This is a genomic window from Peribacillus asahii, assembly GCF_004006295.1.
Classification (GTDB): Bacteria; Bacillota; Bacilli; order Bacillales; family DSM-1321; genus Peribacillus; species Peribacillus asahii_A.
In genome coordinates this window covers 3,382,892-3,498,234 of sequence record NZ_CP026095.1, presented here as the reverse complement: position 1 = coordinate 3,498,234, position 115,343 = coordinate 3,382,892, and the positions used below count along the sequence as shown (strand labels likewise).

The following is a 115,343-nucleotide window of genomic DNA, read 5'->3' as shown; positions in this document are numbered from 1 at the left end:
AGAAAAAGATTTATGCAGGAGCTAATCTTTCTTTGGAATGATAAAACTGGAATAAGCGATTGTAAGGCATCAACTTTAAGCCAATTTATTGATTGGTATGTGCCGAAAGTGAATACTAATAAGCCTAAAACATTTGGTGCATTTACAGTGGAAAGTAGAAAGTTAATTATTACTGACCCATGTTATCAGGTGGATAAAGAAGACCTTCAAATCATACTTTCAAATGTGAAAAATGGGAAGTGGACAGCATCCATCACTTACACCGATGAAGAAGTGGTTGAAAGTTTACTTGTTTTTTATGGGGAAAAGAAACCAAGTGGAAAATGGCATGATTGCGATAAACTGATTGGGGTTGACTCGGCACAAGCTGGAATCTTTGACCTTGAAGTATTCGGTAGAGATGAAGCCATACAATATGAAGTGAAAAATGTCCATGACATAGAGATAGATGAAGTTGGATTAAAATATTATGTTGCATGTTGTGATATTGTTGCTTCAGATGCACAAGGGGGAGTGGTTCCAGGTGGTGCGGTTTCAATGTCTGGTTATGGTGATGGTATGTACGAGGTGAAAGTAAAATATAACATTTCTAAAGAGGTTGTTGGAGTGATGATTGACTTTGGAGATGAGGAATAATACTTAGCACAAACGGATAGTGAAATACATTTGTTCTTATTCAACTCCCATGAAAATTAAAAAAGCTCAAAAACAGAAAATGAGCATAACAAACTGGACCCATTAAAAACACTTTTTAAAAAAGGCTGAGCCTCTGAGTAGTATCATTATAGAGTTGGATTGAAAAGTAAAAACATTATCCTTCTCGTTAGAGTAAAGGCAAGGCTGGTGCAACCAATCAAAAGGATTAATCTCCCATAAGTGCTACCCATACAGGGCGCGACAGTCTGTGAATCGATCTGACTATGCAAGGACAAGTGCCGTATGAAAAGAAGAAAAATCACAAAACTCAGTCTGAATACCTTTGTATTAAGGAAGATGATTTGACATCGGTAATCACAGACACAGTAATATGGCATAGATTCCTTCATTAGACACCCGTTTAAGGGTGTCTTTTGTTATGGACTTTATAATATGAGATGTAAGCTTACAATAAAATTGAATTATTAAAACAAGACTTTTCATAACTATAATCCATAAGTTTTGTACTCCTTATATCTCTTGTCACTGTAACACTCATTATAGGCAGTAGATTATGCATGGGTGTATTAGTTGCATCTAATAGCTACTTAGATTCAGAAGCTCTACAAATTTACGAAAGGCAGCAGAAAGCAATGCGTCTTTTCGCATAATAAAATGTGTAGGAACTTTTGCATACTTTTCTGGCAAAGGCGTTACATGTAGGGATTGCTGATGGTCTTTTAAAACAGATTGAACCATAACAGCTATTCCCATGCCAGCCTTAACACAACCTATAATGGCCTCAATTGTACCAAATTTAAGGGTTCGCTTTGGGTAGATTCCCTCTTCTTTCAGCCAACTTTCCAATACATCCCGATAGTGGCATCCATCACCAAAGACCAGCATATTAAATTTATCCAAATCTTCAAGTGAAGAAAAGTCCTTATGACTAATCATAACCAATTCTTCCTCTTGAAATAAAAGGGAAGTTATTTCTGGGTGATAAACTTCACCTGCTACAAACGCTCCATCCAGTTTTCGGCTTAAGACCTGTCTTATTAACTCTGCACTGTTATGCGTCTCTACTACCAGGTCTACCTGCGGATACAGATTATAATATTGCTTTAGAATGGGAGGCAACCGAACTGCAGCGGTGGAGTTGATGGATCCAATTGTAACCGTACCAACCGGAATAGACTCATTAATTTGTACAAGTTTGGCAGATTGTTCAACCAAATGTAAGATTTGTTGAGCTTGTTCCAATAAAATTTTACCGTTTGAGTTTAAAACAACCCCTCTTCCATTTCGGTGAAATAAAGAAACCCCTAGCTCATGTTCCAGTTGTTTAATCTTTGTTGTCACATTTGATTGTACATAGTTTAGTGACTTAGCTGCTCTTGATACACTCCCCTCTTCTGCCACCCTTTGGAAAACAATTAAATCTTTTATGTCCATATTGTCCTCTCCTGTTATCAAATTTATTGATGGATTATATACATATTATTCATTTTACTTTATATCTGGGTCTTCCTACAATATAGAGAGAACAGGAGGAATGAATAATATGCAATCAGAGATGAGATTAACTAAAAACAATAGTTACAAATGGGTGATTTTAATAATTGCTACAGTTTCACAGACATGCGCTACTTTTGTGACATACGGTATGGGACCTTTGGCAACCTTCTATCAAAAAGAGTACAGCTTATCTCAATTCGAAACAGGTCTAATTGTTTCAGCAGTTAATATAGGTCCGATTTTCTCAATGCTTGTTTTTGGAAATCTTATGGATAGGTATGGTGAACGTTGGATAGTTGGAATGGGCTCTATTTTCCTCGGACTTAGTGTTCTTTCTGCCAATGCTACAAATCAATACTTAATCCTCTTAGTTATTTTGACATTTGTAGGTATATGGTATGGAACTGCACAGCCAGGTGGAAGTAGTGCAATTATAAAGTGGTTTCCTAATAAAAATCGAGGTCTCGCAATGGGAGTGCGTCAAACAGGTATACCTATTGGGGGAGCATTAGCCTCTGCTGCATTGCCTTTCTTCTTTTATAAATATGGACTACCATCTGCAATAATCACACAAGCAGTAGTAGCCATTTTAGGTGGTGTGATATTCTTAATCTTATATAGGGACTACAAAACTAATATAAGTGGGCGAGAGACGTACAGGTTTGTAGATAAAATAAAAAAAATAAAAAATAATGCTAAACTTTATCCTGTTTTTCTTATTGGAATTACAATGATGTCTCTACAAATGATTATAGTGGCACACTTGATGAGTTATCTAACAAATGCTATTAACATAAGTCTTAATTTAGCTGGATTTTTCTTAAGCACGGCATTAATCGGGGGAATGGTTGGTAGAATCGCGTTAGCTTGGATTAGTGATTACTTTTTTAAAGGCAATAGGGTTAATCCATTATTTATAACAATTGTATTAACAGTAATAATGTTGCTAAACCTGGTATACTCTTTGGATTATTTGCCTACATGGGGGATGAGTATCTTATGCTTTGTTATCGGTTTTTTTGCCATTGGATGGTATAGCCTTTTTATCGTTTTAGTCTCTGAAAGAGCTAATCCAAGTTTTATTGGGCTGACAGTAAGTTTTGCCCTGACACTCAATCAATTTTTTATTGTATTAGCTCCATCTTTGTTTGGATTATTGGTAGACTTCTTTCACGGATATCAGGTTCCTTTTATAATCTTATCTGTATTTATCTCTATCGGGGGGATATGGCTGAAGATCACAGATAGTCGTAAGGTTAAGGTGACGAAATCGAGGGATGCATTAAATGGTTAGCAAGGAGAGTGTTGATCTTATGATTTCTATTGATCCAAACACCGAAAGTGAAAAGGGTAATTATAAGCTGCTTATAGGAAGCATTATCCCGCGGTCTGTCGCCTTTGTGACCACCCTTGCAGAGGACGGCACATTGAATGCGGCATACAAAAGAGAATTTGTTATTCATATTTCAGATGAATCTTACATCCATGCCATTAATGAGACAGCCGCGAATCTTCCTCCGGACCAAAGTGAGGTCGAGCTTACTAAGTTGACACCTATTGAGAGCGAAGCCATCTCTGTTCCCGGTATCCAGGAGGCAAGTATCCGCATGGAATGCCTCGTCGATACAATCCTTCCATTTGGGGGCATCGACGCACAGGTATTGAAACCAGTAAGCCGCCTTGCAGGAAACGATTACGCATTACTAGGAGCCCAATTTTCAATAGAACGCCCAGAATGAAGTAGGGGCCACACGATTTAAATAGGAAAAATTGTACAATAAGGGGTGGCTTTCTGAACAATGTATGTCGGTAATAATCCGTGTACAGAAAGTTTAAGGAGATAGATCATGTCTTATTCGTTACTGAACAAACGGGCCAGATTGTTGAACAACACTTAAAAAGGTAATTGGTATACAGAGAAGATTGTGAAGAAATGTACTTAAGCTAACGGTGCAGTTTAGTGGAAGAAGAATGTAGTATGTTATGATTAGCTAAAACAATGATTTAAACAATAGGCGGTGTATATGATTGGGATTGTTTTTTGAAAAAAGGAAACTAACTAAAAAGGATGTTATACTTTTCATTCTAATATTTATAAACTTTATAATAAGTATCGTTGAGTATTTTACAGATTTAGATTTATATTGGTTATTTACAGTTGTGACAATAGGAATATTTGTACTTGGTGTTTCTATTTATAGAGAACAGAAAAAGGATAAAAAATAAAAATCTTATTCAGCTTACGTGTACAAGAGTTTTAAAAAAAGAGTTTAAAAACAGAGCTGTCATTGTGCCAATCAAATGTAGGGAGATAATTTATGTTGGATTTAGATAAAACAAGAGAAAAAATCCTTGCTTTAGACGAGTCAGGTGCTAAAACCCTTTTAATGATTACTGCCTCTTATGTAGAAATGGTACATGGTGGAAACGGAGGCTTTACAAATGATAAATGTGTAGATGCGCTAATAAAGATGTTCAATAGCATCCCTGAACCAGATGTACTAAAAGAGATGTATAAGAAATAGCAACAGGAAAATTAAACAAAAGTTCTTATTCAGCTACGGGTCCTTTAATTTAATAAAAAGAGGTGAAATTGATGGAAAATCATTTTGTAGAAACAGACCTTCAAAAGGCACATAAATATTCTAGTAAAAATCGGTTAGATTTAGAAAATGATAATTTATGTGGTTGCTTTCATTGTTTAACAATATTTAATCCCAATGAAATTGAAGAATGGTTGGATGATGATGACACAGCAGAATGCCCTTATTGTGGCATTGATTCTGTTATAGGTGAGAGTTCGGGATTTCCAATCACAAAAATGTTTTTAAAAGAAATGCATAAGATATGGTTTTAGTGTAAAAGCTGTTATTTCACTAACGGGGGCAATAATTTAAGATCAAGGTTGTCATTTCGGCAGCCTTTTTCTTATTGTGTTAACGGGGCGGGTTAATTGAACAACCGCCCTTTAAGCATCGTAATAATAAAATGTATGGAACAATACGGAAGCTAGTGCTGCAATTTCTTCCGTTGTTGAAACAATATTAATGGTATCAACCATTGATATCTTAGTGGAAAGAGGCATAGAAACACTTGCAATTCGTTTATTGTTACATTTTAAGTGACCTGTACCTGTATAATCTTTTTCAAAATAATAGTCTTGATTGGCAATTTTAAACGAATACGCTTTTTCAATCAATTGAACCTTATGTCGTGTAATCGGTATTGTCTGCGAGGATAAATGTTCAGTTATTTTATATCGAATGCCAGGAAACGCACAATCTATGCTATAAAGGGGTTTCCCGTAAGCATTGGTTATTTTATAAGAATAAGGTAAACCAAAACGAATTGTCGCATTGACGATACTGGCAAGGAATTTATGTCGTTCTTTTTGCATCAAAAAAATGGTTTTACCCTGTTCGTCTATTATTGGTAATTTAGTTGAAATAAGCACGGATTCAGGTACTTGATAAGTAAGGTGTTGCACCTTATTCCTCCTTTACCAGTGATTGTTTAAGGGTTTTCGTTAATTCTAATACTAATCCTGAGCCACATACAAATATAATTTCTTATTCAACTAACAGGTGCGATCGTATTATGAGGTTAACCAGTTTTTACTGGTTGACCTTTTTTATATAGGACCTATTATATCGGTAGCCAGGGTAGGACGTACGGGTGCGTGGGACCATGATTCCGTCAACTAAACTGTCCGCCCCCTACTTGTAGAAACATGTTTGAGGCTGGTTGGGACTGTGATCCCGTATAACAAGCGAAGCTATGATACTGCATGGAGGAATAGGGATTACTGGCAAAACAAATGGAGAGGAAGAGATAAAGAATGAATCCAGTAATCGGCCTGGATGTTTCAAAAGGGGAAAGTCAGATTCAAGCATTTTTAGATAAGGGAAAGCCGTACGGAAAAAGTTTTAGCGTACCCCACACGACTGAGGGACTAAATACTTTACTTCATTTTTTGAAAGTGGTGGAAAATGAGGCTGATATGAAACCAAGTGTCATATTAGAATCGACGGGACATTATCACACTCCTGTCATTCAGTTTTTAGAGGAACAAAATTACTTATACATTATGGTCAATCCTTTACTGTCTTATCAGGCAAAAAAGTCAAGTTTGCGAAAGGTAAAAACAGATGAAATAGATGCTTTTCGTTTGTGTGAACTGTATTACAAGGAAGAGCTTGAGCCTTATAAGAAAAGGGGAATCCAGCTTTTAAACCTCCGTAATCTCACAAGACAACATGAAACCCTAACGGGTTTGTATGTTCAAGCTAAGTTACAGTTTCATTCGATTTTAGATCAAGTGTTTCCTGAATATAAAGGGGTATTTGGAGATTTGTATTCAAAAGTTTCTCTAAACACACTTCTGGAATTTAGTACGTCAGAATCTGTGATACAGGCTGGAGAATCTAAGGTGACAGATAAGATTGCGAGTTTATGTATGAGTCGTTCGGAACGCTGGGCACAAGAAAGGGCAAAAAAACTTTATGAAGCAGCTCAGCGTAACCCGTTTAAGAGCACATTTTATCAAAGTCATTTGATCAGTCTTGAAATGTATATTCAACTGCTTCTCCAATACCAAGAGCACCTAGCAAAGTTAGATGATCAAATAGATGCCTTGGCAGGAGAAATAGAAGAATATAAGATTATCCAGTCGATCCCCGGTATTGGAGAAAAAATCGCGGCAACGATTATTTCCGAAATTGGAGAGATCGAACGGTTTAATCACCCTAAAAAGCTGGTTGCTTTCTCTGGGATTGATCCAAGTGTACATTCGTCGGGGAAATTTACAGCGACAATCAATCGGATCACCAAGAGAGGTTCAAGCAGATTGCGTCATGCCTTATATATGGCTGTTCTCTGTGGGATTAGATCCTCTCGCAATAAAAAGCTAAAAGAGTTCTATGACCGCAAGCGAGAAGAAGGAAAACCTTTTAAAGTCGCAATGATTGCATGTGTAAATAAGCTTATTCATTGGATTTATGCCTTACTAAAACGCAGGGAAGATTTCCTGGATTTGGTTTAAGAAATACAATCGGGTAACGCATGAAAAACCTTCCAATGTAAATGAGGAAGGTTATTTGGCATGAACATTTTTAGTATATCACTTTGTTTATAGAATTTTTATTGAAAAATGTTGACATCCTATTAGCTGGTTTAGTTGATTAAGGAACACAATAAATGATCGATCATTTTTATAAAAGAATAATCCATTAAATAGTATAAGGGCATGTGTGTTGATTCATCTTTTTTCAAAACATGCCCTTTCTATTTATTCATTTATCAAGGTTATTTGTATTAATTTGATCAAATTTTGTGGTGATCCTATGATCCATTCTTTTTTTTATTTTTGCTCTGTATAAATTAATCGCTCCTAAAGCTACAGATATTCCGGCCCAATATAGGGCTTGTTGATAACTGTTCAATAGATTAACGACTAATCCGAATAAAGAGGGTGCTATGACAATGAATAATTGATTTAATGTCAATGCTGAACTCACCGTTAAACCTATAAAACGTGAATCCGATTGTTCTGTGATACAAGCAATAAAAATGGAATACCAACCAATGGCTACAAAACCCAAAAGAAAACAAAATAATAGCATCAATATTTCCATTTCAACAGTCATGATGAGTGGCAGCATCACTGTAAGAATTACGGTAACAGCCATCACAATAAGCAATAATCTTTCCCTTATACCTTCAAAGAATTGATCACTCGCCCATGCGATGACTACCCGTCCAACCATACCACCTATTAAAACGACGCTTAAATATTTTCCTGCCTCTGTTAATGAATAGCTCCCTTCGTTATGCAAATAACTCATAAAATGCGCAATGATAATCATCTGTAATGACATCATCACAACACCCACCATATACATCGGATATAACTCCTTATTATTTTTGATGACATTCATTTTCTCCTTGAACCCGACCGAGGTTGATCTCGTTCCACTCGTTCTTTCTGGTTCGTTATATAATAATAAGAAGATCAGCCCTCCCATTATTGCTACGATCCCTTGTACTACATGTACTGATGACAAATTGAAATGATAATATGTATAGGATAAAACTGCAGAGGCTAGAGATCCTCCAATCGGTATTCCCGTCTGTCTTATCCCTAGAGCCAGACCTCTATGTTCGTTTGGAAACCATTTTACGATGGCCGTGCTTCCACCGGTTTGAGCACTTCCGTACCATATACCGACCAACAATAATAAAAGCAGCAATACAATATAATCATTAACAAAAACTAGCGTTAAAGCTGAGAGGCCCAATAAAATGTTCCCCCACCCGATAATGTGTTTTTCCCCTTTTTTATCCATCAAGTAACCGAACGCCAGCATTGAAAACATCGGACCAATATTGACCGCTGAAACAATGAAGCCTGTTTGAAGTGGTGTTAAATTCCATTCAATTTGATAAAATGCAGCGATGGGTCCCATGCCATATGTCACAAAGGTTGCTGCAGTTTGGGATAACGTTGCCACCAATACGATTAACCATTTATAATATGTATGCATTAAGAAATTCTCCCCCTATGCTTGATGTATCATTCAATAATAATTCGTTGGGATAAATTCTTACTTTTAGCTTCTAGCATTATCTAGTCCCCCTTACTTATTAAGCTAACTAGAGTTTACTCTGACTGCCCAGAAGCGTAAAATGGAGGAAAATGATAGGGTTCATAAATTTTTTTTATAGGGTGTGCCAACTATATGAACATCAAAGAAATAGCATTGAAAATTGAAATATTAAACCGTCAAAATTTAAGTAAGTCTGCAGAAATCACGAACTATACTCAATCCGCCCTTACGGCTAAAGTGAAAAAAATAGAGTCGGAAATTGGAAAACTTGTTTTTAAACGCACGCCCCAAGGATTGAAAATCACTAGCGTAGGAATACAATATAAAAACTATCTTCAACTTATTTCACAAGAGTACGAAGAATTTTTACAAAACATTGGTGCCATTCAAACTAACTCTAAAGTGGATTTTGGCACATCACATACAACCTTGAAAATCTATGGTGCCTATATCGCGAATACTTTGAATATGAACGACATTCAAATGGATGTGGATTTCGCCGTAGATTCCAGTAATGCCATAAACCAAAAAGTGCACAATTCCGAATTAGATTGTGCACTCATTAGTGAACCTATTAAGAAATATCCCGACTTAACTTATGACATCGTTGCAACTGAAACATTCGAGGTCATTTCAAGTAAGGACCATATCATCAATTTTGATTGGGAAACACCTATTACATTGCTCGTATTGAGTATAGGTTGTATGTATACAAGAGCTGTGACCGAATGGCTTATGAATAATCAAATACCATATAAATTAAAGGAAATAAAATCAATCAGTAGTATCCAAGATTTTTTGCAAATCAGCAATACCATTGCAGTATTGAATACTAAGCTTATAGATTTATATAACTATACAAACATTCACTATTACAAATTAAGCTTTAACAATGTCATTAATACCGTTTTTGTTTATAAGATGAACGACGGCGAACAGAACAATATCGTACAATTAAAAAATGTTCTGAAGACGATTGGTTAATTATAAAAAGGGTTTTATCTTTAGAGTTGCTTTGGTGGCTCTTTTTTTATGTAACTATCGGGGCAGCATTCCTGTAATAACTGAAAATGCGGTTTGAATGAAAAAAGACCTCTTGATAAGATGAATGTGTCCTGAGCTGGCCAGCTAAAAAGGACAAAACATCTACTCGGAGGTCTCACCATGAATTATAACCAAAATCATAAAATAGCTCAAATTACACCTAAAACCTTAGTAATCGGTATTGATATTGCGAAACATCATCATGTAGCTAGAGCACAAGATTATCGTGGAATGGAGCTAGGATCTACTTGCTTTTTTGATAATACCCAAGAAGGATTTAGGACATTTATTAATTGGATTATTCAAATAAAAGAGTCTTGCGAAATGGATTCTGTCATTACTGGAATGGAGCCAACTGGCCATTATTGGCTTAATTTAGCTCATATTCTAAAGGAGGAACAGATTAAGTTCGTAACGGTCAACCCTTTACATGTCAAGCACAGTAAGGAGTTAGACGATAACTCTCCAACTAAAAATGATGTAAAAGACGCGAAAGTCATTGCACAACTAGTCAAAGATGGTAGATACGCTGAACCAACCATACCACAAGGGGTTTTCGCGGAACTGCGTGTGGCTAAGAAATTACGCGATCTATTAAATGTGGACTTACAAATTGTGCAGGGACAGGTACACAACTGGCTTGATCGATATTTTCCAGAGTTCTTTACCGTTTTTAAAAGTTGGGAGGGAAAGGCAGCTCTTCATTTATTAAAACTTGAAGCGTTACCTCATGAGCTAGTGAACTATACAGAAGAAGAATTACTCGATTACTTAAGGCAAGAAGTGAAGAGAAGTATAGGAATAAAGAAGATTCAATCCTTAAAAGAAGCAGCCAATCGCTCGATTGGCATTCGTCAGGGTGCCATGATGGCTAAAATGGAATTAAGATCATTAATTCAAAAATATGAACTCATTCAAGCCAAGTTCGAAGAGCTTGACCATACTTTGGATACACTGCTTCAAGATATTCCAGGCGTTGATCAAATGTTAGAGATAACAGGAATTGGACGCGATACAGTGGCGGGTTTCTTCGCTGAAGTAGGGGATTTGAGTGAATATAATCATCCTCGTCAAATAACCAAACTGGCAGGACTTAGCTTAAAAGAAAATACATCTGGAAAGCATAAAGGGAGAACCACGATTACGAAACGTGGACGTAAGAAATTACGAGCATTATTATTTCGGGCATCTATGATTCTAGTAGCGAAGAATAAAGCCTTTAAAGCCCTACATCATTATTACACAACGAGACCTGACAATCCGTTGAAAAAGATGCAGTCTTTAATTGCTTTGTGTAATAAGCTTATACGCATTCTCTTCTCCATTGGGCAGAAACAGTTTGTGTTCCAGGAAGAGAAGATGTTGAAGGATATCCCTCATATGCATGCATTTATTCAAGAACCAATAGCAGCTTAATCACTATAAAACTGACTTTTGACAAATAGATTTGGACGGTTGAACAGACAATATCAGCATGGGATTAGTCGGCAACGCAACTAACGTAAGGACATAGATCCTGTGGGGCAGCATGACCGACATCCACCTTATGGAAAGGTTGAACGAAGGAATGTAGGAGCGTAGACTCTGTGAGACTTGGGAGGGTAGACCCCCGTAAGATATGTGGACATCCATTGGTGCGTACATACCTATTCATCCAACTTCTTGAAATTAACCGAAGGTTGGCTAGTTTCTTGCGCTCTTTTTTTTCGTAAACTGCTTGATTGTGTTCTTTTCGTACTAATCAAATCTATAAGAGTAAATAAGTTGGATAGAAATATTGAGAAAAACTGAGTATTTAAGAGATAATTGTTTGTTTATTGAGGGAGCATTCCTGTAATGAAGAAATAGAGGGTTTGAACATAAAAAACACCTCTTGGTATGTAAGCGTCAAATATTCCCCACCTACTACTTGTAAATAGCTCATGAGATAATCTCCTTACATCCTACATGTGGAGGTTTCTTTATGAAAAAGCGCTTTATAAAGAAAGAATGGGAAGCTCACATCCAAGATTTTAAAGAAAGTGGATTATCAAAAGCTGCTTGGTGTCGAAAACAGAACCTGCCGGTTCATCGGCTATATTATTGGCTCAAGAAATTATCACCTCAAGCTGATCGTCCAACTGAAAGTAAACGTACCAAATGGGTATCTGTGAATATCCCTCCAATAGAAGAAAAAATACATACCACCATCCGTATTCATTTTAAAGAAGCTACCATTGAAATAGATGCACCTTTTACTCCACAAGTGCTTTTACAAGTGATGCAGACGGTAAAACAGCTATGATACTAGAAACAGCCATTGAAAGGGTATGTATCGCACAAGGAGCTACAGACTTACGTAAATCTATTGATGGACTGGCAGCCATTGTAAAGGAAGAGTTTGATTTAGATCCCTTTTCTTCTTGTTTATTTGTCTTTTGCAATCGCTCACGCGATAAACTAAAGATTCTCGTGTGGGAACATAATGGTTTTTGGTTGCATTATCGCAGATTGGAAAAAGGAAAGTTTGACTGGCCAACTCAACATCCAAATGTGCCACTTACGATATCAAGAAGGCAACTGAGATGGCTTCTTGATGGATTTTCATTTGAACAAAAACAAGGGCATCCAGCCGTATATGCGAGAACAATCCTGTGAAAGATTCATATATTTAGAAGGAATTTGATTCATTTTGTCGAATGGATTCATCTATGAAAACAGCATCCTCTCATCAAAATCAACTTACAATTGAATCTCTTCAAGCTCAAGTAGAAGAACTCACGGCAAAAGTGAGATGGTACGAAGAACAATTTCGTCTTAGCCAACAAAAATGGTTTGGTACATCTAGCGAAAAAACAACGGAAAATCAACTCGCTCTAGAACTGTTTAATGAGGCTGAGAAAGAAAGTGACACCGAAGTACCCGAACCAGTTGTTGAAACCATCACCTATCGTCGTAAAAAGAAACGCGGTCAAAGGGATGAGTCTGTCCAAAACCTTCCTATCGAAACGATTGAATATCGTTTGGCTGACGAGGAACAGGTTTGTTCGTGCTGTGGTGGTGCTTTACATGAGATGAGTGTAGAAGTCCGTAAGGAACTGACGATTGTTCCTGCAGAAGTAAAGGTGACAGAACATAAGAGATACGTATATGCTTGCCGCAAGTGTGAACTAGATGAGGTTTCCACACCGATCGTGACTGCGAATATGCCAGCTCCCGCCTTTCCCAAAAGTATCGCTTCCCCGTCCATTATGGCGTATATCATGACTCAAAAATATGTAGAAGGATTGCCTCTTTATCGTCAGGAAAAGCATTTTGAACGAATGGGAATCTACTTATCACGTCAAACGATGGGGAATTGGTTATTATACGGGGCTGATCAATGGTTAGTGATATTGTATAAAAGGATGCATGAGCATCTACTTGCTCGAACCATTCTTCATGCGGATGAAACAACCTTCCAAGTCTTACGTGAACCTGGTCGTGCCGCAACTACCAAGTCCTATCTGTGGTTATATCGCACAGGGCGAGATGATATCTCCATTGTTCTCTATGACTATCAACCAACAAGAGCAGGCGAACACCCGAAACGTTTTTTAACGGGTTATCAAGGTTATTTACAAGTGGATGGATATCGTGGTTACAATCAAGTACCGGATGTCACCCTTGTGGGATGTTGGGCGCATGCCAGACGTAAGTTTGATGAAGCCTTAAAGGCCTTACCTGATTCACAGAAGGGAAAAAAGGTGAAGGCGAGCGAAGGGTTACATTTCTGTAATCAACTCTATTCTATCGAAAGAAAGCTAAACCATGTCGATCCTACAGAACGATATGGGCAGCGACTGGAAAAAAGCAGGCCCATTCTGGACCTTTTTTCAGCATGGCTTTATGAACAAAAAGATCTCGTTCTACCAAAAAGCGCGCTAGGAAAAGCCATCACTTATTGTTTGAATCAATGGAATCATCTTGAAGCTTTTTTATTGGACGGACATTTAGAAATCGACAACAACAGAAGTGAACGTTCCATTAAGCCGTTTGTGATTGGGAGGAAAAATTGGATGTTTTCTAATACACCGCGAGGTGCTAGAGGGAGTGCCATCATGTATAGTGTGGTTGAAACGGCAAAAGAGAACGACTTGAGTCCCTATCATTATCTTCGCTATTTGTTTGAAACGCTGCCAAATATGGATCTAACGAATAAAAAAGAAATAGATAAAGTCTTGCCGTGGTCATCTAGTTTACCCTCGGCATGCAGAGTACCGATAAAAAGTGAAGCAAACAAAACATAGTCCCGAAATACACCACCCACGTAGTATTTGGGGGCTACTTGACGTTTACATTGAGACCCAACTATGTGCTACCTAACCCTCAAAATATATTAAACATTATTTATAAACAGTTAGAAGAAAGACATACACTAGACTCTGTTTGTGAAAAGGTTGAAATTCAATAAAAACTCACAAAAGTGTGAGTTTTTTTCTTTTCTTTATTTTTTATTTATATTTGTCTTTTATATTAAGCGTAAGGAGGGATTGAACATGAAAAAAGAAGTTGTTTTAGAAGCAAATAACATTACAAAAACAGTGAGTGGAAAGAATATCGTAAACCAATTCTCGACCAGGGTGTATAAAGGAGATATATGCGGCTTTTTAGGACCAAACGGAGCAGGGAAGACAACCCTTATGCGAATGTTTACAGGGCTTATTCGCCCCACTGAAGGGACAATATTAGTGGGTGGTAAAGATGTAAATAAAGATAGACAACAGGCGTTAAGAAATGTAGGAGCGATTATAGAGTCGCCTATCTTTTTTCCATATATGACAGGAAGAAAGATGTTACAAAATTTAGCGAGATTATATCCTGATCTATCTAGAAAAGAGCAGTTAGAACAAGTTGAGGCAGCGTTATCCATTGTAAGGCTAACAGAGGATGCCGATGTGAAAATTAAAAATTACTCATTAGGTATGCGGCAAAGACTAGGAATTGCTCAAGCTCTTTTAGGGGAACCAGATGTCATTTTATTAGATGAGCCGGCAAATGGTCTTGACCCTATGGGAATGAGGGAGCTAAGAGAATTAATTCTTGAACTTCGTGAAAAGAAAAATTTAACATTTCTCATCTCTAGTCATTTATTAGATGAAATCCAACAAATGTGTGATCGTCTTGTCATTATTCGTAACGGTAAGCTTGTTATACAAGGAAGTAAAGAAGAGTTAATTAAGGATCCAAGTAAGAGACTTGAAGATATATTTGTGGAGATGATGACATCATGAGAGGACTTTTCATTTCAGAGTTTGAACGACTATGGTCCCAAAAGGTGTCATGGATAATACTATTTTTTATACCTTTAATGTCGGTCGGCTCAGTTAAATACTACTTAAATTGGAATGAACGAGTGTCACCGGGACAGCCAGATTATGTGACTTCCTTAAACTTTCCTATAATTAATATTTCTGAGCACCTCGTTGTTTCGTTTAATATCATCGCTATAATACTAATTTCTACGGTTATAGCGAATGAGGTAGAAAACGGGCAGTTAAGGATGATTCTTATTCGTCCTTTTTCTACCACTCAACTTTTTTTGGCAAAATTAACTACTATTTTAACAACTATGTTCTTGTATCTAACTCTATTTTGGATTTTAAATACCATTGCTGGTTATATCTTTTTTCCTAAGGTTAATACCTTAATAACATTTCTGGATGAGAATAAATTATCTTTAACAGGAGCTTTATTATATAACGTTAAATATTTCTTGGCTTGTTTTGTGACAATGATTAGTATTGTGTCAGTCTTTACATTATTGGGATCGATAAGCAGAAGTACAATGATTACGCTTGGGGCAGGGGTCGGCTTTATTTTCTTAGCAATTGCCATTCCTCAACTTTTAGAATTTTCTACGCAAACCATTATCGCACACAGTTCAGTGGTTCATCTTATGTACATGTCTATTGTAAAAATTCAACACACAGGAATAGCATTTTTACTTTCATCAACTAGCAATCTAAATTCCTACATCATTTTAGTTCAAGCCGTATATATTGCTCTATTTGGTTTAATTGCTTATTGGACTTTTGTAAAAAGGGATTATTTCATTTGAATTAAGGAGGGTTTTAAATGAAAGCATTATTTATGAGTGAATGGGAGAGACTTTGGAGTCAAAGAAGAAGTAAATGGATGATTGGAATCTTTACTGTGATTGTACTTCTTCAAGCTTGGTTTTTAAGATACTATGGTGTTGGAATTTATAATAATGATCAGCAAGTTCCTCTAAATACTTGGAATTTTCCATGGTTTTTGTTAAAAGAATCGTCATTCTTACTCACATTGATTTTTATGCCTGTGTTTTTCCTAAATAGCCTCAATGTAGAATATAACTCAGGGGCATATCGCCTTTTTTTAATTAGACCCTTTAAAAGAAAGGCATTTCTAATTTCAAAATGGTTCTCTCTTGCATTAATGGTACTAGTACATTTATTAATCATCCTGGTGATTAGCATAGTGTTTGGTTTTATCTTCTTAAAACCAGACAATGATTTTACTTTTTATGGTCAACAGAAGAATGCTATAGAAGCTATATTATATACAGTACAAGTGTATGGTCTATTTTTCGTCATCCAGATGTGCTGCTTAGCTCTTGCTAGTTTAATTAGTGTACTTATTTCAAATGCAGTTATTAGCTTCTTCTTATTAATTGGGTTATATGTAGGTTGTTTGTATGTTTCGAGCCAACTTTCCTTTTTCTTATTATCAGTTCAAAGTATCTTTCATACTCTTAGTACCAATAGCAATTCCCTGTATGCTTTTGCTTTGACTATCATGTTGGTGGGTTTTGGTTCTTGTATAAGAATATGGAGTAAAAAAGAGTTTACTTCTTAAATGAAGGTAGGAGGAAGGATTAAGATGGCTATATTGGAAGCTAGAGAAATTAAAAAAACTTTATATATTCAGATTTCTATAGTATTTTTTGTTCCTTTACTTTTAGGAGGATTAAATTTATTCGTAGCTACCAATGCCTTGCAAAATATATTAGAAGGAATTACAATTTATTCTAAAATAGTAATCTTCTTAATGTTTTTTGTATCTCAGTTTATCATCTATCTTATTTCTAGTTACTTTTATTCTAAAAAAGTTCTATGAAAAGAAGATGTTTTTATCTAGGAGGAGACTAATGTATCTCTCCTGGATAATCAAAATTTTTGGGGCAGGGAGGAAAGTATTTATGCAAGGAACTATTCTTGTGGTCGATGATGAGCTAGAGATTGTAGATATAATCTCTGATATTTTTGAAGACCGAGGTTATAGAGTTCTTAAAGCTTACAATGGCGAGCAAGCATTAGATCAATTAAAAACGACTGTAGATTTAATAATCTTAGATGTTATGATGCCTCAAATGGATGGTTTTGACCTCTGTAGGGTTATTAGGGAACAAATTCATTGTCCTATTCTGTTTTTAAGTGCAAAGCACTCAGAGATAGATAAAGTAAAAGGATTTACATTAGGAGGAGATGATTATATAACGAAGCCTTTCCAAGTAAAAGAACTTATTGCCCGGGTAGAGGCACATTTAAGGCGTGAACAGAGGGAGCGTGTTAGTGCACAGAATCAACGTCTCTTGGGCAATTTAACTATTAATTATGCACAACATGATGTTCTATTAGATGGTAATAAGATAGACTTAACAAGTAAAGAGTTTAAGATATTAGAGCTTTTAACAGTGAATTTAGGGCAAATATTTTCTAAAGAGCAGATTTATGAGAAGATTTGGGGCATTGATGCAATGGGAGACTTAAATACCATTATAGTTCACATTAATAATTTAAGAGCTAAATTAACTTCAGGTATGTCAACTTATCACATAAAAACGGTGTGGGGAGTCGGCTATAAGCTGGAAAAACGCTAATGATTAAACGACTATCGCTAAAAAACCAGTTTATTTTAACTTTTGCTTCAGTAATCTTTTTAAGTCTTATAAGTACAATTTGTAGTTTAATTCTATTGTATTATTTTCTCTCTGTTTATAGCGAAAAGTCAGTCCAGCCTGCTAATTATTATGAAAAAAAAGTTCCTAGTATCGAAAAGTTTGTTAAATCAAAAGGAGAAAAGATAGTAGATGTATCTTTCCAAAAAAATTTAGAAAAAGTTATTCCTATGGAGGGGATTACTTATCAAGTCATAAACCTTCGAGGAAATAAAATATATGGTACATTGGATGACCAATTAATAGAAGATAACAAAAGCATATACGAAAAAGTTAATAAGTCTGACCCAAAAGGGAAGGTCATAACGAAATATTTACCTATCCTTGACAAAAATCGAATAGTAGGAGTTCTTGCTGTACGATATGTGTTAGCATCATCTATCGATGATTATATAAAATACATATTTCTTTTAGTATTATTGATTCCTTTTCTATTTTTAACACTTTATTCATACCTATTAGCAAGACGTTTGGGAAAAGAATTAAATAAGCCAATTAAAGAGCTCAGTGCTGCTTCTCAGAAAATTAAAAATCAAGATTTGGATTTTGAGATTGAGTATGAAAGTGAAAATGAAATAGGTGTATTAATTGACTCTTTTAATAGTATGAAAGAAGAATTGAAAACTTCACTTTATCTCCAGTGGAAATTAGAACAAGAGCGTCGAGATATGGTTGCTTCAATTGCTCATGATCTAAGGACACCTCTAACAATTATATTATCTCATGTAGAGGTATTAATGGATCCATCATTAAATGGGAAGAAAAGGTTGCCGCAATATTTGCAAACAATTAAAAACAATACGGAAAGAGTATTGCATTTGACAGAAGAAATGAAAAGAGTATCTGAGGTAGACAACCCAGATTTTACACTTGATATTGAAAGAGTCATTCCTATGGAAATGTTATCGGAAATGCTTGAGGAATTTAAAAAATGGGCAGATGATGAAGAAATAAAGTTCACTTACAGCTTGAATAGAAATCCTGGAGAAGAAGATTCCGAATTTGCATTGGATCCAAAACGATTGCATCAAATTCTTACTAATTTAATCTCTAATAGCATTCGGTTTACCCCGGTGAATGGAAGTATTGATGTTCAAGTTCAAATGAAGAAAGATACGATGTCTTTTTCTATTTGTGATACAGGAAAAGGGTTTGACACCAAAGATTTACCTTTTTTATTTAGTAAATTCTATCAAGGAGATCCTTCAAGGAATGACCAACTTCATCATGGGCTGGGACTATATATTGTAAAAGAGTTAGTTATAAAACATGGTGGAGAAATTTATGCCAAAAATAATGAACCTCAAGGAGCATATATTGAATTCACAATATCTTCCCTTGACAAATAAAAAAATGAACGATGACAATCATAGTTCATTTTTTTATTTATTTAACCGCGTTATATACGTCTAACTGACCATTTCCCCAGTAAGCTGAGTTAGGTTCAATCCCTTTTTTTACTCCGTTTTTGTAGAGGTAATCAATGGATTTATTTGGTTGATTTTTATAGTGACGTTGATTGATAATTAAGGCTAGGCTAGCAGAGACCTTCGGTGCAGCCATCGAAGTTCCAGAAGCAAAGTAAACAAAAGGTAGTCCTGAAAACACAATTTCCGTCGTGTATTTGGGGCTACTTGACGTTTACGTTTTTTTTAGATTATGTTGAATGTTAATACTTTAGCCGCCATTTTGTTAGGCGGTTTTCTATTGCCAATAAAAAGTTTAATAAAATAAATATATTTCTTGTAACGAAATTGACTTGAATCGGATATATAGACGAAAGGAGGAAAAGGCTTGGGAGAATTAGATGAAATTTATAGCAATTATGCTGAAGAAGTATTCAAGTTTCTAATGTGTCTTTGTCACAACGCAGATTTATCAGAAGAACTAACACAAGAAACTTTCTATCAAGCTGTAAAATCTATTGATAGATATAATGGTGAATGTAAAATGTCAGTTTGGCTTTGTCAAATAGCGAAGCACTCCTATTATAAGCATCTTGAACGTAATAAGAAACAACAAAGACATATGTTTCGAGATGAGACATTACATACTTCTCCTGAAGCTGAATTTATTCATTCGGAAGACAAAATCGCCCTATACCGAATAATACACTTACTTGAAGAACCATACAAAGAAGTGGTACTTTTGAGAATTTTGGGTGGTCTTAGTTTCAAAGAAATTGGTGAAATTCAACTAAAAAATGAAAACTGGGCGAGGGTTACTTTTTACAGGGCTAAGATGAAATTAAGGGAAAGGGGTAAGGATAAAAATGGGCAATAAATGCAATATAGTGAGAGATTTACTGCCATCTTATATCGATAACTTGTGTAGCAAAGATAGTATAGTTTTTATTGAAGAACATATAAATTCGTGTACCGAATGTAGAGAAGTATTAGAAAGTATGAAAAATGATGTTGACCTTAATGATGAAATAGATGAAGTGTATAAAGTGGAAGTAAAGAGACCATTCCAAAAAGTATCAAGGTTCTTCAATGGTCAAAAGAAACTTGCGAATTATTTACTCTTAGCTACACTTCTCTCCTTGGTAATGGGAGTAATTTTTCTATTCCATTCTGTAATAAAGTATAGTGAACAAAAAGACGAAGCAACAAAGCTAGAAATAGTAGACCGAGAAAAAGGAGACATTATGGATGATGTATTCCATATTCTTGGTTCTTCAACAGAAGTGAATGAAAATGAACAAAAACAACTCCTTACCATTTATAAAAAATATAGTGATAAACTTAAATTGTTAGCTGTTTTTCCAGCAGAAGATGTAAAAGATTGGTTAAAGGAAAATGGTTCTGTAAAACAGAAACCAACAACTATCTATCCTATTGAGTACAATAAAGCTGCCATAGTCATTGGGAGCGAAGGGATACTCAGGGAAAATAACAATATTACTCCTAGTGGGTATGATTTAGGAACTGTGGTAATGGCGAATAATCGGTGGGCCATTCAATATGAATATAAAAGTTCGTATGAACAGACTATTGAGAGACATCACCAATTAACCTATTACGGACCAAGCACTTGGAGTATTTTCCAAACCCCAATATTACTATTTACTTTGTTTATTATCCTTTTGGCATTTTGGCTATTCTTTAAGAGACAAAATAATCAGCTTAAAGATATAATGGGATAAATAAATTAGGATTATAGACCTGGTATTGTGAACAAATGTACTTCAACTACCATGAAAATAAACTTCTGTAATTTAGTAAAAGAGGCAATACTTAATAAGACGCAGCTCATTCATTTTTAAAAAAAGGGGAGAGCGCCTGATTCATTGATCCATTGTAAGAGAGTGGACTGGATTAAGATACTTCAGATTCTTGTAACGTAACGGTGTATCCTAAACTTTCAAGTCTTCGGAGTGAATGTCGTACAATAGATTGCTGTCTCTGTTTATCAAAGTAGTCTTCGCCTAAGTCTACATACATTTCTTTTCGTGTTAAGAGATAATAAGCTATTCTCATCATGGCGTGAGCGACGACAATTCCTGCTCGTTTCTTACCTTTCCGTGATGCTGTACGCCTATACAGTGCTCCAAGGTAATTTTTTGATCCTCTTACGGAATGAGCTGCCTCTGTTAATGCTGACCTCAAATATTTGTTGCCTTTTTTGGTTTTAGCTGATTTTCTTTTTCCAGCACTTTCGTTATGTCCAGGAACCAAACCTGCCCAAGAACACATATGAACTGCACTTGGAAACTGTTTTTTAATATCAGTCCCAATTTCGGATAAAATTTGCTCAGCCATTCTTGTAGCTATACCAGGAATAGAGTCTAATCGTTCCACATCTTCTTGATAGGAGCTTACCCTTTGCTCGACCTCTTGGTCGAGCATCTCGATTCGCTCTGTTAAAAAATCAATATGCTTTAAAATGGTTTTTAACATGAGGCGTTGATGCGAATTGATATAACCTTTAAGGGCAAGCTGCAGTTCATCTTTCTTCTTTTTCATTGTACGTCGAGCGAGGTTTGCTAGTTTTTCAGGATCTTCTTCGCCTTCGACAATAGCGTTAAGCATATCTCGAGCTGAAACGCCCATGATATCCGAAACCACAGAACCCAGCTTAATGTTGGCGCCCTCTAACACTTTTTGAATGCGATTATGTTGTCTAGCACGTTCTTCAATAATACTCCTGCGATATCGAACTAGTTCGCGTAGCTCCCGTTGATTTCGATCTGGAATGTAACTAGCTTTTAGGAGTCCATGACGAAGAAGTTTGGCAATCCATTCTGCATCTTTCACATCTGTTTTACGTCCTGGCACTGCTTTCATATGTTGGGCATTCACAACCAAAAACTCAATATCTTCAGCCTCTAATAAATTAACAATAGGTTTCCAATATACACTGGTACTCTCCATTGCAACATGAGTACAGCTATGCTGTTTAATCCAGTCCACCAATTGTATTAGAAAAATAATTTTTGTTGAAAACGTTTGAATCTCCTTTCCTTCTGGTGTCATAATACATGCAGTAATATTGTCCTTATGGACATCCATACCACATGCTCTTTCAATGACTACTTCCATTGAAAACATCCTCTCTACGGCTCTCAATATAATTGGAGGCTGGTGCATCAACCAGAATAGGATTAATCTACCATGTGTGCTTCCCGTAAGGGAGCGACAGTCAGTGGTGCACCTTGGTCGTTGGAGTCAGACTAACGGATGGGCTCTAACGCACCATAGTTCATCGACCTTCCTCTCCCAGCCGTAGAATCAGTATTGACGGTTCTGAACCATTTTCATTCTCTGTGGTGAAGCTCTGATTTTTGCGCTTCATGGATGGCTAACAGGGCAGGATAGTTCAACAAGACTTGGAACTTATTTGTAACTAATGTGGTAAAATTAAGGTGACTATTAGATTTAGTAAGGGAGGTTAATATGGATAAATACAAAGTAATTTTATTTGATTTAGACGGAACACTTTCAGACCCAAAGGTAGGAATAACTAAATCGGTTCAATATGCATTACAAAAAATGAACATTGTTGAGCCTGACATTGATAAACTTGAATGTTTTATTGGTCCACCACTACAAGTTTCATTTGCTGAATATTACGATTTTGGCGAGAAAAACACACAAAAAGCAATTGAATTATATAGGGAGAGGTTTAAGGAAAAGGGAATGTTTGAGAATGAGTTATATTCAAATATTGCATCACTATTAAAATCGTTAAAAGAACAACAATTTACTTTAGTTGTAGCAACTTCAAAGCCTACTGTATTTGCTGAACAAATACTAAAGTACTTTAATATTGATCAATATTTTGAACTTATTGTCGGAAGTAACCTTGATGGAACAAGAGCTTCAAAAACTGAAATAATTCAATACATACTAGATAAGTACAAGGAACATACGCTTAGTGACTTTATTATGATTGGCGACAGGAAGCACGATATTATTGGTGCAAATAACACTGGAATTAACTCTATTGGAGTAACTTATGGATATGGTTCATTTGAAGAACTAAGTCATTCTAACCCTACTCATATTGTCAAAAGTGTAAGCCAGTTAAAGGATATTTTGATGGGTAGTCAAGTCAAATAAAGTTCTTAAAGGGTATGTTAGCTGAAGACCGGAGCTGTCTTTAAGGCTGCCTTTTCTTATAGAACTATAGGGGCAGCATTCCTGTAATAACTGAAAATGCGGTTTGAATGAAAAAAGACCTCTTGATAAGATGAATGTGTCCTGAGCTGGCCAGCTAAAAAGGACAAAACATCTACTCGGAGGTCTCACCATGAATTATAACCAAAATCATAAAATAGCTCAAATTACACCTAAAACCTTAGTAATCGGTATTGATATTGCGAAACATCATCATGTAGCTAGAGCACAAGATTATCGTGGAATGGAGCTAGGATCTACTTGCTTTTTTGATAATACCCAAGAAGGATTTAGGACATTTATTAATTGGATTATTCAAATAAAAGAGTCTTGCGAAATGGATTCTGTCATTACTGGAATGGAGCCAACTGGCCATTATTGGCTTAATTTAGCTCATATTCTAAAGGAGGAACAGATTAAGTTCGTAACGGTCAACCCTTTACATGTCAAGCACAGTAAGGAGTTAGACGATAACTCTCCAACTAAAAATGATGTAAAAGACGCGAAAGTCATTGCACAACTAGTCAAAGATGGTAGATACGCTGAACCAACCATACCACAAGGGGTTTTCGCGGAACTGCGTGTGGCTAAGAAATTACGCGATCTATTAAATGTGGACTTACAAATTGTGCAGGGACAGGTACACAACTGGCTTGATCGATATTTTCCAGAGTTCTTTACCGTTTTTAAAAGTTGGGAGGGAAAGGCAGCTCTTCATTTATTAAAACTTGAAGCGTTACCTCATGAGCTAGTGAACTATACAGAAGAAGAATTACTCGATTACTTAAGGCAAGAAGTGAAGAGAAGTATAGGAATAAAGAAGATTCAATCCTTAAAAGAAGCAGCCAATCGCTCGATTGGCATTCGTCAGGGTGCCATGATGGCTAAAATGGAATTAAGATCATTAATTCAAAAATATGAACTCATTCAAGCCAAGTTCGAAGAGCTTGACCATACTTTGGATACACTGCTTCAAGATATTCCAGGCGTTGATCAAATGTTAGAGATAACAGGAATTGGACGCGATACAGTGGCGGGTTTCTTCGCTGAAGTAGGGGATTTGAGTGAATATAATCATCCTCGTCAAATAACCAAACTGGCAGGACTTAGCTTAAAAGAAAATACATCTGGAAAGCATAAAGGGAGAACCACGATTACGAAACGTGGACGTAAGAAATTACGAGCATTATTATTTCGGGCATCTATGATTCTAGTAGCGAAGAATAAAGCCTTTAAAGCCCTACATCATTATTACACAACGAGACCTGACAATCCGTTGAAAAAGATGCAGTCTTTAATTGCTTTGTGTAATAAGCTTATACGCATTCTCTTCTCCATTGGGCAGAAACAGTTTGTGTTCCAGGAAGAGAAGATGTTGAAGGATATCCCTCATATGCATGCATTTATTCAAGAACCAATAGCAGCTTAATCACTATAAAACTGACTTTTGACAAATAGATTTGGACGGTTGAACAGACAATATCAGCATGGGATTAGTCGGCAACGCAACTAACGTAAGGACATAGATCCTGTGGGGCAGCATGACCGACATCCACCTTATGGAAAGGTTGAACGAAGGAATGTAGGAGCGTAGACTCTGTGAGACTTGGGAGGGTAGACCCCCGTAAGATATGTGGACATCCATTGGTGCGTACATACCTATTCATCCAACTTCTTGAAATTAACCGAAGGTTGGCTAGTTTCTTGCGCTCTTTTTTTTCGTAAACTGCTTGATTGTGTTCTTTTCGTACTAATCAAATCTATAAGAGTAAATAAGTTGGATAGAAATATTGAGAAAAACTGAGTATTTAAGAGATAATTGTTTGTTTATTGAGGGAGGTTAATTTAATAAGAATCGAAAAAAGTGGGTGGGTAAATGCCTTATTTAAAAGTTAAAGATGATATAGATATATTTTATGAGTGTTATGGTGAAGGAGAGCCATTAGTGTTTGTACATGGATTAGGGGCTTCATCCTCAATGTATAAGCCACAAATAGAATACTTTCAACAACACTTCAAAGTTATTTTACTTGATTTAAGAGGTAATGGGAACTCTGGTTTTTTAGAATGTAATGTGGAAAGTGTTTTAGATAAACAAGCAGAAGATATTAAAGAGCTTTTACTTTTTTTGGAAATTTCTTCAGCGACATTTATTGGAGTTTCATATGGTGGGGTTTTAATTCAAAAGGTAGCCATTGCATCCCCAGATATTGTTAAGGCACTCGTTATAGTCGATAGTTTCTGTGATACCTCAATTGATTCCCTTCAAAAATTATTAGCAATGGTAGGAGCCAATCAAACATGGGTTTTACATATGCCTAAAAAGTGGTTAGCAAAATTAACAAAATCCTCATATAAAAGATGGTCCATTGCTTGCAAAGAGATGGAAAGCATTATACTTAACATGAGGACATATGAAACGAAAATCCAAAGAAAAGCAATAAATAGAATTAGATTTAATGATCAGTTATTAAAGGTTAATATTCCTACACTTTGTTTAGTAGGTGACTATACTAAATTGGGTAAAAAAATGATGGAACGGGTATCGAGTTGCATTCAAAATTCGGAGTTGAAGGTAATCGAAAATTCTTTTGACCCTAGTAATCTTTGTCAGCCAAAGGTTTTTAATAAGACAGTTCATAAATTTATATCTAATTTACTATAGATATTTATTCAACTAAAGGGCGCGATTCTTTAATAAGAATCGCTTTTATTAATGAACTACCATGAAAATAAGTTTCTTTAATAATGAAAAATGACAATACTTAAGAAGACCCTGCTCAATCGTTTAAAAAAAGAGGAGAGCGTTAATTAATTAGTCTATGTATTAGGGTTGACTGGATTAAGGTCAGTATCAGTATTGACACTTCCCAACTATTTTCATTCTTTGTGGTGAATCGCCGATTTTTGCGATTCATGGATGGCTAACGGGTGCGTGTGCGGCCGAGCCTAGGTCGTATCATATAGCGGGTGGGATTCCCGTCGAGTAAGAACTAGCCATTCGCTCGTAGCGAGTCTTGGAGGGTTAAAGGTAACTTTAGTCTTTAAGCGTAGACAGTTAGGTAGCGGGCCGAAAGCCAAATGGTTGAAGGGATTGAGCTCCATAATGTTAGTAACTCGAGAGGGCTGATGCCTTACGCACAGCAGAAAGCTACATCTTATCCTTCGTTAAGGCAAGAAGGGTAAGGCCTCTCTGGAGTCAGAGACCTCGGCACGTCACACATTGATATGATACGGCAACTCGGGAGACCCTACCGGTCTTTTCGTGATAGAAGAGTATGGTGTACAAGCGATACAAAGCAAGGAAGCCAAAAGCCGATGTAGGGAGTCGGATAGCAGCGTAGTACCAATGAAGTTGGGTAATGCCGATGGAGGAAAGGCTGGCTACCAGTTATCACCCTTACTAGGGACACATTTACTACACTCAGAGGTAGGAATAATGATGGAAACAAAACTAGTAAGGATAGCAGAATTAGCAAAAATCAGAATGAAAGAGATGAGCTACATTTTGTGAATGGTAACTAGGAGGAGCCGTGTGCGTTAATTGCGCAAGCACGGTTCTGTGAGGGGGGAGAACTCAATCTACCGAAAGGTAGAGAGGTTCTCTTCTACTCGACTCGTATTATGAGGTTAACCAGTTTTTACTGGTTGACCTTTTTTATATAGGACCTATTATATCGGTAGCCAGGGTAGGACGTACGGGTGCGTGGGACCATGATTCCGTCAACTAAACTGTCCGCCCCCTACTTGTAGAAACATGTTTGAGGCTGGTTGGGACTGTGATCCCGTATAACAAGCGAAGCTATGATACTGCATGGAGGAATAGGGATTACTGGCAAAACAAATGGAGAGGAAGAGATAAAGAATGAATCCAGTAATCGGCCTGGATGTTTCAAAAGGGGAAAGTCAGATTCAAGCATTTTTAGATAAGGGAAAGCCGTACGGAAAAAGTTTTAGCGTACCCCACACGACTGAGGGACTAAATACTTTACTTCATTTTTTGAAAGTGGTGGAAAATGAGGCTGATATGAAACCAAGTGTCATATTAGAATCGACGGGACATTATCACACTCCTGTCATTCAGTTTTTAGAGGAACAAAATTACTTATACATTATGGTCAATCCTTTACTGTCTTATCAGGCAAAAAAGTCAAGTTTGCGAAAGGTAAAAACAGATGAAATAGATGCTTTTCGTTTGTGTGAACTGTATTACAAGGAAGAGCTTGAGCCTTATAAGAAAAGGGGAATCCAGCTTTTAAACCTCCGTAATCTCACAAGACAACATGAAACCCTAACGGGTTTGTATGTTCAAGCTAAGTTACAGTTTCATTCGATTTTAGATCAAGTGTTTCCTGAATATAAAGGGGTATTTGGAGATTTGTATTCAAAAGTTTCTCTAAACACACTTCTGGAATTTAGTACGTCAGAATCTGTGATACAGGCTGGAGAATCTAAGGTGACAGATAAGATTGCGAGTTTATGTATGAGTCGTTCGGAACGCTGGGCACAAGAAAGGGCAAAAAAACTTTATGAAGCAGCTCAGCGTAACCCGTTTAAGAGCATATTTTATCAAAGTCATTTGATCAGTCTTGAAATGTATATTCAACTGCTTCTCCAATACCAAGAGCACCTAGCAAAGTTAGATGATCAAATAGATGCCTTGGCAGGAGAAATAGAAGAATATAAGATTATCCAGTCGATCCCCGGTATTGGAGAAAAAATCGCGGCAACGATTATTTCCGAAATTGGAGAGATCGAACGGTTTAATCACCCTAAAAAGCTGGTTGCTTTCTCTGGGATTGATCCAAGTGTACATTCGTCGGGGAAATTTACAGCGACAATCAATCGGATCACCAAGAGAGGTTCAAGCAGATTGCGTCATGCCTTATATATGGCTGTTCTCTGTGGGATTAGATCCTCTCGCAATAAAAAGCTAAAAGAGTTCTATGACCGCAAGCGAGAAGAAGGAAAACCTTTTAAAGTCGCAATGATTGCATGTGTAAATAAGCTTATTCATTGGATTTATGCCTTACTAAAACGCAGGGAAGATTTCCTGGATTTGGTTTAAGAAATACAATCGGGTAACGCATGAAAAACCTTCCAATGTAAATGAGGAAGGTTATTTGGCATGAACATTTTTAGTATATCACTTTGTTTATAGAATTTTTATTGAAAAATGTTGACATCCTATTAGCTGGTTAGTTGAAGAAGGATCAGGTGGTTTATACAATAAGGACCGTTTCAGTTATTCCATTAAAGGGCGCTTTAATGGAATAAGGATTACAGAAATAATCAAACTTTTTTATAAAAATAAGATTTAAATCTACTAGATAAGAATCCATTTTGATCAATCTTTTTTCAAAATAGATTCTTTTTATTTATCGCAAAATACGGTTTGTGAGGTGCTTTTGATTAAACTTTATTTTAAAGCTACAAAAGCCGATTAGAGAGACAGTTCTCTAATCGGCTTTTTCATGTATTAACACCTAACCTAAGGCTTTAAAATGACTTTTATACAATCATCTTGTTTATTGTTAAAGATTGTATAACCATGCGCGGCTTCTTCTAGTGGAAGCTTATGCGTAATAATAGCAGTCGGATCAATTTTCCCTTTTACAATTTGTTCGTATAGGGTTGGCATATAGCTGCGAGCATGAGCTTGGCCCATTTTTAATGTAATATTTCGAGTGAAGAATGGCCCTAATGGAAACATATTATATAATCCGCCATAAACCCCTGTAAGTTGAACAGTCCCGCATTTTTTTACAGCTTTTGTGGCGATTTGTATAGGTCCAAGCGTTCCTCCTTGCAGCTTTAGCTTTTGTTCGACATATTCAAGCGGTGATTTTTTTCCATCCATACCGACACAATCAATAACAACATCGGCTCCTCCTTTGGTTAATTCTTTTAAGGTTTCGCCCATATCATCATATTGTGTAAAATCGAAAGTCTCGGTTCGATTCATTTTTTTTGAATGGTTTAGTCGATAGTCGAAATAATCAATTGCAATGACGCGTTCGGCTCCTTTTTGCCAAGCAAATTGTTGGGCCATTAAGCCAATTGGTCCGCATCCTAATACGATAACGGTATCTCCTTTTTTGACACCAGCATGTTCAACACTCCAATATGCGGTCGGCAAAACATCTGATAAAAATAAAAGCTGTTCGTCCTCTAGTTCACATTCTTCGGGGATGAGAAAAGGTGTGTAATTTCCGAATGGAACTCGAAGATATTCAGCTTGTCCTCCTGGATAATTTCCAAATTTTTCGGAGTATCCAAAATAACCACCGGAGTCATAGTGAGGGTTTGCATTGTCACATTGACTTTCTAAATGTTGGTCACAATACGGGCAAGTCCCGCAGGCAACAGTAAACGGAATGACAACACGGTCTCCTTTTTTTACTTTTGTTACGTCTGGTCCCACTTCTTCTACAATTCCCATTGGTTCATGACCAATGACATAACCAATAGGGAGTGGAAAGTTTCCTTGGTACAGGTGCAAATCTGAGCCGCAAATAGCGGTCGAGGTGATTTTGACAATCACATCTTGAGAGTCAACGATTTTAGGATCCTCCACTTCCTTTACAGCGATAGACTGCTTACCCTGATACGTTACAGCTTTCATAATCGGCAGCACCTCCTAAGTCAATTAAGATTCCTTTTTATGATTGAAAAAAGAGTAAACCAAAAAACAGTTCACTCTTTAAGAAAACTCTTTAGTTTTCATAAAATAATTTACTCTTTTATTCCTTGAAGCCACTCTTGATAACATTCATCGCATAGTGTTTCATCTCTATGTTCGTTTGTAACATGGAACGTTACATGGTGAATTCCATTTTCTTGAATATCACTTGTGCAATAAAAGCATTTTTCACTCATTATAATTTCCCTCCATAAAAAGTAAGTGTTAGTAGTTTGAGACGCTAGAGCGTTTTTTATGCAGATATAGTGAGGGGGATTGGAGAGAAAATATTTTCATAAATGTTTTGGTGAATTTATTAGGATGAGGGATATACGTTCTAGTGAATATTATCATTCATAATGATGTTCAAAATGCTCAGAAAGCAATGAAGATCCAATATTAGCCTCTTGCATAAATAGAATATATGGTGAAAAACTATCCTTGATTTTCAATTTAAAATAGCAAGGAGTCTTTTCATGGAGAACAATCTTTCATATGGAAGTGATTATAAATATATTCCTGCAACGTCAATAGGCAGTGGTGTTGGTATAGAGGTGTTGCCGGATTTGTTTTGTTATACAGTGCAAATCGTCAATGTTATTGTAGTTGGCCATCCTAATACTAAAGAATTTGTATTAGTAGATGCGGGGATGCCTGAATCGGCTGATAAAATTATTGAGATGGTTGAGGAACGCTTTGGAGAGAATAGCCGGCCTAAAGCTATTGTTCTAACACATGGTCATTTTGATCATGTAGGGGCTATTATTGAGTTGGTCAAGCATTGGGACATCCCTGTATATGCTCATGAATTAGAATTACCTTTTCTAACGGGAAAGATGAGTTATCCTAAACCGGATCCGACTGTAGAAGGTGGGATGATTGCTAAAATGTCACCGATGTTTCCTAATGAGCCGATTAATTTGGGGAATCAAGTAAAAGCGCTTCCTGCTGATGGAAGTATTCCTTATATGACTGGGTTCCGTTGGATTCATACACCAGGGCACACCCCCGGTCACGTATCTTTTTTTAGAGAGGAAGATAAGGCTTTAATTGTCGGCGATGCGTTTGTTACAGTAAGACAGGAGTTTCTTTATAAAGTACTAACACAGGAGCAAGAAATCAGTGGTCCTCCTAGATATTTTACGCCGGATTGGGCAGCAGCATGGGAATCTGTAAAGAAATTAGAGGCTTTAAGACCATCTGTAGCTATAACAGGTCATGGTTTGCCGATGACTGGTGAACTATTAACAGATAGTTTGCAAATGCTTGTACGTGAGTTTGACCGTATTGCTATTCCGGATCATGGGAGATTTATTAATAAAAATATTCATTGAATCAGCTGATTTTTTATTACGGTCTTGTTTTACATAGTTCATTCTTATAGAAGAAAGGCTCCTGCTCGTGTGACAACGCAGTCTCACACGAGCAGGGGCCCTCAATCGTTTTATTAACAATCTTGTTTAACACCTCCAAAGGAAAAACAAAGGTTTCAGCCCCTTATGAGTGAGCTTAGTTGAAACGTTTATGACCTGGTTGTTCTCATATTAAACTGTCATAATTTTTCTCCCCCTAGATTAAAAATGTAGAGAGCATCTAGGGGAGGGCAATTATGATTATTGATGGGGTTTTTTCTGGAGGCGGTATTAAAGGATTTGGTCTAGTTGGTGGACTGCAAGTTTTAGAAGAGAGAGGATATACGTTTCAAAGAACAGCTGGAACGAGTGCAGGGTCAATTATAGCAGCGTTAGTAGTTGCTGGCTATTCAAGTAAACAAATTGAAGAACTCTTTCGAAAAATAGATACCGATGATTTGTTGGATCGTCGGCGCGGTTGGTCACAACTTCCCTTTGCTAAATGGTTACTTCTTTATTGGAAGTTAGGTTTATATAAGGGAGATGCGTTAGAAGCTTGGGTTGCGGAGCAACTTAAGATGAAAGGAGTAGTCACTTTTCAAGACATTCCACCAAACTCTTTACGAATTATCACTTCAGATATTACGAATGGTCGTTTAGTCGTCCTACCCAATGATTTAAGTCATTACGGGGTTGAATCACAATCCTTTTCGGTTGCAAAAGCGGTGCGAATGAGTTGTAGCGTACCTTATTTCTTTGAACCTGTAAAAATTAAAACAGGGAATCAAACAAATGTATTTGTCGATGGCGGTGTTCTTAGTAATTTCCCGATGTGGTTATTTAACACAGATCGTGGAACAAGGGAAAGACCGGTTGTCGGTTTGAAGCTAACAGGTGATGAAGTGGGGAAAGCCCATGAGGTAGATGATCCAATCGAGATGTTTACAGCTTTGTTCAAAACGATGACAAATGCTCATGATTCTCGTTATATTTCTAAAAAACATGTAAATAATATTGCCTTTATTCCAATGAAGGGAATCTCTGGTTTGGATTTTAAATTGAATGAGGAAAAGAAAGATGAGCTGATTCAAAGAGGTCGAGTGTATACAACTCAATTTTTGAAAAAGTGGAGCTATTGAAGAAAAGAAAAAAATCGGGCTGTTAAAAGGAAGCCCGATTTTTTTTCTTATTTTTTTTGCCTTCAATAACGGTTAATTGTACATCCGACTTCTTACGAGCTTTAAGTTTATATAATGATTTAGCAGAGGACATGTTTGCTACATTATTTTGTTTCGGCTTGATTGTACGTTCTTTCGTTCGTTTTTTAGATTGTCGAACAGCTTTTCTAAAAGCACGTTGCTCTTTTGGATTGGCTTTTCCTTGTATTAATCGAAAAATGAGATAAAAAATCCCTGCAAAGACGGCTAGCATGGCAATTTGTTTTAAAAAGCCAATCGTGTTTGTTGTAAGCTGACTAATTAAACCGAGTGCACCAAGGGCAATGATACCATAAATGACATAGGATACTATACGATTCAACAAAGACACCTCCATATGAGCATCATAAGCTAATATAGCTTGTTTTAAACACTGTTTTTTACAAATTTTAGAATAAATTATTAAATATATTTATTCTAGACAAGGTTGTTTGATTCTAACCCTTGTTCAGTCTCTCTCTCTAAGCGTAATAATTCATTAAATGAGGCGAGAGCGACTTCTACTTGATCATCGGTTGGTTCTTTCGTTGTTAACAGTTGAAGCCATAATCCAGGATAACCTAGGAAACGAAGGAAAGGAATGTCTCTTACTTTATTCGTCATTTGCAACACTTCAAAGGCTACTCCAAGTACAACTGGAATGAGTAGAATTCGGTTAACAACTCTTACCCATAGTGGATCGGTTGGTACGAGTAAATAGACAAACATTCCAACGATAACAGTGAATAAGATAAAGCTACTGCCACAGCGATAATGGAGACGAGAACTTGCTTGAACATTAGCGATAGTTAATTCCTTGCCTGCTTCAAAGCAATTGATGACTTTGTGTTCAGCACCATGATATTGGAAGACTCGCTTGATCATAGGGGTCATAGAGACAATATAAATATAACTGAGTAACAATATAAGTTTGAAGACGCTTTCTATAATAATTTGTGCGACATCGCTTTGGAAAATCGGTCTTGTCAGTTCAGCCAGAAAGACTGGAATGAGCGTAAATAATAATTTTCCAAATAAGAAGGACAGCACACCGATAACCGCGACCCCTAGCCATAAGCTTAGTTTGGAAGGCTCTTTTGTTTTTTTCGGTGTTTCATCATTTTCCAATTGCTCAGTGGAAAAGTTTAGATGTTTAGAGCCCGTTGAACTTGCTTGAATAAGGGCAATAATTCCGCGTACAAAAGGTATTTTCTTTAAAGTATTCATCATAGGTGTTGATTTGCGCGGTAGATGATAGTACGCAATTGTTGAATCTGTGCGGCGAACAGCGGTTACAGTATGATGTTTACCTCCAAACATAACACCCTCTACGACTGCTTGCCCTCCATAAACAGGTTTTTGAACCTCAGACATTTCTACACCAACCTAACAGTAATTTCACGTTGTTTGCTCGTGATTGCTAATATGAGTTTTATATTTCCATCATACCGAAAAAAGTGAAAAACCTCTAGTATAACTCATGCGTTCGACATAAAAAAAGAAAATATTTCAAAAAAATCGAGGACATACTACGTAGTGGAGGTGTTTTTGTATGTCAAATAACAAAAATCGATATTATAGTAAAGGTACGCTTATAACGAATGTGTGGATTATCGGATTGGTTGGCGGTATGTTGGCAAGCTTTCTTGGGATTGTTACCCATTTTTTTCACTTCATGGAGTTTAGCCCGAACTTTATTTTAACATCGTGGTCGAATCGGGATTGGGTGAAAGCATGGCAAGGTTTATTAGTGACCATTCTTTTGTTTGGGATTATATCCATTATCATTGCTTTTATATACTATGCGTTGTTTAAGAAAATGAAGAATATGATTGCCTATATACTATTTGGTATTCTTTGGTGGGTTATTCTTCTTTTTGTCTTTGGACCAATATTTAATGATTTACCGTCTGTTGCAAAAATGTCTTCAGACTCTATTGTTACAAGTATTTGTATTTTTGCTCTATATGGTGTCTTTATCGGGTATTCTATTTCTTTTGATTATCAAGAGTATATGCATGAACAAACGGAACAAATTGAACAAACAGAACCTCAACCAGGCAGTTAAAAAATGGAGGAACACCTGAAATAAGTATGGTAAAATGGTACTGCTCGGTATTTCAAAAAAGCAGGTGTGGAACATGACAAGAATTCTATTAATAAATGGACCGAATTTAAATCGCTTAGGAAAGCGTGAGCCAGCTCATTATGGAAGTGCGACACTGCGTGATGTAGAGGAAGGCTTACAAAAGCAAGCAGAAGCTTTGCAAGTGGAATTAAGTTGTTATCAGTCCAATTATGAAGGCGCAATTATTGATAAATTGCACTGGGCTGAGGACGAAGGGATCAATGGAATTATTATCAATCCAGGAGCCTATACGCATTACAGCTATGCGATTCGAGATGCGATTGCTGGTATCGATGTTCCTGTCATTGAAGTACATATTTCTAATATCCATGCTAGAGAGAGTTTTAGACATCAATCCGTTACGGCACCCGTTACAGCCGGGCAAATTGTTGGCCTTGGCGTACAAGGATATAACTTAGCAATGCAGGCAATTGTAAACATTGCAAAGGGGAGAAGCTAAATGGAAAAACTAACTCGTTTACGTGAGGCTATGGAAAAAGTCAATGTGGATGGTTTACTCATTACAAGTTCTTATAATCGCCGATATATGACTGGTTTTACAGGAAGTGCAGGTGTTGTCTTAGTTTCCTTAAAAGAAGCAAAGTTCATTACAGATTTTCGTTATGTAGAACAAGCGGGCAAACAAGCACAAGGGTATAATATCATTCAGCATAAAGGAACACTTATTGAAGAAGTAGCTAAGCAAGTAAAAGAAATGAAAATTGAAAAGCTTGGTTTTGAGCAAGAGTATGTTACTTTTTCAGCTTATAAAACTTATGAAAACGCAGTTAGTGCTAAACTTGTCCCTATCTCAGGCATTATTGAGAATTTACGCTTGATTAAGACACCGTCAGAGATTAAGATATTAAAGGAAGCGGCTGGCGTTGCAGATCGAGCATTTACACATATTTTGGACTTTATTCGTCCAGGTATTACCGAGCTTGATGTTTCGAATGAGTTGGAGTTCTTTATGAGAAAAGAAGGAGCTACTTCGTCTTCTTTCGATACAATTGTTGCATCTGGGGTCCGTTCAGCGTTGCCGCATGGTGTAGCTACAGATAAAATTATTGAAAAAGGCGACTTTGTTACATTAGACTATGGGGCATATTATAATGGATATGTGTCTGATATTACTCGAACAATAGCAGTCGGTGAGCCGAGTGAAGAACTTATAAAAATTTATGACATTGTTTTAGAAGCGCAACTTCGTGGAATGTCTGGCATTAAGCCAGGCATGACTGGCAAAGAAGCAGATGCATTAACTCGAAATTTCATTGTAGAAAAAGGGTATGGTGAATATTTTGGCCATTCAACTGGGCATGGAATTGGTCTTGAGGTTCATGAGGGTCCAGCTTTATCGATGAAATCAGATACTATTTTGCAGTCAGGAATGATTGTCACGGTTGAACCAGGGATTTACTTACCTGGCGTTGGCGGTGTTCGGATTGAAGATGATACGATGATTACGATAGATAGCAATGAAGCACTGACCCATTCGACAAAAGAGTTAATTATTCTTTAAACATGTACATGTAGGAGGACAACAAATGATTTCTGTAAATGATTTTCGTACAGGCTTAACAATTGAAGTAGATAACGGTATTTGGCAAGTTATCGATTTCCAACACGTAAAACCAGGTAAAGGGGCTGCGTTTGTACGTTCTAAACTTCGTAACCTACGTAACGGCTCAATTCAAGAAAAAACATTCCGTGCAGGTGAAAAAGTAGCGAAAGCACGTATCGAAAACCGTAAAATGCAATATTTATATGCAAGCGGTGACAGCCATGTATTCATGGATAATGAATCTTATGAGCAAATCGAGCTGCCAGCATCAAGCATCGAGCGCGAATTAAAGTTCTTAAAAGAAAACATGGAAGTACACATCATGACATTCAACAGCGAAACGTTAGGTGTTGAACTTCCAAAAACGGTTGTTCTAAAAGTAGCAGAAACAGAACCAGGCATTAAAGGAGATACATCTTCTGGCGGTACAAAAACAGCTGTTCTTGAAACAGGTCTTTCTGTTCAAGTTCCTTTCTTCATTAATGAAGGAGACGATTTAATCATTAATACAGTTGAAGGTACGTATAATTCACGTGCTTAATAAGAAACAAACAAAAGAGTCTAAGATGAATCATCTTAGACTCTTTTTGTTTGTTCTAAAGGGTCCTTGTATAATTGAACAATCCTCTCAATTGAGATTGAATATTTGTGTGAAAATAGAAGGAGATTGTACTTAAACATATGCCGTTTAGTTGAAGGTGATATAATTAAATAAATCTGATTTATATGAAGGAGACTTATAGTTTTGGATGCGAAATGTATTAAATTCTACGAATTTGGTAGTCCTCAAAATGTATTAAAAGTTGAAGATAAAAGTATAGAGCCACCAAAAGATCATCAAGTCCTTGTTCGAATGTTAGCACGGCCTATAAATCCTTCTGACTTAATACCGATTAGAGGGGCATATGCTCAGCGGATTTCTTTACCGAATATTCCTGGTTATGAAGGAGTGGGGATTGCAGAAGATGTAGGTCCTTTAGTTTCTAAAAACCTTATTGGTAAGCGTGTTTTACCTTTACGCGGGGAAGGCACTTGGCAAGAGTTTGTTAAAACATCAGCAGAATTTGCAGTTCCTATACCTGATTCTATTGATGATTTTACGGCAGCACAGATGTATATCAATCCAGTTACAGCTTGGGTAACTTGTACGGAAGTTTTAAAATTACAATCGAATGATGTTTTATTGGTTAACGCGTGTGGTTCTTCTATTGGGCATATTTTTGCTCAATTATCGAAGGTTTTAGGTTTTCGATTGATTGCAGTTACTAGAAATAATAAATATACAGAAGATTTACTTCATCTAGGTGCTTCTTATGTCATAGATACTTCTAAAGTTCCACTCTATGAAACCGTTATGGAATTAACAAATGGAATTGGTGCAGATGCTGCTATTGATTCCGTTGGAGGTTCATGTGGAAACGATTTGGCTTTTTGTGTGCACCCTAATGGGAATTTTTTAACTATCGGTCTGTTATCAGGGGTACAAGTAAACTGGGCAGAAATTATAAGTAAAGCAAAAGTGCATGCTAATATGTTTCATTTACGGAATTGGAATAAGAATGTCTCAGCGGATAAATGGCAGGAAACCTTTAACCGCTTGATAAATCTAATAAATGATGAAAAATTACGTTTGATGATGGTAGATTCTAAGTATGACTTGTCGAATATAAAAAAAGCTATCGATGTTGCTGAATCTTCTAAAGAAACCAAAGGAAAAGTGTTTTTAACAAGTTATTGAGTCGATTATTTTTAAAGGGTGTCATACTTCAAAAAGGAAGTATGGCCCTTTTTATTTCAAAATATGCTCTTGCTATGCCTCTGCGCGTGTGAGAACGTAGTCTTGCACGCATAGGGGCCAAAAATCGTTCCGCTAACTAGATGGAATGTGATGATGTCCAAAATCAAATTGGACTTATATAGATCGTTAAGGAATATCGACTGGAATTAAGCGTAAATTCCTATTGTAATAAAGTTACTAATCTAATATAACTATTAATACCTTGGGTAATTATAACTGTTATTCCTTTATTAACTAATCTGTTATTGACCGTGCGGAATAATGTTTCTTACAATTAACATATTATCAAAGAAGAGGAGAGATGTATATGTCAGGAATTATTCGTGTAACACCAGCAGAGTTAGAAAGCATGTCTACCCGCTACAATGGTGAGAGCAGTCAAGTAGGGGAACAAATTGTCCGCCTAAATTCAATGATTAAAGAATTAGAAGGAGCTTGGGAAGGGGAAGCTAGTAGAGCATTTGGCGAGCAATACGAGGCATTAAAACCTTCATTTATTCAAATGCAGCAATTGCTTGAAGATATCGCTGTTCAGCTTAGCAATACGGGTAAAGCTCTTGCAGATGCTGACAATCAAATTGCAAGTCAAATTCGTGGTTAACTTCATCTGAAGTCTATGAAGTAAAGGAAGAGCGCCCATTCTATTGGAGGAAGGCGCTTTTTCGTTTTGAGGTGAAAAAATGTATATTGAAATAACGATAGACTTAGAGCATTATACCGATGAAGTTTTTGATTTACGCCTATCGGATTATCACTCTGTAAAAAAAGTAATCGATATTGTTTGGCAAGCCAAATCCATTTCTGAATCGCCTAGAGAAGGGTATTGGGTGCGGATACCGAACAAACGTCTTGTCCTCTCAGGAACAGAAAGGTTAATAGATCGTGGAATTACTACAGGAGACCGTCTTGAAATTATATAAGGGAGTATCCGAACATGTCAGAAAAGAAACAATCGTATCTTGAAAAGCAGCTTGAAGCGGTCATAAAAAAAGAAAAAAATACGGTTCAGATCATTTTCCAAAGAGAAAAAATTAGGTTAGATGATGCACTAGAAATGGAAATGCTTAAGTATAGTGATTCTTCCATCAAGAAGGAAATAACATTAACAGAGGCTGAATTAAAACTCAATATTGAAACACCCTCAAGCTATCTGCCTTTTACCCAATTAAAAAAGAAAGATGAGAAGAGCCGATGGATTTTTGCTTCGCAGCTTATTAAAAAGGTTGAAAATCATTCCTTGAATCGATTACATGTTATTGTATGTCCAGAAAATATTGTAGTTGATGAAAGTCTAACCCCATATTTTCTTCACTATGGGGTAAAGGAGAGCTTGCCGCCTTATGAACAGGATGAAGAAAGACTATTACAAGAATTAAGAGCAACGGTGGCGGAAATAGTCGATAAAAAGTATAGTTTTTTTCAATATTTATATTTATATCAAACGCTTGAACTTTCCCCTATTGCAGCCAAAATACTGGCTGCTAGTAATATAAATGAACTCCAAGAAAGGATTCGAGAGCATTTGACCGTCTTAGAGCAGAGGGCAAAGGAGGAAATCACGGTTACAAAGAAAAAGTGGAATGTGACTCGTTACACAGCTCTCAGTCTTCTTATTGCGTTGGTTCCTGCTCTTCTATTTAGTTTGTATACCCTCGTACTCGCTCAACCAAAACAGTCAGCATTCATTAATAGTCAGGAAGCTTTCTTGAAGAATCAATATAGTGAAGTAATTAAGTCTTTGTTGGACTACGAGGTTGAAGATATGCCAAATGTTGTTCAATATCAATTAGCACAGTCGTATATCATGATTAGTAAGGATTTAGAGTTAAAGGACTACCAAAAGGATACTTTGCAACAGATTATTACATTACAAACTGATCCACAATATTATAATTATTGGATTCAAATTGGAAGAGGTAATGCGAAGGAAGCTCTTGATATTGCCTATTCTCTAGAAGATATATCGATCATTATATATGGGCTATATCAATACAAAAAGGAAGTAAAGGCTGATGATGAGTTAAAGGCAGAAGAAAAACAACAGAAGCTGAAAGAGATTCAGTCTGAATTAGATGAATATGAACGAGAATGGGAAGAAGAACAAGAAAAAAGGGAAGCTGAAGAACAGGCAAAAAAAGAAGCTGAAGCAAAAGTGAAGGATGAGCAGATTCAACAAGAGAAAAGTTCTCAAAAACCTAAAGAATCAAAAGAATCGCAAACAAAGAATACGGAGTCATCTGAATCAAATTCAAATTAGGTAGATATTACAGGAGATGATAGCATGAGTAATCTCTGGTTGTTTTATGATCAATATTACCAGAGGGTGCCCTTGAGCAAAGGTCAACAGCATTCCTTAACTGTTGGTCCAGAAGCCAAACAAATGATTACATTAAGACACTATCCATTTACAGAGGGACCAATTACCATCGAAGTAGAGGAATCAGGATTCTCTGTATGGAGAAAAGGGAGCGTGATTGGCAGGGCAAATGAAAATCATTCCTTTCAATTAAAAGAACAAGATCATCTATTAACTATTTTTCTAACGGTATCCGATGAAACGGTAAAAACCTATTATTTAGGCTATCAGTCTGAAATTACATATTCATCATTTGACAATAAGGCAGAGATCTTTCATTCAAATTCTTTTCCTATAGAGCAAACAAAGAACGCCTTTACTCTATTTAAGGTGGGAAATGGCTGGGTTATTGAGCCTGGGATGTCCAATCTCTATTTGAATGGAAAGAGGGTTCCAAAGGCGACAGAAGTGAAAGTGGGAGACTTGCTATTGTGTCCTTTTATGACCTTTCAGCTTCTTGAAGATGATGTGTTAGAGATAAAGAGTATAGGAGATTATGAGACCGAGCTTCCGATCATACAACAGCCACAATCTGTTATGAGCAAGAAATACCCGATGTATCGGCGAACACCAAGGATGGTGTATGAACTTCCGAAAGAAAAGGTTTTTTTATCCTTTCCAGTTCAAGAGTCCGAAGATTCCAATAGAGGCCTATGGCTTATTATTATGCCTCCGCTCATTATGCTAATTGTTATGGGGATTGTTGCACTTATCCAACCTAGAGGGATCTTTATTATTATTTCGATGGTTATGTTCATGACTACGCTTGTCACATCAACTGTTCAATTCTTTAAAGATAAAGGAACTCAAAAAAAGCGGAAAGAACGGAGACGCCGAATTTACACTCATTATTTAGAGAATAAAAGAAATGAGCTATTAGAACTATCGGAAAAGCAAAAAGAGGTACTGCATTTTCATTTTCCATCATTCGAAAAAATGAAGTACTTGACAGAGCAACTATCGGATCGTCTGTGGGAACGTTCATTAGATAGCTATGACCTTCTCCAATTTAGAATTGGAAAAGGGACAGTGCCGGCAAGCTATCAAATCTCGATTAATTCTGGAGATATGGCGAATCGAGAGATGGATGATCTATTAGAACAATCTCAGCAAATGGAGAATGTGTATCGGGAAATAGAAGATGTTCCGGTTGTTGCCGATTTATCAAAAGGGACAATCGGTTTAATTGGTAAAGAAAATGTTGTGAAAAATGAGCTTCATCAGATTATTGGACAGCTCGCTTTTTTTCATAGTTATCATGATGTACGGATGGTCTTTATTTTTGATGAAGAAGAATATAGCGATTGGGAATGGATGAAATGGCTTCCTCATTTTCAATTGCCTCATGTTCATGCAAAAGGGCTTATATATAATGAGAAAACCCGGGATCAATTGCTTTCATCCATCTACGAAATGCTGCGGGAACGTGATTCTCAGGAGGATAAAGAGAAAACAAGATTTTCCCCGCATCTTGTGTTTATTATTGCCAATCAGCAATTGATAACGGATCATGTCATCCTAGAGTATTTGGAAGGGGAACATCCATCCCTTGGACTATCCGTTATATTTGCTGCGGAAGCAAAAGAAAGTTTAACAGAGCATATTCATACTCTCGTCAGATATATCAATGATGAAGAGGGAGATATTTTAATCCAAGATAAAAAAGCTGTGTCGATTCCATTTAGACTCGATGCTCATCAACAAAAAGGCAATGAAAAATTCGCTCGTCTACTTAAAACATTGAATCACCAAGTAGGAGTGACGAATTCTATTCCTAACAGTGTTTCTTTTTTACAAATGATGCATATGCAAGATGTAGCTCAATTACCAATTAAGCAAAACTGGCTGACGAATGAATCAGCCAAGTCTCTAGCTGCTCCAATCGGTTTAAAGGGAAAAAAAGATGTTGTAGAACTGAACTTGCATGAAAAAGCACACGGGCCGCATGGACTTCTTGCTGGAACGACAGGATCGGGGAAAAGTGAGTTTTTACAAACGTATATCTTGTCATTAGCTGTTCATTTTCATCCACATGAAGTTGCCTTTTTGCTTATCGACTATAAAGGCGGCGGAATGGCGCAGCCTTTTAAAAACATGCCGCATCTACTTGGAACGATTACGAATATTGAAGGAAGTAAAAACTTCAGTGAACGAGCACTTGCTTCTATTAAAAGTGAATTAAAGAAGAGACAACGTTTGTTTGATGAGTATCAGGTAAATCATATTGATGATTATACGGATTTGTATAAACAAGGTAGAGCAAAAGATCCATTACCACATTTATTTCTTATATCCGATGAATTTGCAGAGTTAAAAAGTGAAGAGCCTGACTTTATTAGAGAGCTTGTCAGCGCCGCTCGAATCGGACGAAGTTTAGGCGTGCATTTAATTCTAGCCACACAAAAGCCTGGTGGAGTCATTGATGAACAAATTTGGAGTAACGCACGGTTTAAAGTTGCCTTGAAAGTGCAGGATGCCAACGACAGTAGAGAAATTCTTAAAAACGGCGATGCTGCAACGATTACTGAGACAGGAAGAGGTTATTTACAAGTAGGCAATAATGAAGTGTATGAGCTATTCCAGTCAGCATGGAGCGGTTCACCGTATCTCGAAGATACTTCCCAATCGGAAGATGAAATTGCTCTCGTAACGGATCTTGGTTTAATTCCATTATCGAATGTTACGACCCATGATAGAAAGAAAACAAACAAAAAAACCGAAATAGAAGCAATTGTAGAAAAAATAGAGGGCATACAAGCTGAAATGGGGATTGAGAAACTGCCAAGTCCATGGCTGCCGCCTCTTGCTCATTGGATATCTAGAAAATCTTATCGAGCATCTAATAGAAATGAAATTAGTTTCGCCTTAGTAGATGAACCTGAGAAGCAAAGTCAAACCGCCTTTCATTATGATGTGCTTGATGATGGGAATATAGGGATTTTTGGCTCTTCAGGATACGGGAAGTCCTATACGGTCATTACTCTTTTACTTAGTATGGCGGAAAGATTTAGTCCTGAAGAAATGTATTATTACTTGTTTGATTTTGGAAATGGTACTCTTCTTCCATTAAAGCAGCTTCCACATACAGCTGACTTTTTCTTAATGGATGAGGGGCGAAAGATTGAGAAGTTTATGAATCTATTAAAGGGTGAAATCGCACAAAGAAAGCAACTATTCCAACAGCAGGAAGTAAACAGTATTAAAATGTTCAATCAATTAAGTGATGAGAAACTACCGCTTCTTTTTATTGCGATTGATAATTTTGATTTGATAAAAGAAGAAATGCAGGAACTTGAAGCACAAATTACACAATTTGCAAGGGATGGTCAGTCGTTAGGGATTTATATGATTTTTACGGCTACAAGGATTAATGCAGTTCGTCAACCTCTTATGAATAATTTGAAGACGAAAATTGTTCATTACTTAATGGACAGCGGTGAAGCTTACTCTATATTAGGGAGAATTCCTTTTACACCTGAACCGATTCCAGGCAGAGCGATTATTAGGAAAGATGAGTCCTATTTTTCGCAAGTATTTTTGCCAACGGAAGGTAAGGATGATTATGAAGTACTGGAATCAATCAAACAAGATGTTCAGTTGTTGAAAGCAAAATATGAAGGCTTGAATGGGCCTAAACCGGTTCCGATGCTGCCATCTGAATTAACGATGTTGAACTTTACATCATATATAGGGAAAGCTCAGACGATTGGCAAATTCCCTATTGGTCTTGACGAAGAGTCCGTTCAACCGGTTTATATCGATTTTGCGAAAAATAAACATTGTATCGTTCTTGGTCCAGCGCAAAAAGGGAAGACCAACGTTCTAAAGGTATTAGTAAATTCTTTAATCAATCAGGGAACAGAATCAGTAGGAATATTTGATTCATTTGATCGAGGATTATCGAGTTATTCATCAGAGCAAGCTGTCACGTATTTAGAAACGAAAGAGCAAATTACAGATTGGTTGAGTCATATTGAACATCTGTTAGCGGGAAGAGAACAGGATTATCTCGCAAACATTCAACAAGGTCCTGTAAGAACGGAATATTCGCCAATTGTACTCGTTATTGATGGGTATTCACGATTCTCTCAATCTATTGACAGTCTGTTGCAGGATCGAATTTCAAAGCTTATGAAAAATTACAGCCACCTTGGTTTCCACGTATTTGTTTCTGGAAGTAATAATGACTTAACAAAAGGGTATGATTCATTAACCGTTGAAATTAAGCAGATTCGTCAAGCTGTTGTATTAATGAAAAAATCAGAACAAACGTTATTTACCTTATCGTATGAGCGAAAAGAAGAGGAAATCTATCCGGGGTATGGCTATTATGTCATTAATGGCAAGGAGACGAAAATACAAATTCCATTATGCTCTACTGAAACGAGGGTTTATTTATGATAAGTAAAACAAGATATATGATGAAAATGATTTTAGTTATAATTCTTATTCTTGCCACCCCGGCAGTCTTCTTTGGTTCTATTGGTGATCACCCTTTCCAAGTTAGGGAAAACGCAACGCGTACAATCGCCGTAGTAAATGAAGATATAAAGGCAGAGAAGGAAAATAAAGCGATAGATTTTGGGACGCAAATTATGACCATTCTTGAAGAGGATTCCAATTATCAATGGGTGGCAATGAGCCGAAGCGCTGCGGTCAATGGTCTTAAAAACACAAAGTACGATGCAGTCGTTTATATTCCTTCCGATTTTTCGAGTAATATTATGACGTACGAAGATAAACAACCAGATAAAGCCAAATTTGAGTATGATGTTCAAGAACAATTAAATGTCGTGAATCGTGAGAAAGTTTTGCGTGAAATGGAGCGTGCAACTAATCGTGTTAATGGAAAAATATCTACGTTGTATTGGATGTACATTTCACAAGATCTAGAAGGTGTTCGAGGGCATTTTGATGAGATTGTACAGAAAGAAATTGATTTCCAAAAGGCGATGTTAGCATTTTATAGTCCAAGTTCGAAAAGTCTGGCTGGTGAGATTGAGCAGCAAAAAAACATGCTTGAAAGTATTCAAACAGCAACGAAATCACTAGATAAAGCGGCTCCGGACAGAATCGATAATATTAATCAATTTGAACAGAACTTAACAGCATTTGTTGAATTTGTAGAAAAATATAAAGAATATCAGGAAGCTCAGCAGCAAATATTGCAGCAATTGCAAGAGGAAAGCCTTGGAACAATTGAGGCGTTTGCTTCCAATCAGATTCCGACCTTGACGGATTCTATCAATTCTTTTAATCAACAAGGCGGACAGCTGTCCCTTGAACTAGAAGAGATGGGAAAACAGTTAGAAGAAAATAATGAAAAGATGAATAATCTGTCTGCTATTCGATTAGATCAAGTGAATCGTCAAAAGGAAGAGTTGATTGCTTACTTTAGAGAACGAGAGACAGAATCTCTGAATCAGGCAGTGAACAAGCTTCAGACTTTAAAATCGGAATTAACGAATGGGTCTCAACAACCAGATAATCAGGGAGCGGTGGACACTGCTCAAACTTCGACTGAACAATCGCCGGCGGGAACTGTTAACACGCAAAAAGAACGAGAAGAATTACAGTCGATTGCTAAAGAGCTGAATGATATAAAGACGAACTTAGAAGCGATTGCTGAACCGCAACCAGAGCAGGTAACTGCTACGATTAACAGTATACCGCTGTTGGCAGAGCGAATGTCTAAGGTGGAACAGCAGCTTGCTGCGATGGACGCTGAGGAAAATCCATTACAGCCAATTGTGGATGAACTAAATGCAAAGATTAAAGATTTATTAGATAATGCTAATTCCAAAGTTGACCAAACGGATGAATTAATTGAGGAGATTAAGAAGAAAGAGCAAGCGGTTCTTGCTTCTCCTGTTTTAACTCAGGAGAAAAAGGATGTGTTATCCACTGTATTTTCCAAAGAGATTGAAGGTGGATCTTCAAATGCTATTTTGAATTATTATGCTGGACTTGTTCAATTAGAAACATTGTTACAAGATAGCTTGAATGCAAGTAATAAAAATCTTCAAGCTGTACAGGAAAGAATCAGTCCAATTCTTGGGATAAACGAGCAAGAACAAACTATGTGGAATGAGCTTTCTACAGATATGCCATCAGCAACAGGACAAATAACGACTTTACAAGAGCAATTGAATACGTTTTTAGCAGGATACAGTGAAGAGGTTGAAGAACAACATTCTACTATTATGGAAGATTTATCTTCACTTGAAGACAGCTCCGAACAAATAATGAATCATGTTCAATTCATTTCTGCTGATGCTCCGGCTTCAACGGAAGAAGTGGATGGACAGTCCGTCGTTACTCATCAGAAGGGTCTTGCGCAAGAAATGGCTATGATTCATGATTTAGTGAATTCTCTTGGAGACAGTCAAGATCAAATTGTTACGTATACAGATGACCTGCAATCAAAGGTTGAGAATGTACAACAAGATGCCAGTACGCTTAATAATAAATGGGCAGCAAATGTGGATACAACCAAAATGTTCCGAGATGATATTTTTAATGTTTTAGGAAATGCGTATGTAGATGGCCAAAAGAATGGGCCGGTTTATGATCATTTAGCCCAACCGCTTCAAATTAGCGGAGATAGCACGTCGAAGAAGGAAGAAAAGAATATACCGCCTGTTATCATCCTGGTCATTGTGCTAATTGCTAGTTTATTAATTGGATATTTCAGTCATTATTTCAAAGGGGCACCTAAACTTGTCCAAGTGGCTGTGTTTGCGCTGCTAAATTTAATTGTTGGTTTAATTATTAGCATATATGGCTTAAATATCTATCCATTAGAAGAAGTGCGAGCAATTGAATGGACGATTATGACAGTTCTTCTTCTTACTGCTGTTTCTACTATCGTTCTTGTTAGCTTTACGTTTGGAAACTTATTAGGGTGGCTGGTGAGTGTGGCGCTAGTGGTGTTCTTTGTTAGTCCATTACTTGCTTTAATAGCACCAAATATTGATTATGAAGATCCAATGTCAAAAGTATATATGTCGATTCAATATGAACCTGAATCGTTATTTATTCCAGCTGTTACTGTGTTAATGGGCATCATTGTCGTTCTGACCGTTATTCCGTTAGCTATACAAATCTGGAAGAATAAACGAGCAAGAAGTATCGAAGAGGAAGAGTCATATGAAGCTTAATCGAAGGATGATATTTGCTTTGTTGCTTCCTATGAGTCTCTTTATAAACGCAAATGTGACAGAGGCAGCTGCACCTGATCTTGAAACACTAACACCGAATGAGTATGAAAAAAAAGAGTTCAAGGAAAATACAGAGTATTTACATGAAAAGGCACTATATGAAAATAAGCAATCCATTCCGGAACAGCAAAAGGAATTAACGTTTGAACTTCCAACGTCTAATTCTAGTGAAGAAATATTAAATCAGTTATTCGTTGGAGAGATAAACGCTCAACATACCCTTGCTGAGAAAGCCGAACAAATGAATCTTTTTTCGGATAAGAAACCAGAGGATCTTCGGCTTAAAGACAAAAGTGAACATCCTCCGAATCGGCAAATACAGTTAATGATTATAATTGGCTTACTAGCCATTGGACTGATGGTAATACTCGTTTTGCTTATTCCTAAAATGGTGCAAGGAAACCAGCAATTGAAGTGAGGGGTAAGCGAGTTGAGGGAAGAATTAAGCCTTCTCTCAACTCGTCTTATTTTAAAGAATGCCTTTACGTTCTTCCCCCATTGATGGAAGTTTCACTTTACAGGAGGTGTAAATATGAGTTTTTCAGATACACTTAATCAAATTTACAATGAGATTTCCAGTCAATCAGCAGCTATAGATGAAAAAATTTCCCGCTTGGTGCAAGCAAAAAGGAAAATAAAACAAGAGCAAAATCTTAGCCTGCAAGAAATTCCGAAAATTCTAGAACCTCAACTAGGTGATTCATGGAAAGGGAGCCGATCAGACTCTTTTGATAAATTCAGGGAGAAAGCTCATACAGGGATGGTAACTATCATCAATGATGAGTATGATGACTACGTGCAAAGTATTGAAAATAAAATCAATCTATTACAGATAGAACGAAGCGTTTTAGATTTCACAAGCGGATTGGCTAATGAAGCGAGTCAATTGATAGGGAAAGGAGAAGAAGTATTCGCTGAATTAGAAAGTAAAATCAATGATTTGAAAGGGAGGCTGTTTTAATGCAAAAGATCAAACTGGATTATTCAGAAGTGATTCAACAATTAAACAATGTGAAACAAGCGCTTAGTGAATTACATCTCCCGAGTCCTTCGGAAACAGAACTTGGACAGAATCAGCTTAAATTTACAAAAGAATGGCTTCAAAGAGAAGAGAATCTACAAAAAATGGTTATACAGTATATGCAGGCTGTTCAAAAAAACGTGGAAGATACACATGCGAATGTAGACATTTTGAAAAAACAAGATGAAGCAATCGTTAAATAATGTAAAGGGGCTTTATGAACAATGGAAATAAAAATATATGAAGCCAACACGTTGGTTCATTCTGTTAAAGAACGTGCTGAACAATATAAAACATTAAAAGAGCAATTTCAGAAATTAAAAACAGAGTTTGCTAAGATTGTAGATAATGAGAATTTTCTCGGCAATGGAGCAGAAGCCATCAAAGGCTTTTACCAAGCGCAAATCGATGTAGCGGATGTATGGATTCAACTCATTGACCAGCAGGTGGCTTTTTTCGAAGGTATTCAAGGAATGACAGAAGATGTTCAACTATCAGGAGACACCGTTGTAAAAGTACCTTTCCTAGAAGAAAATTTGTCCCAATCCAATCAGTTAGCGAAAGAAATGGTCACCCAGCAACAAGAAGATCTCCAGAAAATCTTTAACGACATTGAAGATTTAATTTCCCTCCAGGTGTTCTCTAAGGAAGAATTCGATGAAAACATCAACGAGGCCGAAAAAGAACGCAACGAAACGATTCAAAAAGTCAATGAGCTAGATGAAAATTTAACGACGGAATATGTGTTATCTGAACAAACAGAAACCTATGTCTATGCTCTATTCAACCAACTGATGGAGTCGACGAGAAAGGGAGAGAACATATCCCCTCTCTACTTTAATGCTAACGCGTATAAGACGAGTGAAATCTATCAGCTGAAAGACGATGTAGCGAAGCAAACGAATCAATATTTAACATTCAAAAAAGATCAGCATGAAGCAAGAGAGCTGGCCAAAGAAATCGAAGCCCAGGAAAACCGCCCATGGTACGAAAAAGCGTGGGAGGCGACAAAAACCTTTACAGGTGAAATCACCGGCTATTATGATACTAAGAGAGCCGTAGAAGGTGTTGACCCCGTAACAGGCCGAAAACTATCCGAAGCCGAACGAATCACAGCTGGAGCCATGGCCGCAGCAGGCTTTATCCCCGTCGTCGGCTGGGCTGGGAGAGCGTTCAAAGGCGGAAAAGCCATCTATTCAACAGCTAAAGGAATGGATGCCGCGAATCATGCTCTCGATGCCTACAAGACATCCAAGTCTCTATCTATTCTACAAAAAAGCGAGATGGGCATCTACGGCTTAGTCGCAGCTAACGGATTAAGCGAAGCGATGCTTGGTAAGGATATGTTTGGGAATGAGCTGACGGATGAACAGCGCCAGCAAAGCGTGATGACGGCACTGGGGATTGTCGGGGTTGCGGGAGCAGCGAAACTTGTAGACAAAGCAGGAACGAACTTCCCATACAGCAAGGAATATGTACAAAATAAGGTTCATAATGTTCAAAATATGTTAAAAGAACTGGGGACAAAAGTTGGACAAATTAAGGCTCCAACCGGCTTTAGAGTTCAAGCTTTAGACGCGAACGGAGTTACTTTCAAGCACGTTTATGTAGAAAATCAGACTATTAGTGATGCATTGCAGAGATTTTCGGCTAAAAATGATGGAGCTGGAAAGGGTTTAGAGGAAGTAGTTAAGCTGTATCCTACAAGAATAATTGATGAAACGAAGGAAGCTCATATAATAGGAAGAGTAAAAGAACTTAGAGGAGCTTTAACGAGTAAATATAAAACAGGTGGGAATTTTGCCTTGGCTGAAGTGGAAGTTAGTGGTCTAACTAAGAAAGAATTTTATGCTAGTAGCAAAATAGATGAATTGTCAGGAAGCTTAAAAGAGAGAGTCCCTGATATTTCTCTTCAGCCTAATGAACCAATATTTAAAGCAACGGAAGCTCCTGATAAATTTGGAGAATCTTATATGAGAGACTCTGATACCGAGTATAAGATTTTGAATGATGTAGCCTCTATGCTTGGAGATAATAGAGATGCAACTGGAAAAATCAAGTTATTTACAGAACTTGATACTTGCTCTAGTTGTAATAAAGTAATTGCGGAATTTGCTAGTAAATATCCAAAGATTGATTTAGAGGTTATTCATAATAATGGGAATAGAATAAAACCATAAATAATTAATTATCGGAGGTTTTTTGATGGAGCACTTTACTTATAATGAATTATTTGAAGTTATCCAGGAGGATTATCAAGAGTATTTAAATAAAAATAGAGGATATAGATATGCTATTGCTAGGGCCTTTAATGAGAATCTTGATATGGGTGATATAGAGGATTTTATTGTTTATACCGCTATTGGTGAAATATTGATTACGCATGATAAAGTATTTAACGGATATCTTGAAGCTATAACAAATAAATTAAATAGTTTCAGCCCTAAAGAAGCGTCAGGAGAATTGACAGCCGTAGAGATAGAGGATTTATCTAAAAGAATTAAAGAAGTATTAGAGGGGCTCAATCATGTTGAAGTAGATTATGAGCCTAATACAGACAATAGAGATTAAAAATGAAGAACCTTTGGGAATAGTGAATTTATTCTCGTAAGGTTCTTTTTTATTATTCACAGGTTTCAAAATAGCACTAGATCAAAAAGGTTATATTGATATCATTATGAGTCGTTTACAGCAACAGATGGCGTTGACCTAATTACTAAGAAAAACTATTTGAAGCGAAACGCGAAGGGTTTGAAAATGGTTTTGAGGTAGTGTCGAATGTACCCCGAGAAATAGCCGAAGTAGAGTATGGAAAGCATTACACAAGAGCACATCTGAAAAGAGAAAGAATTAAACCATAAAAGTTAAATTTTATAGGAGAGATTTCGGTGGAAGATTGGGAGTACAATGAATTATTTGAGGTAATTAATGAGGACTATAATGACTTTTTAATTCTAAATAGAGGATATGAATATGCGATAGCAAGAACGTTTAATGAGTATGTAAATCTTGGGGAAGTAGAAGACTTTATTGTTGATACTGCTATAGGTGAAATATTACTGTCACATGATAAGGTTTATATTGGTTATATTGAAGGTATAACAAAGAGATTAAGTATGTTTGACCCAAAAGAAGTAGAAGGTGAATTAACGTTAGAAGAGATAAATGATTTATCGAAACGAATAAATAAAGTAATAGAGTAATAGAGGGACTAAAAAATGCAGAGATTGATTATAATCCCTCAGCAGAATAGTGATATTTATAAGAGATTTACTATAATTGAAAGTGTGAATGAAAAATTGATAGCTCATAATGATAGTATCATCATGGAGTGTTATGATAATAAAATGGAGGCGACTGGGTTTATTTCAATTATCGGCTGAGCTAGAAGATCATTCAAAGGCGGATAAGAAGATTGAAGAAAATGGCTACAGTTTTGAAAGAAACACCTCCTAAACAAGTAACCGGTGATGTTAATATAATTTATTCTGGAAATGATATGCGTCCAAAGAAGTTTATAGTTAATTATTCTATTGACGATGAGCTGGGCTTTGAAGTTATTGAAAATTAATCTAAGGAGTGAAAAAGTAGTATGAAAGAATTTGAAGATAGATTTAGTGAATTGCAAGCCGATATGATTTCCATATGTATGGAATATGTTGAAGATAGAGCTGATAAAGTATACGTCTATGCTTCATGTGAAGAAGGTATGATATCGGGTAAGTTCTTTTATTTAATTAACAATCAATATGTAAAGTGTCATAAGGTGAATGATGCATTGGAGAATGGAGAAGAAAGATATGATGTGTCTACAAAACGACAGTCTATGGTATTGCGCATAATATGTGAAGACATCAAAAAAGTAAAAGTATTGTGCAAAGAATATGAAAGAGACATGCCAACGGAGATGAAATTAATATATGATGTTAAGAGTGGCAACTTTAAAGCTGAATACAAGTATGATTTAGTATATACAAATGATGATATTAAAACGGCGGATCATATTGCTGATGAGTGGTTTGAAGAGGTAAAAAATAATAACCTTTAAACTGTTTACAGTTAAAGGTATGCTCGGATTTGAATTCAGAACTCATGAGGGTTGTGCTATCATGGAGTTATATAACCGTGTTCTGCTAAGGAAATTAACATGCTCGTTGGTTTAAAGATAGGACCAGTAATGAATTAATTTATATACTAGCTATAAAACATCTGGTTGCTTTTTAGAGCATCAGGTGTTTTTTTTCGGGAAATTTATACTTTGGCCAACATGAATAATGCGTACATGAAATTCATACCCCGTGAAGGTAGTATCATCATGGTATAGTTAACAAACAAAAGAGACTGTACAAGCTCGTGGCAATAAACAATAGGTAATGTAAAAAGGTTCCTCAGCCAAAGGCATCACGCCGCAAATCATACCTTTGATGCTTATAAAATATCAAAATCCTTATCTATTCTACAAAAAAGGAAAAATACATGCATGAAACTATTTGTAAGACTTTTGGAGAGATTTCAGAAGACCCTCATGTTATTAAATTAGATAATTCTAAATTAACCAAAGATGAAATTAATAAGGCGATAGAAACTGCTGATTTATCATTTCTCGACAGAAGACTCCCACCTCAAGGAATGGGAACATAGCCCAATGAGGAGGTGGGGGGAGTTCAATAGAAATGGGGATTCGCTAATGAGTAATTTAAGAGAAGGAAAATTGATAGTAGAAGGTATTGAAGTTAGTAAAGATACCAAATTGACTGTTTTTGAAAAATTTCTAACCATAAATACTAGTCTTGAGGCGAGGAAAAGACAAAATGGTAAAGCGACAGTGGGATCTTTAAAACCTATACAATTGGGGAGTAAAAAGTTTGCTGTTAGAATTTCATTTGAAAATAATAATATACAAGGAATACGATTAAAGGTTAGTGATCCATCCATTAACGAATGGGACTACGAAGAAAAACTATCTCAACATGGAGAATGGCTAACAGAACAAATAGGCTATCCTGAGGGAATCTTATCGGAAAATGTGTTTGAGTGGGGGAAAATCAAGCAGTGGTATGATCAAAGATCCAGTGACGCAGGAATTAGTATACTATATCTTCAAAATAGAGAACTTATCTAAAAGAATTAAAGAAGTATTAGAGGGGCTCAATCATGTTGAAGTAGATTATGAGCCTAATACAGACAATAGAGATTAAAAATGAAGAACCTTTGGGAATAGTGAATTTATTCTCATAAGGTTCTTCTTTATTATTTAGCGGTCAATTAGATTATTTTTAATAACCGCAGAAGGTTCAGCCACTTGTTTACTTTGATGGGCAGATGAGTAAACCTATCATCAATGATAATTGGATTAGTCGGTATGTCCGTTATTTTTAATTTCTTGCTGATTAAACTGACTAAATCATTCAATTCGATTTCGTGGATTGTATCTAGAATATTCTTGCCAAGCATATTGGTGCCAATTTTCTTTTGAACCTTGTTTAGTGTTTCGATATTCAATAGGTAAACATTTCCAAAATCAATTTCACTTAGTTTGTTTTTGAACGTGTTTTCATCATATATAAATCTGTTGAAATAATTTTGGGGGCTCATAAAGATTCTGTATTGGTAATAATCATCATCTGTACAGAAGAGAGTTGAGTGGCAATGATTGCATTCAATTTCTCCTACTTGTCCATATCGTGAGCCATTGTAATGGAAAAGCCCGCTCACCTGCTGGTTACAGTTTAGACAAAAAGCAGGAGTAATGTGTGCATCAACTATACACGCACTTTTGGATTGTAAATCCATATGCACAACAATATTAATATTCATTTCTTCATTAATATCTTCTATATATCTGATTCCCATAAAATCCCCTCTTAGTTTAAAAGATTTTCTCTATTCTTTACATTGCTGTTTAGATGTGTTGTCATCTCATGGTTTATTTTCCTCTCTTAGCCTAGCATACTTTTCGAAAGCTTGTCATGAATGCTAAGCGATTTGCATACATATTAGGGAAATGGTGGATACAGGAGGAACGTTAGATGGAATCAGTACTTGCTCTTTTGCCAAAAAAAATTCAAGATCCGCTTCTTAGAGTACCACCGGATATTTTGTCGCGCAGTGAAGAGGTACGCATTCGTGTTGGAAAACCAATTGAAGTAACTGTGGCGGGGCAGCCATACTTTATTCCTTATGAAGTAAGTGCACGAGATGCGGAACAATTATTAAGTCATTTGAGTCAGTTTTCGTTATATACATTAGAAGAAGAATTGAAGCGCGGCTATATAACAATTGCTGGTGGACATCGTGTTGGTCTTGCGGGCAAGGTTATTTTAGAAAACGGTACAGTAAAAGCAATTCGTGATATTTCTTCATTTAATATTCGTATTGCTCGACAAAAGATCGGTGTTGCCGAATCGCTTATTCCTTCTATATATAACGATCAATGGCATCATACATTGATTATCGGTGCACCGCAAACTGGAAAAACGACCGTTCTTCGTGATATTGCAAGAATTATGTCTACAGGACATGAGCCGCTCAATATCCCTGCTAAAAAGGTAGGAATTGTTGATGAGCGTTCTGAAATTGCCGGCTGCGTTCATGGTGTACCGCAGTTAGAGTTTGGGATTCGCGTCGATGTGTTAGACGGATGTCCGAAAGCAGAAGGAATGATGATGATGATCCGGTCGATGTCACCGGATATATTAGTTGTGGACGAGATTGGTAGACAGGAAGATGCGTCGGCTGTTTTAGATGCAGTAAATGCGGGAATTAAACTCATTATTACAACGCATGGTCATACATTTCAAGAAGTTCAAAAACGTCCCTTTATTGCGAATCTGTTAGCTCAAAATATTTTTGAACGCTTTATTGAAATTAGACGAGATGATAAAGGAAATCGGAGCTATCATATTTTGAATGAAAAAGGACAACAGTTGTACGTGAAGGCAGGTGCTGGACTTCATGTTTAAATTGTTAGGCGCAGCGATTATTATCATGGCTACCACTTGGGCTGGTTTTGAGGCTGCCCGAAAATTAAGTACAAGACCTCGGCAATTACGGCAACTAAAAGTCGCTTTGCAATCACTCGAAGCGGAAATTATGTACGGGCATACCCCATTGAAAGAAGCAGCGCAAAAATTACAAAAACAGCTGCCGAAGCCGCTGAATCATTTATTTGCTGCGTTTGCTACACGGCTTGATCAAGGGGAAACAACGGTTAAAGAAGCATGGGATGAAAGTTTAACAGAAGTGTGGAGCGCTCTTTCTTTAAAGCAAGGAGAGTATGAAATTCTTACGCAATTTGGAGAAATGTTAGGCAAAAGCGATAAGTACCACCAGCAAAAGCAAATTATGCTGACAATGGCTCATTTAGACCGTGAAGAGAGCGAAGCCATTGACCTGCAAGGAAAGTACGAAAAAATGATGAAAAGTCTTGGTTTTTTATCAGGGTTATTATTAATCATTTTGCTGATGTAGCAGAAGTGGGAGGAATGGAAGATGGGCATTGAAGTAGACATCATTTTTAAAATCGCAGGAGTGGGCTTAGTTGTCGCCTTTTTGCATACGATTCTTGATCAAGTTGGAAAAAAAGAATATGCCCAGTGGGTTACTTTATTCGGCTTTATTTATATTTTGTTTATGGTTGCTTCTATTGTAGAAGATTTATTTCAAAAAATTAAATCGGTCTTTTTGTTCCAGTAAAGGAGGGGATGCGTCATTGAGATCATAAAGATTGTTGGGATTGCTCTCGTGGCTGCTTTTCTTGCTTTAGTTGTAAAAGAACAAAAGCCGAATTTTGCTTTTTTATTAGTTGTTTTTGTAGGCTGTTCTATTTTCTTGTTTTTAGCAGACAAAATTTATGAAATTATTATGATGCTTGAAAAGCTGGCCATTAATGCAAATGTAAATACGGTTTACTTAGAAACGATTCTTAAAATTATCGGCATTGCCTATATTGCTGAATTTGCCTCTCAGATTACGAAAGATGCCGGCCTTGGCTCATTGGCTTCTAAAATTGAGTTAAGTGGGAAAATTTTAATTTTAGCGATGGCCATTCCGATTTTAACGGTCATTATCGAAACCATCTTACAGATGCTCCCAAGTTAATGAACAATTTCTACTAGTCGATGAGGTGAAGTTATGAAGCAGCGGCATCTTTTTTTTATCGTCGTATACACGCTGTTCCTTTTTTTTCAAACGACCGTTGGACAGGCTGCTGAAGAAGATGAATTGAAACAAGAGCCAATTATGCAGTCGGATTTAGTACAAGATCAACTTGAGAGAATTGACTTTGAAGAGTTAAAAACCTTTTGGGATAGCGTAATTACAGAGTATGGTGGTTTTTTGCCAGAAAGTCAAAAAGGCAGCTTTATGGATTTTGTAAGTGGAGAGAAGCAATTTTCCTTTAGCGAGTGGTTTAAAGGCATCGCTAAGTTTGTCTTTCATGAGCTGCTTGTAAATGGAAAGCTGCTTGGTTCGCTTCTTTTGCTGACAATCTTTAGTATGTTTTTGCAATCTTTACAAAATGCTTTTGAACAAAGCTCCATTAGTAAAGTCGCGTATGCCATTGTGTATATGGTGCTCATTATATTAGCGTTAAATAGCTTTCATGTAGCAATGGAATATACGAAAGAGACCATTGACATGATGACTTCCTTTTTAATGGCGCTTATTCCTTTGTTACTTGCGTTAATTGCTACTTCGGGAGGGTTGATTTCAGCCGCTTTTTTTCACCCGCTTTTGATGTTTTTGATGAATACAAGCGGCATTTTAGTTCAATATGTCGTGCTGCCGCTCTTATTTTTTTCGGCGATTTTAAGCATTGTTAGTACACTTACCGATCATTATAAAGCGACGCAGCTTGCCCAGTTATTGCGAAACTTTGCCATCGGTATTCTCGGTGCATTTATGACGGTTTTTCTGGGGGTCATTTCCGTACAAGGAACTTCTTCGGCTGTAGCTGATGGCGTGACGATTCGGACAGCTAAGTTTATAACAGGAAATTTTATTCCGGTAGTTGGCCGAATGTTCACCGATGCTACAGATACGGTCATTAATGCATCGGTCTTATTAAAAAATACAGTGGGAATGGCTGGAGTTGTTATTTTATTAGCGATTATCACATTTCCTGCACTTAAAATTTTAATGATTTCATTTATTTATAAGTTAGCAGCGAGTTTACTGCAGCCGCTCGGTGGAGGCCCGGTTATTGCTTGTCTCGGTATTATTAGCAAAAGTATCATCTTTATTTTTGCGGCGCTTGCGATTGTTTCACTTATGTTTTTTTTAAGTATTACCGTTATTATTGCTGCGGGGAATATTACGCTCATGGTTCGTTAGAGAGGAGGAGATATCGTGGATTTTTTAGCTAGTTGGATTTCGAATATTATTATCTTTATTCTATTAGCGACCGTAATCGATATGCTTCTTCCGAACTCAGCTCTGCAAAAGTATTCAAAAATGGTGATTGGGCTGCTGCTTATAGCGGTTATTATTACCCCAATTTTACGTTTACTTCATACAAATTTTGACGATGTTCTAGCCTCTGCGACGATTCAATTTGAACAGGGAGAGGCTCAGTCACTTGGAAATTTAACAGAATCGAAGAAAAAAGAAATACAAGCTGCCCAAAGTGCATATATTTTAGAACAAATGGCTGTCCAATTACAAGCAGAGGCAGAAGAGGAGCTGATGGAGAAGTATCAAATGGAGATTCAGGATATTCAGGTAACTGTTAAGGATGAAGAGAAACCGGAACCAGAGAATTTACAGCATATTACGATTAGCCTATCAGAAGTAAAAGAGGATGAAACCATTGAAGCCATTGCGAAGGTAGAGATTGATACAAAGCGTGCTGTTGTGACAGATGATGCACGCTATGCAGATGTGAAACAATTCCTAGCAAATACTTGGTCCATTGATGAAGAAATGATTCAAATTGCCGGGGAAAGGAGGGACTAAACCATTGAAAAATGAAAAAGGTCCATTATCCTGGCTCACTCAATTTTTGAACAAACATAAAAATCAAAAGGATAAAAAGCCATCACTCTATGTATATGTCTTTATCATCGTTCTACTTGGAATGGGGATTATGATGGTCGGTAATTTATTTACGGCTAATCAACCGGAACAAAATGAGAACCTTCAATCCGTATTTAACAATAAGGAAGCAACAAAAGACACCGAAGAAGTATTTGGTCAGAAAAACGAATCAGAATTTAAAACAACACGAGAGTATGAGGTATATTTACAAAATGAGATGAAAGAAGCGCTGGAGATGATTGCGGGTGTCAGTGATGTGAAAGTTGTCATCTATGTGGATGCAACAGAGAAAAAAGAATTTGAAAGAAATAAAGTAACCCAAAAACAGGTGACAGAAGAAGCTGATCAAGAAGGCGGGAAGCGAACGGTAGAAGATACTTCGATTGATGAACAGCTCGTTATTATAAAAAATGGTGATAAAGAGGGTCCAATTGTTGCACAAACGAAAAAGCCTAGTGTTAGCGGTGTATTAGTTGTTGCCAAAGGTGCTGAAAATATCCAAATTAAAAAATGGATTGTAGAGGCGGTAACTCGTGCTTTAGATGTACCAAGCCACCGCGTATCTGTAATGCCTAAAAAATAGGAGGGTGTACAATTATGTTATTGAAAAAACAAACAGTATGGTTATTAACGATGTTAAGTCTTGTCGTCGTATTATCTGTCTATTATTTAACATCTCCTGAAAGTGTAGAAAATGCAGCGACAACCGAACAGCAAAAGAATGAGCAAAATGAAAATGCTATGGTTGGAGACGAAATGGAATCAGAATCAGAATCAGTAGCGAAGCCTGATGCAAATGACACAAAGAAAGAAGAACAATCAGATACAAAGTCAGACACAAAATCAGATGAGAAAGCGGAAAAAGATTCTGAAGCATCCGTAGCGATTACTTCTGGAGACGATACATTTGACGCTTTACGTATGCAAATTGATGATGAACGATCTAAATTAAGCCAAGAATTAACAGAAAAAATGGGGAATACAGAGCTAAGTACCGAGGAAAGAAACGCTGCTTATGAAGCAGTCGAACAATTAAGTGAGATTAAGGTAAAGGAAAATATTTTAGAAGGAATGATTGTTTCACTAGATTTTGATGCGGCTCTTGTACGTGTAGATGGGGACGATGTGAAGGTGACGGTAAAAGCTGAAGAGCAATCGGCAGCTGATGCAAATAAAATTATGCGCCTTGTTCGAGGAGAAATAGAAGAGGCTAACGATATTTCTGTAGAATTCCAGGTAGGGAAATAAGGAAAGAAATAGGATGATCTGATACACAACAGTTTTATAGATTAAAAGAGTAAAGCTTTAGTCCCTTTCGTAATAAAAGAAAGGGACTTTTTTGAAATTTATTAGGAAATATAAAGGATGAGAGAGAGGGAGGATAAAAAGTTATTTGAATTTTAATGAAAATGATGTAAGCGGTTACTTTTTATTGAAGTTTTTAGTTGAATATTCTCACAAATGTTATATTAGAGGTGTTTTTTGAGGTTGTTGATTCAATAATTTGTAAGTTGAGTTTAATTATTACATGGTTGATTTTGGTTTCATGTTGCTGGTTTTTAAGTTAATTATGTATTTTTGATAAACTAATTATTGAATTTTCAGTAGATTGTATCGTATGATGTTAAGGGCTAGATAATAATTTTTTTTACTGATTTGAAAATAATATTCCACAGTAATGAAATCTCTGTTATACTACAGGTAAGGTATTAATTCTTGTAATTTTAAAGAACTAATAGTAATCCGCTCTAGCCATTAAAATATGTGAATTCTTCAGAATTTTTTTGAAGTAAGCGTCTATATTATTAGCGGACGTTTCATGAAAAAAATTATTATGAGGATAGCATTTAGTTTGACAGAGTAAATTTCTTTTAAGGATGTTTTTTCTCTTCGGTGCGGACAGGCTGTAGTTGAGAGTTACTGAAAAGATGCCTCAACCAAAACATTAAAACAAGACAAGGAGTGCCAAGATGAAAGTACAAGAAATTCGTGAAATTATTAAATTAGTTGATCAATCAAACATTAGTGAATTTTCTTTTGAACAAGAGGGTTCAAAAATTAAATTAAAGAAAACAGAAGTAGGTACAGTTGTTTACCCAACAGCAGCTCCAGAAGTGAAAGTTGTAGAAGCTCCAAAAGCTGCTCCAGCACCAGCTGCTGCACCAGTAGAAGCTCCAAAAGCTGCTCCAGCACCAGCTGCTGCACCAGTAGCTGCTGTAGCTCAAGATACAGAAGGATTACATAAAATCACTTCTCCAATGGTTGGAACTTTCTATCAATCTCCATCACCAGACGCTGATGCATATGTAAAAGCTGGCGATAAAGTAACTGGCGATTCAATCGTTTGTATCGTTGAAGCAATGAAACTTTTCAATGAAATCGAAGCAGAAGTAAACGGTGAAATCGTTGAAGTGTTAGTTAAAGACGGCGAGCTTGTAGAATACGGTCAAGCATTATTTTTAGTAAAGCCTGAGTGAGGAGCTGTTCCAAAATGATTAAAAAGGTATTAATTGCAAACCGTGGGGAAATTGCAGTACGTATTATTCGTGCTTGTAAAGAACTAGGGATTGAATCAGTAGCAGTTTATTCTGAAGCTGATAAAGAAGCCCTCCATGTTCAACTTGCTGACGAAGCATATTGTATTGGACCTAAACTATCAAAAGATAGCTATTTAAATACAACGAATATTCTTAGTGTAGCGAAGAAAACAGGGGCTGACGCTATTCACCCTGGTTATGGCTTCCTTGCTGAGAATGCTGACTTTGCGGAGCTTTGCCGTGACGTAAACATTACGTTTATCGGACCAAGCCCAGAAGCAATCAGCCAAATGGGTACAAAAGACGTAGCACGTCGTACGATGGAAGCTGCGAATGTTCCGATTGTACCTGGTACAGAAGGCGTTATCGCAAGCGTTGAAGAAGGTGTAGAGTTTGCTGGTAAAATTGGTTACCCAGTAATCATTAAAGCTACAGCCGGCGGTGGCGGTAAAGGGATCCGTGTTGCAAGAACAGAAGAAGAACTAATTAAAGGCATCAACATCACGCAACAAGAAGCAGCAACAGCTTTCGGTAACCCAGGTGTTTATATCGAGAAATTCATCGAGGATTTCCGCCATGTTGAAATCCAAGTTATGGCTGATAACCATGGCAATGCGATTCACCTTGGAGAGCGTGATTGTACAGTTCAACGTCGTTTACAAAAACTTGTTGAAGAAACTCCATCACCAGCTCTTGACGGTGAATTACGTGAAGAAATGGGGCAAGCTGCTGTAAAAGCTGCGCTTGCAGTTAACTACTCTGGTGCAGGTACAGTTGAATTTATCTTTGATTACAAAGCTCGTAAGTTCTACTTCATGGAAATGAATACTCGTATCCAAGTAGAACATCCAGTTACAGAAATGGTAACAGGTTTCGATTTAATTAAAGAACAAATCAGAGTGGCATCTGGTGAAAAGTTATCGATTTCACAAAAAGATGTAACATTCAATGGTTGGTCTATTGAGTGCCGTATCAACGCTGAAAACCCAGCGAAAAACTTCATGCCTTCAGCTGGAAAGATCCAAAACTATCTTGCACCAGGCGGTTTCGGAGTGCGTGTTGATTCAGCGGCATACCCAGGCTACTCAATCCCGCCATACTATGATTCAATGATTGCGAAATTGATTGTTCACGCTCCAACTCGTGAAGAAGCAATTGACAAAATGAAGCGTGCTTTAAGTGAATTTGTTGTTGAAGGAATTCATACAACAATTCCGTTCCACCTTAAATTACTTTCTCATAATCAGTTTGTTTCAGGAGAATTTAATACGAAATTCCTTGATATTTATGATGTAATGAACTCATAATGTAAAGGAAGATAGGAGGTGCTTGGAATGAGTGAAGTAGAAAATCAATTGCTTGAAGTGACTGACTATAATAGTGGACTTGGCAAAGTTGAAATTGCTCCAGAAGTAATCGAAGTCATTGCGGGGATTGCTGCATCCGAAGTTGAAGGGATTGCCCATATGCGCGGTAATTTTGCGACAGGTGTCGTAGAAAAGCTGGGCAAGAAAAATCACGGCAAAGGTGTTAAAGTCGATTTAACTGGAGAAGCAATTAAAGTAGATCTCTATTGTGTCATGAAGTTTGGAGTCTCTATTCCGAAAGTTGCGCAAGAAGTACAAGATAACATTCGTCAAGCTTTGTTAAACATGACCGCTATTGATGCTGGTGAAGTAAACGTACATGTTGTCGGAATACAATTCGAAAACGCAAAGCAGGAAGCAGATTACGAGCAAGATATTTAATCATTCTAAACGAATCCTCGAAAAACCCGGCTATTCGCCGGGTTTTTTGTCGTAAGGCTGTTTCGTTTTCTTTGAAACATTTGCGAGATGTGTAAGTGCTTGAAGTTATCCTTTAATTCATGTTTATTTTCTGTTAGAGTAGATAAGATGGATGTAAGAAAGTTATGAAAAATGGGCACAGTAAGTTTAATAAAAAGGCCGTGTTACACAATGTTGCTAATTAAAGTATCGTAAATAACAAAGCCGATGAAAAAGAACGATGGATATTATGGGGAAAATAAAGAAAATCTTAATATTTTTGTTTTTTTATAAATTAATGTTCGTCTGTGCAAGCATTTTCAGATATAATAGTAGATGTTAAAGGAGTAATATGATGAAAAGAAGAACAGCACGTGAAAAAGCCCTTCAAGCATTATATCAAATCGATATCGTTGGAGCAGAAGTACAAGATGCGACGGAAAGCGTATTGAATGGTGCAGAACCTGATCACTATTTAGAAACAATAGTCACAGGTGTTACAGGGAAACGTGAAGAATTGGATGAAATCATCCGTGGGAATTTAGAGAATTGGAAATTAGAAAGACTGGCGAATATTGACCGGAATTTACTTCGTATGGCCGTTTATGAAATGGTCTACAGTGAAGATGTTCCTGTTAGTGTTGCAATTAATGAAGCGATTGAGATTGCTAAGAAATTCGGTGACGATCAATCAAGCAGCTTTGTAAATGCCGTTTTATCAAAAGTAAAAGCTCATTTAGGCTTTTAAAAGCTTGGCTAATCGGATGCCACCGCAATTTCTTTTACAGCATAATTATTCTTGGGAGGATACAATCATGACAGCTGAAATTATTAATGGGAAAGAAATTGCACAGGCAGTGAGACAAGAAATTCGTGAAGAGGTAGAACAATTAAAGCAAAAAGGTCTTGTGCCTGGTTTAGCTGTAATTTTAGTTGGAGATAATCAAGCTTCACAGACTTATGTACGTAATAAAGAAAAGGCATGTGCTGATTTAGGTATGCATTCTGTGTTGATTAAAAAACCTGCTACACTTTCACAAGAAGAACTAATTGAAAACATTAATGAATTGAATCAAGATGACTCGATTCATGGGATTTTAGTTCAACTTCCATTACCATCTCATATTAATGAGGAAGCTATTATTGAAGCCATTTCACCGGAGAAAGATGTAGACGGCTTCCACCCAATTAATATTGGAAGAATGATGACAGGACAAAGTGCTTTTTTACCTTGTACCCCATATGGAGTTATGGTAATGCTCAAACATATTAATTATGATTTGGAAGGCAAGCATGTTGTAGTTGTTGGCCGAAGCAATATTGTTGGGAAACCGATGGGACAATTGCTATTAAATGCAAATGCGACAGTAACTTACTGTCATTCTAAAACAAAAGATTTGACTTATTTCACAAAACAGGCTGATGTCATTGTTGCGGCGGTTGGTAGAAGAAATACAATTACGAGCGAGCATATTAAAGAGGGTGCAGTCGTAATTGACGTAGGAATCAACCGAAATGAAGAAGGGAAACTATGCGGAGACGTTGACTATGAAGATGTGTTAAGCAAAGCTTCCTATGTAACACCAGTGCCAGGAGGCGTTGGACCGATGACGATTACAATGCTAATGAAAAACACTATAGAATCAGCTCAAAAAGCATATAGTGTACGTCAATCTGCTTTAAAATGTTAAAAAATCGTTAAAATATTTCGATGAAGCGGTTTCTTGTTTTATAATAACAAGAGGCCGCTTTTTTAATAATGTAAGCAAGTATAAAATGTTTGACACGTTTTAATGTTTAGCTCTAGGCGCCATTGGCTCTATCGTTTAGATAATCGCTTCGGAAGGCAAAGAACGTCTTCTATCAGTGCTTATCTTATGCTTGTCGGCGATAACGGGCGCCTTGCGCTTTTCTTATAAGGAGACGAAATTCAAAATATGAGTGAACAACAATATTTGAGCGTTTCGGCACTAACTAAATATATTAAACGAAAATTCGATGTGGACCCGCATTTACAGCATGTTTATATAAGAGGGGAAATCTCGAATTTTAAGCAGCATACAAGCGGGCATATGTATTTTACGTTAAAAGACGAAAAATCACGTCTTTTAGCCGTCATGTTTTCGGCCCATACTAGAGGGATGAAGTTTGTTCCGGAAAATGGGATGAAGGTACTTGTACGCGGTGACGTAACGGTTTATGAGGCGAGTGGACAGTATCAAGTCTATGTAAAACATATGGCCCCTGATGGAATTGGTGACCTATATTTAGCTTATGAGCAATTGAAGAAAAAGCTTGAGGAAAAAGGAATGTTTAGTGAGCAGCATAAGAAGGTGATCCCTCCTTATCCTCATACTGTTGGGGTTATTACATCACCTACAGGAGCTGCTTTAAGAGATATTTTAACAACGATTAAGCGTCGTTACCCGATTGCCAAAGTGATTATTTATCCTGCACTTGTACAAGGAGTAAATGCTGCGAAATCTATTGCTTTAGCGATATCGAAGGCAAATGAGCGAAGAGAAGCGGATGTGCTGATTGTAGGTCGTGGTGGAGGGTCCATTGAAGAGCTTTGGGCTTTTAATGAAGAAATCGTAGCCGAATCTATCTATGATTCTGATCTGCCTATCATTTCAGCAGTCGGTCATGAAACAGACTTTACAATTGCTGATTTTGTCGCGGACCTGCGAGCGCCAACACCGACAGGAGCAGCTGAGATGGCTGTCCCTCATATGAATGAAGTGCTGGAGCGACTAATGAACCGAAAAAATCGTCTAACACGCTCCATACAGGAACGGATTCATTTCGAATCGAATCGTTTAGCCAGGTTAGAGAAATCGTATGCGTTTCGCTACCCGCAAAAAATGTATGAACAAAAACTAGAGCAACTAGACCGGGCTATGGAGCGTTTACAGAAAAATAGTGAGCGCTATTTTATGAATAAGAAAGAAGCATTAGAACAAATAGATGCCACCTTAAGACGTCAGCATCCTGCAGAAGCTCTTCAACGCTCAAAGCAATCATTAGAGCAGCGTCATAAAAATTTGAATCGCGCCATGATGGCTATTTTAAAACAAAAAACTCAATCATTTGTTCATATAACCTCGACTTTATCGGCCGTCAATCCTCTGCAAATTATGGAAAGAGGATACGGGCTAATCTTTGGGGAAGATGAGAAGCTCATTAAAAGCACGAAGCAAGTGTCTAAAGGAGATAAGATTTCTGTCTCGATTAAGGATGGTACACTTACATGTAAAATTGAAGAAATTCAAGGGGAGGTAGAGTCGTGAAGAATCAACAAGAGCTTTCATTTGAAGAAGCAATGGAAAGTTTAGAACAAATCGTAGAAAAGTTAGAGGAGGGAGATGTCCCTTTAGAAGAAGCTATCTCGATTTATAAACAAGGAATGAACTTATCTCGTCTTTGTCATATGAAACTGAAATCGGTAGAAGATCAATTAACGGAAATCTTAAATGAAGATGGACAATTAGAGAGTTTTACAACTGTAGAGGAGGAAACACCGTGATGCTAGACTATGCTACGTTTTCCAGAGAATATAAGGCGGTTATTGAGAAGGAAGTTGTTGAGTATGTGAGAAAGTTGCAGGCACCTTCTATTGTGAAAGAAGCAATGATTTATTCATTAGAGGCAGGGGGAAAACGAATTCGTCCAATGCTTACTTTTGCTGTATTAGCTTCCTTTGGTCGAGATATAGAACGTGCTATTCCGGTCGCTGCTGCCATTGAGATGATTCATACTTATTCATTAATTCACGATGATTTACCTAGTATGGACGATGATGATCTTCGTCGTGGTAAACCAACGAATCATAAAGTTTTCGGTGAGGCCGTTGCTATACTTGCCGGTGATGCATTACTTACATATAGCTTTCAATTAATTGCAGAGATGACTCATTCTGAAGTAACTCCAGAGATGAAATTAGAATTAATTTCAGAAGTTAGTAAATCTGCAGGAGCTGAAGGAATGGTCGGTGGTCAAATTGCAGATATGGAAGGGGAAAATAAGCAATTGACCCTTGAACAGCTAGAATACATTCACGAACATAAGACAGGTAAACTATTAGCAGCTAGTATTTTATCCGGTGCTATTTTAGCAGGAGCGAGCGTCGAGCAGCGTCAGCATTTACGGCAGTTTGCTTTTCACTTAGGACTGGCCTTTCAAATCCGCGATGATATTCTCGATATTGAGGGAACGGAAGAAGTACTTGGCAAACCGGTCGGCAGCGATACGACTAATCATAAAAGTACTTATCCAGCACTGCTTACGTTACAAGGTGCAAAGGAGAAGTTAGCAGAGCAGGTTCAATTAGCTCAAGACGCATTAGCAGAGACTAAGTTGCCTACAATGATTCTACTTAGTGAACTGACTGATTTAATCGCAAACCGCAACCATTAATTTGTGTAACGAATTTGTGATGAATTAAGGTTTATGCTATAATTGTAATGCGAAAATATGTGGAACTAATTAAATTTGTGATGATTGTATACAGTCGCCGAAATCATTTTGGATGCAGGCGGCTATTTTTACTATTGGCTGTGTTTCATCATATCGTTAATCAACCTTATCGTATACTAAAGCCTCACTTAGAAACCGTATTCTCTCTATAGAACAAGCTTTGGTATAATGAAGATAGAACTCGATTTTGCCAGGCTGAAAAGTACGATAAGTCGATAAAGGTTTGCTTATTGAAAAATACACATTATAATGACTTATAAATAAAAATAAAAACAACTTAAAAAGATTTTTCGGACTAGCGTTATGAATGTTTATGTTATGCTTGCTTTGTAATAGCTGTTTGCCGAAAATGACAGAAAGTGAGTGGTCCTGTTTGGATCTTCTATCTATAAAAGACCCTTCATTTTTGAAGAGCTTGAGCAATGAGGAATTAGTTGAATTAAGTGCAGATATTCGTCGATTTCTCGTTGAAAAGACATCGGTAACAGGCGGTCATATCGGTCCTAATTTAGGTGTCGTCGAATTAACGATTGCTCTTCATAAGGAATTCGATAGTCCAAAAGATAAAATTATTTGGGATGTAGGGCACCAATCGTATATTCATAAAATTTTAACTGGACGAGCTAAAGATTTTGATACATTAAAGAAATATAAGGGGCTTTGTGGGTTTCCGAAGATGATTGAAAGTGAGCATGATGTTTGGGAAACCGGGCATAGTTCTACTTCTCTTTCTGCTGCCATGGGAATGGCGGCTGCACGGGATATTAAACAAGAACAAAGCTATATTCTACCTGTAATCGGAGATGGTGCCTTAACCGGTGGAATGGCACTAGAAGCACTTAATCATATTGGGGATGAAAAGAAGGATATGATTGTTATTTTGAATGATAACGAAATGTCCATTGCACCAAATGTTGGTGCGCTTCATTCTGTGCTTGGTCGACTTCGTACAGATGGCAAATATAATCGTGCCAAAGACGAATTAGAGTGGTTGTTGAAAAAGATACCAGCAGTTGGCGGTAAATTGGCAGCAACAGCAGAGCGTCTAAAAGATAGCTTGAAATATGCACTCGTTTCAGGAATGTTTTTTGAAGAATTAGGATTTACGTATCTTGGGCCGGTCGATGGTCATAATTACGAAGATTTGTTTGAAAACTTCCGTTATGCGAAAAAAATAAAAGGTCCCGTTTTATTACATGTTATTACGAAAAAAGGAAAAGGATACACACCTGCTGAAACGGATACGACTGGAAATTGGCATGGGACGGGTCCTTATAAGATTGAAACGGGTGATTTTGTTAAGTCACATAGCAGCGGTCCAGCATGGAGTTCGCTTGTAAGTGAGACTGTTCGTAAGTTAGCGCGTCAGGATGAGCGAATTGTAGCAATTACACCAGCTATGCCTGTTGGTTCGAAGCTGGAGGGCTTTGCTAGTGAATTCCCTGAACGTTTCTATGATGTCGGCATTGCCGAACAGCATGCTGCAACGTTTGCGGCAGGACTTGCTACGCAAAAAATGAAACCGTTTTTAGCCATTTATTCGACGTTTTTACAAAGAGCTTATGACCAAGTTGTGCATGATATTTGTCGTCAAAATTTAAATGTCTTTATCGGGATTGATCGAGCGGGTCTTGTTGGATCAGATGGGGAAACACATCAAGGGGTCTTTGATATTGCATTCCTTCGTCACGTACCGAATATCGTTTTAATGATGCCAAAGGACGAAAATGAAGGCCAGCATATGGTGAATACAGCGATTCAATATGATGATGGGCCGATTGCGATGCGTTTCCCACGAGGAAACGGCTCTGGAGTACCAATGGACAAAGAGTTAAAGCAAATTCCAATTGGGAGTTGGGAAGTGCTTAAAGAAGGCTCGGATGCTGTCATTTTAACCTTTGGTACAACAATTCCGCTAGCGATAAAGGCAGCCACACAGCTAGAGAAGGAAGGCTATTCTGTTAAAGTTGTAAATGCTCGCTTTATTAAACCGATGGATGAGAATATGTTAAATGCATTACTAGGTAGTAAACTTCCTATTTTAACGATTGAAGAAGCGGTTCTTCAAGGCGGGTTTGGTAGTGCGGTGATGGAGCACGCTCAAGAACAAGGATTTTACGGTGCAATTATTGACCGTATGGGAATTCCAGATTACTTTATCGAACATGGCAGTGTCGATGAACTGTTGGAAGAAATCCATTTAACAGCCGAAGCGGCTGTTAAGAAAATCAAACGAATGACACCGAAAAAACAAAAAAGGGCATGAAGCGATGAAAGTAATGAAAGAAAGGCTAGATGTTCTCCTTGTACAACAGGGACTAGCTGAAACACGTGAAAAAGCAAAACGAATGATTATGGCCGGACTTGTATACGCCAATGAAGAGCGATATGAAAAGCCAGGTGAGAAGGTGCCTGTTGATTTAGAGTTTTCCATTAAAGGAAAAGTCATGCCTTATGTCTCAAGAGGCGGATTAAAGCTCGAGAAGGCGCTGAAGACCTTTGATGTAACTGTTGAGGGCAAAATTCTTTTAGATATCGGTTCTTCAACAGGTGGATTTACGGACTGTGCGTTGCAAAATGGGGCCGTGATGTCGTATGCGGTGGATGTTGGTTATAATCAATTAGCTTGGAAACTTCGTCAAGATGAGCGGGTAAAAGTGATGGAGAGGACTAATTTTCGTTATGTAACACCTGCTGATTTGGACGGAGAGATGCCAAAGTTTGCGAGCATTGATGTCTCATTTATTTCTCTTACATTAATCTTACCCGTTCTTAAAACGCTGCTTGTAGCTAACAGTGATGTGATTGCACTCGTCAAACCCCAGTTTGAAGCAGGGAAAGACCAAGTCGGGAAAAAAGGGATTGTTCGCGACCCTAAAGTTCACAAAGAAGTGTTGAATAAAATTATTACGTTTGCTGTCAAAGAAGGGTACGATGTCCAAAATGCTTCGTTCTCTCCGATTACTGGAGGAGATGGCAATATTGAATTTTTATTACACCTTAGTTGGCAGGGCTCGAAACAAACGGGAGAGAATTTTCTTCGTCAGTCAGTTGATGAGATTGTGAATGAAGCTCATGCTCAGTTTAAGAAAGAATAATTTGTCGCTCCTTTAGATTTTGGCTAGAGGAGCTTTTTTTATCACGGTTATGTTATAGAGCGTTGTTGATTTTGTCTTATTTCGTTTGAAATTGACATTTCATATGTATTTTATATAACTGCTGGATGTAAGAGGGCTGGCAGAAGGGCAGAAATACATGTACAATTGTATAAAAATACGCTACGATTAATAATAGTGAAGGCTGTACAAGCTCCTGTTTTTAGAAGAAGATTTGACTAATAATATGGAATATAGCCTAGAAAAATGAGAGGTGCTTTTACGTACATGAATAAAGGGCAAAGGCATATAAAAATTCGAGATATTATTACAAATAATGATATAGAGACGCAGGATGATTTAGTCGATCAGTTGAAAAGCGCGGGCTATAATATAACTCAAGCAACGGTTTCGCGAGATATTAAAGAGTTGCATCTTGTGAAAGTTCCTTTACCAGATGGACGTTATAAATATAGTTTACCTGCGGATCAGCGTTTTAATCCTCAGCAAAAACTTAAGCGAATGTTAGTAGATGCTTTTGTTAAAATCGATGCAGCGAATAACTTGCTTGTTATGAAGATGCTTCCGGGAAATGCACAGGCGATATGTGCACTCATTGATAATTTAAATTGGGAAGAGATTCTTGGAACAATCGGTGGCGATGATACATGCTTAATTATTTGTCGCTCGGATAAAGAAGCAGAGATGGTTGCTCAAAAATTTTTAGATATGCTCTAGACGGTTTGGAGTGAGGAATTTTGTTATCAGAATTATCGATTAAAAATTTTGCCATTATAGATAGTTTAGCGATTTCTTTAGAAAAAGGTTTAACGGTGCTAACTGGAGAAACGGGAGCGGGAAAGTCCATTATTATTGATGCTGTTCACTTATTAGTAGGGGGACGCGGGTCAGCAGAGTTTATTCGACATGGGGAAACGAAGGCTGAAATCGAAGGGCTATTTCAAATTGATGAGCCGCAGCACCCTGTTTTTGTTAAAGCATCGGAATTTGGGATTGATATAAGTGATGGCATGGTTGTTATAAGACGAGAAATGTCTACGAGTGGCAAAAGCGTATGTCGAGTAAACGGAAAGCTTGTGACCATCGCTACGTTACGTGAAATTGGTCGAACGCTTATCGATATTCATGGACAGCACGAACATCAAGAGCTGATGGATGAACGTCTTCATTTACCTTTACTTGATCAATTTGGCGGGGAAGAGGTTATGTTAGCGCTTTTGGAATATGAAAAGCTATATAAGCGCTATAACACTGCTCAGAAGCAGTTAAAAAGTCTCAGCCAGGACGAGCAGCAAATGGTGCATCGACTCGATTTAATTCAGTTTCAATTTGATGAAATTCAAAAGGCTGATTTGAAGCTGCACGAAGACGAGCAGCTTCTTGAGGAACGAAAAAAAATTAATAACTATGAAAAAATTCATGAAGCTCTGCAAACGAGCTACAATGCTTTGAATGGTGAACAGCATGGGTTAGATTGGCTGTCGATTGCGATGCATCATTTAGAAGAAGCAGCTAACCTTGATGAATCTTTAAAGAATAGTTCAGATATTGTTTCAAATAGTTACTTTTTATTAGAAGATGCCATTTCAACGATTCGTGATCAGCTGGATTCTCTTGATTTTGATACGGAACGGATTGATTTTATTGAAGGGCGCCTAAATGAAATTAACCAATTGAAACGTAAATACGGACGTACGATTGAGGAAATTGTCGAATATGGAGCAAAGATTGAAGAAGAAATTGAAACGTTGCTTAATCGGGAAACGCATATTGCTAAGCTGGAAAAGGAATTAAATTCGATTAAAGCAGATTTACTCATTGAGGCCAAACATTTATCGAGTCTTCGTCAAACCTATGCAGAGCAATTAACGAAAAAAATTAAGCAAGAACTGAAAGAGTTATATATGGAAAAAACTGTTTTTGAAGCTCATTTTCATCAAACGGCTCATACATTTGATGAAACAATCGACAGAGAAATTAATCGAACAGGACTTGATGTCATGGAGTTTTATATTTCAACGAATCCTGGTGAACCGCTAAAACCGTTATCGAAAATTGCCTCTGGCGGTGAAATGTCTCGTATTATGTTGGCTTTAAAAAGTATTTTTTCGCAGCATCAAGGGATTACATCGATTATTTTTGATGAAGTCGATACAGGAGTAAGCGGGCGAGTTGCTCAATCGATTGGAGAAAAAATTTACAAAGTAGCTACAGGTTCTCAAGTGCTTTGTATTTCTCATTTACCTCAAGTCGCTGCAATGGCTGATACGCATTTGTTTATTGCTAAAAAAGTGACAGAAGGAAGAACACATACATCTGTTACACCATTAGCTGAGGAAGAAAAAATAAAAGAAATCGGCCGGATGATAGCTGGTGTTGAAATTACTGATTTAACGAAGCAACATGCTAATGAATTAATTCAACAAGCTCATAAAATTAAAGTCACATCCTAAAAAAACTATGTCTTGAAAAGCTATCCATATTCGGATAGCTTTTATTTCGTTGTGAGGTTATAAATGATTGTAAGGAAGGCTAAATTAAAGATGTAGCCATAAGCGTGTAAATAGCGAGGAGAGTGTATAAATGAAGTTTGCAATGTTAAACAAAGTCATCGGTGGAATTCTCCTGATTTCGCTATTAACATTAGGGTTATACCAGCCATTGCGTGAAGTATTTTTAATTCCCAATCACCTTGTGTTATTTGAGGGAAGTCACTATAATATTTCTACATCCTTACCTGTTTCAGCTAAACATGTAAATGCAAGTACAGCTAGTGTTACGATTCATAAAGATGACTCGGCTATCATGTTAGATGCTGATAAGCCTGGTACAAACGAACTTCTTCTTGATGTGGCCGGATTGCCGGTTAAGAAAGTAGATGTTCAAGTGTTGGAAGATTTTAAAGTAGTCCCAGGGGGCCAATCTATTGGTGTAAAATTAAATACACTAGGTGTACTCGTTGTTGGTCATCATCTAGTTGCTACGTCAGAAGGAAAAAAATCACCTGGAGAAACGGCTAAAATTCAAGTTGGCGACATTATCACAAAAATTAATGGCCAAACGATTAAAAAAATGGGTGATGTTACTCCTTTTGTTCAAGAAGCAGGAAAAAAAGGTGAACCGTTGAATTTTGATATTCAACGAAATCAAGAAAAACTAAAAGCGTCCTTACTTCCTTTGAAAGATAAGAACGAGGGAACGTATAAACTAGGTCTGTACATCCGTGACTCCGCAGCAGGAATTGGAACGATGACCTTTTATCATCCATCTTCTAAAAAATATGGAGCACTCGGACATGTTATTTCTGATATGGATACGAAAATGCCGATTGTTGTCAAAGATGGACAAGTTGTTCAATCGACTGTTACATCTATTGAAAAAGGGAGCAACGGTGATCCCGGAGAAAAACTTGCTCGTTTTTCATCGAATCGAGAAGTAATAGGGAATATTAATCGTAATAGTCCATTCGGTATTTTTGGAAAATTAAATCAACAAATTGATAATGGAATTATGGATAAGGAGATGCCTATTACCCTTTCTCATGAAGTAAAGGAAGGTCCAGCGAAAATTTTAACGGTTGTCGAGGGATCAGAAGTAGAGGAATTTAATGTAGAAATAGTTAGTTCCATTCCACAAAAATTCCCGGCTATTAAGGGAATGGTATTAAAAGTAACTGACAAGGAGCTTTTAAAGAAAACAGGTGGGATTGTTCAAGGCATGAGTGGAAGTCCAATTATTCAAAATGGGAAATTAGTTGGTGCAGTAACCCATGTATTCGTTAATGATCCTACAAGCGGATACGGTGTTCATATCGAATGGATGTTAAATGAAGCAGGCATTAATATTTATGAAAAACCAGTCGTTAATAAGGCGAGTTAAAGGGGGGCGAATGTTCGCCTTCTTTTATTTTTGTATGTTTAATCAACGGCGTTACAGAACGCATGCGTATAAATTTTTCCGCCTGGACAAAAAAAATTACAGACTTTTTGCCTTTGTAGACTGCTTATTTTTAGGGTAGGCTGTTAAGTAAGAAGAAAAGGTTTAGTAAATAGACAAGATTTTATGATAAAATATATTGCAGTAAAGCTTTTTTTGACAACTTTTAAATGTGTTTAGTAAGAAAAGTTAAAATTAGTAGAAATCTGGAGAAAAATATTATTTTTCATTATTTTCCTAAAAATAAAAGGTATTTTGTTTCTATTGTCGAAAAGAAAAACAAGACCAATTTATAGTAGAGGAGGAAATCAAGCGTGAAAAAAATTAAAGTGTGCGTTGTGGACGATAATAGAGAGCTTGTGGCTTTATTAGAAGAATATATATCAGCTCAGGACGATATGGAAGTCATGGCTGTTGCACATAATGGGCAGGAATGTCTAAATATGCTAGAAAACGTTCATCCTGATATTTTGATTCTCGATATTATTATGCCTCATTTAGATGGGTTAGGTGTGCTTGAAAAATTGCGCGAACAAAGGGGAACGATGCCCCATGTCATCATGCTGACTGCATTTGGTCAAGAAGATGTTACAAAAAAAGCAGTCGATTTAGGAGCGGCTTATTTTATATTAAAACCGTTCGATCTAGAGAGTTTAGTAAACCATATTCGTCAGGTGAGCGGAAAAGGGCAAGTGGTTATGAAGAATACGACACAAACAGCCTATCGTACACAACCGGAAGCAAAACCGAAAAATCTCGATGCGAGTATTACAAGCATTATCCATGAGATTGGTGTACCTGCCCATATTAAAGGATATTTGTATTTAAGGGAAGCTATTGCAATGGTTTACAATGATATAGAATTATTGGGCTCGATTACAAAAGTATTATATCCTGATATTGCTAAGAAATATAATACAACAGCAAGCCGAGTAGAGCGAGCTATTCGACATGCGATTGAGGTTGCTTGGAGCCGAGGAAATATTGAATCAATTTCATCTTTGTTTGGCTATACGGTCAGTATGACAAAAGCTAAACCGACGAATTCTGAATTTATTGCAATGGTAGCAGACAAGCTTCGCTTAGAACATAAAGCTTCATGAGAGAGTTAGGAATCCCCAGTACTTATAGTTATTGGGGATTATTTTTTTGATAACGCTTACTTATGGATTAGTACAAATTATTCATAATTTAGTCAAAATTTCTGACTCGATTGTTATATAATAATATGTAAATAGTTCAAAAGTTGGTTAATGGAGGTACTTCTATGATTATCGAAAAAAATGATGAAATGTTATTAGAGGAAGAAGATGGGCTCATTTATTTAACCGTCTACCAAAAAGGTTGCTCGTTTTTGCAGATTCATTCGATTATGGTTCAAAATCCACAATTAGATTTAGATTTGAAGAGCATTAATGATGCAATTACAGCTGCGAGTGGTAGTAAAGTTCGTGCAGGCAGAAAAAAACCAATTATTGAATGGGGAATTACTTCAGACAAAATGTCTGCTTCTATAAAATTGAATTGTACAAATCAATACCTTCACCAGCATTACTCCGAAATCGTCTCCGATATATTCAACCATCTTAATCAAGAGAAAATTACGAAAGGGATTCTAATACATGTAATTCAAAATGAGCTAGTTGTGAATGAAAGTATTGTGATTGCTAAAGGGCAAGAACCTGTGCCCGGAAGTGATGCAGTGATTACATACTATAAACGTTCAGAACGAAAGCCTGCCATTCGTGATAATGGGAAAGCTGATTATTATGATATGAACTTCTTGGATCAAGTAAAAAAAGGGGATTGGCTTGGAGAGAAAATTCCTCCAACCAGCTCGATTCCTGGAAAAAGAATTACAGGGGAATATGTCATTATTCCAAATGGTAAAAATAAAAAGCTTCTCTATGATCCAAAAACAGTGGGTGCTTTTAAAGAGGATGGAAAGATTGTTCTTCGCGCTTTAATAAATGGTGTAGTCGAATTTCATTCAGGAAAAGTCACCGTCGGAAATCACTTTATCATTGAGGGGGATGTTGGCGTAGAGACAGGAAATATTAATTTTGATGGAAATGTGACAATTAAAGGAACAGTATTGGACGGTTTTTCAGTCACTGCAACGAAAGACATTTCGATTTTAGGTGAGCTTGGTGTGGGCAATGTTGAAATGATTGAATCAAAGCTAGGAGATGTCTTTATTAAAGGTGGTATTTTTGGAAAAGGTAAATCCAAAATTGCTGCAGGGAGAAATATTTACGTTAAGCATGCAAATGAATGTTGTTTAGAGGCTGGGGGAAATATTCATATCGGTTATTATTCACTGGGCAGTACATTAAAGGGACAAAATATTATAACAGACGAACAGTACGGTAAATTAATTGGAGGCGTGATTGAGGCGCGTGGGAAAGTAAGAGCAGGGGTTATCGGAAATCAAATGGAACGTAAAACGTTTATTCATGTAGAAGGCTTCAATCGTAATCAGCTGAAAGAAGAGTTAAATGAAATATTGATTCATTATAAAACAAAAATTCAAGAACTTGAGGATATTAAAGAACGATTAAATGTGTACGATACCTTTATGGATGAACTTAATGCTGTCCAAAATAAACAATATGAGCAAACGACATTAGAATTTGAAAAAATTACCGAAGATATTTTTAAGTTTGACCAAAAGCGTAAGGTATTAATGGGAATCCTCGAATCGAAGGGTGATGGAGAAATTACGATTGGACAAGTTGCTTATCCAGATACAAATTTACAAATTAAAAGTATGAGGAAGAAGCTAGTAGAATCGACGAAAGGAACGTTTTTTGTACAAGACAATAATATGCACTTTGAAAAATAACCATTATTAAATGCTTATCTCTCTTCATAAAAATGAAAAGATAGTGATTTTTATGAAGGGAGGGAAGTGTTTATGATGCATATTATTGCCCATCGAGGAGCAGCAAGCACACACCCGGAAAATACAATGGTTGCATTTATAGAGGCACAGCGAGTGGGAGCGGATGGAATAGAAGTAGATGTGCAATTATCCGCGGATGGAGAAGTTGTCATTATTCATGACGAGAAACTAAATAGAACGACTGGAGTAAAGGGGTATGTAAAGGATTGGAAATTAAGTGAGTTAAAAAAGTTAAATGCTAGTTTTGGGCATAAAGCGAAATCGGTATTTGAAAAGATTCCTACATTAGTGGAACTATTTGATTGGCTTCAAAGTAATCAATTAAGCTGTATTATTGAATTGAAAAACACGGTCTTTGAATATCCTGGATTAGAGGAAAAAGTGATTCAATTAATTCGAATGTACGGGTTTGAAAATAGAGTTGTCTTAGCTTCCTTTAACCATTATAGCCTTGTCTATTGTTATCGCTTAGCTCCTGACATAGAGACAGCTCCTATTTATCGAGATGGAATCTTTATGCCATGGATTTATGCAAAGTCCATTGCTGCCAAAGGAATTCACCCTCAATTTCGAGTTGCTCATGATGTAATCATTAAAGAGTCATTGGATGCAGGGGTAGCCATCCGGCCTTATACGATTAATACAGAAGCACAAATGAAACATTTTTTTGAGAAAGGCTGTAGCGGCATTATTACAGATGATCCTAAACTTGCTAAACAAGTAAGGGACCGGTTGATTTCTATGACGAATTAAAGACCGAGCAACAGAGCTCGGTCTTTTATGATTTAAGGCAGTTTCATTTTATCAAACCGACTTTGAACTTTATGACGTTTACGATCACGGTGAAGAATAAATCCAGCTATAAAGGCAATGCCGCCAATTGTAAATAGAAGACCGGCTATAGATTGTACCCAAAGCGCAGGATAAGGCGGTTGTTGAATGGCGAATAACATATCTCTCATGAGCTTAATACCGTAAGCGGCCAATGCTCCGGGGATAAACAGGATTGTAAAAGCGATTAAACGTTTCATTTGGTCAAATCCCTTCTAATAGTTTCCTTTATAATAAAAATGATAAAGAATATGTATTATTTGTCAAGTTTCTAATATAAGGATTAAAATAGAGGTAGACTATTTTTTTGCAGGGAGAGGAGTGACCTAGATGCAGAACGTCATGATTGTCGGCGCGGGCCAGGGAGGCACAACCCTTTTGAACATTCTTTTAGAAAGTGATGCTTTTTCGGTTCTCTGTATGGTAGATATTAATCGAGAAGCACCCGGGATGCAGTTAGCGCGGGGTTTCCATATTCCTACAGCATTATCATGGAAGAATGAATATACAAATAAGGCAGACATTATTATCGATACATCGGGAAATGAGTCCGTTTTTCAAGAGATAAGAAGGGAGAAAGGTCATGAAGCATTGCTGATTCCTGGCAGTGTAGCGCAGATTATCGCTAAATTGTCGAAAGAAAAACAACAGCTTATAAATAAATTAAAGACAGAGTCGAATACGATGCTTGAGGCGATTATCCAATCGAGCGATGAAGCTATTTCCGTAGTAGATGAACAAGGACGCGGGTTGCTAATCAATCCAGCTTATACGAGGATTACCGGATTGAGGAAGGAACAGGTGATTGGTAAACCTGCGACAACGGATATTTATGAAGGTGACAGCATGCATATGCAAGTACTAGAAACGAGAAAACCTGTTCGTGGTGTCAATATGTGTGTTGGTCCAAGACGAAAAGAAGTTATTGTCAATGTGGCTCCTATTATTGTAGATGGGGAATTGAAGGGAAGTGTTGGGGTTATACATGATGTATCTGAAATTCAAAAATTAACGACTGAATTAAAGTATGCTCAACGACTTATCCGAACATTACAAGCGAAATATTCTTTTGAGGATATTATTGGACAGTCCGATGATATGGTGCTGGCAATTGAACAAGCTAAACTTTCTGCGAAAACGCCAGCAACGGTGCTGCTGCGCGGTGAATCAGGAACAGGAAAAGAGCTATTTGCTCATGCGATTCATAATGAGAGCGATCGGAAATTTAATAAATTTATACGTGTCAATTGTGCGGCTGTTTCGGAATCTTTGTTGGAAAGCGAGCTGTTTGGCTATGAGGATGGGGCGTTTACAGGTGCAAAACGCGGCGGGAAAATTGGCTTTTTTGAGGAAGCAAATCATGGCAGTTTATTTTTAGATGAAATCGGCGAGTTAACTCCAAAGATTCAAGCAAAGCTGCTTCGCGTACTGCAAGAGCGCGAAATTATGAGAGTTGGCGGAACAAAACCAATTCCGATTAATGTACGTGTCATTGCTGCAACGAATATTGATTTAGAACAATCTATTAAAAATGGGACTTTTCGAGAAGATCTTTATTTTCGGTTGAATCGTATGCCTATTTTTATTGCTCCTCTAAGAAAAAGAAAAGGGGAAATGAAGGAGTTAGCAGAGCCTTTAATTCATAAGATTAATCAAGAATATGGACGAGGCATTGAAGGAATCTCAGAAGATGCGATTGAGAAATTGAGGCAGTATGATTGGCCAGGCAATGTTCGGGAGTTAGAGAATATTTTAGGACGAGCGATTATTTTAATGAAGCTCAATGAACAAGTAATTGAGGCCAAGCATATTCCCAATTTAGTAGGTACAAGTGCTGAGCCTTCAAAGGAATCCGCTGTATTGTTTACACCTTCTTTTAAAAGCGGTGACTCATTAAATGAGATGGTCGGAGCTTATGAAGCGAAAGTAATTCAACAAGCGTTACAAACCTTTAAAGGCAATAAAACATTGGCCGCTAAATCATTAGGGATTTCGGTAAGAAGCTTATATTATAAAATGGAGAAAACTAATTTGTGCAAATGATTGCATGAAATATATTGCTTAACTGTGCAAAAAATGGTACATTTTACGAACGAGAGTGTACAGAAAGATGCTGTGAACCTATTCAGCATCTTCTTTTTTTTCTTATGAATACAAGGAGAGAGACTTCTTTTATATAATTTATACGGAAATTACATATAGTGGCATTAAACTTGCGTGTTATATGGGTGAGAAGTTTATTTCAGGTTAACCATGTGAATGAACTATTCATATTTTAATCAATACAAAATGAAAATACATCTTCCGGGGGATTTTACTATGGAAATGTTTCAATATCTTGAGAAATATGATTATGAACAAGTTGTTTTTTGCCAGGATAAACAATCGGGCTTAAAGGCTATTATTGCGATTCATGATACAACATTAGGCCCTGCCCTTGGTGGTACTCGAATGTGGATGTATCCATCTGAAGAAGCTGCAATTGAAGATGCGCTTAGATTAGCAAGAGGGATGACATATAAAAATGCGGCAGCTGGTTTGAATTTAGGCGGGGGAAAAGCCGTAATTATTGGAAATCCACATACGGATAAAAACGAAGCTATGTTTCGTGCATTTGGACGTTATATCCAAGGTTTAAATGGACGCTATATTACGGCAGAAGATGTAGGGACGACTGTAGAGGATATGGATCTTATTCATGAAGAGACGGATTATGTAACAGGAATATCACCTGCCTTTGGTTCTTCGGGGAATCCATCTCCGATGACCGCTTATGGTGTATATCGAGGGATGAAGGCTGCAGCAAAGGAAGCATTCGGTACTGATTCTTTAGCAGGAAAAACAGTCGCCGTCCAAGGCGTGGGGAATGTTGCCTATCATTTATGCCGTCATCTTTATGAAGAAGGAGCGCAGTTGATTGTAACAGATATTCAGCAAGCTGCTGTTCAGCGAGCGGTAAATGAATTTGGAGCAAAAGCGGTTGAACCAGCAGAGATTTATGATGTAGATTGTGATATTTATGCTCCTTGTGCTCTGGGTGCTGTTCTGAATGATGAAACCATTCCGACCATAAAAGCAAAAGTAATTGCCGGATCAGCGAATAACCAATTAAAGAACTCGCTTCATGGCGAACAACTTCATGAAAAAGGGATTATTTATGCTCCCGATTATGTCATTAATGCTGGCGGAGTAATTAACGTAGCAGATGAGCTAATAGGTTATAATCGTGAGCGCACATTAAAGAAAGTAGAGAACATTTATGATAATATTACTAAAGTGTTTGAGATTGCAAAGCGCGACAACATTCCAACATATAAGGCTGCTAATCGTATGGCAGAGGAACGGATTGCTAGAATGAGATATTCACGCAGTCAATTTATACAAAATGAAAAACATATTTTAAATCGTCGTAAATAAGTCAAGGATATGTACAAGAGGAAGGAGGAGTAATATGGCAGAGGAGTATGATGTTGTTATTCTAGGTGGGGGGACGGGAGGCTATGTTGCCGCTATTCGGGCTAGTCAGCTCGGTTTGAAAACAGCCGTTGTTGAAAAGAGAAAATTAGGAGGAACCTGTCTTCATAGCGGCTGTATCCCTTCAAAGGCCCTTTTACGAAGTGCGGAAGTATACAGGACTGTAAAGAAGAGTGAAGAATATGGCATTTTAAAGGACCATGTTGGAATAGATTTCGCTAGAGTACAGCAGCGAAAAGAGGGAATTGTGAACAAACTCTACAGCGGTGTACAACATTTATTAAAGCAAGGGAAAATTTCTGTGTATGAAGGGATGGGCAGAATATTGGGCCCTTCTATTTTTTCCCCCATGCCAGGGACTATTTCTGTAGAGATGAATGATGGGAGCGATAATGCCATTTTGCTGCCGCAGCATGTCATTATTGCGACGGGCTCTCGGCCAAAAACATTACCTGGTTTATCAATTGACGGTCAGTATGTCCTTTCATCGGAAGAGGCTCTTCAATTAGAAACATTGCCACAGTCGATCATTATAATCGGAGGAGGGGTCATTGGGGTAGAGTGGGCTTCGCTGTTGCACGATTTCGGGGTGCAAGTAACGGTCCTTGAGTATGCTCCGTATATTCTTCCTCACGAAGATGAAGAAGTGGCGAAAGAAATGATGCGTACTCTTCGGGAAAAAGGGGTTCGTATTGTGACGGAAGCAAAAGTATTACCTGAAACCTTGAAAACAGGAGAAGTTGTCTCAATTAAGGCAGAGGTGAATGGCGAACTTCAAGAATATATGGGAGACAAAATTCTTGTTTCCGTAGGACGAGACGCTAATGTAACTGATATTGGTTTAGAAAATACTGAGATTGCCCTTGAACAAGGTTACATTTCAACGAACAGCATGTACCAAACGAAGGAATCTCATATTTATGCAATAGGAGATTGTATCGGGGGATTGCAGCTTGCACATGTAGCTGCACGCGAAGGCATTATTGCTGTTGAGCATTTAGCAAGACAGCAGCCCACACCTTTAGATCCTTCATGGGTTACAAGATGTATTTATGCCAGTCCGGAAATAGCAAGTGTAGGCTATACAGAGCAAGAGGCATTGAAAAAAGGATTTACAATAAAAGTCGGGAATTTTCCATTTAAAGCCATTGGTAAGGCACTTGTATATGGTGAAACAGAAGGATTCGTTAAAATCATTGCGGATGAACAGACGAATGATGTGCTAGGTGTGCATATGATTGGGCCGCATGTGACGGATATGATCTCTGAAGCGAGTCTTGCAAAAGTATTGGATGCAACTCCGTGGGAAATAGCTTCAGCGGTTCATCCTCATCCAAGTTTATCGGAAGCTATCGGTGAAGCGGCTCTTGCAGTTGATGGCTTAGCATTACATTTTTAATAGGCTGTAGGGAGGGGTTTAAATGGTTGGAAAAGTTGAGAAACGACACCATAAACTCGGTTTAAGTGATGAAATGGTTTTGGATATGTTTCGAACAATGCTTCTTGCTCGTCGGATTGATGAACGGATGTGGTTGTTAAATCGTTCAGGGAAAATACCATTTGTAATTTCTTGTCAAGGTCAAGAGGCCGCTCAAGTAGGAGCTGCATTTGCTCTTGATAGAAAGCTTGATTATGTGCTTCCTTATTATCGGGATGTTGGTGTTGTATTGGCATTTGGGATGACGGCTCGTGATTTAATGTTATCAGGATTTGCCAAACTTGAAGATCCAAACTCAGGAGGTAGACAAATGCCTGGTCATTTTGGGCAAAAGCGCAATCGAATTGTCACAGGGTCCTCTCCTGTAACAACACAAGTGCCTCATGCAGTTGGTATTGCGCTGGCAGGTAAAATGAACCGGGAAAAATTAGTGACCTTTGTGACGTTTGGAGAAGGATCTTCGAATCAAGGGGATTTTCATGAAGGAATCAATTTTGCTAGTGTTCATAAATTGCCGGTTATTTTTATGTGTGAGAACAATAAGTATGCTATTTCCGTACCAATTTCTAAACAATTAGCGTGTGAAAATGTATCTGACCGTGCTATCGGTTATGGAATACCAGGTGTAACGGTTGATGGAAATGATCCGTTGGCCGTGTATCAAGCAGTTAAAGAAGCGGCAGATCGTGCGCGGGCAGGTCACGGTCCGACATTGATTGAAACGGTTTCTGACCGACTCACGCCCCATTCAAGCGATGATGATGATCGAGTGTATCGGACACAAGAGGAGGTAGCGGAAGCAAAAATAAAGGATGCTTTGTTTACCTTTAGCCAATATTTAAAAGACGTCGGTGTAATGGATGAAGAGCGTGAAAAACAATTGAATGAAGAAGTGATGCAAATTGTTAATGAAGCAACAGATTATGCTGAACAGGCGCCATATGCAAGTCCAGAATATGCGATGAAACATGTATATGGGGAGGAATAAAGATGGGAGTCATTTCTTATATTGAGGCTGTTACACACGCTATTCGTGAGGAAATGGAAAGAGATGAACGCGTGTTTGTACTTGGTGAGGATGTCGGTAAAAAAGGCGGCGTATTTAAAGCGACACAAGGCCTATTTGATCAATTTGGTGAAGAGAGGGTAATCGATACGCCATTAGCAGAGTCAGCCATTGCTGGTGTTGGAATTGGTGCTGCCATGTATGGCATGCGGCCAATTGCAGAGATGCAGTTCGCGGATTTTATTATGCCTGCTGTCAATCAAATTATTTCGGAAGCGGCACGTATCCGTTACCGGTCGAACAATGATTGGAATTGTCCACTTGTTATTCGCGCTCCATATGGCGGCGGTGTTCACGGTGCTCTGTACCATTCGCAATCAGTAGAAGCGGTCTTTGCTAATCAACCAGGCTTGAAAATTATTATGCCATCGACACCGTATGATGTAAAGGGCTTATTGAAAGCGGCGATTCGCGATGAAGATCCTGTTCTGTTTCTTGAGCATAAACGAGCGTATCGTCTGATTAAAGGAGAAGTGCCTTCGGATGATTATGTATTGCCAATTGGAAAGGCAGATGTGAAACGAAGCGGAGAGGATATTACTGTTATCACATACGGGCTTTGTGTTCATTTTGCTCTCCAAGCAGCTGAAAAGCTTGCTAGTGATGGGATTTCTGTTCATCTTTTAGATTTGCGTACAGTTTATCCTCTTGATAAAGAAAGTATTATCGAAGCGGCTGTCAAGACAGGGAAAGTTCTGCTTATTACAGAAGATAACAAGGAAGGGAGTGTCATAAGCGAAGTGGCTGCCATTATTGCAGAATATTGCTTATTTGATTTAGACGCTCCTATTATGAGATTAGCAGGCCCGGATATTCCAGCGATGCCCTATGCACCAACAATGGAGAAATACTTTATGGTAAACCCAGAAAAAGTAGAAAAAGCGATGCGTGAGCTAGCTGAGTATTAAATCTGCGCAGAAGGAGGAGTAATATGGCGATTGAACAAATGAAAATGCCGCAGCTGGGCGAAAGTGTAACAGAAGGAACGATTAGTAAATGGCTCGTTACACCAGGTGATTTCGTACAAAAATACAGTCCAATTGCCGAAGTGATGACGGATAAAGTAAGTGCTGAAATCCCATCGTCATTTACAGGTGTCATTAAAGAGCTAGTCGCTAAAGAAGAGGAAACATTAGCAGTGAATGAAATCATTTGTTTAATTGAAGTAGAGGAAGCGAGCCCAAAACAGACAATAGCTAGCTCTAGTACGAAATCACTTCCTGCACATCAAGATACCCTCTTGGAAAAGCATTCGATGAAGATGCGTTACTCACCAGCTGTATTAAAACTTTCACAAGAGCATGGAATCGACTTATCGCAAGTGGAGGGGTCTGGAAAAGGAGGGCGGATTACGAGAAAAGATGTGCTAGCCCTTATAGAAGCAAATAATGTACCCCAAGAGAAGCAAGAAGCGGTTGCTCCTTCTGTTACGAAAACAGAAGCTCGAGAACAATCCAGTAAAACTCTCTCTTTACCAGTAGAAGCTGGCGATCGGGAGATTCCTGTTACAGGGGTTCGCAAAGCGATTGCAGCCAATATGCAAAAAAGTAAGCAGGAAGCGCCTCATGCTTGGATGATGGTTGAAGCTGATGCCACAAACCTTGTGATGTTACGAAATTCATTAAAAGATAATTTTTTGCAAAAAGAAGGTTACCCTCTTACGTATTTTGCTTTTTTCGTCAAAGCAATCGCTCAAGCGCTAACCGAGTTTCCTGAAATGAATTCGATGTGGGCGGGCGATAAGATTATTCAAAAAAAGGATATCCATCTTTCCATTGCTGTAGCGACGGATGATGCACTTTTTGTACCTGTTATTAAACACGCAGATGAAAAATCAATTAAAGGGATTGCCCGTGAAATTCATGAGTTGGCTGAAAAAGTACGTACAGGTAAACTTACACAGGAAGAAAGTCAAGGCGGCACTTTTACAGTGAACAATACAGGTTCGTTTGGTTCTGTCCAATCGATGGGAATTATTAATTATCCCCAGGCAGCTATTGTCCAAGTTGAAACAATTGTCAAACGTCCGGTAATTATAGATGATATGATTGCTGTTCGACATATGGTGAATTTATGTTTGTCGTTGGATCATCGTGTATTAGATGGTTTAATTTGTGGTCGTTTTTTAGCAAGGGTGAAGAAAATTGTCGAAGGGTTTTCAAAAGAAAATACATCCATTTTTTGATTAAAAAACCAGTTTTCGCTGGTTTTTTGCTATGTTATCAACTTTTTTTATAAAAAATAAAGGAAATTTTAAAAGAGTAATCGACAAATTTTCAGTTTTTTCGTATTATTTTAGGAGAGTTGTTCTACTACATGTAAATTTATTAATATTGTACTTTATAACAGGTATGAAACGAATCTTATTTTCGAATGATGTTATTCATGTAGATTTATGCTTATTGTATAACAAGCTCATTTTTTTCTTTTATTCTTTTACACTTATGTTAGAATGTGTTTGGCATTCAAAAATTGAAGGGAGGGCAGTTTTCTTATGAATACTGATTGAGCATTCGTTCTCAATTGTAGTATGGGCATAAGAAAACGATTACAGATGGAATTGAAAGATGTAAAAAATATATCCTTTCCGAAACCTTCGTTGGAAGAGTGGAAGGTTGCCGTTGAAACGAGTTTAAAAGGTAAAACAGTTGATAAATTACGAACGAATACTTATGAAGGTGTTGTATTACAGCCCCTTTATACACAGCAATCTGCTGGTGAAGGACAAGCCGAATTACCAGGATTGTTTCCTTATACACGAGGAATTTCTGCAACAGGTTACCACACACAACCATGGCTTGCTTGTCAGCCAGTAAGCGGTGTGACAGCAGAGGAAGCAAATGAAAACTTAAAAGCTGTATTGAATCGTGGACAAAATGCGATTACGTACCCAGTAGAGCTATTAGCAAATGGTGCAAGATTGCCAAGACTATTAAAAGATTTACCGCTAGAATCTTTACCCTTCTTCATTGATTTAAAAGGAAAGCAAAAAGATTTATTACCTGAATTCCAAACAGTAGAAGGAAACGTGAGCGGCGTTCTTGCTGAAGATGCAATTGCTGAATGGGTATTGACTGGACAAATTCCGGAAGATACAGATAGCTATTTTGCAGAGTGGGCAAAAACGATTCAAGGATATGAAGCAGTTTCTGCAGACTTAAAAACAATTTTGATTAAAACATCTGTCTTCCATAACGGTGGAGCTAATGCGGTTCAAGAACTTGCATATGGACTAGCTGTAGCTGTGCAATATTTGATTGAAGGACAAAAGCAAGGTTTATCTGTAGAAAGTATTGCAGATAAAATGGTATTCTCATTTGCTGTTGATTCAAATTATTTCATGAATATAGCTAAATTACGTGCTGCTCGTCGACTTTGGGCTGGACTTTCAGCTGCATTTGAAGCAGATTCTGAACATTTCAAAATGAATATTCACGCACTTACATCGGAAGTAACGGAAACATTATACGATCAACATGTAAATATCTTACGTACAGCTAACCAAGCTTTCGCTGCTGCAATCGGCGGTATTCAATATTTACAAATCAATCCTTTCGATCATGTATTTGGTGAAACAAATGATTTCTCAGAAAGGATTGCTCGTAATACGCACTTAATTTTGAAAGAAGAAGCGCATATTACACAAGTAGTGGACCCTGCAGGCGGTTCATTCTATGTGGAGCAATTAACAGATGAGATTGCTGATCAAGCATGGGCGAAGTTTTTAGAAGTGGATGCAGCGGGCGGCATTCTTGAAGCACTTAAACAAAATATCGTTCAAGCAGAAATCGCTGAAGTGTTCAATAAAAAAGCACAAAATGCAGCATTAAGAAAAGAAAGCATCATTGGTACAAACGTATATCCTAACCCTGCTGATGAAGTGAAAGCACCGAAAGCAGCAGAAGTGGAATCTTATGTTGTTGTAAATAATCCAACTTCGATTACACCAATTAAGCTAAAGCGTATTGCTGAACAATTCGAGCAACTACGTTTACGTAGTGCAGCCTTTAAAGAAAACAATGGCGAAGCTCCGAAAGTAGGCTTAATTACATTACAAGAATTGAAGTCTTATAAACCTCGTGTAGATTTTGTAAAAGGATTAGTTGCTGCAGGCGGGATTGAAACAGTGGCAAGCGAAGGCTGTCATACAAGTGAAGAAGCAGTTGCTTATGTGAAAGAAACACAACTTCCAATCTATTGCGTATGCGGTAGTGACGAAGCTTATGGTGAACTAGCGGAGCAAGTTGTTGCTGATGTGAAAGCAGCTTTCCCTGAAACAACGATTTATGTAGCTGGTAAACAAGCAGAAGAATTGGAAAAAGCATTGCAAGCTGCTGGTGTGAAAGAGTTTGTTCATGTAAAAACAAATGCAGCTGACATGTTAACAGAATTATTACAAGCGCTGGGGGTGAACTAAAATGACAAAACCTAATTTTTCAAAAATCAATCCAGCAAAAGCTTCTGCACAAGGGTCAGTAGAAACTTGGAAGAAACAAGCAGAAGCGGCAGTTGGCCAAAATATCGATAACCTTTTATTTGAAACAAATGAACAAATTAAGGTGAAATCACTTTACGTTCAAGAGGATAATCAAAACTTAGAGCATATGGACAGCGTACCTGGAATCGCTCCATTTACACGTGGACCATATCCTTCGATGTATGTAAATCGTCCTTGGACAGTTCGTCAATATGCTGGATTCTCAACAGCTGAAGAGTCTAATGCGTTTTATCGTCGTAACTTAGCAATGGGACAAAAAGGTCTTTCTGTTGCGTTCGACTTAGCGACACACCGCGGTTATGATTCAGATCATCCACGAGTAGTCGGTGACGTTGGGAAAGCTGGCGTAGCGATTGACTCGATTCTTGATATGAAAATCTTGTTTGATGGTATTCCACTCGATAAAATGTCTGTATCGATGACAATGAATGGTGCCGTGTTGCCGATTCTTGCTTTTTATATTGTAACAGCTGAAGAACAAGGGGTTACACAAGATAAACTGTCTGGTACGATTCAAAATGATATTTTAAAAGAATATATGGTACGTAATACGTATATTTATCCACCAGAAATGTCTATGAAAATCATTGCAGATATTTTTGAATATACGTCAAAATACATGCCTAAATTCAACAGTATCTCAATCTCAGGTTACCACTTGCAAGAAGCGGGAGCACCAGCTGATATCGAGCTTGCTTATACGCTGGCAGATGGTCTTGAATATGCGCGTACAGGTATGAAAGCGGGCATTGATATTGATAAATTTGCTCCACGTCTTTCTTTCTTCTGGGCAATCGGTATGAACTACTACATGGAAGTAGCGAAAATGAGAGCAGGTCGTTTCATTTGGGCTAAATTGATGAAACAGTTCGATCCAAAGAACGATAAAGCGTTAGCATTAAGAACGCATTCACAAACATCTGGATGGAGCTTAACAGAGCAAGATCCGTTTAACAACGTTGTTCGTACATTAATCGAGGCGCATGCTTCAGCGCTTGGTCATACACAATCCTTGCATACCAATGCATTGGATGAAGCCATCGCTCTACCAACAGACTTCTCGGCTCGTATTGCACGTAATACGCAGCTTTATCTACAAGAAGAAACAAACATTACAAAGGTTATTGACCCTTGGGCTGGTTCTTACTATGTAGAAGCATTAACAAACGAGCTAATTGACAGAGCGTGGGCTTTAATTGAAGAAATTGAAGATTTAGGCGGAATGGCTAAAGCGATTGAAACAGGCATTCCAAAAATGAGAATTGAAGAAGCTGCTGCAAAACGTCAAGCGAAAATCGATTCTCAAGAAGAAACAATTGTTGGTGTGAATAAATACCGCTTGAAAAAAGAAGATCCAATTGAAATTTTGGATATTGATAACACAGCGGTTCGTGAAAGCCAACTCAACCGCTTAGCTGAATTGCGTGCAAACCGCGACCAAGCACAAGTAGATGCGGCATTGAAAGCTTTAACAGAAGCAGCTAAAACAGGTGAAGGAAACTTACTTGAGCTTGCTGTTCAAGCAGCTCGCGTTCGCGCTTCTCTTGGTGAAATTTCAGATGCGATTGAAGAAGTTGCAGGCCGTCATAAAGCAACAATTCGCTCTATCAGCGGTGTATACAGCGAAGCATATTCTAAAGAAGATGAAATTCAAGAAGTTATTCAAATGACGGAAGAGTTCCTTGAGCAAGAAGGTCGTCGTCCTCGTCTATTAATGGCGAAAATGGGGCAAGATGGTCACGATCGTGGAGCGAAAGTAGTCAGCACAGGCTTTGCCGATTTAGGATATGACGTTGATATCGGACCTCTATTCCAAACGCCGGAAGAAACAGCGCTTCAAGCGGTGGAAAATGACGTTCACGTTGTTGGTATGAGTTCACTTGCTGCCGGTCATAAAACGTTATTGCCACAGCTTGCAGCTGAATTGAAAAAATTAGGCCGTGAAGATATCGTCATTATCGTTGGTGGTGTTATCCCGGCTCAAGACTATGATTACTTGTTAGCGAATGGAGCTTCTGCCATTTTCGGACCGGGTACGGTTATTCCGCAAGCAGCTAAAAAAGTGCTCCAAGAAGTATATAAACGTCTAGGCTATGAGGAAGTAGTAAACTAATGAGCGAAGATAAAAAACCGGAATGGGTTGACCCAAATAATCCCGAAGGTTTTAATTCTTCAATTATGAAAGGGGTCGAGTTAGCTGCCGACCACAATCAAGCGTCGAAAAACCGTTTTGTTAAAAAACAAAGGGAATCCATTTCGATACCGGATATTAAAGCAGGTATTCTCAAAGGAGAACGTGCGAAACTTGCAAAAGGAATTACTCTAATTGAAAGTAACGCAGCGCATCATTTTGAGCTGGCTCAAGAGCTATTGCAATCTATTTTGCCGCACACGGGGAAATCTTTACGAATCGGGATTTCCGGTGTGCCGGGGGCTGGAAAAAGTACGTTTATTGAAGCCTTTGGAACCTATTTATGCAGCTTAGGTCATAAAGTAGCTGTACTTGCTGTCGATCCAAGCTCATCTGTAAATGGCGGCAGTATTCTAGGAGATAAAACAAGAATGGAAGAGCTGGCGAGAAATCCTCGCGCTTTCATTCGCCCTTCTCCATCTGAAGGAACTTTAGGTGGGGTTCATCGGAAAACGCGTGAAACAATGCTTCTTTGTGAGGCAGCTGGTTTCGATGTTATCCTTATTGAAACAGTTGGGGTTGGACAAAGTGAAGCGATTGTTCGTGGGATGGTTGACTTTTTCATGATGCTTGCACTAACTGGAGCAGGTGATGAGCTGCAAGGGATGAAAAAGGGAATTATGGAATTGGTTGATGGCATCGTTGTGAATAAAGCAGATGGAGATAATCTTCCACGTGCTATCAAAACGCGATCGGAGTACAGCCGAATTCTTCATTTCTTACAGCCTGTAACAAAAGGCTGGATGTCTAAAGCTCTGACATGCTCTGCCGTTACAGGTAAAGGCATTGATGATGTTTGGAATATGTTGCAGGAGTTTTCTGAAACAACGAAGCAATCAGGAGTATTTGAAGATCGAAGAAGAATGCAATCGAGAGAGTGGTTCCATTCCTTAATTAATAGTCAACTTCATCAACTGTTTTATAAGAATAGTACGATTAAGCAATTGTTGCCTGTCCTTGAAAATCAAATCATGGCAGGGGATCAAACGATTACAAAAGCCGTTCAAGAAGTATTTCAAACGTTTTTAGACACTTTTGAAAAGAAATAAGGGAAGGGGACTCTACAGCTGATGGGAGTCCCTTTTTCTTTGTCAAATCAGAAAGTATTTTAATATATTGTAGTGGACTGACTGCCAGCATGTGCAGGGGGCAACGAAGGCGCTTTTGCTTTTCTTAAGTAAATTAATTGAATCGATGAAAATCAATTGTTATGATAGAGGAGAAACGAATATGGAAGGGGTATGGAGATGGGAATGGATTTTAATTTTTTAATGAATGATGTGGTAAAAACAGCACGTGATGAGATTGCGAAAGCTGGATATACAGAATTAAAAACAACAGAAGAAGTAAACGAGGCGTTAGCACAAAAGGGAACGACACTTGTTATGGTAAACTCCGTTTGTGGCTGTGCAGGTGGAATTGCTCGTCCTGCTGCGGCATATGCGATGCACCATGATAAACGCCCTGATCAATTTGTCACTGTCTTTGCGGGTCAAGATAAAGAGGCTACGGCACGCGCTCGTGAATATTTTGAAGGATATCCGCCATCATCGCCATCATTTGCCCTATTGAAAGACGGGAAAATTTTAAAGATGGTAGAACGTCATGAAATTGAAGGACATCATCCAATGTCTGTTGTTGAAAAGCTTCAATCGTATTTTGATGAATATTGTGAGGAAGTATAAGATCCGTTTTTACGGATCTTTTTGTTTTGTATAGTTTTCTTTAAAATGAAGGACACTATAGCTACATTATCAGCTCTTTCAATATTGTCCTATAGCAATTAACTGAAAATTTTTAACTGTAAATTAATTTATCGATATATTGCATCATCATGAAAGTGTGTTAAAATACATGGGAGTGTATGAATATTAACGGAATGATTATTTGAATAGCGCACAATTACACTTTGACACATACTAACATAATAAGAAAAAAGTTATAGGAGGAAAATAACTATGCAGTGGAAAAAGCATTTTATGTTACTAGTTACTTCTATCTTATTGGTAGGTATTTTAGCAGCATGCGGGAATTCCGAAAAAGATGAAGCCGAAACGGGTGAGAGCGAAGAGAAAAAAGTGTTAAAGCTAGGAACATCAGCAGATTATGCACCATTTGAATTTGTAGATACAGCAAAGAGCGATGAAATTATTGGATTAGATATTGATATCGTTAATGCAATTGCAGACAAGCTTGGCTATGAGATTCAAGCTCAAGATATTGATTTCAATAGTTTACCTACAGCACTTGAAAATGGCACAGTCGATCTTGTTGCTTCAGCGATGAATGCTACGGAAGAACGTAAGAAAACGCTAGATTTCAGCGATAATTATTATTCAGCTGCTAACATGATTGTAACAACAAAAGATAGCACGATTAAAACGGTGGAAGATTTAAAAGGTAAGACAGTGGGTGTTCAATTAGCATCTGTACAAGAAGAGCTTGCAACTAAATTAAATAAAGACGGCATTACTATGACGATTGAAAAACGTAATCGTGTGAATGAAATTGTACAAGAATTAATGGTAGGTCGTGTTGATGCAGCTATTATTGAAGATGAAGTAGCAAAAGGGCACTTAGCTAATAATGAAACATTAGTAGCACATACGATTAAAACAGATGAAGAAGCAGAAGGTTATGCAATCGCTTTTCCAAAAAACAGTGATTTAACAGAGAAGTTTAATGCTGAATTGAAAAAAATGAAAGAAAGCGGCGAACTCGATGAGTTAATTGCTAAATGGATGAAGAGCGAAACTAAATAATATACAGAGAGAAAAACGTTCAGAATGGGATTGTAACCCTCTGAACGTTTTTCCGCGCTTATGATAAAGCCGTGTTAAAAAGATTGTTGGTTTTACATGTCATGAGCCAAAAATCAACAGATTATAGCATATAGCCTATGATGAATGAATCAAAAGAGCTAATATGTTTTGGAGAGGATGAATAGGTTGAATCTAGATTTTGAAAGGATTATACCGTCGATTCCTTACATTTTGGAAGGAATACCGACGACACTACAAGTCGTCTCGGTCGCAGCGGTTATTGGATTTATATTAGGGATTGTATTGTCTATTTTGAAAATTAGTAAAATCAAACCATTAAATTGGTTTGCTGATTTTTATACATCGATTTTTCGGGGAACACCGCTCGTTCTTCAATTGATGTTAATTTATTTTGGATCGCCGCAGATATTAGGTATCCAAATTGAAGCGTATGAAGCAGCTTTTTTAGCATTTGGGTTAAACTCGGCTGCTTACATCTCGGAGATTATTCGTGGGGGAATTCAAGCAGTTGATAAAGGGCAGAGAGAAGCTGCTCTTGCACTTGGAGTTCCTGAATCTCAAATGATGCTCAATATCATTTTACCTCAAGCAATTAAAAATATTTTACCAGCACTTATGAATGAATTAATTTCATTAACAAAAGAATCAGCTGTTGTAACGATTATCGGTCTTGCGGATATCATGCGTCGCGCATATATTGTTGGGGGAGAAACGTATAAATTTTTCGAGCCGATTCTTGTAGCTGGATTAGTTTATTATGTCATGGTTATGATTTTAACGCTTCTTGGTAAGTTGCTCGAAAGGAGAATGAGACGCAGTGATTAAGATTGAAGATTTGCATAAAAGTTACGGCAAGCTTGAAGTGTTAAAAGGGATTAGTACAGAAGTGAAGCAAGGTGAGGTCGTAGCCATTATCGGTCCGTCTGGATCTGGGAAATCGACTTTCTTACGCTGTATCAATATGCTTGAAGCGCCTACAAGCGGACATATTTGGTTTAAAGATCAAGACATTATGAATAAAAAGACGAATATTATGAAGGTCCGTGAAAACGTTGGGATGGTGTTTCAGCATTTTCATCTCTTTCCTCATAAGACGGTGCTGCAAAATTTAACGTATGCTCCGATGAAGGTAAAGAAAATGTCAAAAGAAGCAGCGGAGAAGCAGGGGCGTGAGTTGTTACAAAAGGTTGGCTTGGCTGATAAGGAAGCAGTTTATCCAAATCGTCTTTCTGGCGGACAAAAACAACGTGTCGCTATTGCACGAGCGTTAGCCATGAACCCGGAAGTGATTTTATTTGATGAACCGACGTCAGCGCTAGATCCCGAAATGGTCAAAGAAGTACTGGCTGTTATGAAGTCGCTTGCTGACTCAGGAATGACAATGTTAATTGTGACACATGAGATGGGGTTTGCCCGTGAAGTAGCAGATCGCGTGCTCTTTTTAGATGGAGGGTTGCTAGTTGAAGATTCAGCACCAACTGAATTTTTCTCCCAGCCAAAAAGCAAACGTGCGCAAGAATTCCTGGAAAAAGTTCTATAGTTTTGTAAAAAAAGGTGATGAATGTATCACCTTTTTTTATTTTTGTGAAAAAAAGGATAAATATGTTGTAAGTTAATAAAAAATTTAGTATTTTCCTAAATAAAGGACTATAAAATTGTCGAATTTGCTGATAGTATTATAATAGAAGTAAAGAAATCCAGGTGATACATAACAATGTTTAAAATCGGTTATCGAACGATTAAAACGGCATTAGGTGCTACTTTAGCGATTGTTCTTGCCCAATTATTAAATCTGGATCATTTTCCTTCTGCTGGTATCATTACGATACTATGTATTCAAGTGACACAGAAGAAGTCTTTAAAAGCCTCTGCATCACGTTTTCTCGCTTGTTTACTAGCAATGGGCTATTCAACCTTATTGTTTGAGTTAGTTGCCTACAACCCATTTACAATAGGATTAATTCTTTTGATGTTTATTCCGACTACGGTGGCATTAAAGGTGAATGAAGGCATTGTCACAAGCAGTGTAATCATTCTTCATCTCTATTCGTCAAATGGTATCACGCTAGACTTGCTCATCAATGAAACCATTTTAATTGCTGTAGGAATTGGAGTTGCGCTAGTCATGAATATATATATGCCTAGTGTCGAAAAAGACTTGAAATCTTATCAGAGAAAAGTTGAAGCGAACTTTAGCGCGATTTTAATGGAAATTGTGAAGTACGTGCGTGATAATGACTACACTTGGAATGGGAAAGAACTGACAGAAACGTCGAAATGGTTAGCAGAAGCGAAAAGCTTAGCTTTTCGAGATGTAGAAAATCATTTCTTACGAGAAGAGGATTATTACTATCGATATTTTGATATGCGCGAGAAGCAATTCGAAATTATCGAGCGAATTTTACCTCTTGTCACGAACATACCAAGTATTGTGAAGCAAAGTGATATCCTTGCCAACTTTATTCAAGAGTTAGCAGAAAACGTTCATCCGCAAAACACAGCTAGCTTTTATTTGCGGAAGCTGGACGGGATGGAACAAGGGTTTAAAGAGATGCAACTTCCTGTCACACGTGAAGAATTTGAATCGAGGGCGGCATTACTTCAGCTTATGAAGGAAATGGAGAGATATTTATTGCTCAAACATTCCTTTAATGGTAGAAAAGCTGGAATGAAAAACGGCGGCTAGCTTAAACTAAGCAAAAAGAGAAAGGTCATGATTCTTCCTTTATTGCTTAGCTTAACGCTCCGACCGGATTCTTCTTTAAAGATTTTTAAACATTAACAAAACAAATATAGAGCCATTCGATGAAACAAGAAAATAGAAAAGAGCGAAGCCATTTGACTTCACTCTTGTTAGCATTACATTAAGAAGGCTATACCTGATAGTAATGTTGTTAACAACATCGAGATTAGCATTAAGTATACGATGATTTTTCTTATTTTTTTATTTTTCATATAGTGCTCTCCTCAATTTCAAATGAATGTGTTTAGCTTTATTGTAACGTGAACAATAATCGGAAACAAGGCTAAATACTTGTCTGAGCAATCTTGAAAAGTTAGAGGGTTTTGTTGGGAAATGTAGAACTATGTTATGTTTCGTTTACTAATTGTACATCATGGAGGGTTAGGTAATGATTAAAAATATCGATCATATTGGTATTGCTGTTCGTTCACTCGAAGAAGCTTTACCACTTTATACAGAAACATTAAAGTTAGAGCTTGAAGGCATTGAAACAGTAGAAAGCCAAGGAGTTAAAGTAGCATTTATCCTTGCAGGAAATACTCGCCTAGAGTTATTGGAAGCGTTGTCACCTGAAAGCCCAATTGCTAAATTCATCGAAAAACGTGGAGAAGGCGTTCATCATGTGGCTTTAGGTGTGGATAACATCGAAGACCGCATTCAACAAATTAAAGAAGCTGGTCTACGTATGATTGACGAGACATCTCGATTGGGTGCCCATCATGCAAAGGTAGCATTCATTCATCCGAAGTCTACAGCGAGTATTTTATATGAATTAACAGAAAGACCTGAATAAGAGGAGGAGCCATAATGAAAGACATCTACGAAACAATTAATGATTTATACGACAGACGCCGTGAGGTTGAGCTTGGTGGCGGTGACGAACGAATTGAAAAGCAGCACGCTAAAGGAAAGTTAACAGCTCGTGAAAGAATTGAGCTATTACTTGATGAAGGTACATTTGTTGAATTAAATCCATTTATTCAACACCGCAGTACAAACTTCGGTTTAGATAAAGCAAAAGGACCTGGAGATGGTGTTGTAACAGGATACGGTAAAGTAAATGGACGTGATGTGTACTTATTCTCACAAGATTTCACGGTATTCGGTGGGGCGCTTGGGGAAATGCATGCTCTGAAAATTGCCAATGTTATGGATTTAGCTGCAAAGAATGGAGCACCGTTTATCGGGTTAAACGATTCAGGCGGCGCGCGTATCCAAGAAGGGGTTGTATCTCTTGATGGATACGGACAAATTTTCTATCGTAACTCAATCTATTCTGGTGTAATTCCACAAATCTCTGTTATTATGGGACCTTGTGCAGGTGGAGCAGTTTATTCTCCAGCGATTACGGACTTCATTTTCATGGTTGAGAAAACGAGTCAAATGTTCATTACTGGACCAAAAGTTATCGAAACAGTTACAGGGGAAAAAATTACGTCTGAAGGCTTAGGTGGCGCAACTGTACATAATACGATCAGTGGTAACGCTCACTTTAAAGCACCAACTGATGAAGAAGTATTAAAAGATGTACGTAAATTATTAAGCTACTTACCGCAAAATAATACAGAGAAACCACCTGTATTAGAAGCAGACAACAATGATGATTACCGTGCGGATTTAACAGATATCGTTCCATTTGAAGGTATCCGTCCTTACGATATTCGTAAAGTTGTTGAGCAAGTTGTGGATGAAGGGTCATTCATGGAAGTACAAGAAGGATTTGCGAAAAACATTGTTATCGGTTTAGCTCGTATTAAAGGTCAATCAGTTGGTCTTGTATGTAATCAACCTAAAGTATTAGCTGGTGGACTGGATATCGATTCTTCTGATAAAGCATCTCGTTTCATTCGATTCTGTGATTCATTTAATATTCCAATTATCACATTCGAAGACGTTTCTGGTTTCTTCCCAGGCGTTAAGCAAGAGCATGGTGGAATCATCCGTCATGGTGCGAAAATGCTGTATGCATATTCTGAAGCAACTGTACCAAAGCTTACAATCATTCTTCGTAAAGCATATGGTGGTGCTTATGTTGCACTTAACAGTAAGTCAATCGGTGCAGACCTTACATTTGCATGGCCAAATGCTGAGATTGCGGTTATGGGATCTGCTGGTGCGGCTAACATTATTTTTGCTCGTGAAATTGCAAACAGTGAAGATCCAGAAGCAACACGTGCAGAAAAAGTTGAAGAATACCGTGAGAAATTCGCGAACCCATACGTTGCAGCAAGCTTAGGAATGGTAGATGACGTTATTGATCCTCGTGAAACACGAATCAAAATCATCCAATCTCTTGAAATGCTACGCAATAAAAAAGAAGATCGTCCTTGGAAGAAACACGGAAACATTCCATTGTAATACATGATTTTTTCATAGAAGCTCAAGGCATAATGACCTTGGGCTTTTTTGGTTTAGCTTTGTTTCACAATATTTGCCGGTTTATTTTCTAAGAAGTATACTAAGGTAGGATAACTTTTTTGGAGGGTATAAAGATGATTAATGAAAATCGTTTAGTAGAAGAATTTTTTGAATTGGTTCAAATTGATTCGGAAACAAAAAATGAAGCAGCGATTGCCAAAATATTAAAAGAAAAATTTACAGAGCTTGGTTTAGATGTATTTGAGGATGATACAACAGCAATCACAGGTCACGGTGCAGGTAATTTAATTTGTACCCTTCCAGCTACAAAAGAAGGTGTAGATACGATTTATTTTACATCTCATATGGATACGGTTGTACCGGGGAACGGTATCACACCATCGATTCAAGACGGATATATTGTGTCAGATGGTACGACAATATTAGGAGCGGATGATAAAGCGGGACTTGCAGTGATGCTAGAGGTGCTAAAAGTTATTAAAGAGCAAAAGATTGCTCACGGAAAAATAGAATTTATTATTACAGTGGGCGAGGAATCTGGTTTAGTCGGTGCAAAAGCGTTAGATCGTTCATTAGTGACAGCGAAATATGGTTATGCACTAGACAGTGATGGAAAAGTTGGGAATATTATTGTCGCAGCGCCAACACAAGCAAAGTTCGAAGCAAAAGTATATGGAAAAACGGCTCATGCAGGTGTTGCGCCTGAAAAAGGAGTTTCAGCGATTACAATTGCGGCTAAAGCCATTTCTAGAACGCCTTTAGGTCGAATCGATTCTGAAACAACAGCGAATATCGGTCGTTTCCAAGGTGGACAACAAACGAATATTGTATGTGATTACGTTGAGATATTAGCAGAAGCTCGCTCACTTGTACCAGAAAAAATGGAAGCGCAAGTTCAAAAAATGAAGGAAGCTTTCCAAACGGCGGCTGCAGAAATGGGCGGACGTGCTGAAATCGATGTAACGGTCATGTACCCTGGCTTTAAATATAGCGAAGGTGATCATGTTGTAGAAGTAGCCAGACAAGCAGCAGAGAAGATTAATCGTCCATGTGAATTACAACAAAGCGGTGGTGGCAGCGATGCCAATGTAATTGCTGGATTTGGCATTCCAACAGTTAACTTAGCTGTCGGTTATGAAGAAATTCATACAACAAACGAAAAAATTCCAGTGGAAGAATTAACGAAGCTTGCTGAAATGGTGCTGGGAATTATCGAAGTTGTTACGGGAGAATAATCTACAAAAAATTTAGAAGAGTTTTGGCCTGGGGCGTCTGCAACTATAATTGCAGACGCCTTTTTTCGTTATACAAGCAGAACGCAAAATATAATAAGAAACAACCAAATTGATTGTGTAAACTTCAAAAGGAGTTGTTTTGAACTGAAATTTAATGCAATGGGGAGAATATAATTAAAATGCTCCCTTGAACAATTTTGTGGATGAACATTGTTGTATAACATGGCTATTAAAAAGATTATTGACCAGAAATTAAAACATGAAGGCTGGAACAAGGGTCAGAAAAGAACTTCTATATATAGGTGAGAAACGAAAAAGAGGTGAATGCTGTATGGCAAAGAAACAGATTGGTGTTATTGGTCTTGCTGTAATGGGTAAAAATCTTGTTTTTAATATAGAAAGTCGAGGCTATAGTGTCGCTGTATATAATCGTTCCCGTTCGAAAATAGAGGAAATGATGAAGGGGTTACAAGGAAAAAGTATTTTTCCAGCCTATACATTAGAAGAATTTGTTTCTTCCTTAGAGAGACCACGGAAAATTTTACTGATGGTAAAGGCAGGAAAGGCGATTGATGATACGATTTCTTCATTAAAGCCTTTGCTTGAAAAAGGAGATCTTATTATTGACGGTGGCAATACTTTTTTTAAAGACACACAGAGGCGCCACCAAGAGTTAAAGGAGTCGGGCATTCATTTTATCGGGACAGGTGTCTCTGGCGGGGAGGAAGGAGCCTTAACAGGACCAGCTATTATGCCGGGGGGAGAGCAGGAAGCTTATGAATTGGTAGCACCGATTTTTCAAGCCATTTCGGCCAAAGTAGCAGGAGAGGCTTGCTGTACATATATTGGTCCGGATGGAGCCGGACATTATGTGAAAATGGTCCATAACGGCATTGAATACGGAGATATGCAGTTGATTGCAGAGTCTTATTTTTTATTAAAACATGTACTCAATCTGTCAACTAAGGAACTTCATAGAGTATTTTTCGATTGGAATAAAGGGGAGCTTGATAGTTATTTAATGGAAATAACAGCTAATATTTTTAAAAAATACGACAGCGAGACAGGTAAACCTCTTGTTGATGTTATTTTAGATCAAGCGGGTCAAAAAGGAACAGGCAAATGGACAAGCCAAAATGCATTAGATTTAGGTGTACCACTGTCTATTATTACAGAATCTGTTTTTGCTCGCTATATGTCAGCATTGAAGAATGAGCGTATGGCGGCAAGTGAGCAATTACAAGGACCGGAATGCGTAGCATATATTGAAGATAAGCAGGCATTTATTGAAAAGATTCGTCAAGCCTTGTATATGAGTAAGATTATTTCATATGCGCAAGGCTTTGCTCAAATGAAAGCCGCTTCAGAAGAATATGGCTGGAATCTGCAATATGGAGATATTGCGATGATTTTTCGTGGCGGCTGCATTATTCGTGCACAATTTTTACAAAAAATTAAGGAAGCGTATGATCGAAATCCGAGTTTGAACAATTTGCTGTTCGATTCTTATTTTCAAGGAATTGCAGCAACCTATCACATGGCTCTGCGTGAAGTGATTGCAACAGCAGTCATGAAAGGGATTCCAGTTCCATGTTTCTCAGCGGCACTTGCTTATTATGATAGTTATCGTACAAAAATACTGCCAGCTAATTTAATTCAGGCGCAACGCGATTACTTTGGTGCCCATACGTATCAACGGGTTGATCAAGAAGGACTATTTCATACGGAATGGATAGAGAAATAGAGTGAGGCTTCTGTAAGTGGGGGAGATTCGTCCCCCACTTCGCTTTGTTGTCTTCGTAAAAGTTTGAGACCGGGATTTCACTATTCGTTAAATATGGATTAATCTGTTTTTGGTAAATTCTTAAGACATTTTTTATAGTAAGCAAGCATATAGTTATAGGAAATTAGTTTCATTACTTTTTTTACCAAAATAGTGTATAATTAATGAAAATAATATTCTGAATTATTAGATAAAATGAAGTGGAGGGAGGATAGCATAATGTTTATTGTTTGGCTTGTTCTATCCGTATTTATCTCTTTGATCGTAATAGAGACATCTGTTTCACTCTGGATTAATTCAGGTGCAAGGCAAGAGAAGGCAGAAAACAAGTTATTCTTCAAAAATATTCAATTGAAGTTTTTAAAAAAGAAAGCTGTATAAATAAAACGAGGATGCTACAGTCTAGCATCCTTGTTTAGTTCTCTTGGTCTTCTTGCTCGATTTTTTCTATAGGCCACCAAATATGTCCGTCATGAGCTAATAAAGCATCAGCTGTTGGTGGACCAGAGGAACCAGCCGGATAATTCGGGAAGCTTTCGTCCTTTGTCTTTTTCCAGACTTCAGAAATCGTATCAATAAATTTCCATGATAAAGCGACTTCATCCCAATGCGTAAAGTTTGTTGCATCTCCACGCATGCTATCTAATAATAGTTTCTCGTAAGCTTCTGGTGTATTAATATGATCTGTACCTTCATTTGCTATTTGTAATCTGACGGATTTTGTTTCTGTTGTCGTGCCCGATTTTTTAACATTTAGTAATAGCGTAATGCCTTCTTTCGGTTGAATATGGATGACTAGTAAGTTTGGTGTCAACTTTTGTTCTGCCTGATAGTATAGATTCATCGGCATATCTTTAAATTGGACAACAATTTTCGTTGATTTACGATCCATCCTTTTTCCTGTGTGAATGTAGAATGGTACCCCGACCCAGCGGAAGTTGTCAATCATGAGCTTACCCGCTACATATGTTTCAGTATTGGAGTCGATGCTTACATTTGCTTCTTCTCGATAAGCAGGTACAGTCTCCCCATGGATTATACCATGCGCATATTGGCCGCGAACAAAATAGGTGTTCACCTCTTCTTGACTCATAGGTCGTAATGAACGAAGTAATCGAACTTTTTCGCTGCGAATTTCTTCTGGCGTTAAGGAAATGGGAGGCTCCATAGCAAGCAGGGCGACCATTTGCATCATATGGTTTTGAACCATGTCGCGCAGTGCCCCGTTGTTTTCGTAATAGCGACCTCGTTCCTCTACACCTAGCGTTTCACTAGATGTAATTTGAATATTAGAAATGTATCGGTTATTCCATAACGGTTCAAATAAGGCATTAGAGAAGCGAATCACTTCAATATTTTGAACCATCTCTTTTCCTAAATAATGATCAATTCGATAAATTTCTTCTTCTTGAAACACCGTACGAATTTGTTCATTTAGTGCTTTCGCTGTTTCAAAGTTTGTTCCAAATGGTTTTTCTATTACGAGGCGTTTGTAGCCTTCTATGTTCGTTAAACCTTGTGTTTTGAGTTGATTTGTAATCGTACCAAAAAACTCTGGTGCCATAGCTAAGTAGAAAATGCAGTTTCCTTTCAGCTTATATTGATTGTTGAGTTGGGATGCAAGCTGTTTTAATTCAATGTAAGATTGCGAACTTGTAACATCATGGCAATGGTAGTGAAAATGAGAGATAAATGCTTCTATACGATAATCGACGTTTGCGAACGTCATGACAGAATCTTTGACGTTTTCTTGAAATTGTTCGGTTGTTAATGGACGCCGCGCGACACCAATAACGGCGAAATTTTGTAGTTTATTTTTGGTATATAATTGATAGAGAGAAGGAAATAGTTTTCGTTTTGCTAGATCGCCTGTTGCTCCAAAAATCATGATTAATGCAGTAGGTTTCGTACTTTCTGACACGGTCAATACCTCAACTTTCCTTTTTCACTAGGCTATGTGATAGAACGTGGTTGATTGTTGGCTATAATGAGTTTAAAATCGTTCGATTAACAGACCTTTTTCCTGTTAGCGTGTTGGAATTATGTTTTTCATTTTACGTTTAGCATTCCCTAAAAAGCAATCGTTTCGTTCGTTAAAATTATCAAAGCTTTGTATGCGGCACGTTTGCTTGCAATTATGCTATAGTTAATATAATGAGGATAATCGGAGGTAAAAAAGTGGATTTTATGTTTTTAGGAACGGGTGCTGGTGTTCCGGCAAAGGCGCGTAATGTAACATCAATTGCCCTTCAACTATTAGAAGAACGAGGAACGGTATGGCTGTTTGATTGTGGAGAAGCTACTCAACATCAAATTTTAAAAACAGCCATAAAACCTCGTAAGATTGAAAAGATTTTTATTACACATTTACATGGAGATCATATTTTTGGCTTGCCAGGGCTGCTTGGCAGTCGTTCATTTCAAGGTGGAACGGAAAAATTAACGATTTACGGACCAAAGGGGATTGCTGATTTTGTTCGAACGAGTCTTGCTGTAAGTACGACTCATTTAAAGTATCCGCTCGAGATTATTGAAATTGAAGAAGGTATGATATTTAAAGACGAGCAATTTACTGTTTATGCGCTTCCGCTTGATCATGGTATTTATTGTGTAGGCTACCGCGTTGTTGAACAAGATCGTCCGGGCAGTTTACTTGTCGATAAATTAAAAAGAGAAGGTGTAAAACCTGGACCGATTTTTAAAGCGTTGAAAAAAGGAGAACGTGTGCAATTAGAGGATGGCCGTTTACTAGATGGGACCGATTATTTAGGAGAAGCACAAAAAGGGAGAATCATTACGATTCTTGGAGATACGAGAATGTGTGAAAATGCAGTTCGTTTAGCCGTTGATGCGGATTACGTTGTTCATGAATCGACCTTTGCAGCGGATGAAGAAGAGATGGCTAAAGCTTACTTTCATTCGACGACGGTACAAGCTGCTCAAGTAGCGAAAACAGCGGCTGCCAAACATCTTATTTTGACACATATTAGTTCGCGCTACACAGCAAATGAAGTGGAACAGCTTCGTCAAGAAAGCGCAGCTATTTTCCAAAATACAATTGTCGCAGAGGATTTTTTACAAGTGAAGATTCCTCTATATATAGAGAAATAGAGTATAAAAGGAGTGAAGAGATATGATGGAGCAAAACCTATTACATAAAAAAGCGATGGATTTTTTATTAACAACGAGTAGGACGTTTTTTATTCCGATTAGTCATTTACCATCTGGATTACAAGAAGCGATTGGTTCAGCTTATTTGTGCATGCGTGCCATTGATGAAATTGAAGATGATTCGAAGCTTCCTGCTGATACGAAAATTTTTCTATTACAATCTGTCGCTAAATTGCTACAAGAAGGTCACAGCGCAGCAAGAATTGAAGCACTTTTTACTCCGTTTAAAAAAGATTTACCTGAGGTGACGTTGCTTTTGTCGGATTGGATTGCTTATTGTCCACCGGGTGCATTAGATAAGGTGTTAGAGTCTACCATAGAAATGGCTGAAGGAATGGCGAAATGGGTTGCGAAAAATTGGGAGATCGAAACGGAAGCCGATTTAGATGATTATACGTATTATGTTGCTGGTTTAGTCGGTGTAATGCTCTCAGATATTTGGAAATGGTATGATGGGACAGAGACAAATCGTGAACAAGCAATTGCCTTTGGCCGCGGTTTGCAAACGGTTAATATTTTACGTAATCGTGATGAAGATGCGGAGCGTGGTGTTCAGTTTTTCCCAAAAAGGTGGGGGTTCGCTGAGATGCTTGCTCACACTGAAAAAAATTTAGCAATGGCAGAAAAATATTGCCAAACGATTCAAACGAAGGATATTTTGCATTTTTGTAAAATTCCTTTAGAATTAGCGAAAGCCACATTAGTCGCTTTAAAAGAAGGAAAAGAGAAGATTAACCGAGCGGAAGTAACGAAAATTGTAAAGCACGTTGTCGATTAGTAAATCAAAAACCCGAAAAGCTTCAATAGCTTTCCGGGTTTTTATTATGCTATTTCTTTTTTCGATTGTTCTACTAGAATGTGTTGAGGTATTTTACAAAGCTCAATCCATTTTTTAATAGATGTAAGGAGAATAATCACTCCAAGGATAAGCATAATGATGGATAATGTACCGTTTAATACGCTAAAACCTGTACTTTCTGCATTCCAGTATACATTTTTAATCATCCAATATCCTGCCACATTGACCGTTACGTATAAGTAAGCCAGCGGGACTAGACAAGTTAGCATATACCAGCGTTTATCTGCGATTTTTAAAATAACAGTTGCCCCAACAATTAAGCCAATGGAAGCCATTAATTGGTTGGATACACCAAATAGTGCCCAGATAGAACTGATGTCACCAGAATACAGGAGGTATCCCCAAATGAAGCATGCTAGCGCACTAGCGAATATATTTGAAAATAATGACTCTGTATTTTTTAATGGTTTATAAAAATCACCGAAGAAGTCTTGAATAAGATAACGAGCCACACGGGTTCCTGAATCAATGGCCGTTAAGATAAAGACTGCTTCAAATAAAATAACGAATTGGAAGAAGTATGACGCTAATTTTTCGAAAACTGGTATTTCGGTAAAAATATAAGTCATTCCAACGGCAAGTGTTACAGCACCGCCCGTTCTTCCTTCAAGATCCATGCCGATTTCATCGCTTAACTCATCTAAATGCACGGTTTCCATGCCGAGTGTTGCAAATTTTTCAGGAGCAGAGTTGATAGCGAAATAGTCTCCTGGCTGTAATGATACTGCAGCAATTAAAGCCATAATGGCTACTAAACATTCAACAAGCATGGCACCGAACGCAACGCCTTTAATATCACTCCAACGATTAATCATTTTAGGAGTTGTTCCAGAACCAACGAATGCATGGAATCCTGAGATTGCTCCACAAGCAATGGTAATCGAGATAAATGGCCAAACCGGACCAGCAACGATTGGACCGCCGCCGTTAATAAAGTCTGTCAACGCTGGAAACTGAACAGATGGGTTTACATAGAATACCCCAACAATTAAAGCGACGAAAACCCCGATTTTCATAAATGTACTTAAATAGTCACGTGGAGCAAGCAATAACCAAACAGGCAAGGCTGCTGCGAAAAATGCGTAGATTGGTAAAAGAATAGCAATTGTACTTGCTTCCAGTGTTAATAGATTACCAAGTGCTGTGCCTTGAAGATTTGGTCCGAAAAGAATAGCTGCGATAATTAGACCAAACCCAACGATTGTTGCGGCTTTTAGATTGCCAGTCTTTTTATGATAGAGACCAACACCCATTGCGATTGGAATGGTAATACCGACAACAAATGTACCCCATGGGTTGTTTTCTAGTGCATGTAATATAACTAAAGACAGTCCCGCCATTGTGATGGTAATAATAAACAACATCGCAAGACCTGTACAAAATCCTGCTACAGGACCAAGTTCTTCTTTAGCTACTTCAGATAGTGACTTTCCGTCTCGACGCATAGAAGCAAATAGAACGACCATATCGTGAACGGCCCCGCCAATGACTGCCCCAATTAGTAACCAAAGTAAACCAGGTAAATATCCGAACTGTGCTGCTAAAATGGGTCCAACCAATGGACCTGCAGCTGCAATTGCCGCGAAATGATGACCAAACGTTACCCATTTATTAGTTGGTACATAATCTTTACCATCTTCTAGTTTATGAGAAGGAGTAGGTTTAGAATCATCTAGCTTTAATACTTTAGCTGCCATAAATGTACCGTATAAGCGGTAGACAATTAATAATATACAAATGGAACCAATGACTATAGAAACCGCATTCATTTTCATGACCTCCACATTTCTGTTATAGTACAGTAATCATACTAAAAGAAAGTGAAAACAGGTGGCTTTTTCAGTTGAAATACCAAAATTTCATGTTTAATTACAGAAAATGCGGGATGAGATACAATATAATAAACTGAAAATTTAGTGTTCTTCTGGTGTTAACATTTTAGTATATTGTTATATAACGATTTTAGACAACAAGAGATACCAGTTCAAAATTGTAATAGCTGCTTTAGCTCTTTTATGTAGGTTCGACTAACAGGAACGTTAGAACCGTCATTCATAATGAGGTTGTAGGTTGAGTTAAACCAAGGTTGTATTTCAGAAATGTAATGGATGTTGACGATATAGCTGCGATGTACGCGCATAAATGAATGATCCTGTAGTTTTTTCTCTAGAGCAACAAGCGCTTCGCTTACTTTAAATACGTCATCCTTTGTTTTAATCATACATTTTCCTTCACTTGATTCAACAAATAGAATAGACGCAGCATCAAGTAATAGGATGCGCTCTTCTACAAGGATAGCTATTTTGCCTGTTTTATTGATTGGAACGTTAGAAGAAGGCTGGATGTCTTGTTTACCTATTTTCTGTAGTTTTGTAATTTTGTCTAACATTTGGTACATACGCTGTTCATCGAACGGTTTTAATAAATAATCCAGTGCGTTTAGTTCAAAAGCTTCGAGCGCATATTCGTCATACGCTGTTGCAAATACGATAGCAGGGGTCTTTTTTAGAGCATGAAGCTGTTTGGCTAATTGCAATCCATTATCTTCAGCTAATTCAATATCGAGAAAAACAAGATCCGGTTCTTGGACAGGGATGTCTGCCATCGCTTTCTCTAAACAATCTGCTTCTCCTACAATTTCTACTTGTTTGCTGCAAATGAGCAAGTACTTTAATTCATCTCGTGCTAACGGTTCATCATCTACTATGTATGCTCGTAACATGTTGTTCAAAAACTCCTTTACTATGAAGAGGAATAGAAATAATAATTTTCGTACCTACATTTAGTTCACTCTGAATAGTTAATTGTGCTTGCCCGTTATAAATACCCATTAAACGTTCGTGAATATTAAATAAAGCTGTACCCGTTCCCTTTTTAGAGCTGACGGTTCGGTGACCAAGTTCTCTTCTTCTTTCTTCTTCGATTCCTTTTCCATTATCTTGGACGATAATGTGTATCATTTCGTTTTGTGAAGAAATATCTATTAAGATAGTTCCTTTATTATGATTTTTTCGAATAAAAGCATGGTTAATTGCATTTTCAACTAAGGGCTGTAAAGTAAATGGTGGAATTAACACTTGATTAAGCCCTGGCTCTATATGGAGAGAGAGGTGATAAACATCCGGAAATCTGGCTTGCTCTAACGATAAATAGGCTTTTACATGTTCGATTTCCTTTTCTAATGGAATCATCATTTGCCTAGCTCCTTGTAAATTACTGCGAAAGAATGAACTAAGCTCAATTAATAGCTTTCTTGCTTTTTCTACATCTGTTCGGCATAGTACTGAAATGGTGTTAATGCTATTAAACAAAAAATGTGGATGTATTTGCGCTTGCAATACTTTAATTTCTGCGTCTTTTAATAATTTTGTTTGCTGTTCGGCCTCTGCCAGTTCTAGTTGGGTAGAAAATAAGTTAGCAAGACCTTCTGCTAATTCTTTGTGTACTTGATCTAATTTAGCAGGGTCGGTAAAGTACATTTTTAAAGTACCTACGGTTTTATTTTGTACTTTTAAAGGTAGAACAATTGCTGCCTGCAAGGGGCAATCCTTTTGAAAACAATAAATTTCTTCTTTTACTTGTGCAATAGCAACCCTTCCGCTTTCCAATACTTCTTTCGTCAATCCTGTAGCAAGCTCCATGTTTAGAATATGATGATCAGCGCCTGCGCCAACATGAGATAAAATTTGACGGTCATCTGTAATCGCTACAGCATCTGCATCAGTCAGTTGCAACATAATCTCTGAAATTTGTTGACAGGAACTTGGATTGAGTCCTTGGCGAAAATAAGGTAATGTTTGATCGGCAATATGAAAGGCTTGATTTGTTTGATTAGCGCGTGCTCGTTCTTCATCCCTCATCATTGATTGAATAATGAGCATAAAAAGCAATGTTCCAAAACCATTAACAAGAATCATTGGTATACTAATTATTTCAACTAGTTTTGCTGCTTGTTCAAATGGTTTGGCGACGATTACAATAATGAGCATTTGTACAGCTTCTAAAATCATGCCAATTTTGACGGCATAGAGGGGAGTGATTTTTTTCCTGCTCTTCCGTCGTTTCTTCCCGTAATACCCAGCTGCAACTCCAGCTAAAAGGGTAGAGATTGCACAAGCAACAGCGGTAAAACCTCCTAATGTTAAACGGTGAACTCCTGCAAGCACACCAGCACCAATTCCGACTATTGGGCCACCTATTAGGCCGCCAATGACTACTCCCATTACTCTCGTATTGGCAATCGCATTATCGGGATTAATCTCCGTAATCCAATCTACTTTGTGAATTGTATCGTGATGAATTTCTATCCCTGTATAATTACTAATCACTCCAAATGTTCCAAAAAGAACAATGAGCCATATTCGCTCTATTACGTTGCGTTCGCCGTGAACAATATGGCGAAAGGACTTCATTTGTGAAAGTAAAAAAGCCACAATGACAATGATTCCTACTTTTTCTAACATTAATGATACTAAATTGAACATGGCAATCCATCCTTGTATGCAGCATTGAATTTATCTTATACTAGAAATAGGAAATTTGTCGAATACTCGTCAGGATAGTATGAATTTTTTCTGAATTTTAACTTTCCTAATATATAGAAAATTTTAAAAAGAATAAAAATATATTGAAATAATTGCGTGGAAGCGCTTATAATTTAATACATAAAAGCAAAAACGCATAACAGTACTGAATTAGAGAATTTTTCATTATCGAAAAAGAGGGGGAGAAACATGAAGAAGAAATTATACTCAGCTGCAGCAATTACACTTGTAACAAGTGCGTTATTAGCTGGCTGTGGCAGCGATTCAAGCAGTGAAGATACAAAGAAAGAGGATAACGGTGAAAAAACTTATCAAGTTGGGGTTACACAAATTGTGCAGCATGCCTCTTTAGACGAGGCGACGAAAGGATTCCAAGATGCTTTAAAAGAAAGTGACCTTAATGTAGAGTTTGATGTTCAAAACGCACAAAATGATCAAAGTAATAATCAAACCATTGCGAAAAATTTAGTAAGTGATAAAGTGGATTTAATTTTTGCGAACTCGACTCCAAGTGCATTAGGTGCTAAAAATGCAACAAGTGATATTCCAATTGTGTTTACATCCGTAACAGATCCAATTGAAGCAGAACTTGTGACATCTTTAGAAAAGCCAGGTGCTAATGTAACAGGTACAACAGATTCTCATCCAGATGCAATCGCAAACACGGTGAAATTTATTGCGGAAGAACTTGGTGCTAAAACAATTGGAACAGTGTATAACGCTGGAGAGAAAAACTCAATTGTACAAGTAGAAAATATGAAGGCGGAAGCGAAAAAATTAGGAGTTAAAGTGTCAGAAGCTTCTGTTTCTACGTCTGCAGATGTAAAAAAAGCAGCAGAATCTTTAATTGGGAAAGTGGATGCATTCTATATTGTGACAGATAACACAGTTGTTTCAGCATTAGAATCGGTTGTAGGTGTATCAAACGATAAGGATATTCCATTATTCGTAGGAGAGTTAGATTCAGTAGAACGCGGAGGATTTGCTGCTTACGGTTTCAGCTATTATGATATCGGTTTTGAAGCTGGAGAAAAAGCGGTGGAAATTTTGAAAGATGGTAAAAAACCAGGAGACATTCCAGTTAGCTATCCACAAAATTTAAAACTCGTAATCAATGAAACAGCTGCCAAAGAAATGGGCGTTGAAATTAAAGATGAGTGGAAGAAAGAAGCAGAGCTAGTAAAGTAAGCTCAACCTCTTTTTAGTTCATTGTTTATCTAGGGTCCCTTATGTTTTGATCTTGGGACCCTTTTATTTTAACTTTAGGAAGGAAGAAAAATATGTTTACAGCCGTATTCAATTCATTTGAATCTGGAATGATTTACGCCATTATGGCACTTGGTGTTTATTTAACGTTTAGGATTCTTGATTTTCCTGATTTGACAGTAGAAGGAAGCTTCGTTACGGGTGCTTCCGTAGCAGCGATTATGATTGTAAATGGTTATTCGCCGATTATTGCCACATTAGCAGCATTAGGAGCTGGTTTTCTTGCAGGTATATTAACGGGCTTGCTGCATACAAAAGGGAAAGTAAATCCTCTTTTATCGGGAATCTTAGTCATGATTGCTCTTTATTCAATTAACTTACGAATTATGGGTACTTCGAATATTCCGTTGCTTTCGCAAACGACTTTATTAACGAATATTCAAGATGCGTGGGCAAAAACAGGAATGGATGATGTATTAAATGGCTTATTAACGGCAATTGGTTTAGGAGACAGTTTACCAAAAACATGGTCTATTTTACTGATGATGTTATTCATTACGGTTCTTATCCAAGTAGGGATGTCTGTCTTTTTAAAAACAGAAATTGGTTTAGCTATTCGTGCAACCGGTGACAATGAAGCGATGGTAAAAAGTTTCTCCGCCCATACGGGGAATATGAAAGTACTTGGCTTAGCAATTAGTAATGCACTTGTTGCATTTTCAGGCGCTCTTATTGCTCAATATAATGGCTTTAGTGATATTGGAATGGGAATAGGGATGATTGTTATTGGTCTTGCCTCTGTTATTATCGGTGAAGCAATCTTCGGTGCGAAAACGATTGTCAGAGCAACGCTTGCTGTAATTGGTGGTTCACTTATTTATCACTTTGTTGTTACACTAGCGCTTCGTGTAGATTTCTTACAAACAGGGGATGTAAAATTAATTACCGCTCTTATTGTAATTGGGGCACTTCTGTTACCTCTTATTACGGAAGGTCGGAAAGTAAAAGCACGAAAGAAAAAACGTCTGATGGAATTGCAACTTGATCATAAATCATTGGAGGAGGGGAAATAAGATGCTTCATCTGAATGGAATTTATAAGGTATTTAATGAAGGAACACCAGATGAGAAGCTCGCTCTGCAAAACCTTCAACTTCAATTAAAAAAAGGTGAATTTGTTACGGTGATCGGCAGTAATGGTGCAGGAAAATCGACGTTAATGAACATGGTATCTGGAAAGATTCTTCCGGATACAGGGGAAGTTCTTATTGATGGTCAAAAGGTATCTGGAGTAGAAGAACACCAGCGAGCCAAACTCATTGGCCGTGTATTCCAAGATCCGATGGCCGGAACAGCTCCGCATATGACGATTGAAGAGAATATGGCCATTGCATATGGTCGAACAAATGGCCGCGGTTTACGTTTTGGCGTAACGAATAAACGAAAAGCATTTTTTAAAGAAAGTTTAGAAACGCTTCATTTAGGTTTAGAAAATCGAATGACAGCGAAGGTTGGTTTATTATCCGGCGGGGAGCGTCAAGCGCTATCGCTCCTTATGGCGACCTTTACTAACCCGAAAATTTTGCTTCTAGACGAACATACAGCAGCGCTTGATCCTTCTCGTGCAGAACTTGTAACACAATTGACTAAGGAAATTGTTGAACAAAGCAAATTGACAACATTAATGGTCACACACAATATGCAGCAAGCAATTGATTTAGGTGACTCCTTAATCATGATGGACAAAGGACAAATTATTTTTGAAGCAAGAGGAGAAGAGAAACAGGCGTTAACTGTTGAAAAATTATTGAATGAATTCCAACGTATTAAAGGTGAAAAAATGAATAATGACCGAGCAGTTTTAGCCTAATCATATAAAAAAGTGCCTATTCCTTGAGAGTAGGCACTTTTTGTTTCACATTTAACGGGCAGTAAGACTTCCACCTAAAGCTTATAAGGAAGCAAAGAAGATAGGTGGGGGATGAAGAGAATCCCCACTGATGCAAGTTTCACTGTATATAATTAGTTTGTTTGTGCTTCTTTTTTGGAGGAGCGAAAAAGAGTGCTGAAAAATGGCTTTTTCTTTGATTTTTCTGTTGAAGCTGCTTCGTCGAAGGCAAGGAAGCAGTCGGCTTGTGAGGCTACTTCTAGTTTGGTTTGGAGCGTTTCGATTTGTTGAGTTAGCTCGCAAACAACGCTTTGTAACTCTTCAATTTCGTTTCGGTGTTGTAAGATTTGGTATGAAACGACATCATCTGCTTTTGTTGATAATTTCCGTTCAAGATGTTCAATTCTCTCTACTAGCTTGTCATACATCTTACTTTCATCTTTAGATGGTTTGTTTGCTGCTTTTGCCTTCCGTACTTTTTTTTCATGAATTTTCATGTTTTGCAGAGGGGTACCATTTTTCAGTTGTTCCTGAACCTGCTGGAGTAAAGCTACATCTTCTTCTGAAAATCGATAATGCTTAAGGGGAGTTCTTTCAATCTCTAGGCTTAATTGTGTGATCCAACGAAGAACGGTTTTAGGAGAAACACCTAATAATTTGGACACTTCATTTGTATTCATAGTATTCTCCTCCTCATTAATATTTACAGGCCGCTATAGTTAATAAGAAGAATTCTAGCTTTGATAGTTAATTCCTTTCAGGGTGACAAAACTAGTATTCTTTCGCTAAAGAAAGTGGTTTTTCGAGGAGTTTTATTGAGACAGAGCAAAATCCCGCTGTATGATGGGATTTTGCTTTTGAGTAGTTGTTTCACTATGAATTCGTCCTAAATAATCTTCTTTACCAGCCGCGCTTGTATGGCGTAGGTGCTTCTATTTCATAGCGAAGTTCTTTTGCCGCGTTTCTTGGCCAATAAGGGTCGCGTAACAGTTCACGACCGATAAAAATAAGATTGGCGCGCTCATTTTGTAAAATTTCTTCCGCTTGGATGCCAGTTGTAATTAACCCAACTGCTCCTGTAGCAATAGAGGCTCCGGATTTGATCGTTTCACTGAACGGTACTTGGTAGCCTGGATAGACAGGAATAGAAGCGGGCACAACAGCTCCAGAACTTACATCCATTAAGTCGACTCCATCTTCCTTCATCCATTTACTTATTTCGATATACTGCTCTGCTGTCATGCCGCCTTCTTGATAATCATGAGCAGAAATACGTACAAATAGTGGACCTTCCCATACTTGCTTTACTGCAGCGATGACTTCTTTCACGATTTTATAACGATTTTCACTAGAGCCGCCGTATTCATCATTTCGTTTGTTGCTTAGCGGTGAGAGAAATTCATTTAGTAAGTAACCATGAGCGGCATGTAGTTCAATGACATCAAATCCTGCTTTTTTTGCTCGTGCTGCTGCTTGTTGAAAGGAGAGGATTGTTTTTTCAATATCAGCTTGTGTCATTTCTTGGGGCTGTTTATAAGTCTCATTAAAAGCAATGGGTGACGGTGCGTAGATGTTGCCTGGTACTGTTGCTTTTCGACCTGCGTGAGCGAGTTGAATGCCTGTTTTTGCTCCTTGCTCTTTCATCATTGATACGAGCTGTGACAGTCCTGGTAGCTGTTCATCATTCCAAATGCCTAAGTCATTAACGGAAATCCGACCTTGAGGATCAACCGCTGTTGCTTCTAGAATAATTAAACCTACACCGCCAACTGCTCGGCTTGTA

General features: G+C 37.6%; 110 protein-coding genes and 1 pseudogene (2 of these 111 running past the window's edge). 93 read left to right on the top strand and 18 right to left on the bottom strand.

Translation table 11 applies throughout. From position 1 onward, the window contains the following. Window positions 1-636: the 3' portion of an SMI1/KNR4 family protein gene (locus BAOM_RS17235; protein ID WP_127761344.1), read on the top strand. 303 nt of this gene lie to the left of the window's left edge; only the last 636 of its 939 coding nucleotides appear in the window; its start codon lies off the left edge, out of view; its stop codon occupies window positions 634-636. A 597-nt stretch (window positions 637-1,233) separates the two neighbouring features. Here the strand turns inward: BAOM_RS17235 and BAOM_RS17230 are convergent. Next, entirely contained in the window at window positions 1,234-2,091 is an 858-nt protein-coding gene (locus BAOM_RS17230; protein WP_127761343.1) for a LysR family transcriptional regulator, read from the bottom strand. 109 nt (window positions 2,092-2,200) lie between these two features. On the opposite strand from BAOM_RS17230, the gene BAOM_RS17225 reads away from it, so the two are divergent. The 4 genes from BAOM_RS17225 to BAOM_RS17210 all read left to right on the top strand — a co-directional run bounded on the left by BAOM_RS17225 (window position 2,201) and on the right by BAOM_RS17210 (window position 5,011). Beyond that, window positions 2,201-3,448 carry an MFS transporter gene (locus tag BAOM_RS17225; RefSeq protein ID WP_127761342.1) on the top strand — a complete coding sequence of 416 codons (1,248 nt, stop codon included), beginning with the start codon at window positions 2,201-2,203 and terminating at the stop codon, window positions 3,446-3,448. 19 nt (window positions 3,449-3,467) lie between these two features. Then, a complete protein-coding gene (locus tag BAOM_RS17220; protein ID WP_127761341.1) occupies window positions 3,468-3,893 on the top strand; it encodes a flavin reductase family protein in 426 nt (141 codons plus the stop codon). 579 nt (window positions 3,894-4,472) lie between these two features. After that, window positions 4,473-4,679 (top strand): hypothetical protein, encoded by a 207-nt coding sequence (locus BAOM_RS17215; RefSeq protein WP_127761340.1) that lies wholly within the window; start codon window positions 4,473-4,475, stop codon window positions 4,677-4,679. A gap of 71 nt (window positions 4,680-4,750) precedes the next feature. Further along, window positions 4,751-5,011, top strand: coding sequence for a cytoplasmic protein (locus BAOM_RS17210; protein WP_127761339.1), 261 nt, complete (start codon window positions 4,751-4,753; stop codon window positions 5,009-5,011). A gap of 111 nt (window positions 5,012-5,122) precedes the next feature. Here BAOM_RS17210 and BAOM_RS17205 read toward each other — a convergent pair whose 3' ends face one another. Then, a complete protein-coding gene (locus BAOM_RS17205) occupies window positions 5,123-5,641 on the bottom strand; it encodes a tubby C-terminal domain-like protein (RefSeq protein ID WP_127761338.1) in 519 nt (172 codons plus the stop codon). A 351-nt stretch (window positions 5,642-5,992) separates the two neighbouring features. Between BAOM_RS17205 and BAOM_RS17200 the strand changes: the two genes are divergently transcribed. Then, the gene (locus BAOM_RS17200; RefSeq protein WP_127760411.1) at window positions 5,993-7,195 is read left to right on the top strand and encodes an IS110 family RNA-guided transposase; all 1,203 of its coding nucleotides are present in this window, start codon (window positions 5,993-5,995) and stop codon (window positions 7,193-7,195) included. A 250-nt stretch (window positions 7,196-7,445) separates the two neighbouring features. Here BAOM_RS17200 and BAOM_RS17195 read toward each other — a convergent pair whose 3' ends face one another. Further along, on the bottom strand, window positions 7,446-8,696 hold the full coding sequence (locus BAOM_RS17195) for an MFS transporter (protein WP_127761337.1): 1,251 nt from the start codon (window positions 8,694-8,696) through the stop codon (window positions 7,446-7,448). 195 nt (window positions 8,697-8,891) lie between these two features. Between BAOM_RS17195 and BAOM_RS17190 the strand changes: the two genes are divergently transcribed. From BAOM_RS17190 to BAOM_RS17135, 11 genes are all read left to right on the top strand, one after another. Continuing rightward, on the top strand, window positions 8,892-9,743 hold the full coding sequence (locus BAOM_RS17190) for a LysR family transcriptional regulator (protein WP_127761336.1): 852 nt from the start codon (window positions 8,892-8,894) through the stop codon (window positions 9,741-9,743). A 180-nt stretch (window positions 9,744-9,923) separates the two neighbouring features. Further along, window positions 9,924-11,219 carry an IS110 family RNA-guided transposase gene (locus BAOM_RS17185; RefSeq protein WP_127760413.1) on the top strand — a complete coding sequence of 432 codons (1,296 nt, stop codon included), beginning with the start codon at window positions 9,924-9,926 and terminating at the stop codon, window positions 11,217-11,219. 547 nt (window positions 11,220-11,766) lie between these two features. Beyond that, complete coding sequence (gene tnpA, locus BAOM_RS17180) at window positions 11,767-12,087, top strand: IS66 family insertion sequence element accessory protein TnpA (protein WP_127761335.1); 321 nt, start codon at window positions 11,767-11,769, stop codon at window positions 12,085-12,087. Then, the gene (gene tnpB / locus BAOM_RS17175; RefSeq protein ID WP_127761334.1) at window positions 12,084-12,440 is read left to right on the top strand and encodes an IS66 family insertion sequence element accessory protein TnpB; all 357 of its coding nucleotides are present in this window, start codon (window positions 12,084-12,086) and stop codon (window positions 12,438-12,440) included. The genes tnpA and tnpB overlap by 4 nt, the downstream gene beginning before the upstream one ends. Before the next feature lie 41 nt (window positions 12,441-12,481). Continuing rightward, window positions 12,482-14,071, top strand: coding sequence for an IS66 family transposase (gene tnpC / locus BAOM_RS17170; protein ID WP_127761333.1), 1,590 nt, complete (start codon window positions 12,482-12,484; stop codon window positions 14,069-14,071). A gap of 249 nt (window positions 14,072-14,320) precedes the next feature. Continuing rightward, on the top strand, window positions 14,321-15,055 hold the full coding sequence (locus tag BAOM_RS17160) for an ABC transporter ATP-binding protein (RefSeq protein WP_127761332.1): 735 nt from the start codon (window positions 14,321-14,323) through the stop codon (window positions 15,053-15,055). Further along, complete coding sequence (locus BAOM_RS17155) at window positions 15,052-15,882, top strand: ABC transporter permease (protein ID WP_127761331.1); 831 nt, start codon at window positions 15,052-15,054, stop codon at window positions 15,880-15,882. Before BAOM_RS17160 ends, BAOM_RS17155 begins: the two co-directional genes overlap by 4 nt. Before the next feature lie 17 nt (window positions 15,883-15,899). Further along, window positions 15,900-16,661, top strand: a complete 762-nt coding sequence (locus BAOM_RS17150) for an ABC transporter permease (RefSeq protein WP_127761330.1) — start codon at window positions 15,900-15,902, stop codon at window positions 16,659-16,661. 24 nt (window positions 16,662-16,685) lie between these two features. Further along, window positions 16,686-16,922 carry a hypothetical protein gene (locus BAOM_RS17145; RefSeq protein WP_180319792.1) on the top strand — a complete coding sequence of 79 codons (237 nt, stop codon included), beginning with the start codon at window positions 16,686-16,688 and terminating at the stop codon, window positions 16,920-16,922. Window positions 16,923-17,004: 82 nt separating this feature from the next. After that, window positions 17,005-17,685 carry a response regulator transcription factor gene (locus BAOM_RS17140; protein ID WP_127761329.1) on the top strand — a complete coding sequence of 227 codons (681 nt, stop codon included), beginning with the start codon at window positions 17,005-17,007 and terminating at the stop codon, window positions 17,683-17,685. After that, window positions 17,685-19,112 (top strand): sensor histidine kinase, encoded by a 1,428-nt coding sequence (locus tag BAOM_RS17135; protein WP_127761328.1) that lies wholly within the window; start codon window positions 17,685-17,687, stop codon window positions 19,110-19,112. The genes BAOM_RS17140 and BAOM_RS17135 overlap by 1 nt, the downstream gene beginning before the upstream one ends. A 37-nt stretch (window positions 19,113-19,149) precedes the next feature. Here BAOM_RS17135 and BAOM_RS17130 read toward each other — a convergent pair whose 3' ends face one another. Next, window positions 19,150-19,371, bottom strand: a complete 222-nt coding sequence (locus BAOM_RS17130) for a S8 family serine peptidase (RefSeq protein ID WP_252282573.1) — start codon at window positions 19,369-19,371, stop codon at window positions 19,150-19,152. 186 nt (window positions 19,372-19,557) lie between these two features. Between BAOM_RS17130 and BAOM_RS17125 the strand changes: the two genes are divergently transcribed. Next, entirely contained in the window at window positions 19,558-20,046 is a 489-nt protein-coding gene (locus BAOM_RS17125) for an RNA polymerase sigma factor (protein WP_127761327.1), read from the top strand. After that, window positions 20,036-20,911: a zf-HC2 domain-containing protein gene (locus BAOM_RS17120; RefSeq protein ID WP_127761326.1), complete on the top strand. Its 876-nt coding sequence runs from the start codon at window positions 20,036-20,038 to the stop codon at window positions 20,909-20,911. Before BAOM_RS17125 ends, BAOM_RS17120 begins: the two co-directional genes overlap by 11 nt. A gap of 172 nt (window positions 20,912-21,083) precedes the next feature. Here the strand turns inward: BAOM_RS17120 and BAOM_RS17115 are convergent, their stop codons facing one another. Beyond that, window positions 21,084-22,307 (bottom strand): IS110 family RNA-guided transposase, encoded by a 1,224-nt coding sequence (locus BAOM_RS17115; protein ID WP_127761325.1) that lies wholly within the window; start codon window positions 22,305-22,307, stop codon window positions 21,084-21,086. Window positions 22,308-22,661: 354 nt separating this feature from the next. On the opposite strand from BAOM_RS17115, the gene BAOM_RS17110 reads away from it, so the two are divergent. The 4 genes from BAOM_RS17110 (at window position 22,662) to BAOM_RS17095 (ending at window position 28,452) form a co-directional block, all read left to right on the top strand. Further along, on the top strand, window positions 22,662-23,327 hold the full coding sequence (locus BAOM_RS17110; RefSeq protein ID WP_127761324.1) for an HAD family hydrolase: 666 nt from the start codon (window positions 22,662-22,664) through the stop codon (window positions 23,325-23,327). A gap of 190 nt (window positions 23,328-23,517) precedes the next feature. Further along, window positions 23,518-24,813 (top strand): IS110 family RNA-guided transposase, encoded by a 1,296-nt coding sequence (locus BAOM_RS17105; RefSeq protein ID WP_127760413.1) that lies wholly within the window; start codon window positions 23,518-23,520, stop codon window positions 24,811-24,813. Between the two features lie 447 nt (window positions 24,814-25,260). After that, window positions 25,261-26,049 (top strand): alpha/beta fold hydrolase, encoded by a 789-nt coding sequence (locus BAOM_RS17100; protein WP_127761323.1) that lies wholly within the window; start codon window positions 25,261-25,263, stop codon window positions 26,047-26,049. A 1,200-nt stretch (window positions 26,050-27,249) separates the two neighbouring features. Beyond that, a complete protein-coding gene (locus BAOM_RS17095; RefSeq protein ID WP_127761322.1) occupies window positions 27,250-28,452 on the top strand; it encodes an IS110 family RNA-guided transposase in 1,203 nt (400 codons plus the stop codon). A 423-nt stretch (window positions 28,453-28,875) separates the two neighbouring features. Here the strand turns inward: BAOM_RS17095 and BAOM_RS17090 are convergent, their stop codons facing one another. Next, complete coding sequence (locus tag BAOM_RS17090) at window positions 28,876-30,009, bottom strand: zinc-dependent alcohol dehydrogenase (RefSeq protein WP_127761321.1); 1,134 nt, start codon at window positions 30,007-30,009, stop codon at window positions 28,876-28,878. 110 nt (window positions 30,010-30,119) lie between these two features. After that, entirely contained in the window at window positions 30,120-30,263 is a 144-nt protein-coding gene (locus BAOM_RS24615) for a hypothetical protein (protein WP_164853276.1), read from the bottom strand. Between the two features lie 279 nt (window positions 30,264-30,542). Here BAOM_RS24615 and BAOM_RS17085 point away from each other — a divergent pair, with 279 nt between their 5' ends. Together BAOM_RS17085 and BAOM_RS17080 are read left to right on the top strand one after the other, a co-directional pair. Then, window positions 30,543-31,400: an MBL fold metallo-hydrolase gene (locus tag BAOM_RS17085; RefSeq protein WP_127761320.1), complete on the top strand. Its 858-nt coding sequence runs from the start codon at window positions 30,543-30,545 to the stop codon at window positions 31,398-31,400. A gap of 275 nt (window positions 31,401-31,675) precedes the next feature. Then, entirely contained in the window at window positions 31,676-32,557 is an 882-nt protein-coding gene (locus tag BAOM_RS17080) for a patatin-like phospholipase family protein (RefSeq protein ID WP_127761319.1), read from the top strand. 22 nt (window positions 32,558-32,579) lie between these two features. On the opposite strand, the gene BAOM_RS17075 is transcribed toward BAOM_RS17080, so the two are convergent. Both BAOM_RS17075 and BAOM_RS17070 read right to left on the bottom strand, forming a co-directional pair. Further along, a complete protein-coding gene (locus BAOM_RS17075) occupies window positions 32,580-32,957 on the bottom strand; it encodes an SA1362 family protein (RefSeq protein WP_127761318.1) in 378 nt (125 codons plus the stop codon). 95 nt (window positions 32,958-33,052) lie between these two features. Next, on the bottom strand, window positions 33,053-33,988 hold the full coding sequence (locus BAOM_RS17070) for a DUF1385 domain-containing protein (RefSeq protein ID WP_127761317.1): 936 nt from the start codon (window positions 33,986-33,988) through the stop codon (window positions 33,053-33,055). A 178-nt stretch (window positions 33,989-34,166) separates the two neighbouring features. Between BAOM_RS17070 and BAOM_RS17065 the strand changes: the two genes are divergently transcribed. From BAOM_RS17065 to BAOM_RS16980, 20 genes and pseudogenes are all read left to right on the top strand, one after another. Then, the gene (locus tag BAOM_RS17065) at window positions 34,167-34,682 is read left to right on the top strand and encodes a YqhR family membrane protein (RefSeq protein WP_127761316.1); all 516 of its coding nucleotides are present in this window, start codon (window positions 34,167-34,169) and stop codon (window positions 34,680-34,682) included. Window positions 34,683-34,755: 73 nt separating this feature from the next. Further along, complete coding sequence (gene aroQ / locus BAOM_RS17060) at window positions 34,756-35,202, top strand: type II 3-dehydroquinate dehydratase (protein ID WP_127761315.1); 447 nt, start codon at window positions 34,756-34,758, stop codon at window positions 35,200-35,202. Continuing rightward, the gene (locus BAOM_RS17055; RefSeq protein WP_127761314.1) at window positions 35,203-36,264 is read left to right on the top strand and encodes a M24 family metallopeptidase; all 1,062 of its coding nucleotides are present in this window, start codon (window positions 35,203-35,205) and stop codon (window positions 36,262-36,264) included. A 25-nt stretch (window positions 36,265-36,289) separates the two neighbouring features. Continuing rightward, on the top strand, window positions 36,290-36,847 hold the full coding sequence (gene efp / locus BAOM_RS17050; protein WP_127761313.1) for an elongation factor P: 558 nt from the start codon (window positions 36,290-36,292) through the stop codon (window positions 36,845-36,847). 204 nt (window positions 36,848-37,051) lie between these two features. Then, entirely contained in the window at window positions 37,052-38,044 is a 993-nt protein-coding gene (locus BAOM_RS17045) for a zinc-dependent alcohol dehydrogenase family protein (RefSeq protein WP_127761312.1), read from the top strand. 367 nt (window positions 38,045-38,411) lie between these two features. Then, the gene (locus BAOM_RS17040) at window positions 38,412-38,705 is read left to right on the top strand and encodes a WXG100 family type VII secretion target (RefSeq protein WP_127761311.1); all 294 of its coding nucleotides are present in this window, start codon (window positions 38,412-38,414) and stop codon (window positions 38,703-38,705) included. Between the two features lie 79 nt (window positions 38,706-38,784). Next, entirely contained in the window at window positions 38,785-39,024 is a 240-nt protein-coding gene (locus BAOM_RS17035; protein ID WP_127761310.1) for an ESX secretion system protein YukD, read from the top strand. A gap of 14 nt (window positions 39,025-39,038) precedes the next feature. Beyond that, a complete protein-coding gene (essB, locus tag BAOM_RS17030) occupies window positions 39,039-40,361 on the top strand; it encodes a type VII secretion protein EssB (RefSeq protein ID WP_127761309.1) in 1,323 nt (440 codons plus the stop codon). Between the two features lie 24 nt (window positions 40,362-40,385). Continuing rightward, window positions 40,386-44,861 (top strand): type VII secretion protein EssC, encoded by a 4,476-nt coding sequence (gene essC, locus BAOM_RS17025; RefSeq protein ID WP_127761308.1) that lies wholly within the window; start codon window positions 40,386-40,388, stop codon window positions 44,859-44,861. After that, window positions 44,858-47,620 carry a type VII secretion protein EsaA gene (gene esaA / locus BAOM_RS17020; protein WP_127761307.1) on the top strand — a complete coding sequence of 921 codons (2,763 nt, stop codon included), beginning with the start codon at window positions 44,858-44,860 and terminating at the stop codon, window positions 47,618-47,620. The genes essC and esaA overlap by 4 nt, the downstream gene beginning before the upstream one ends. Next, window positions 47,610-48,098, top strand: coding sequence for a type VII secretion protein EssA (essA, locus tag BAOM_RS17015; protein ID WP_127761306.1), 489 nt, complete (start codon window positions 47,610-47,612; stop codon window positions 48,096-48,098). The genes esaA and essA overlap by 11 nt, the downstream gene beginning before the upstream one ends. Before the next feature lie 114 nt (window positions 48,099-48,212). Further along, window positions 48,213-48,641, top strand: coding sequence for a YwqH-like family protein (locus BAOM_RS17010; RefSeq protein WP_127761305.1), 429 nt, complete (start codon window positions 48,213-48,215; stop codon window positions 48,639-48,641). Next, window positions 48,641-48,904 (top strand): YwqI/YxiC family protein, encoded by a 264-nt coding sequence (locus BAOM_RS17005; protein WP_127761304.1) that lies wholly within the window; start codon window positions 48,641-48,643, stop codon window positions 48,902-48,904. The genes BAOM_RS17010 and BAOM_RS17005 overlap by 1 nt, the downstream gene beginning before the upstream one ends. A 21-nt stretch (window positions 48,905-48,925) precedes the next feature. Next, window positions 48,926-50,881: a deaminase domain-containing protein gene (locus BAOM_RS17000; RefSeq protein WP_127761303.1), complete on the top strand. Its 1,956-nt coding sequence runs from the start codon at window positions 48,926-48,928 to the stop codon at window positions 50,879-50,881. 25 nt (window positions 50,882-50,906) lie between these two features. After that, the gene (locus BAOM_RS16995; RefSeq protein WP_127761302.1) at window positions 50,907-51,272 is read left to right on the top strand and encodes an Imm3 family immunity protein; all 366 of its coding nucleotides are present in this window, start codon (window positions 50,907-50,909) and stop codon (window positions 51,270-51,272) included. A 317-nt stretch (window positions 51,273-51,589) separates the two neighbouring features. Continuing rightward, window positions 51,590-51,954 (top strand): annotated as a pseudogene (locus BAOM_RS16990) (Imm3 family immunity protein). A gap of 171 nt (window positions 51,955-52,125) precedes the next feature. Beyond that, window positions 52,126-52,272: a DNA/RNA non-specific endonuclease gene (locus BAOM_RS24610; RefSeq protein WP_435873572.1), complete on the top strand. Its 147-nt coding sequence runs from the start codon at window positions 52,126-52,128 to the stop codon at window positions 52,270-52,272. Window positions 52,273-52,293: 21 nt separating this feature from the next. Then, window positions 52,294-52,749: an immunity protein YezG family protein gene (locus BAOM_RS16985; protein WP_127761301.1), complete on the top strand. Its 456-nt coding sequence runs from the start codon at window positions 52,294-52,296 to the stop codon at window positions 52,747-52,749. 428 nt (window positions 52,750-53,177) lie between these two features. Then, on the top strand, window positions 53,178-53,342 hold the full coding sequence (locus BAOM_RS24605) for a hypothetical protein (protein ID WP_164853274.1): 165 nt from the start codon (window positions 53,178-53,180) through the stop codon (window positions 53,340-53,342). 46 nt (window positions 53,343-53,388) lie between these two features. Beyond that, window positions 53,389-53,823, top strand: a complete 435-nt coding sequence (locus BAOM_RS16980) for a hypothetical protein (protein WP_127761300.1) — start codon at window positions 53,389-53,391, stop codon at window positions 53,821-53,823. A gap of 143 nt (window positions 53,824-53,966) precedes the next feature. On the opposite strand, the gene BAOM_RS16975 is transcribed toward BAOM_RS16980, so the two are convergent. After that, window positions 53,967-54,554 (bottom strand): hypothetical protein, encoded by a 588-nt coding sequence (locus BAOM_RS16975; RefSeq protein WP_127761299.1) that lies wholly within the window; start codon window positions 54,552-54,554, stop codon window positions 53,967-53,969. 176 nt (window positions 54,555-54,730) lie between these two features. On the opposite strand from BAOM_RS16975, the gene spoIIIAA reads away from it, so the two are divergent. The 24 genes from spoIIIAA (at window position 54,731) to BAOM_RS16855 (ending at window position 78,225) form a co-directional block, all read left to right on the top strand. Then, on the top strand, window positions 54,731-55,663 hold the full coding sequence (gene spoIIIAA / locus BAOM_RS16970) for a stage III sporulation protein AA (protein WP_127761298.1): 933 nt from the start codon (window positions 54,731-54,733) through the stop codon (window positions 55,661-55,663). After that, entirely contained in the window at window positions 55,656-56,171 is a 516-nt protein-coding gene (gene spoIIIAB / locus BAOM_RS16965; RefSeq protein WP_127761297.1) for a stage III sporulation protein SpoIIIAB, read from the top strand. Before spoIIIAA ends, spoIIIAB begins: the two co-directional genes overlap by 8 nt. Window positions 56,172-56,192: 21 nt before the next feature. Further along, entirely contained in the window at window positions 56,193-56,396 is a 204-nt protein-coding gene (gene spoIIIAC, locus BAOM_RS16960) for a stage III sporulation protein AC (RefSeq protein WP_110927473.1), read from the top strand. A 15-nt stretch (window positions 56,397-56,411) separates the two neighbouring features. Further along, the gene (gene spoIIIAD / locus BAOM_RS16955) at window positions 56,412-56,801 is read left to right on the top strand and encodes a stage III sporulation protein AD (protein WP_257467714.1); all 390 of its coding nucleotides are present in this window, start codon (window positions 56,412-56,414) and stop codon (window positions 56,799-56,801) included. 33 nt (window positions 56,802-56,834) lie between these two features. Next, window positions 56,835-58,034 (top strand): stage III sporulation protein AE, encoded by a 1,200-nt coding sequence (gene spoIIIAE, locus BAOM_RS16950; protein ID WP_127761295.1) that lies wholly within the window; start codon window positions 56,835-56,837, stop codon window positions 58,032-58,034. Between the two features lie 15 nt (window positions 58,035-58,049). Beyond that, the gene (gene spoIIIAF / locus BAOM_RS16945; RefSeq protein WP_127761294.1) at window positions 58,050-58,655 is read left to right on the top strand and encodes a stage III sporulation protein AF; all 606 of its coding nucleotides are present in this window, start codon (window positions 58,050-58,052) and stop codon (window positions 58,653-58,655) included. A 4-nt stretch (window positions 58,656-58,659) separates the two neighbouring features. Then, on the top strand, window positions 58,660-59,319 hold the full coding sequence (spoIIIAG, locus tag BAOM_RS16940) for a stage III sporulation protein AG (protein WP_127761293.1): 660 nt from the start codon (window positions 58,660-58,662) through the stop codon (window positions 59,317-59,319). A 14-nt stretch (window positions 59,320-59,333) separates the two neighbouring features. Continuing rightward, window positions 59,334-59,984: a SpoIIIAH-like family protein gene (locus BAOM_RS16935; RefSeq protein WP_127761292.1), complete on the top strand. Its 651-nt coding sequence runs from the start codon at window positions 59,334-59,336 to the stop codon at window positions 59,982-59,984. 722 nt (window positions 59,985-60,706) lie between these two features. Then, window positions 60,707-61,213 carry an acetyl-CoA carboxylase biotin carboxyl carrier protein gene (accB, locus tag BAOM_RS16930; RefSeq protein WP_127761291.1) on the top strand — a complete coding sequence of 169 codons (507 nt, stop codon included), beginning with the start codon at window positions 60,707-60,709 and terminating at the stop codon, window positions 61,211-61,213. Window positions 61,214-61,227: 14 nt separating this feature from the next. Continuing rightward, window positions 61,228-62,580 (top strand): acetyl-CoA carboxylase biotin carboxylase subunit, encoded by a 1,353-nt coding sequence (accC, locus tag BAOM_RS16925; RefSeq protein WP_127761290.1) that lies wholly within the window; start codon window positions 61,228-61,230, stop codon window positions 62,578-62,580. A gap of 27 nt (window positions 62,581-62,607) precedes the next feature. Then, complete coding sequence (locus tag BAOM_RS16920; protein WP_127761289.1) at window positions 62,608-63,021, top strand: Asp23/Gls24 family envelope stress response protein; 414 nt, start codon at window positions 62,608-62,610, stop codon at window positions 63,019-63,021. Between the two features lie 373 nt (window positions 63,022-63,394). Continuing rightward, window positions 63,395-63,787, top strand: coding sequence for a transcription antitermination factor NusB (gene nusB / locus BAOM_RS16915; protein WP_127762615.1), 393 nt, complete (start codon window positions 63,395-63,397; stop codon window positions 63,785-63,787). Between the two features lie 67 nt (window positions 63,788-63,854). Continuing rightward, window positions 63,855-64,730 (top strand): bifunctional methylenetetrahydrofolate dehydrogenase/methenyltetrahydrofolate cyclohydrolase FolD, encoded by an 876-nt coding sequence (folD, locus tag BAOM_RS16910; RefSeq protein ID WP_127761288.1) that lies wholly within the window; start codon window positions 63,855-63,857, stop codon window positions 64,728-64,730. 246 nt (window positions 64,731-64,976) lie between these two features. Continuing rightward, complete coding sequence (gene xseA / locus BAOM_RS16905; RefSeq protein WP_127761287.1) at window positions 64,977-66,329, top strand: exodeoxyribonuclease VII large subunit; 1,353 nt, start codon at window positions 64,977-64,979, stop codon at window positions 66,327-66,329. Continuing rightward, window positions 66,326-66,565 carry an exodeoxyribonuclease VII small subunit gene (locus tag BAOM_RS16900; RefSeq protein WP_127761286.1) on the top strand — a complete coding sequence of 80 codons (240 nt, stop codon included), beginning with the start codon at window positions 66,326-66,328 and terminating at the stop codon, window positions 66,563-66,565. The genes xseA and BAOM_RS16900 overlap by 4 nt, the downstream gene beginning before the upstream one ends. Further along, window positions 66,565-67,455: a polyprenyl synthetase family protein gene (locus BAOM_RS16895; protein ID WP_127762614.1), complete on the top strand. Its 891-nt coding sequence runs from the start codon at window positions 66,565-66,567 to the stop codon at window positions 67,453-67,455. The genes BAOM_RS16900 and BAOM_RS16895 overlap by 1 nt, the downstream gene beginning before the upstream one ends. Window positions 67,456-67,888: 433 nt before the next feature. After that, the gene (dxs, locus tag BAOM_RS16890; RefSeq protein ID WP_127761285.1) at window positions 67,889-69,781 is read left to right on the top strand and encodes a 1-deoxy-D-xylulose-5-phosphate synthase; all 1,893 of its coding nucleotides are present in this window, start codon (window positions 67,889-67,891) and stop codon (window positions 69,779-69,781) included. Between the two features lie 4 nt (window positions 69,782-69,785). Next, on the top strand, window positions 69,786-70,613 hold the full coding sequence (locus tag BAOM_RS16885) for a TlyA family RNA methyltransferase (RefSeq protein WP_127761284.1): 828 nt from the start codon (window positions 69,786-69,788) through the stop codon (window positions 70,611-70,613). 285 nt (window positions 70,614-70,898) lie between these two features. After that, a complete protein-coding gene (ahrC, locus tag BAOM_RS16880; protein WP_119115461.1) occupies window positions 70,899-71,348 on the top strand; it encodes a transcriptional regulator AhrC/ArgR in 450 nt (149 codons plus the stop codon). Between the two features lie 20 nt (window positions 71,349-71,368). After that, on the top strand, window positions 71,369-73,084 hold the full coding sequence (recN, locus tag BAOM_RS16875; protein WP_127761283.1) for a DNA repair protein RecN: 1,716 nt from the start codon (window positions 71,369-71,371) through the stop codon (window positions 73,082-73,084). Between the two features lie 130 nt (window positions 73,085-73,214). Then, window positions 73,215-74,510, top strand: coding sequence for a SpoIVB peptidase (spoIVB, locus tag BAOM_RS16870; protein ID WP_127761282.1), 1,296 nt, complete (start codon window positions 73,215-73,217; stop codon window positions 74,508-74,510). Between the two features lie 371 nt (window positions 74,511-74,881). Continuing rightward, window positions 74,882-75,670 carry a sporulation transcription factor Spo0A gene (spo0A, locus tag BAOM_RS16865; protein ID WP_127761281.1) on the top strand — a complete coding sequence of 263 codons (789 nt, stop codon included), beginning with the start codon at window positions 74,882-74,884 and terminating at the stop codon, window positions 75,668-75,670. A gap of 164 nt (window positions 75,671-75,834) precedes the next feature. Then, a complete protein-coding gene (locus tag BAOM_RS16860) occupies window positions 75,835-77,412 on the top strand; it encodes a flagellar assembly protein A (RefSeq protein WP_127761280.1) in 1,578 nt (525 codons plus the stop codon). Between the two features lie 72 nt (window positions 77,413-77,484). Next, window positions 77,485-78,225: a glycerophosphodiester phosphodiesterase gene (locus tag BAOM_RS16855; RefSeq protein ID WP_127761279.1), complete on the top strand. Its 741-nt coding sequence runs from the start codon at window positions 77,485-77,487 to the stop codon at window positions 78,223-78,225. 32 nt (window positions 78,226-78,257) lie between these two features. Here BAOM_RS16855 and BAOM_RS16850 read toward each other — a convergent pair whose 3' ends face one another. Next, window positions 78,258-78,503 (bottom strand): DUF2627 domain-containing protein, encoded by a 246-nt coding sequence (locus BAOM_RS16850; protein WP_119115455.1) that lies wholly within the window; start codon window positions 78,501-78,503, stop codon window positions 78,258-78,260. A gap of 130 nt (window positions 78,504-78,633) precedes the next feature. On the opposite strand from BAOM_RS16850, the gene BAOM_RS16845 reads away from it, so the two are divergent. From BAOM_RS16845 to BAOM_RS16780, 14 genes are all read left to right on the top strand, one after another. Next, on the top strand, window positions 78,634-80,346 hold the full coding sequence (locus tag BAOM_RS16845; RefSeq protein WP_127761278.1) for a sigma-54 interaction domain-containing protein: 1,713 nt from the start codon (window positions 78,634-78,636) through the stop codon (window positions 80,344-80,346). Between the two features lie 276 nt (window positions 80,347-80,622). Further along, entirely contained in the window at window positions 80,623-81,720 is a 1,098-nt protein-coding gene (gene bcd / locus BAOM_RS16840; protein ID WP_127761277.1) for a branched-chain amino acid dehydrogenase, read from the top strand. Window positions 81,721-81,754: 34 nt separating this feature from the next. Further along, complete coding sequence (lpdA, locus tag BAOM_RS16835; protein ID WP_127761276.1) at window positions 81,755-83,176, top strand: dihydrolipoyl dehydrogenase; 1,422 nt, start codon at window positions 81,755-81,757, stop codon at window positions 83,174-83,176. Window positions 83,177-83,198: 22 nt separating this feature from the next. Next, window positions 83,199-84,203 (top strand): thiamine pyrophosphate-dependent dehydrogenase E1 component subunit alpha, encoded by a 1,005-nt coding sequence (locus BAOM_RS16830; protein WP_127761275.1) that lies wholly within the window; start codon window positions 83,199-83,201, stop codon window positions 84,201-84,203. 2 nt (window positions 84,204-84,205) lie between these two features. Beyond that, window positions 84,206-85,189, top strand: coding sequence for an alpha-ketoacid dehydrogenase subunit beta (locus tag BAOM_RS16825; RefSeq protein ID WP_127761274.1), 984 nt, complete (start codon window positions 84,206-84,208; stop codon window positions 85,187-85,189). Between the two features lie 23 nt (window positions 85,190-85,212). Beyond that, window positions 85,213-86,466: a dihydrolipoamide acetyltransferase family protein gene (locus BAOM_RS16820; protein WP_127761273.1), complete on the top strand. Its 1,254-nt coding sequence runs from the start codon at window positions 85,213-85,215 to the stop codon at window positions 86,464-86,466. A gap of 369 nt (window positions 86,467-86,835) precedes the next feature. Beyond that, a complete protein-coding gene (locus BAOM_RS16815; protein WP_164853273.1) occupies window positions 86,836-88,698 on the top strand; it encodes a methylmalonyl-CoA mutase family protein in 1,863 nt (620 codons plus the stop codon). Between the two features lies 1 nt (window position 88,699). After that, window positions 88,700-90,892, top strand: a complete 2,193-nt coding sequence (scpA, locus tag BAOM_RS16810) for a methylmalonyl-CoA mutase (protein ID WP_127761271.1) — start codon at window positions 88,700-88,702, stop codon at window positions 90,890-90,892. After that, entirely contained in the window at window positions 90,892-92,019 is a 1,128-nt protein-coding gene (meaB, locus tag BAOM_RS16805) for a methylmalonyl Co-A mutase-associated GTPase MeaB (RefSeq protein WP_127761270.1), read from the top strand. The genes scpA and meaB overlap by 1 nt, the downstream gene beginning before the upstream one ends. A 198-nt stretch (window positions 92,020-92,217) precedes the next feature. After that, entirely contained in the window at window positions 92,218-92,655 is a 438-nt protein-coding gene (locus BAOM_RS16800; protein WP_127761269.1) for a BrxA/BrxB family bacilliredoxin, read from the top strand. A gap of 273 nt (window positions 92,656-92,928) precedes the next feature. After that, window positions 92,929-93,732: a transporter substrate-binding domain-containing protein gene (locus tag BAOM_RS16795; protein ID WP_164853272.1), complete on the top strand. Its 804-nt coding sequence runs from the start codon at window positions 92,929-92,931 to the stop codon at window positions 93,730-93,732. A 177-nt stretch (window positions 93,733-93,909) separates the two neighbouring features. Next, window positions 93,910-94,578 carry an amino acid ABC transporter permease gene (locus tag BAOM_RS16790; protein ID WP_286676279.1) on the top strand — a complete coding sequence of 223 codons (669 nt, stop codon included), beginning with the start codon at window positions 93,910-93,912 and terminating at the stop codon, window positions 94,576-94,578. Then, window positions 94,571-95,293, top strand: a complete 723-nt coding sequence (locus BAOM_RS16785) for an amino acid ABC transporter ATP-binding protein (RefSeq protein WP_127761267.1) — start codon at window positions 94,571-94,573, stop codon at window positions 95,291-95,293. The genes BAOM_RS16790 and BAOM_RS16785 overlap by 8 nt, the downstream gene beginning before the upstream one ends. Window positions 95,294-95,467: 174 nt before the next feature. Beyond that, a complete protein-coding gene (locus tag BAOM_RS16780; protein WP_127761266.1) occupies window positions 95,468-96,439 on the top strand; it encodes an aromatic acid exporter family protein in 972 nt (323 codons plus the stop codon). Window positions 96,440-96,612: 173 nt separating this feature from the next. Here BAOM_RS16780 and prli42 read toward each other — a convergent pair whose 3' ends face one another. Next, on the bottom strand, window positions 96,613-96,708 hold the full coding sequence (prli42, locus tag BAOM_RS24600; protein ID WP_164853271.1) for a stressosome-associated protein Prli42: 96 nt from the start codon (window positions 96,706-96,708) through the stop codon (window positions 96,613-96,615). Between the two features lie 176 nt (window positions 96,709-96,884). Here prli42 and mce point away from each other — a divergent pair, with 176 nt between their 5' ends. The 5 genes from mce (at window position 96,885) to BAOM_RS24595 (ending at window position 102,274) form a co-directional block, all read left to right on the top strand. After that, on the top strand, window positions 96,885-97,289 hold the full coding sequence (gene mce / locus BAOM_RS16775; RefSeq protein ID WP_119115441.1) for a methylmalonyl-CoA epimerase: 405 nt from the start codon (window positions 96,885-96,887) through the stop codon (window positions 97,287-97,289). Window positions 97,290-97,303: 14 nt separating this feature from the next. Continuing rightward, entirely contained in the window at window positions 97,304-98,854 is a 1,551-nt protein-coding gene (locus BAOM_RS16770) for an acyl-CoA carboxylase subunit beta (RefSeq protein ID WP_127761265.1), read from the top strand. A 134-nt stretch (window positions 98,855-98,988) separates the two neighbouring features. Continuing rightward, the gene (locus BAOM_RS16765) at window positions 98,989-100,110 is read left to right on the top strand and encodes a tripeptidase T (RefSeq protein ID WP_127761264.1); all 1,122 of its coding nucleotides are present in this window, start codon (window positions 98,989-98,991) and stop codon (window positions 100,108-100,110) included. A gap of 331 nt (window positions 100,111-100,441) precedes the next feature. Beyond that, a complete protein-coding gene (gene gnd / locus BAOM_RS16760) occupies window positions 100,442-101,854 on the top strand; it encodes a decarboxylating NADP(+)-dependent phosphogluconate dehydrogenase (protein WP_127761263.1) in 1,413 nt (470 codons plus the stop codon). 258 nt (window positions 101,855-102,112) lie between these two features. Further along, window positions 102,113-102,274 carry a hypothetical protein gene (locus tag BAOM_RS24595; protein ID WP_164853270.1) on the top strand — a complete coding sequence of 54 codons (162 nt, stop codon included), beginning with the start codon at window positions 102,113-102,115 and terminating at the stop codon, window positions 102,272-102,274. A 34-nt stretch (window positions 102,275-102,308) separates the two neighbouring features. Here the strand turns inward: BAOM_RS24595 and zwf are convergent, their stop codons facing one another. Then, window positions 102,309-103,781, bottom strand: a complete 1,473-nt coding sequence (gene zwf / locus BAOM_RS16755; RefSeq protein ID WP_218973862.1) for a glucose-6-phosphate dehydrogenase — start codon at window positions 103,779-103,781, stop codon at window positions 102,309-102,311. A 290-nt stretch (window positions 103,782-104,071) separates the two neighbouring features. On the opposite strand from zwf, the gene rnz reads away from it, so the two are divergent. Then, complete coding sequence (rnz, locus tag BAOM_RS16750; protein ID WP_127761261.1) at window positions 104,072-105,004, top strand: ribonuclease Z; 933 nt, start codon at window positions 104,072-104,074, stop codon at window positions 105,002-105,004. Between the two features lie 22 nt (window positions 105,005-105,026). Further along, window positions 105,027-105,842 carry a squalene/phytoene synthase family protein gene (locus BAOM_RS16745; protein WP_127761260.1) on the top strand — a complete coding sequence of 272 codons (816 nt, stop codon included), beginning with the start codon at window positions 105,027-105,029 and terminating at the stop codon, window positions 105,840-105,842. Window positions 105,843-105,886: 44 nt separating this feature from the next. Here BAOM_RS16745 and BAOM_RS16740 read toward each other — a convergent pair whose 3' ends face one another. The 3 genes from BAOM_RS16740 to BAOM_RS16730 form a co-directional block, all read right to left on the bottom strand. Beyond that, entirely contained in the window at window positions 105,887-107,692 is a 1,806-nt protein-coding gene (locus BAOM_RS16740; RefSeq protein WP_127761259.1) for a carbon starvation CstA family protein, read from the bottom strand. Window positions 107,693-107,907: 215 nt separating this feature from the next. After that, window positions 107,908-108,645 carry a LytR/AlgR family response regulator transcription factor gene (locus tag BAOM_RS16735; RefSeq protein ID WP_127761258.1) on the bottom strand — a complete coding sequence of 246 codons (738 nt, stop codon included), beginning with the start codon at window positions 108,643-108,645 and terminating at the stop codon, window positions 107,908-107,910. Continuing rightward, window positions 108,620-110,407 (bottom strand): sensor histidine kinase, encoded by a 1,788-nt coding sequence (locus tag BAOM_RS16730; RefSeq protein ID WP_127761257.1) that lies wholly within the window; start codon window positions 110,405-110,407, stop codon window positions 108,620-108,622. Before BAOM_RS16730 ends, BAOM_RS16735 begins: the two co-directional genes overlap by 26 nt. 249 nt (window positions 110,408-110,656) lie before the next feature. Between BAOM_RS16730 and BAOM_RS16725 the strand changes: the two genes are divergently transcribed. From BAOM_RS16725 to BAOM_RS16715, 3 genes are all read left to right on the top strand, one after another. Next, window positions 110,657-111,655 (top strand): ABC transporter substrate-binding protein, encoded by a 999-nt coding sequence (locus tag BAOM_RS16725; RefSeq protein ID WP_127761256.1) that lies wholly within the window; start codon window positions 110,657-110,659, stop codon window positions 111,653-111,655. 92 nt (window positions 111,656-111,747) lie between these two features. Beyond that, window positions 111,748-112,746: an ABC transporter permease gene (locus BAOM_RS16720; RefSeq protein ID WP_127761255.1), complete on the top strand. Its 999-nt coding sequence runs from the start codon at window positions 111,748-111,750 to the stop codon at window positions 112,744-112,746. Between the two features lies 1 nt (window position 112,747). Then, complete coding sequence (locus tag BAOM_RS16715; RefSeq protein ID WP_127761254.1) at window positions 112,748-113,542, top strand: ABC transporter ATP-binding protein; 795 nt, start codon at window positions 112,748-112,750, stop codon at window positions 113,540-113,542. A gap of 152 nt (window positions 113,543-113,694) precedes the next feature. Here the strand turns inward: BAOM_RS16715 and BAOM_RS16710 are convergent, their stop codons facing one another. Both BAOM_RS16710 and namA read right to left on the bottom strand, forming a co-directional pair. Beyond that, entirely contained in the window at window positions 113,695-114,240 is a 546-nt protein-coding gene (locus BAOM_RS16710; RefSeq protein ID WP_127761253.1) for a MerR family transcriptional regulator, read from the bottom strand. 220 nt (window positions 114,241-114,460) lie between these two features. Further along, on the bottom strand, window positions 114,461-115,343 hold the 3' portion of the coding sequence (gene namA / locus BAOM_RS16705; protein WP_127761252.1) for an NADPH dehydrogenase NamA. The gene runs 131 nt beyond the window's last position; 883 of the gene's 1,014 nt are visible here — the last part of the coding sequence; the start codon falls outside the window, past its right edge; it ends in the stop codon at window positions 114,461-114,463.

Bases quoted from the DNA above. Each gene is read 5' to 3' on its own strand.
- BAOM_RS17115 (WP_127761325.1), bottom strand. From the start codon at position 22,307: ATGGAAGTAGTCATTGAAAGAGCATGTGGTATGGATGTCCATAAGGAC.
- aroQ (WP_127761315.1), top strand. From the start codon at position 34,756: ATGACAAGAATTCTATTAATAAATGGACCGAATTTAAATCGCTTAGGA.
- BAOM_RS17080 (WP_127761319.1), top strand. From the start codon at position 31,676: ATGATTATTGATGGGGTTTTTTCTGGAGGCGGTATTAAAGGATTTGGT.
- bcd (WP_127761277.1), top strand. From the start codon at position 80,623: ATGGAAATGTTTCAATATCTTGAGAAATATGATTATGAACAAGTTGTT.
- scpA (WP_127761271.1), top strand. From the start codon at position 88,700: ATGACAAAACCTAATTTTTCAAAAATCAATCCAGCAAAAGCTTCTGCA.
- BAOM_RS17120 (WP_127761326.1), top strand. From the start codon at position 20,036: ATGGGCAATAAATGCAATATAGTGAGAGATTTACTGCCATCTTATATC.
- BAOM_RS16935 (WP_127761292.1), top strand. From the start codon at position 59,334: ATGTTATTGAAAAAACAAACAGTATGGTTATTAACGATGTTAAGTCTT.
- BAOM_RS16860 (WP_127761280.1), top strand. From the start codon at position 75,835: ATGATTATCGAAAAAAATGATGAAATGTTATTAGAGGAAGAAGATGGG.
- BAOM_RS17000 (WP_127761303.1), top strand. From the start codon at position 48,926: ATGGAAATAAAAATATATGAAGCCAACACGTTGGTTCATTCTGTTAAA.
- BAOM_RS16730 (WP_127761257.1), bottom strand. From the start codon at position 110,407: ATGTTCAATTTAGTATCATTAATGTTAGAAAAAGTAGGAATCATTGTC.
- BAOM_RS17110 (WP_127761324.1), top strand. From the start codon at position 22,662: ATGGATAAATACAAAGTAATTTTATTTGATTTAGACGGAACACTTTCA.
- BAOM_RS17135 (WP_127761328.1), top strand. From the start codon at position 17,685: ATGATTAAACGACTATCGCTAAAAAACCAGTTTATTTTAACTTTTGCT.
- BAOM_RS16920 (WP_127761289.1), top strand. From the start codon at position 62,608: ATGAGTGAAGTAGAAAATCAATTGCTTGAAGTGACTGACTATAATAGT.
- accC (WP_127761290.1), top strand. From the start codon at position 61,228: ATGATTAAAAAGGTATTAATTGCAAACCGTGGGGAAATTGCAGTACGT.
- spoIVB (WP_127761282.1), top strand. From the start codon at position 73,215: ATGAAGTTTGCAATGTTAAACAAAGTCATCGGTGGAATTCTCCTGATT.
- BAOM_RS17185 (WP_127760413.1), top strand. From the start codon at position 9,924: ATGAATTATAACCAAAATCATAAAATAGCTCAAATTACACCTAAAACC.
- BAOM_RS16995 (WP_127761302.1), top strand. From the start codon at position 50,907: ATGGAGCACTTTACTTATAATGAATTATTTGAAGTTATCCAGGAGGAT.
- essA (WP_127761306.1), top strand. From the start codon at position 47,610: ATGAAGCTTAATCGAAGGATGATATTTGCTTTGTTGCTTCCTATGAGT.
- spoIIIAB (WP_127761297.1), top strand. From the start codon at position 55,656: ATGTTTAAATTGTTAGGCGCAGCGATTATTATCATGGCTACCACTTGG.
- BAOM_RS16715 (WP_127761254.1), top strand. From the start codon at position 112,748: ATGCTTCATCTGAATGGAATTTATAAGGTATTTAATGAAGGAACACCA.
- spoIIIAC (WP_110927473.1), top strand. From the start codon at position 56,193: ATGGGCATTGAAGTAGACATCATTTTTAAAATCGCAGGAGTGGGCTTA.
- BAOM_RS16740 (WP_127761259.1), bottom strand. From the start codon at position 107,692: ATGAATGCGGTTTCTATAGTCATTGGTTCCATTTGTATATTATTAATT.
- BAOM_RS17105 (WP_127760413.1), top strand. From the start codon at position 23,518: ATGAATTATAACCAAAATCATAAAATAGCTCAAATTACACCTAAAACC.
- BAOM_RS24595 (WP_164853270.1), top strand. From the start codon at position 102,113: ATGTTTATTGTTTGGCTTGTTCTATCCGTATTTATCTCTTTGATCGTA.
- essC (WP_127761308.1), top strand. From the start codon at position 40,386: ATGAGTAATCTCTGGTTGTTTTATGATCAATATTACCAGAGGGTGCCC.
- BAOM_RS17210 (WP_127761339.1), top strand. From the start codon at position 4,751: ATGGAAAATCATTTTGTAGAAACAGACCTTCAAAAGGCACATAAATAT.
- BAOM_RS16845 (WP_127761278.1), top strand. From the start codon at position 78,634: ATGCAGAACGTCATGATTGTCGGCGCGGGCCAGGGAGGCACAACCCTT.
- BAOM_RS17065 (WP_127761316.1), top strand. From the start codon at position 34,167: ATGTCAAATAACAAAAATCGATATTATAGTAAAGGTACGCTTATAACG.
- BAOM_RS17085 (WP_127761320.1), top strand. From the start codon at position 30,543: ATGGAGAACAATCTTTCATATGGAAGTGATTATAAATATATTCCTGCA.
- esaA (WP_127761307.1), top strand. From the start codon at position 44,858: ATGATAAGTAAAACAAGATATATGATGAAAATGATTTTAGTTATAATT.
- BAOM_RS16830 (WP_127761275.1), top strand. From the start codon at position 83,199: ATGGTTGGAAAAGTTGAGAAACGACACCATAAACTCGGTTTAAGTGAT.
- BAOM_RS17220 (WP_127761341.1), top strand. From the start codon at position 3,468: ATGATTTCTATTGATCCAAACACCGAAAGTGAAAAGGGTAATTATAAG.
- BAOM_RS16975 (WP_127761299.1), bottom strand. From the start codon at position 54,554: ATGGGAATCAGATATATAGAAGATATTAATGAAGAAATGAATATTAAT.
- BAOM_RS17145 (WP_180319792.1), top strand. From the start codon at position 16,686: ATGGCTATATTGGAAGCTAGAGAAATTAAAAAAACTTTATATATTCAG.
- BAOM_RS17230 (WP_127761343.1), bottom strand. From the start codon at position 2,091: ATGGACATAAAAGATTTAATTGTTTTCCAAAGGGTGGCAGAAGAGGGG.
- BAOM_RS24610 (WP_435873572.1), top strand. From the start codon at position 52,126: ATGGCTACAGTTTTGAAAGAAACACCTCCTAAACAAGTAACCGGTGAT.
- prli42 (WP_164853271.1), bottom strand. From the start codon at position 96,708: ATGAAAAATAAAAAAATAAGAAAAATCATCGTATACTTAATGCTAATC.
- BAOM_RS17150 (WP_127761330.1), top strand. From the start codon at position 15,900: ATGAAAGCATTATTTATGAGTGAATGGGAGAGACTTTGGAGTCAAAGA.
- folD (WP_127761288.1), top strand. From the start codon at position 63,855: ATGACAGCTGAAATTATTAATGGGAAAGAAATTGCACAGGCAGTGAGA.
- BAOM_RS16825 (WP_127761274.1), top strand. From the start codon at position 84,206: ATGGGAGTCATTTCTTATATTGAGGCTGTTACACACGCTATTCGTGAG.
- BAOM_RS17095 (WP_127761322.1), top strand. From the start codon at position 27,250: ATGAATCCAGTAATCGGCCTGGATGTTTCAAAAGGGGAAAGTCAGATT.
- BAOM_RS17090 (WP_127761321.1), bottom strand. From the start codon at position 30,009: ATGAAAGCTGTAACGTATCAGGGTAAGCAGTCTATCGCTGTAAAGGAA.
- BAOM_RS16745 (WP_127761260.1), top strand. From the start codon at position 105,027: ATGATGGAGCAAAACCTATTACATAAAAAAGCGATGGATTTTTTATTA.
- BAOM_RS17035 (WP_127761310.1), top strand. From the start codon at position 38,785: ATGTATATTGAAATAACGATAGACTTAGAGCATTATACCGATGAAGTT.
- mce (WP_119115441.1), top strand. From the start codon at position 96,885: ATGATTAAAAATATCGATCATATTGGTATTGCTGTTCGTTCACTCGAA.
- BAOM_RS16790 (WP_286676279.1), top strand. From the start codon at position 93,910: ATGAATAGGTTGAATCTAGATTTTGAAAGGATTATACCGTCGATTCCT.
- BAOM_RS24605 (WP_164853274.1), top strand. From the start codon at position 53,178: ATGCATGAAACTATTTGTAAGACTTTTGGAGAGATTTCAGAAGACCCT.
- zwf (WP_218973862.1), bottom strand. From the start codon at position 103,781: ATGATTTTTGGAGCAACAGGCGATCTAGCAAAACGAAAACTATTTCCT.
- BAOM_RS16850 (WP_119115455.1), bottom strand. From the start codon at position 78,503: ATGAAACGTTTAATCGCTTTTACAATCCTGTTTATCCCCGGAGCATTG.
- BAOM_RS16770 (WP_127761265.1), top strand. From the start codon at position 97,304: ATGAAAGACATCTACGAAACAATTAATGATTTATACGACAGACGCCGT.
- BAOM_RS24615 (WP_164853276.1), bottom strand. From the start codon at position 30,263: ATGAGTGAAAAATGCTTTTATTGCACAAGTGATATTCAAGAAAATGGA.
- tnpA (WP_127761335.1), top strand. From the start codon at position 11,767: ATGAAAAAGCGCTTTATAAAGAAAGAATGGGAAGCTCACATCCAAGAT.
- tnpC (WP_127761333.1), top strand. From the start codon at position 12,482: ATGGATTCATCTATGAAAACAGCATCCTCTCATCAAAATCAACTTACA.
- BAOM_RS17225 (WP_127761342.1), top strand. From the start codon at position 2,201: ATGCAATCAGAGATGAGATTAACTAAAAACAATAGTTACAAATGGGTG.
- BAOM_RS16815 (WP_164853273.1), top strand. From the start codon at position 86,836: ATGGAATTGAAAGATGTAAAAAATATATCCTTTCCGAAACCTTCGTTG.
- BAOM_RS16980 (WP_127761300.1), top strand. From the start codon at position 53,389: ATGAGTAATTTAAGAGAAGGAAAATTGATAGTAGAAGGTATTGAAGTT.
- lpdA (WP_127761276.1), top strand. From the start codon at position 81,755: ATGGCAGAGGAGTATGATGTTGTTATTCTAGGTGGGGGGACGGGAGGC.
- BAOM_RS17070 (WP_127761317.1), bottom strand. From the start codon at position 33,988: ATGTCTGAGGTTCAAAAACCTGTTTATGGAGGGCAAGCAGTCGTAGAG.
- ahrC (WP_119115461.1), top strand. From the start codon at position 70,899: ATGAATAAAGGGCAAAGGCATATAAAAATTCGAGATATTATTACAAAT.
- BAOM_RS17100 (WP_127761323.1), top strand. From the start codon at position 25,261: ATGCCTTATTTAAAAGTTAAAGATGATATAGATATATTTTATGAGTGT.
- BAOM_RS17195 (WP_127761337.1), bottom strand. From the start codon at position 8,696: ATGCATACATATTATAAATGGTTAATCGTATTGGTGGCAACGTTATCC.
- BAOM_RS16795 (WP_164853272.1), top strand. From the start codon at position 92,929: ATGCAGTGGAAAAAGCATTTTATGTTACTAGTTACTTCTATCTTATTG.
- gnd (WP_127761263.1), top strand. From the start codon at position 100,442: ATGGCAAAGAAACAGATTGGTGTTATTGGTCTTGCTGTAATGGGTAAA.
- BAOM_RS16985 (WP_127761301.1), top strand. From the start codon at position 52,294: ATGAAAGAATTTGAAGATAGATTTAGTGAATTGCAAGCCGATATGATT.
- BAOM_RS17040 (WP_127761311.1), top strand. From the start codon at position 38,412: ATGTCAGGAATTATTCGTGTAACACCAGCAGAGTTAGAAAGCATGTCT.
- BAOM_RS16895 (WP_127762614.1), top strand. From the start codon at position 66,565: ATGCTAGACTATGCTACGTTTTCCAGAGAATATAAGGCGGTTATTGAG.
- nusB (WP_127762615.1), top strand. From the start codon at position 63,395: ATGAAAAGAAGAACAGCACGTGAAAAAGCCCTTCAAGCATTATATCAA.
- BAOM_RS16855 (WP_127761279.1), top strand. From the start codon at position 77,485: ATGATGCATATTATTGCCCATCGAGGAGCAGCAAGCACACACCCGGAA.
- BAOM_RS17140 (WP_127761329.1), top strand. From the start codon at position 17,005: ATGCAAGGAACTATTCTTGTGGTCGATGATGAGCTAGAGATTGTAGAT.
- BAOM_RS17005 (WP_127761304.1), top strand. From the start codon at position 48,641: ATGCAAAAGATCAAACTGGATTATTCAGAAGTGATTCAACAATTAAAC.
- BAOM_RS17160 (WP_127761332.1), top strand. From the start codon at position 14,321: ATGAAAAAAGAAGTTGTTTTAGAAGCAAATAACATTACAAAAACAGTG.
- spoIIIAE (WP_127761295.1), top strand. From the start codon at position 56,835: ATGAAGCAGCGGCATCTTTTTTTTATCGTCGTATACACGCTGTTCCTT.
- BAOM_RS16780 (WP_127761266.1), top strand. From the start codon at position 95,468: ATGTTTAAAATCGGTTATCGAACGATTAAAACGGCATTAGGTGCTACT.
- tnpB (WP_127761334.1), top strand. From the start codon at position 12,084: ATGATACTAGAAACAGCCATTGAAAGGGTATGTATCGCACAAGGAGCT.
- BAOM_RS16720 (WP_127761255.1), top strand. From the start codon at position 111,748: ATGTTTACAGCCGTATTCAATTCATTTGAATCTGGAATGATTTACGCC.
- BAOM_RS17200 (WP_127760411.1), top strand. From the start codon at position 5,993: ATGAATCCAGTAATCGGCCTGGATGTTTCAAAAGGGGAAAGTCAGATT.
- spoIIIAA (WP_127761298.1), top strand. From the start codon at position 54,731: ATGGAATCAGTACTTGCTCTTTTGCCAAAAAAAATTCAAGATCCGCTT.
- meaB (WP_127761270.1), top strand. From the start codon at position 90,892: ATGAGCGAAGATAAAAAACCGGAATGGGTTGACCCAAATAATCCCGAA.
- BAOM_RS16800 (WP_127761269.1), top strand. From the start codon at position 92,218: ATGGGAATGGATTTTAATTTTTTAATGAATGATGTGGTAAAAACAGCA.
- BAOM_RS16885 (WP_127761284.1), top strand. From the start codon at position 69,786: ATGAAAGTAATGAAAGAAAGGCTAGATGTTCTCCTTGTACAACAGGGA.
- BAOM_RS16710 (WP_127761253.1), bottom strand. From the start codon at position 114,240: ATGAATACAAATGAAGTGTCCAAATTATTAGGTGTTTCTCCTAAAACC.
- BAOM_RS16765 (WP_127761264.1), top strand. From the start codon at position 98,989: ATGATTAATGAAAATCGTTTAGTAGAAGAATTTTTTGAATTGGTTCAA.
- BAOM_RS16725 (WP_127761256.1), top strand. From the start codon at position 110,657: ATGAAGAAGAAATTATACTCAGCTGCAGCAATTACACTTGTAACAAGT.
- BAOM_RS17055 (WP_127761314.1), top strand. From the start codon at position 35,203: ATGGAAAAACTAACTCGTTTACGTGAGGCTATGGAAAAAGTCAATGTG.
- xseA (WP_127761287.1), top strand. From the start codon at position 64,977: ATGAGTGAACAACAATATTTGAGCGTTTCGGCACTAACTAAATATATT.
- BAOM_RS17215 (WP_127761340.1), top strand. From the start codon at position 4,473: ATGTTGGATTTAGATAAAACAAGAGAAAAAATCCTTGCTTTAGACGAG.
- efp (WP_127761313.1), top strand. From the start codon at position 36,290: ATGATTTCTGTAAATGATTTTCGTACAGGCTTAACAATTGAAGTAGAT.
- essB (WP_127761309.1), top strand. From the start codon at position 39,039: ATGTCAGAAAAGAAACAATCGTATCTTGAAAAGCAGCTTGAAGCGGTC.
- BAOM_RS16820 (WP_127761273.1), top strand. From the start codon at position 85,213: ATGGCGATTGAACAAATGAAAATGCCGCAGCTGGGCGAAAGTGTAACA.
- BAOM_RS17190 (WP_127761336.1), top strand. From the start codon at position 8,892: ATGAACATCAAAGAAATAGCATTGAAAATTGAAATATTAAACCGTCAA.
- accB (WP_127761291.1), top strand. From the start codon at position 60,707: ATGAAAGTACAAGAAATTCGTGAAATTATTAAATTAGTTGATCAATCA.
- BAOM_RS17155 (WP_127761331.1), top strand. From the start codon at position 15,052: ATGAGAGGACTTTTCATTTCAGAGTTTGAACGACTATGGTCCCAAAAG.
- BAOM_RS17010 (WP_127761305.1), top strand. From the start codon at position 48,213: ATGAGTTTTTCAGATACACTTAATCAAATTTACAATGAGATTTCCAGT.
- BAOM_RS16735 (WP_127761258.1), bottom strand. From the start codon at position 108,645: ATGTTACGAGCATACATAGTAGATGATGAACCGTTAGCACGAGATGAA.